Origin of the sequence: Candidatus Borkfalkia ceftriaxoniphila, from assembly GCF_004134775.1 — a bacterium.
In the GTDB taxonomy this organism is placed as follows: Bacteria; Bacillota; Clostridia; order Christensenellales; family Borkfalkiaceae; genus Borkfalkia; species Borkfalkia ceftriaxoniphila.
In genome coordinates this window covers 171,218-286,560 of record NZ_SDOZ01000003.1, presented here as the reverse complement: position 1 = coordinate 286,560, position 115,343 = coordinate 171,218, and the positions used below count along the sequence as shown (strand labels likewise).

The following is a 115,343-nucleotide window of genomic DNA, read 5'->3' as shown; positions in this document are numbered from 1 at the left end:
ACGGCTCAAAAAGCGTTACGCTCGCCCTCGGCGTCTACTACGATTACGGGCCTGCGAGCACCGAACTTGCGAACGTGGCGATGGCGTCGGGTGTGATCATGACGCTGCCCTGCGCGGTGCTGTTCTTCTGTTTCCAGCGCTATCTCATTGACGGCGTCGCCGTAACGGGCATGAAAGACTGAGGAGGGATAGTATGAAAAAATGGAACAAAGTTCTGAGCGCGTTTCTCTGCTGTACGCTCGCCGTCGCAGCGATGGCGGGGTGTCAGCCCAAGGATAATTATACCTATTACGAATACGACGCGCAGCATCAGTCCTCGGACAAAATGCTTCGGTTTTACAGTTCGGACGCGGGACTGGACGCTTTTTTGAACGATTACCGCGAGCGCCATATGCGCGACACGGAAGACCGTATCCACACGCACCCCGTCGGCGCAGGGAGCACCGCCTGGAAGGAGTGGGAATCGATGATCGGCAGTTGGTGGGATGCCTCCTCCGCCAACGGCACGATGAGCAGTTTTTACGCCACCAAAGAGTGGGTGACAGATTGGCTCTTGTCTCCGCGCCAGGATCGGCAGGGCTATATATGGGCGGACGAGGGCAACGATATATCTTCCTGGGGCATGGGCTGGGCGTTTCCCGATTATCAGAACGGCGGCATCGGCTGGCTGTTCGATACGGACGACGAGAGCGAGGGATGGTACCTCGGCAATGCGTCGAACGCGTCCCTGACGGTGGAAAATTCAAATCTGATCGTCGATACCGCGGGCGCGACGGAACAAATCGAACTCTATTCGCCGCTGTTTGAACGCAGTACGCTCGTGGCGCCCTTTCTGCGCATGAATTTCGGTTTTACGGGCACGGGCAGTTACGATATAGACGATCTGTTCGTGTATTATACGACGGATAAGAGCGCGCAGTGGTCGGAAGATAAAAAAGTTTCTTTTTCCGAACTGTGCACGACCGGCTTCGAGATCGGCGCGGGAAACGTGTCGCAGCAGGGTTTCTTTTTCCCCATGTATCTGCAAGAGCAATGGGGCGCCGAGTCGCGGACGCGCGTTACGCAACTCAAGATCGTGCTTGCGGCGGAAGAGGGGACTTCTTTCGAGGGACGACTGAATTTTGATTATATCTGCACGGATTTCGACGACAGGCAGCCGCTCAATCTATGCAACTATATCATAGCGGCAAAAAACGTATGCGAATTCGCGCAGGACGATGACCTGTTGGCGCGGCTTCTGCCAAATGCGCGGCGCGCGATGAATTTTCTTCTGTCCCAGTTGAAGGGTGCGGGCGGACTCATCGATACCGAATATTTCGTGGGGCACGGCAACGACGGATTGAAGGGCATAGGCACGGGATTGGGCAACGGCTACTGGGACGTTCTTGCTTTCCCGCAGGTGAATCTTTACTGCAATATTTCTTTTTACAACGCGCTCAACGCCATGTCGTATCTGGAAAACATGGCGCAGTATTACGAAATCGAAAGCGATCCCGTAACGACGCTTGGCGCGGATATGAAGAGCGTTGTGACCTATGCGGAAACGGGTAGCAGTCTGAACGAACTTGCGCAGAATTGCCGCGAAAAGATGCAGAAAGTTTTCTGGAACGAAAAAACGGGGCGCTACCACGCCGGCAAACGCGACTTCTACGATACCGTGCAGGACCACGGATATCTGATGTTCAACGAGCAGGTCATCGCCTCCGGCATTGCGACGAAGGAACAGACGGATTCGATCCTTTCCTGGATCAACGGCGAACGCAAGGTGGCGGGCGATGCGAGCACGGGCGAGGATATCTATTATTACGAGTTCGCGCCGCGGTTCAATACCGCGGAGATCGGAGCGGATTTTTATTGGCTGTACAGCGCTACCTTCGACGGGAACGTGCAGAACGGCGGCACTGCGCTGCATCTGGCGTACTACGATCTGGTCGCGCAGGCTGCGGGCGATAAAAACGTTTCGTTTGCACGGCTCAAAACGATACAGGCGTGGTATGAAAAGGTGAAAGCGGCGGGCGGCACGGGCTGGGATTTCTATCACAAATATTACGATAACTATACCGATATCGGTATTCAGGGCGGCCCTTCTGGCGGGACGATCGGCGTGGATTACGAATTTTTAGAGGCGGCGCTTTTGTTCGCGGCCGTACCCGACGCGTACTTCGGCATGGATACTTCGTACGACGATACGCTCGTGTTTCAGCCTTCGCTGCCCGATGCGATGGATTTCTGGAAAATGGAAAACCTTACGTTCAGCGGTTACTATTACGACGTGTCCGTCGGACAGTTTTTCGTTCAGATCAGCGGGGTGAACGAGTATCGGAAAGGACAGGGCAGCCGAAACGCCAAACTGGAGATCCGTATGCCCAAGCCCGCATTTCAATTCAAAGTCTATCTCAATAACGCGGAAACGGCAAATTACCGTTTGGAAGACGATCAGATCGTGATCGAAACGAAATTCGGCAACGTAAAAGCCGAAATCAAAAAGATCTGAAACCGGGGTAATTTTCGCGGAAGCATTATGAGGAGAGGATAAATAAAAAAAGGAGCAAGGAAAATGAAAAAGCACTTTAAACTGTTGGCCAGCCTTATGCTGGCGCTGTGTCTCTCGTTCGCCATGGTCGCCTGCGGGGAAACGACGACGCCTCCGCCCGACGGCGGCGATGAAAAACCTCCCACGGTCGTGGAAGTGGACAAAACGTATTACGACGTTACCGTCGTCAACGGTACCATCAAGGACACGACCTATAATCACGACAAAGTGGAAAAGGACGCGTCCGTTACGGTCGTGGCGGGCGAACCCGTCGGAAACGAGGAATTCACCCATTGGGAAATCGGCGGCGAAAGCGTGGGGACGAACGAAGAATATACGTTCGACGTCACCGCGAACGTGACCGTGACAGCCGTATACGGTACCAATTTCAGCGTATGGGACGGAGAATATCCCGAAGACGCGCCTGAAACGTATACCGAGGACGAAGACGCGCGGGTCGTACATATCGGTTCCGCCGAGGCTCTCGCATATTGGGCGGATATGATCACCAACCAACAGGACGGAACGGACAAAACGCAGTACAAGTATTCGACGTTCGATTGGGGCGTCTACACCCGCGAATTCAATAGTAACGGCGGCGATGTGGAAGCGGCCGTAAAAGCGGCGCGCAAACCCGATAACAAATGGACGGTTTCACTCGATTGCAATATCGATCTGGCAGGATTTGAATGGACGCCGATCTTTGATTTCAGTTATGCGCAGCATCAACTTACGTTCGACGGCAATAACCACGTCATCAAAAATTTGTATGCTCCCGCTTACAACAGCGGCGAATTCGTGAATATTTCCATGAAAGCCAGCGGTTTTTACGGGCACGTGGCGGGTTCGGATATAACGTTTAAAAATATCACCTTCGATTCCGCCGTTGCGGAAGTGCAGGGAATGGATGCAGGCCGCCAGAATCTGGCGATCGTACTCGGATATACGGTCAACAACAACCATTATCAGTATTTTAAAAACGCGCAGGAAACCGTGTTTGATAACGTAAATATCATCAACAGCAAAATTATCGGTTCCGGTGACTGCAAGAAAGCGGGATTTTTGCTCGGGCGTGTCGGCTGTGCGACGGAAACGTTGAATTACGACAACAAGCAGCACGTGACCATCAAAAACTGCACGATTTCCGATAATCTTTTGGTCGCAAGCAGCATCCTCGGCGGCATGATCGGGCATATCTATTCGAGCGATGCGGATATCATGGACCGCGATCTGCACGTGCTCGACGTCTACGACAACACGTTGAACAATATTACGGTCATTTCTTCTCTGAACGGCAGCGATTCCAACGAATCCTATAAGTTCGGTACGCTCGGCACGTGGGATCAACTCACGTGGACCGGCGGTATGGGCGTCGGCGCGTCGTTTGTGCAGCATCCCGTGGATTTCGAACACGGCGATCCCTCCGTCAACTTTATCGATCTGCACGTCGGTACGGGCAAGGCGGAAAGCGGCGTATTGCAGTATGCTCCCGTGAACACCAACACCGCCATGATGAAGACGACGCTCGAAGCGGTCGACGACGAAGGCAATCCGGTCGTAAAGGATATTTTCGTGGCTTCCGACATGGAATTCGATCCCGACAGCATGGGCTATCCCGATTGGTCGGGCAACGATGAACAGGTCATCTATATCGTAGGCGGCTGTACGCTGACGGGGTTGGACACCGAGGGCTCGGAAGTCCGCTACATCAGCGGCGCGCGCAATGCGGACGGCGATCTGATCGTAACGGATGCGGAAGGCAACGTGATCGGCGCTTGGGTCGTTACGGACTATGCGGGCGCGTTCGTGGCGGCTGAATAATCTGCTTGTAAATTAAGATCGTAGAGGCAAAGCGCGTTGCACAAGAAATTGCTCAGCGCGCTTTTGTTCAATTAAGGAGGAATATGAAGGCGATTGCAAAAAGGAAACTCGTTTTGATCGGTTTCAGCGTGGTTCTGGCGTTTTGCGCCGTGTTTTTGCTGGTATCTCACGCGCCTTACGCGGCGCGCGCCGACGTATCGGTTTCCGATTTCATTTCTACGTTTACCGTCAGCAAGGGTACGAAAGAAGTGCGCGAAGGAGAACTCCGCTATTCGATCGGGGGCGAACGGTCGTACGCGGAGGTCTTGACGGACGGTTATTCTCTCGGATCGCAATGGTATGTAAAATATCTCACCACGCGCAACGTCGTGATGGTGCACCTGAAAAACGATTCGCCCGCCGAAAGCATGAAAGTTTACTTTAAGACCAAAACCAAAGACTGGTCGGAGGAAAACTCTCTTTCCGTCCCGCTGTATACGGACGGCGAATACCATACCTATTTTATCGAACTGACGAAAAATCAGAATGCGGGCGGCGAACTGCGCGGGCTTCGCTTTGCGCCGCAGGCCGCCAAGGGCACGATTTTCGTCAACCATATCTCTTTCGAGCGCGAGGATACGAGTTATCCCTATGCGGGCGAGGTGCTTTCGTGCACGACCGACGGTTATCAAGTCACCGTCGAAGGGCGCCTGAACGACGAATACAGCGGAAAGACCGTGACTCTTTATCGCACTTTGATCGACAACATGGATGAGGAAATCGAAAATGCGGAAAAACTGGGCACGGCAGTCGCGTCCGGCAACCGCTTTACTTTTTCGTTCCCGTATCACGACGGAGAAGTCACGATGCTCAGTTCGCATTTTATCGCCGCGGTGGATTCCGTAAAAGTAGATAGAATGTTTTCTATCGAAAATTGGCGGGATATGACCGAGAATCCGTATGCGTTCGAACTGCCCGAACGCACGGTCAAGGCGAGCGAATATGGCGCGAAGGGAGACGCCTATACCGACGATACCGCGGCTATACAGAGCGCCATAGACGCCGTGAGCGGACAAGGCGGCGGAACGGTCGTTCTCGAGGGCGATCCCGACAGCGAGTACGGTACGCGCTACGTCGTGACGAGCATATGGATGAAGGATAACGTGGAGTTGCGCATCGAAGAGGGCGCGGTTTTGTGGCAGTCCTGGCGCGAAGAAGATTATACGTACAAAACCTATAAGGGACACGATATGGAGGGCATCGTTTGGGGGCATAACGGTCTGGCGATGAATTATCCGCTCGTGTACAGCAATCAGGCAAACAATATCAAGATCACGGGCGGCGGAACGCTGCGGCTTTTAGACTGGGGCAATCAATCCCGTCTGAACGGCTATAAGCCCGCTTATTCGGAATATTGCAAATCGCTCATTCACCTTGTCCCGCTGGGGCTATACAACAGCACGAACGTAGAGGTGAGCGATATAAAAATTCTGCGTACCAACTGTTATCACGTCGTAGTATACGGCTGTACCAACGTATATCTCGGAAATCTGACGCTGACCGAGGACAACTGTCTCAGCGGCGACGGGATCAGCATCGGCGTCGGATCGAAAAACGTGGTGATGGACCGCTGTTTTCTGTATACGGACGACGACGCCGTCGTTTTGCTCGCGCAGAGCATCAACGATCCCCGCGGCGTCACCTGGTGGCACGCCAAACCCGACGGCGGCGACAATCGGATCCGCAACGTCACGCTGCGCCATAGCGCGATCACGCCCGGCAACATCATCGTGCTGATCACATGGGGCGTGGACGCTTCCGATTATACGTGGCAGGCGATGAACGGGTTTTACGTTTATGACAACATACTCGGCAACTGGGGCGAGAGTTCCACCTGTATGAATCTTTGTCCCGGTCAAGGTTATCCCTACGGCGACGGCGGCAAATCCGTGCCCGTAAATAATTTCGTAGTCATGAACAATTCCTACCGCGGGCCGATTTCCAATCTCAACGCGATGGTAAAAACAAACTGGGTCGTGGACTGCGACGATGTAGAGGTCGCCACCGACTTCGTGGACACGTCGTTTTCTTACAAACTCGGATATTGGGAATACGGCGGAGAATATCAGCAGAACGTGACCGTCGGCGGCAATACCGCTACGCTCGATTTCGACAAGGCGTTAATGGAACAATACGGCGCGGCGAGCCTGTATCAGGGATTGTATCTCAAGGCGGGCACGCACACCTTTTCGGCAGATATAACTTTGCATGACGCGTCCGCGCGCCTTTTCGTGAAAGAAGCGCTGACGGGAGAAATTGTCGCCGTAAAGGAGGTTTCCTCGTCGGGGAACGCCGCCGTCGAATTTGAAGTGCCGCGCGAGGGCGTCTATCTGCTCGGCGCAGACGGCGGACGATCCGCGTCCGGCAAGGCGGATGTTTCTTCCTTTGCCATTGTATCGGAGGGGACGGACAGACCCGCTTGGTTCGAACAGGATTTTGAAGACGGCGCCGCGTACTTCGATACATTCGGGTGGCAGAATGGGGAGGAAGGCGGCAATTCTTATCTCACTTTTGCCGAAGATACCGCCGCGGCGTCCCTGCACGTAACGGGCGACTACAAGCAGTTCGATTTGAAATTCGATTTCAAAGTTCTGAAAAACGATACGGCCCGCGCAACAGACGGCAACGTGTTCGTGCGTTTCGGCGAGCGCGACGACGCGTATTATATTCTGCGCTATTGCCACAAAGCGTCACGAATTCAACTGGAAAGTTGGCATGGCGGCGTGTTTGAAATCGCGGCGAGCGCGGAATACAGGATGGAGGACGGCGTATGGGTACAATTCGGTTTATCGGTCGGCGATGCGGGCGTGACGGTCTATGCGGACGGCAAGGCCCTTTGGGATGCGCAGCCCCTTCCCGACGGATTGGGACGAAGCAAAATAACCGTGGGCTTTACCTATTTTACGCCCGCGCTCGATAACGTAACGCTGGGAGAAGCGGGCACGCTCACTTTCGCGCGTTCCGAGCATTGGACAGAAAAGCCCGTCGATCCGCCCGTCGATCCGCCCGAAGAGCCGAAAAAGTCGGGATGCGGCGGCACTCTGTCTGGCGGTGCGCTCGTACTTTCGGTGTCTGTGCTTGCGGCGGCGCTCGTCTGTACGTTGCAAAAAAAACGCGGAGGGCGCAGGGGATGAAGCGCTGGAAAAGTATTTCTATGCTTTTGATCTGCGTTCTGTTTCTCGCGCTGGGGACGGCGTGCGGCGGCACGTCCGCGGAGCCTTTGCCCCCTCCCGAGGATAAGCCGCAGCCGACGGGCGTTTCAACGTTGACATTTGCGGAAAACGAGTGTTCCGATTATATCAACTGGTACGGGCGCAACGAGCGCAACGCTACCTTTCGCGCGATGATCTGCTACAACTCGGCGGCGGGTTTCGAAGTTACCTTTTGGGGCACCCAACTTACGATGTCGTATATCAGCGAAATCAACGTAAAAAACTTTCTCGATGGCAGTTGCTATCTCTGCGTGCAGATCGACGGTTCCGAGGATTACGAGGCGGGCTTTACCGAATTGCCTTTCGCCTCGAACCAAAAAGAGATCACGCTCGTGTCGGGGCTTGCCGAGGGAAAACATACGATCGAGGTGCGCCGCGCGACCGAAGATATGTGCGCGTCGTGGGAGATATATTCCCTGAAAACTGACGGCTTTTTCCTTGCACCTTCCGAGAAACCTGTGCGCAAGATCGAAATTTACGGAGATTCCATCAGCGCGGGGCGCGGCAATATGCGCGCGGTCGGGGAAAAGGAAAACGACAACAGCAACCAGGAAAACGCGCTTATGACCTACGGTGCGGTAGCCGCCCGCAGTCTGAACGCGCAGTACAATATTTTTGCCGTGAGCGGTTCGTGCGTAGGCAGTTATACAACCAACGCGGGGGCGAACATTATCCCCAGGTTATACACGAAATACGCACCCACCGCAAACGCCCGCAATAAATGGGATTTTGCAGCCTACGTGCCCGACGTTGTAATCATAGATCTGGGCACCAACGATATCATCGGAAATTCCGATAAGCAAGAAGGTTTTGCGGAAAAGTTGAAAAGCGAATACACGGCGTTCGTACAAGATTTAAAGACAAAATATCCCGATGCGGCAATCGTGCTTTGCAGCGGAACGTTTCATTATTCGCGCATCGATATTCAGGCGTATGACGCGCTGTTCGAAGAGATCGCAAAGAGTTTCGAACAAGAGGAGCGCGTCTGTCATTTGGCGCTGGAAAAGAGCAATAACGCGCATCCGACCGCATCGGAAAACAAAAATTACGGCGCCGCCCTGACAGAATTTATCCGTTCCGTGACCGGCTGGGAGTAGACAAAGATGAAAAAAATCATCGCGCTTTGTTTATGCCTGGTGCTTTCAGCCGCGCTGTGCGGCTGTCGGGGAAAGCCGTCGGAAGATCCTCCCGAAACCGAGCCGACGCCGCAGACTCTCGCCTTTGCGGAAGGTCGGCGGGAAGATAAAATAAATTGGTTCGGGCGCTGTTTCTGGGACGGGGAAACGCGGAACGTATGCTTTTCGAATTCCTCCGCGGGATTCGAGGTGCGCTTTGTCGGCACTTCGCTGACAGCGATAATCGCCGCTACCGAATCAAAATACCCGCAGGAAGCGGCGGGGACGGCATATTTATATGTTTTTATCGACGGGACAAAAGATTACAAAAAGGCGCGGCGCATGGCGCTGGACGGTTCGGGCGAGCCCGTCGAATACGTTTTGGCGCAGAATTTGCCGCAGGGCGAACACTCCGTGCGCGTACTCAAATGCACCGAAGTCAAATACGGCAGCGCCTGGCTGTATTCGCTGCGTTCCGACGGGGAATTTCTCGCGCCGCCGCCGCGGGCGGAACGGCGCGTCGAATTGATCGGGGATTCCATTTTAAGCGGAAGCGAAAGTATGCGCGAGAGCACCACGACGGACAGTAAATTGACCGAAAGCGAAAACTCGCTCGCCTCATACGGCGCGTTCGCCGCCGATCTTTTGGATGCGGAGGTCAGCGCCGTGACGCGTTCGGGCGCGCTGGTTAGCGGATATCGCGGCTATGCGTCGATACAGGATTTTTACGATCTGTACAGTGCGGACTGCGACGCCTTGTGGGATTTTTCGCTTTCTCAGCCCGACGTCATCATTCTCGATCTGGGCACCAACGATTTTCTCGTCGGCGCGCCGACTGATCTAATCTCGGAAAAATATGCGGAGTTTTTGGCGTACGTGCGCCGAAAAAATCCCGACAGCGCGATCTTTTGCTGTGCGGGCGCAATGGTCACCGCCGTCAATCGCACGGTTTCTGCGGCTGTCGAGCAACGAAACGCCGCAGGCGATAAAAACGTATGGTATTACGCGTTGCCCGTGATCGCTTCGGGCGGGCATCCGCGGGAAGAACAGCATTTAAGCAACGGTTATCAGTTGGGCGCGTTTATTTTGCAGTCGATGGGCTGGACGGGCGAGTTGTAAGGCAGGCACGGCGGGCAAAAAAAGTTCGTCGGGGAGGTTATTATGTCGCAAAAGTTAAAAACGACGTCGCAAAGAGCGAGAAGGGAGGACGTGGCGAGTGTTGCGGGCGTATCTTCGGCGGCGGTATCGTACGTGCTCAATAAAACGAAGCGGCTGTCGCCCGAGGTGGAACAGCGCGTTTTGGATGCGGCGCGGCTGCTCAATTACCGACCCGACCGCATCGCGCAATCTCTTGCGGGCAGCCGAACGCATACGCTCGCCTATATGACGGCGGATATAGCGAACACGTATCAGTTGGAGGTCATCAAGGGGATGCAGACGGAGGCGTTGAAGAACGATTATATCGTCTACATTTTCGACGCGGCGGGGGACGTGAAAAAATACGTCAGCCACTTGATTACCCGTCGCGTTGACGGAATTTTCGTATCCGCCGCGCCCGATTTTCTGTCGGATGAACTGTTATGCGAACTTCGCGATGCGAATATCAAGGTGCTCGCAGACTTTTCGCGCAGTACCTTTTTGCCGGACGTTTCGTATATCATGTCCGATATGTACGACGGTTTTATGCAGGCGGTTGGATTTTTAAAGGAGTTGGGTCATACCGAAATCGGTTATCTCAGCGCATTCGACGAATCGTGCTATTACGATCTGCGTCTGCCTGCCTTTAAGATCGCGATGCGTAAATTGTTCGGCGCGGGCGTGCCGCCCATTGAATTCGGCGGCTGGCCTTACTCCACGTCCGAAACTTTGGGAATACGGCTGATGACAAAAATGCTTTCGGAACATCCCGAAGTGACGGCGATCGTCGCTACCAACGATCTGATGGCGCTCGGCGCGATCAAGGCCGCGATCGCTTGCGGGCGGCGTGTTCCCGAAGATATCTCCGTGATCGGTATAGACAACATTGATTCGAGTGCGGTCAGCAAGCCTTCGCTGACCACGCTCGACCAAAGCGGAAATCGTTACGGTGCAAAAATTTTCGAAATTTTGCATAACGATATCGTGGCGGGCACGTCGGGAAAGTACATCGTTCCCATGCGGCTGATCAAGCGCGAATCCACGGGCACGGCTCCGCAAAACGTCGAAAACAGGATACTGTTGCAAGAATGATACGGCGGGACCGATACGCCGAAAAGCACCCGAAACAGGGTGCTTTTTTTTCAAGTCGCTTCTGTACGTAAAATATAAAAAAGGAAAATTTTGGCAAATTATAAAAAATTTTACAAAAAGGTATTGACAATCCGAAATTCTATGATATAATAAAGATGAAATTGATATATTGATTTATATATCAATTCGCCCAATATCTATATCAATTACAACAAATTACAAAAAGGGGCCCCTTTTTGTTTGGGCTGTACAGCCCAAACAAAAAGGGGCCCCTTTTTGTTTGGGCTGTACAGCCCAAACAAAAATCTTATTACCTGTATAGCGGATTTTACGGGAAAAGACTGGCAAACGTTTTATAAATCCCTTAATTTCATTTAAGTTGATATAATAATATTATATAATAATATATTAATATTATAATTTTAGGAGGTCAAAATGAAACGAGCTGGCACAAAAACGACGGCGCTTATCATAGCGCTAAGCATGTTGCTGACATGCTGCACCTGGCTAACCGCGGTTTTCGGCGTGAAAACGGCGCGCGCGGAAGGGGCGGCGCAGTGGACGCCCGACACTACGTTGCTGAAAGCAAATCCCGATTCGACGGTACGCGGGCCTTTCGATTCTACGAGCGGTTTTATAGATATCGTAGGGCAGGTGAACGGGCAGGTACAGTATACTGTTCGTATCGACGACGGCAGCGATAACCGCGGTCCCGTTGAAACGTATCCGATCAAAACCTGGGGCGGGCGCGTCGGCTACGAAACGCAGTTCGATTTCGATTCTTTCGAAACGGAAATCGACTTTACCTATCTGAATAAAACTCCGGATGCTCCCAAAGATACCTGGGGGGAAGAAAACGTGAAAGGGGAACAGTTGAATTTGATGCTTTCTTCCGTAACGGCGGGGTTGTATTTTGGAAATGACGGTTGTATGATCACGGTGCAGCGCCAGAGAGATCAGGCCGCCACACCCGAAGACGAGTCCAGAAACTATTTCTTTACCGTGACCAGCGGGGGAAACGGAACCAGCGACGTAACCTTTAAGGGCAACGGCAAAGCACCGGATTATGCGAACACGAACGATCCCGACTTTGCGAGCGGATATTCGGGTTGGCTGATGAGTTTTGCGACCGACGTATTATCCTTCAAGATTTCTTCCGAGGGCGACAATTATCTTTTGACGATCTCGGAAGCCGCCGATGCCGAAAGCAAATTGGTGATCACCATGCCGAAGGCAACCTTGGCTAAGGGGATCGAAGAAAAAGTTTATATGGCTTACGGCGGCCTCAACGCAGGTACGGGGGTAGTGCGTTTCAATAAACTGACCTGCGACGATACGAAAGCATACGAGGCTTCCATCGCTTCCAAAGTCGCCACGATCAACGATTATTGCACCGCCGTACAGGATCTTAGCGACAGTTCTAAAATCGCGGCGGCGAACGCGCTGCGCAAGCAGGTCAGCCTTGATGGATTCCGCAATTACGACCGCGCTTACTTCCAGCCGAAAGTGGATGCGGCTAACGAGTTATTCTCGCAATATCTGGATATCGATAGTCTGGAAGATATCGTCGAAGATACCCTGACCAATTTACAAGCAAAATTGTCGAACGCAGCCGACAACGCGGCGCTTGCCGAAATTTATTCGCTTGCTGCGGACGCGGCGACTTTCGCTTCCATGGCCAAGGAATTAGACGCAGACCGCGGCGCGGCTCTTCAGACGAAAGTGGACGAGGTGAACGCGGACATTTACGAAAAAGCGAAAACGATCGTCACTTCGTACATGAATGCTTATGAAAACGCCGTAAATTCGATCAAAAATCTTGCCGATTTGCAGACAAGCAGCGTAAAACGCGCGGATGCCGTCGCTTACCTCGATAAATTGACCGATACGGATAAGACCGAATTGTACAAAAAGTTAGAGGATACCGATAAGGTATACTCCGAAAAGAATTCCGTAGCGGGCTGGGAAGGCAGTTTAAAAAGCCTTGCGATCAGTTCGGACGGCAAAACCATTTCGTACGGCGCTTTGGCGGGCGGCGGCATGAGCAGCGACGTTCATACCCGCGACGCCTCAACCCTCTCCTTTACCGAGAGCAAAATGGCGGTCAACAATTTCACGATGTCCTTTTCCATCGACAAACTGGCTGCTTCTACGGGATGGATCTCCATCGGCCTGATGGCGAAACCCAACAGTTTTTCCACTTCGCAGGACAACGATCCCGTGGACGGAGTTCCTAAAGTGCAGAACAATCCCGGCCTGATGTTTTTGATTTCGCCGTATGCGAACGGATCGGCAAAAGTGGAACTGTTCTTTATTAAATTGACTACGACCGATTTTTATGCGGCTTTGCTCAACGAACTTACTTTCGATTACGAGATCGGAAAGCCTATCGAAATCAGCGTGAAGGCGCCCGATAAAGATAAGGACAGTTATCTCGAGATCAGCATCGGCGGGCAGGATTTCCCCAAAAAACGTATCGATAATGCGGCGATCGCCTCGGTGTTCGGCAAAGATTATGAGGGATATCTCAATATCTGCCAGATGGGCGGCGATCAGAGCAATAACTGCTATGAAGTGACGCTGAATAAGATCAACGGTCACGACGCGGCGTCTGCGGACATCGCGAAAGTGACGGCTCTGCCCGATAAAAACGACCCCGAGCCTACTCCTACCCCCAACCCCGATCCTACGACTCCGGGTTGCGGCGGAAACGTTGCTTTTGCGGGCATGGCTGTTTTCGGCGCAGCGGCGCTCGTTACGGCTGTTGTGGCGATGATCCGCAAGAAAAGAGAAAATCATTAAGAATCTTTTGTAATAGGAGTTCAGATGAATAAGACGTTTAAAACAATTTGCATTATGGCAATGACCGTCTGCCTCGCGCTGCCCGCATTCGCGGGCTGCAAAGGCGGCAACGGCGGAAAAAAAGTCATTCGCATCGACGGCGGCGGCGATATAGGCACCTTCAACACGACGGCTGACATGACCGTTTCGCCCAGTAATCCTTATCCTTACAATACGTTGGAAAAATTGTGCGAGGAATGGGAAAAAGAGCACCCCGAATACGACGTGCAGATCGCCAGGACCTCGAACGGCGGCGACCAGCAGACGCTGACGGCGCTCTTGTCCGTGCCCGGCAACGCGCCCGAAATTCTCTATCAGAACGGCGGCGTGGTCAACAGCCAACTCGGCTTGGATTACTATGTGCCGCTCAACAGTTATCTCAACGAAAAGAATCCCTACGACCCCGAGCGGGAAAAATGGATCGACTTGTACGACATATCCGAATTTACGACGGCTGCCGACGGCGAACGTTACTACATCAATCTGGAAAGACAGCCGATCGGAATCCTTTATAATAAGGATCTTCTGACAAAGATCGGTCTGACGGAAGCGGATCTGACGACGTTTACGGGCTTTTTGAACGCGCAGAAAACGTTGCAGGAATATAACGCCAAAAACGGCACGGATTATAATACGTATCTTACTTCCTACCGCTGGTACGATTTGCAGTTAGAGAGCAATATCTTCGGATCCCTCGTTCCCGAGTTGGATACTCTGATCAAGGATAATCGCGTGGATACCGAAGAACTCATCCGCGGTTATAAAAAAGGCATATGGGGCGTGGGACAGTCGTATACGGACGAAAACGGCAAGACGCAGATCGCGGACGACGGACGTTTCGAATTATACCTCGCGATGCTGAAACTGCGCACCAAGTATTATCCCAAAAACTTTGCATCTCTCGACGCTTTGAGTTCTTTCGTGACGGGCAAATGTCTGTTCATCGAAGGCACGGGCGGCACGATGCGCCAGGTCAACGCAAACAATTCCGTTGATTTCGAATTGGGCGTCGTAGGCTATCCCACGCTTTCAATCGACGATCTGAACAACTTCGAGGAAACGAAAGGATACGTGACCAAACTCGGGCTGAAAGAGGAGGATATCTCCAACTGCCGCCGCGGATCCGCAGGCTATGCGACCGCATGGTTCGTTTCCAACAGCGCCGTGGAAAACGACGTTGTGGAAGGTTGTATCGATCTTTTGAAGTACCTCACGGCTCCCGCGCAGAACAACCGTCTCATCGGCGACCTCGGCGGCGGCATACCGCTCAATCCCGACGACGATACGGAGATCAAACCGTACCTGACCTCTCTGCTCGACATGTATTACGAGGATTGCAAGGACGAGTCTTTGATGAAATGGGGCGCGTTCAGCCATTGGTCGGTACTCACGCTCGATTATAACGGATACTTTTTGGTCGACACGCTCTCTTACATAAACGGCACCATTACGCTGGAAAGTCTGAAATCGCACCTGAAAGGACAGATCGCCACGAACGTCACGCAGTTTATCAACGAAAACGATTACGACCAGTCCAAATGGTAAGCCCGAACAGAGGAAGACCGATGAATAATTCAAAAATCGAACAAGAAAACATTTCGGCCGAGACCGAAATAAAGTCGGGCAACGAAGGCGGAAACGCCTTCGTTGTTCGTAAAAAGAAGAAGTATCAGTACCAGGCGTTTATCTGGATCGCGCCCGCCATCGTGCTGCTGCTCGTATTCTGCTATTATCCGCCCATCTATTCCATCATTTTGTCATTTACGGAATCGAGAAAGCCTCAGATAGGGGAATTCGTCGGCTTTGCGAATTACGTCAAGGCGCTGACGGATAAAATGTTCTGGATAGGCATGAGAAACGTGCTCGTCTGTATCGTCGTGGGATTGATCGCGGGCAATCTGCTCACTTTCATCATCGCGGAACTTTTAAACGACTGCAAGAGCACAAGGACTTCCAATATCTACCGTTTCCTGTTTATCGTCCCCATGGTCGTGCCCGGACTGGTCGGCATGCTCATCTGGAAAAATATCGTCTTCAATCCCTCCTCAACAGGACTTGTGAATGCGTTTTTGGGGCTGTTCGGCGTGGAAGCGCAGGGGTGGTACGCTTCGGAAAGCCAGGCGCTCCTGTCCATTATCCTGACGGGGTTTCCATGGGTAGGCGGACCTTCGCTCTTGATTTATCTTGCGGGATTGCAGAATATCAACGGCGAAATGGTCGAGGCTGCGAAACTGGACGGTATCACCGTGCCGCAGAGAGTCTTTTATATTGATCTGCCGTGCATATTGGGACAGTTGAAGTATTTCCTGGTGACGGGTATCATCGGCGGGTTCCAGGCGTTTACCTGGCAACTTATTTATACGGGCGGCGGTCCCGGCAACAACGGCGCGACGATGGTGCCCGGATTCATGATCTACGACACCGCGTTCAACGAGCGCAGATTCGGTTACGCATCGGCGATCGGCGTTATTCTGTTCATTATCACGCTGATTCTGACGCTCATCAATATGCGAATGACGCGAAACGTGCAGACGGAGGAGAAATAAATGCAGGAAAGTGCGGTTGAATTCAACAAGCCCGTGCATCACGGCAAAATCAAGCAGATCGTCTGTCAGACCATTCTGCATATCATTATCCTTTTTACGCTGTTCCTCATACTCTATCCCTTGGTGCTCTTGATCATCAAAAGTTTCAAGGACGTCACGCAGGATCAGAACTATCCGTTTACGCTGACTTTTCCGCTGTATTTTTCCAACTACCGGACGGCGTGGCTGAATATCGCCGATTATATCGGAAACAGTTTTATCATCACGCTTTTGCAGACGGCGGGAACGCTTTTGGTAGCGGCGCTGACGGCGTTCGCTTTCGTGCGGTTCAGTTTTCCCTGTAAAAATATCATCTTTATGGCGATTCTGTCGCTCATCATGATCCCCGGCACGCTGACGCTCGTCAGCCAATACATATTGATCAACGACCTCGGGCTCATCAACAGTTTTTTCGGCGTGATCTTGCCGGGCGTCGCGGGCAGCATCCCCATGAATCTGTTTTTGCTGCGCTCGTTCTTCGGCGGCGTGAACGCGGAACTGTTCGATGCTGCCAAGATCGACGGCGCGAGCGATCTTAGAACGTTCTGGTCGATCATGCTGCCGCTCTCTCTGCCCATCATGATGACCGTGGCGATGACCACGTTTATGGGAGCCTGGAACGAATATATCTGGACAAGGCTCGTACTTTTGGACGATACCATGCATACCATCGCGATCCGCGTGGTTTCCTTTACCGAAAGTTACTTCAAGATGACGGGCGGCTACGGCGCGCCGTTTGCCGCGTATATCATTTCCGCCGTTCCTTTGATCGTCGTGTTTGCGCTTGCTTCCAAACAGTTTATCAAAGGGCTTACGAGCGGCGCCTTCAAAATGTAAATCGAAAATAGGGGAAAACAATGAAAAAATTCACATCTGTTCTTTTGGTTCTCTGTTTCGCGTTTTTGCTCTGCGCGGTCGGGTGCGACAATACGTCCGCCGCGCGCGAGCCGCAGAACCTTCTTCCCGATCCCAATTACACGCGCGGATTCAATCTTTCCATGCCTTCTCCCGTGTACGATAATTTTCCCACGGAACTGGAAAACGCATTCCGCGAAAAACTCGTCACCGAACTCGGCATGCCCGAAGAAAACGCCAATGCGATCATGAATCCCTATCTGCATCTCGGCAACAATAAACTGGACTATAACAAGACGACGCAGGGACGGCCGAGTTGGTCGCTCTCCGAACACAGTTCCACCTATTGGCTGGGAGATACGCAGTACGGGCAGTACGATATCAGTTACAATGATAAAACGTTGAAATCGGACGGGTACAACTATAACAAAGCGAGCGTGGAAAACGGCACGTACGTCTATTCCGCGCCCGGCAAAACGGTAAAAGTCAATCCTACGACGGGCGAACTGACGCTCGCGGTCAAGGGCTCCAACGAATATTCCACCGACGACGATCACGACGGCATTCGCGACGGGGTGAATTTTGTTCCCCGCACGAGCGGCTCGCAAAGTTGGGTACACCTGCTCATTTCTTCCACACTCTATCCGCAGGTCAATATCGCGCAGATGGATAGTCTGGAACTGAATATCTCTTTCACGATGGAACAAATGGAGAAAGTCGCGCCCGAACTGTTTAATTACAATCTGCACACGGCGCAGTTCCAACTGTTCTTCGTGGTTTCTTCGAGCAATCCCGCCGACGGTGATTTCTGGTACGGCATTCCTTTTTACGAGGCACGCCAGACCGAGGCAGGCGAGGTGGTAGGCCCCAACGGCGGGTTCGACAACGGCACGAGTATGTGGATCGCTTCGGCGGGCACGCGCGCCACGGTCGGCGAACCTATTCAGAAAGGGAAGCGATACGACGTAAAATTCGATATCCTCAAGGGGATCAAAGAAGGGCTTGCGCAGGCGCAGGAAAACGGTTATATGCTCAGTACGACGGCAGAGGATCTTTCCATCGCCAATTTTAATCTCGGTTGGGAAGTACCCGGTATCTACGACGTGAGCGTGGCGATCCATAATTTTGAAATTATGGGACTCTTTCAAGAGTAAAGGAGCGGCCGATGAAAAGAAAATATAACCGCATCGTACTTACGCTGTTATCGCTGGTATTCACGCTCGCGTGCTTTTTCGGATGCACGCGCGGGGGCTCGGATAATGGGGGCGACCGTGTGGTGAAACCCGATACGCCCACGAGCATTTTACGCGACCGCGATTTTTCGCAGGGCTTCAATCTGATGGGCATGCACGCGGGCACGGACGGGAGAAACGTTTATCGGGTTTTCGATTACAACAAGACCGCGGACGCCGCGCCCGCATGGGAGATGGCGCAGTGGGAAGGCAAACATAACTTGGTGGAAGCGCAAGAAAAAATCGAGGGCGACCGTTATACCTATCAGTCGGGCGGAAAAAAATTCGTCTACGACAGCAAAAACGCCGTGCTGACGCTGGCGATCGACGCAACGCAGGAATACGACGCGCCGCGCAAAACCAGCAGCGAGGGTTGGGTGCATATTCTTATCGAACAGAATTTTCAAACGGTCTATTCTGTGGAGGACGTCGAGAAAATCAACGTAAGCCTCGATCTCTGCCTGACCAAGTTCGATAAAAAGATGACGGACGAGGAGTTTGACCCCAATCTCCACAACGCTCAACTTTTATGGTATATTACTTTGACCAACAAACCGCCGCAGGATAATCCCGCCGACGAGGATGGCTATCCCGTAAACGGAGTCGACGGAGATTATATCTGGTTCGGCGTTCCCATCGTCGATTATACGCGGTACGGCGAATTTATGGACGCGGGACTGAGTTACGATATCGGCACGAAACATTGGATCTGCAGCGTAGACAGCGCCGAATACCTCGACCGCCCCGTTACGGTCGGCGTGAGAAACTCGTTTGAGTATGATATCGTTCCCATGTTCAAAAAGACGCTGGAAGAAGTACAGGCGAAGGGCGGCATGCGCAACTGCAAATATGAAAATCTGTACGTAACGTACATGAATTTCGGTTGGGAAGTGCCCGGTATCTTCGACGTTTCCGCCGACATCTACGATATCGGCATCGAAGCGGTGACAAAATAAGATAAAAAACAGACCGTGTGAAAACACGGTCTGTCCTATCGGTTTTTTCAGCGGAGTTTGCGCACGGATTCCCGTAAAATCAGCCGCAAAGGGATCTTGATATCCTCGGGCTGCCATTCGGGATCCTGTAAGATCCGTAAGATCTGCGCGGCGGCGTTCGCGCCGATATCCTTGGAAGACTGATGCACGCAGGTCGGCTTGACTTCCAAAAGTTCGGTTTCGTCGTCCAGCAGGTTATCATAGGAAGCGACGGAAATATCGCCAGGCACCTTTTTCCCCATCTTTTTGAGAACTGTATAGGTCTTGACGGAGAGGTCGTAATTGAGCGCGATGACCGCGGTCAATTCGGGATTGTTCGTAAGGAACGCCGTGATCTTTTCTTCCCACTGCGAATCGTAGTTTTCGAGTTCCGTGAGAATTTGTTTCTTATTGATGATGAGTCCGTGATTGCTCAAAGCGTCGCAATGTCCCGCGATACGTTCCTGTATGGTGGATACGTTGCTGGATTTCAGGGAGATCAGCCCGATATCGGCGTGGCCGTTTTCGATGAGATAACTGGTCAGATCGTAGGCGGCAGGGTAATTGTCCGAATGTACGAAACTCGCCTTGATGCCCGAAAGATTTCTGTCGATGAACACGAGCGGAAAATTTTTCATGGACAGTTTCAAAATTTCGTTGTTGTACGTTTCGCCGTCCACGGGGTAGATGATGAGTCCGCTGATCTTATTGCTGATAAACGATTGGATCAGCCGCTTTTCCTCCAATTGGTCGTAGTTGGTCGTGCCGATCATCAGCGTAATGTCGTGTCGGGCAAACTCGTTCTGGATGCCTTCCATGATGTCGAGCACGTACTTGCTGCGGAAATCGGGCAAAATCAGACCTACGCATTTGGTGCTCTTGTATTCGGGCGTAGGGGCGTTCATGTATTCGATGCGGTCGATATCCGCCTGCGAAATGTTGGCGATGAACGTGCCTTTGCCCTGTACGCGGTATACGAGCCCTTCCCGCTCCAATTGCTGAATGGCGGCTTTCGCGGTGATGCGGCTCACCGAATGGCTCTTGGAAAGATCCGCTTCGCTCGGCAGGCGGAAATTCTTGAAATTATAATTGTTCTTGATGATCTCAAAGAGATAGTTATAAAGTTTTCTGTATAAAAATTTTTCTTTCGGGGGCATCGTCTTATTCCTTAATGTTATTATATTTATTATAACATTTTAAAAAAATAATGTCAACTATTATATCAATATAAATGCTCAGAGGTAAAAATGCTGAAAGTTGAAAAGAATGCGATCAATGAAACTTGCTATGAAATGTCGAACGAAGGCAAACACGCCGCGCTGATGACCACGGGAAACGGGTATCTCGGTGTACGCGGCAGTTTCGAAGAATTCGGGTCTATCCGCATTCAGGGCTGCTACGTGCGCGGAGTGTTCGACGAGATCATCGAAGTGATGGAGCCCTTCGCCGACAACGAATACATGAAAAAATATTACATAGACGAAGTGAAACTGAGAAACTTCGAATATCAGGACAGCGTCGTAAATCTTGCGGATATCCTTACCGTCCGCATCGAGATCGACGGGGAGACCTTTTATCCGTGGGAAGGCAAAATTCTGCAATGGAACCGTCTTTTGATGGAAGAGGACGAAACGCTGTGCCGCACCGTCGTCTGGCAGAATTCGAAAAGACAGTGCGTGCAACTCGTTTTCGAGCGATTCGCCTCCTTTTCGGACGTGCACCTGTATTGCCAGCGCGTGCGCGTCAAAGCGCTCAATTTCAGCGGGCGTGTGCGCGTACTTTCGGGGATCGATACCAACGTAAAGACGGGCGGGCAGAAAACCGCGATCGATAAAAGGGTGGATTACGGCGCAGACGGCACGCTCTTCTACACCGCCAAAGCGGGCAAAAAGTACGGCTGCGACTTCGTCGTTGCGGCGAAGAGCGCCCTATGCGGCGCGAAAGAAACGGCCGCGCGTTACGAGGAAGACGGCGTCTACGGTGTCCGTTACGATTTCGAATTGCAGGAAGACGAACAAGTTACCCTTGAAAAGATCGTGTTCGTCGGCGCGGCGATCGATTATCCGCAAAACGTATCTCTGTATGAGATCGCGGCCGAAACGCTTGCGAAATGCGGCTCCTACCGCGAGGAATACGATCGGCATCTCGCGGTGTATTCGGAAAAATTCAACTTGCAGGACGTCGTCATCGAGGGCGACGACGAAAGCGACGCAGCCGTGCGTTTCGCCTCCTATCATACGCTGATCTCGGGCGATTTTACTTCCTCGGTGCACGGGCTGAGCGCAAAGGCTTTGAGCGGTGAGCGCTACAACAATTTTGTGTGGTGGGATGCGGAGATCTATCAGATGCCGTATTTCATCCACCTGTTTCCCGAAGTCGCGCGCAACTCCATTCTGTACCGTTACCGCCAGTTGCCCGACGCGCGCGAAAACGCAAAAGCGGAAGGCTGCAAAGGCGCGCGCTTTCCCTTCGTCTGCAGCGTGGACGGCAAGGAAAAAGTCTGGTGCTACGCGCGCCATCCGCATTTGCAGATCCATATCACCGCGGACGTGGCGTATTCCGTGATCAACTATTTCGTCAATACGGGCGATCTCGACCTCATGCGCGAGGCGGGATTCGAGATCTTATTCGAGATCTGCCGCTACTGGGCGAGCAAAGTGACGGTTCGCAAAGGGAAATACGTTCTCCTGAACGTGACGGGTACAGACGAGCACCATCCCTTCGTGGATAACGACGCCTATACCAATTATCTCGTGAAATTCGTGCTGGAAAGGGGATATGCCTATTACGAAAAATATAAGGACGGCGAGCGGCTCGGCGTTACTGCGGCGGAAGCGGAAGAATTCGCCCGCGTCGCGGAAAATATGTACCTTCCCGAACAGCCCAACGGAATGATCCCGCAGTTCGACGGTTATTTCGATCTGAGCCCCGAACTCATCGAGGCGGACGGCAACGCGGCGAAGGGCTTTCAGATGAAGACGAGCGGGCTGTATCATCTCAGCCAGATCATCAAACAACCCGACGTTATGCTGCTATACGGATATATGAACCTCATACCCATGAACGGGAAAAATTACCGCGAAAACTGGGATTATTACGAAAGCGTGTGCGAGGCGTCGTCTTCGCTCACCTATCCCGTGAACGCGATCAATTCGGTAGATAACGATATGCCGTTCAAGTTCGTGAAATATCTGCGTCAGTCCGCGCTTGTGGACGTGGAGGATATTTTCGGCATCGCCTGGCAGGGCGTGCACGCGGGCTGTATGGCGGGCGCCTGGTACGCGATGCTGCGCGGCGTTTTCGGCGTGCGCGTTCTGGATAACGCCATTCATATAGAGCCGAAAAAAATTCCCGTGTGGAATAAAGTTTCCATGAAATTCGTTTACCAAGGCTGCGTTCTTTCCCTCGAAACGGACGGGGACGCGCTGCGCGTCGGCCGCCTGAGCGGCGATGCGCCGATCAATATTATTTATAGAGGAGAGACGGCGGTTTTGGCGCAGTCGGCGCTCTTCCTTTTGGGGGATTCGTATGAAAAAGAAGATTCTGTGTATTTTTCTGTGCCTGACGATGGTCGGGACTCTTGCCGCGTGTCGGGGGAGTAAGCCCGTGTCGTTTTCAAACGACGAAATGGATATCTCCGACAAGGGCTGCGTCAACTGGTACGGCCGCACCTATGCGGATAAAGAGGACGGCTCGATGGGATTCGATTACACGTGCAGCGGTTTCGAGGTGACGTTTTTCGGCACTTCGTTGACGGCGCGCATGAAAAGTTCGAAGACCACCGTCGTTTCGGGCACCGATTACAGTTGGGTGAACGTGTATCTGGACGGCGCGATGGTGGAAACTTCGGTTTTGGAAATTTCTTCCGAACAGTACGCCGATTTCGAACTCGCCGCCGATCTTGACGAGGGGCGGCATACCGTTAAAGTTTTAAAGCGCACGGAAGCGCAGTTTTCCACGCTTTCGCTTTCGGCGCTCTCTACGGACGGACATTTCGAAACGCCTCCCGCAAAGAGCGAAAAAAAGATAGAGGTGTACGGCGACAGCATCACCTGCGGCTACGGCTCCGTTTCGGCGATCGGCGCCTCGGGCTTCAAGACGGCCACCGAGGACGGCACGCGCACCTATGCGGCGATGGCGGCGAACTGGCTGGGCGCGCAGTGCAGCATTATCGGATACAGCGGCTGGCGGCTCGCCAATTACTGGCCGGACGCGGGGCTGACCGTGCCCGACGTGTACGACCGCGTTTATTCGCCCCTGCGGAGCGTGGACGCCGCATGGAACACGAGCGACTATATTCCCGACGTCGTGATCGTCAATCTCGGCACCAACGATTACGCGCAGTGCGCCGCGAGCGCGCAGACGAATTATGCGTTCGGCAACGAACAGGGCGAGATCTTCCAGAACGCCTACCGCGATTTTATCGCGAAACTGCAAAAATCGTATCCGAAAGCGCAGATCATTCTGTGCAACGGCGCCATGCTGACGGATACGGTACCATGGGAAAAGGAGATCGTGAAAGAACTGAACGCGGCGGGAAATACGAGCGTGCATTACGTACAGTTGTATCAGACCGCCATAGGCAAGGATAACGGAACGGACGGACACCCGCACTGGACTGCGCATTACGAGTCCGCGGGGCTGTTATACGCAAAAATCAAAAGCGTTACGGGGTGGTAGACATGGATCTGAAACAAATATTGAAACCCGTCTGGAAAGGCGGAGAAGTGATCGCGGAGTCGGCGATGTATCTTGAAGGGAACGAGGAAGTGAAACTCATGTTCCCCCCGAAAGAAATTCGCGCCGTCCGAGATTTTACGGGCGCGCTCCTTCGCGCGGGCGCGGATTACGAACAGACGGCGGAAGGCATACGCTTTCTTCCCGCGGGGAACGCGCCGCGCCTTTCGCGGGAAAAAATGTTCCCGAAAGATGCGGAGAGCGACTTTTTCGCGCTGAAAGAGGGCGGCAAGATATTTTTTACCGAAGGCGGCTTTTTTCACCGCCATCAGGTATTCGTCGATTACGCGCACGAGCCTTCTGCGGCTTACGAACCCGAAACCGTGAAAGGCGGGCTGTCTGCAACGAAAAAATTGTTGGAAGAAGGGAAGTTGAATCTTCTCTTTTACGGGGACAGCATCACCTGCGGCGCGAACGCGAGCGCGGAAATTTACGCAATTCCCTTTCAGAACGCCTATCCGAAACTGGTGCTCGAGGGGCTTGCCGCGCGCTATCCGTACGCGCAGATCTCCTACGCGAACACCGCCGAGGGCGGGCAGACTTCCGAGTGGGGACTTAAAAACGTACAGGAGCGCCTGATAGACCGCGCGCCCGATCTTTTGGTTCTCGCGTTCGGCATGAACGACGGCACGTGGTTTAAAGACGAGGGCGCGTTCGACGGCAATATCCGCGGCATTTTAAACGCCGTGCGCGAAACGCTGCCCGACACGGAGATCATTCTCGTGTCCCCGGTCTTGCCCAATCCCTTGCCGTGCATGAAGTTCGACGACAAAGCGTTGGTTCCCTTTTGCGGCATACAGGAAAAGTATCCTCCCGTTTTGCGGAAGATCGCCGAAGACTACGGCGTTTCCTTCGTCAATATGACCGCGTTCCATCAGAAACTGTTACAAAGAAAGCGCTACTACGAGATGACGGGCAACAACGTCAATCATCCCAACGATTTTCTGCATCGCTGTTATGCGCAAATAATTTTATCATTATTGGAGGAAGAAAAATGAAAAAGCGAATTTTGGCAATTTTGTCTGTATTGGCGATCAGCCTCTGCTGCGTGCTCGCCGCGTGCCAGAGCGAAAAAGATCTGACGCTCAGCGGCTACGACAAGGACGGATTGGAACTCATCGAGTACGACAAGGCGTACGCTCCTTTCTGGGAGGGCACGACCGTGTATAACGAGAGTTGCGTATTTATCAAGGGCGAAGACGGCAAGATCACGCTCAAAACCATGTTCACGCCCACAAAGGTGATCGCCGTGCGCGATTCCACGTTGGAAATCACTTATAAGGAAGGCACCGATTATACCTATCGGGACGGCGTGTTCACGCTGACGGAAAATTCTTCCATACCTTATTTTACCTACAACCAGGCGCACTACAACGTCGGCAAGGGCGTCACGACGCTTACAGACGAGGAGCGCGCGGATCTCACGGGTATCGACATTCAGACCTACGGAGTCATGCACACGGAGGGCGCAGCCATCGCCATGCGCCAGGTTTGCATCACCTATAAGCACAAGGCGGACGACTGGCAGAAAATGGAAGGGTTCAATCAGAAATGGCAGGGCGAAAAACTTTCCAAAACGCTTGCGAAGTTGGAAAATAAAGAGCCGGTCGAGATCACGCTTTACGGCGACAGCATCACTTCCATAAACGCGCAGGGCACGGGTGCAAGTTCCGCGGGTATCGGCAGGGCGCCTTACTTCCCTTGCTGGGCGCAGGGCTTCGAAGACGCGCTGGAATATAAATTCCAATCCGACGTCACCGTTCACAATCTTGGGCTGGGCGGCTGGAACTCCTACGACGGACTTCTCAACGCCGAGGGAAAACTCGACAAATATCAGCCCGACCTGTTCGTGCTCGCGTTCGGCATGAACGATGCGCCGCACGGCAAATCGGTCAAGGAATACAAGGACAATCTGCAAGGTATGATCGATATCGTCCGCACCGCCAATCCCGCCGCCGAAGTGATCATCATTTCGACGACCAACCGCAATATTGACATGGTATGGGAAAACAACGCGGTCCGCCACGCCGATTATCTGCCCGCCGTGTACGAACTTGCCGAGGAAAACGAAAACGTCGCCGTATGCGATATGACCGCCTTTACCGATTCCCTGTTCCAATATAAGGCGAGTTACGAGTGTTTCTATAACAATATCAACCATCCCATCGATTATATGGTGCGCGCGTACGTCGCCAATATGATGAAACTGTTCCTGCGCTGAAACTATGAGAAATACATATATATTTAACGCGCCGAGCGAGGATTTTTCGGGCATCAACGCCGCTCTGCCGCTCGGCAACGGCTACATGGGTATGCAGGTAGAGGACAATATCGTCTACGAACGGCTGGCGCTCAACGAGAGCACGTTATGGAGCGGCGGTCCGTACGACAACGATTTGAACGGCGCATACGCGTCTTTAAAAGAACTGCGCGAGAGCGCTTTCAAGGATCGGCAGCGCGATTTCGATTGGGAAAGCAAATTCGTGTCGCAGTGGGGCGGTCAGATCATGTTGCCCGCTGGCGATTTCATGGCGTATTTTGCAAATTCGCGCGAAACTTCAAATTACAAAAAGCAACTCGACCTGCGTTGCGGCATTCTGACGACGACCTTTGAAAAACAAGGCGAGCGGGTAGAAAAACGGTACTTTGCGAATTATCCTTCGCGCGTGATCTGCATTCGCTATCAAAGCGATCGCAAGGCGATGAATTTCGCCTGCGAGATCGCTTCGAAATCGTCTGGTTCTTTGACCGTAGAGGGCGATACGCTCCTGTTTCACGGCGCCGCGAACGGCGCGCGCGGCGTGGACGGCGCGATCCGCTATACCATTGCGGCGCGCCTTCGCACCGACGGCGAACTGTGGGACAACGGCAAACGCATTTTCATCAAAAATGCGGGTACGACGGAAATTTATCTTTCGATCGTCACCAATTTCGTGTCCGACGGCGATCTGTCCGCGCCGCACGAAACGCTCGCCCGCGCGCTTGCGGACAAGGCGTATGCGCGCGGCTACGAAGCCCTCGAAAACGAGCACGTTTCCGATTTTTCCGCCATATACGACCGCGTGAGCCTGCGGTTGGGAAAAGAGACGGGGGACGTTCCCGTCAAAGAATTGCAGCGCCGCTTTGCGGAAGAGGACGACTGCGGTTGGGTGGAACTGTATTTCAATTTTACCCGCTATCTCATTCTCTCTTCGACGAGAAACGGCGCGCAGCCGCCCTCCTTGCAGGGGAAATGGAACGACAAACTTTCTCCGCCCTGGGATTGCAAATACACCGTCAATATCAACCTGCAGATGAATTATTGGAGCCTTGCCCCGCTCGGGCTTTCCGAGTTGTATAATTCTTTGCTCGAAAAGATGAAGGCGGTCGCGAAAAAAGGCAAAAAGACGGCGCGCGAAACGTACGGTATCGAGCGCGGCGACAGTTGGGTGCTGCATCACAATACCGATCTTTGGAACGTATGCGCGCCCATCGACGGCTGCTGGGGGCTTACGCCCGTGTGCGGCGCCTGGCTCATGAACGAACTTTTCACCGCCTACGAATATACGGGAAACGAAGATTTTCTCCGCGAACTGTATCCGCTCTTTCGCGGCTGCGCGCAGTTTTTCTGCGAGTTTTTAGTGCCGTTCGGCGAATATCTCGTCACCTGTCCTTCCACTTCGCCCGAGCGCATGAACGGCGCTCTGGGCTACGTGACCTACGGCAGCGCGCATGACAATCAGATCGTGCGGGAAATGTTCGAACACTATCTCGTCTGCGAAAAACTCGTGCGCGCTGACGCGGCGCTCGAAAAAGAAACGGAAGAAAAGTTGAAGAAACTTCCGCCGCCCGCCGCGGTTTCGGAATGCGGACTCGTGCGCGAATTTTACTTTCACGATTTCGATTATTTAGAAGATACCCACCGCCATCTGGCGCATCTGTACGGCGTGTATCCCGGGAACAGCGTCTTTCGTCAGCACGACAAAGAACTCGACGCCGCCGTGAAAAATACGCTCGACTGCCGCAGCAAGGCGGGCGACTGGACGGGCTGGGGCATCGTGTGGCGCATTGCGCTGTACGCGCGCCTGGGCGACGGCGCGGCGGTTACCGCCATGCTCAAAACATTCCTCGACAGGCGCAACGGCCTGATGCTGGAAAACGGCTTCGGCGCGTTGCCCTATGAAAACGGTTCTGCCTTTCAGTACGACTGCAACGGCGCGTTCCCCGCGGCGCTTTTGGAGACGCTCGTGCGCAGCGAAAAGGGGCGCGTGACGCTCTTGCCCGCGCTGCCCGATTTTCTTAGGGACGGGGAGTTGAAGGGCGTTTGCCTGCGCGGCGCGTTTCGTCTGGAAAAGTTGACGTTCTCCGACGGCAAAGTCACGCGCTGCGATATTTACAGCGAAAAGGGCGGGGCTTTGGATATTTCCGCGAACGGTCGGCTCTATCATTTGGACGCAGAGGCGGACAGGACCTATACGGTCATCGGTTAAAATATTGAAGGAGATAAAATGGAAAACAGCGTATTGAAAGACGTAAAATTCAATGGGAAATTCGGGCTCAAAGGTTTCAGTTCGAAAGAGAGCGGTCACAAAATATTCGACACCCTTACCTGGGAAAACGTTTTTGAGGAGCAGGACTGGACGCTCGCGGAATGGGCGTCGGTACATCCGCTCCGCGCGGATCGGAAACAGGTGAAAGAGGGCGATCGCATCGATTTTTCCACCGAAAGCAAAGTCGTTTCGCTCTGGCCGGGAAAAGGCAAACTTTCTTTTTTCGCGGATACTTCCAAAGAATACGGCGCGCCCAGAAAGAGTGGTGAGGACTGGATCCACCTTTTGCTGGAACAAAAGATCGAGGCGGGCGACCGCGTATATCTCGGCGATATGAAGGCGTTGGATCTGGCGCTCGATTTCAGCGTGGACGAGTGCGAAAATCTGATGCGCCGCGAAGAGTACGATCCCAATCTGCACGCGGCGCAGATCAGTTGGTTTTTTACCGTGGAAAATAACCGCGATACGAAACTGGATTTCGAGGGACGCCCCGATTATCTGTGGTTCGGGCTGCCGCTTTTCGACAACCGCCACGCCGTCATCGACGGCCCGCAGATCTTCCTCGACAGGGGAACGGAAAAAGTCATTTACAGCGTAAAGCGCGCCGAATATATGGAAGAGCCCTTCCGCATAGGGCACAAATATTGCGTGCGCATGGATATCCTTCCCTCCATCAAAAAGGCGTTTGCCGTCGCAAAGGAGCAGGATTGGCTCAAAGGCGCGCGCTGGGAGGATATGGCGATCGGCAGTACCAACCTCGGCTGGGAGATCCCTGGTACCTTCCGCTGCCGCTGTACGTTCGAAAATCTTTCCCTTACGTTCCGTTAAAAATAGAGCCGCTTTTTTCAAAGCGGCTCATTCTCTGCCGCGTCGTCTGCGCGGTTTGCATAAATTGTTGCAAATTCGCTCAAAAACAGTCAAAACGAAAATTTTTTTGTACAGATTTTGCCAGAAGGTTGACAGTAAAAAGACTGAAAAGGTATAATATATTTAATAAGATTCGGCGCTGCGCCGAAAGGAGTTCGCTATGAAAACGATGAACAAATATCGAGGTCTGCCGTTCTGGTGCTGGAACGGAAAACTGGATAAGGACGAGGTGATCCGCCAGGTACATATTTTAAAGGAAATGGGGTTCGGCGGCTTTTTCATGCACAGCCGTACGGGGCTTGCGACCGAGTATCTCGGCGAAGATTGGTTCGATCTTATCCGCACCGCCACGGAAGAAGCGGAAAAATTGGGCATGACCGCGTGGCTGTACGACGAGGACCGTTGGCCCTCCGGCACAGCGGGCGGCGAAGTGACCAAAAAACTCGAATATCAGTTTAAATATATTTCCGAATACGACGGAACCGCCGTTCCCGAAGAGGGCGTATATATCGCGGAGGAGTTGGGCCGTTTTGCGATCAGATTCAATAAAAACAACGAACTTTGCGATTATTATCCCGTCAAAGAGGGCGAACAGCCCAAAGCAGGCTATGTCGTGAAAAAATACCTCGTCGAGCATATGCGGACGCAGGAGTTTTACAACGGTTACACCTATCTCGATACCCTCAACCGCGAGGCGGTGGAGGAGTTTTTGAGATGCACGCACGAGCGGTATAAACAGAAATGCGGCGATCTGTTCGGCAAGACCTTGCTCGGCATATTTACCGACGAGCCGCACCGCGGCGCGCTGCTGAACGGGTTCGGCACGATGAACAAGAACAACGTGAATATGCTGCCGTATTCCTATTCTTTGTTCGAAAAATACCGCGCCGTGAGCGGTATGGATCTGGCGGCGAAACTTCCCGAACTCTATTACAAGCGCGCGGACAGCAAAGTCAACCGCACCATGTATTACTATATTGAAACCATGCAGCAACTGTTTCTGGAATGCTGGGCGATTCCCTATCACGAATGGTGCAAAAAAAATAAGTTGATCGCCACGGGGCACATCCTGCACGAGGACAGCCTCGCCATTCAGACGCTCTTCCAGGGCAGCGTACAGCGCTATTACGAGCATATGGATTATCCCGGCGTGGATATCCTTACCGAGGGCAACCGCGCCTATTGGGTTGCGAAACAGGTGCAGTCGGTCGCGCGTCAGATGGGACAGGAATTCGCTTTGAGCGAACTGTACGGCTGTACCGGCTGGCAGTTCAATTTCCGCAGCCACCGCGACGTGGGCGCATGGCAGACGCTTCTCGGTATCAATCTTCGCTGTCACCATCTGAGTTGGTACACCATGGAAGGCGAGGCAAAGCGCGACTATCCCGCCAGCATCTTCTATCAGTCGGGTTGGTACCGCGACTATCCTTACGTCGAAAATTATTTCACCCGCCTCAACGAGATCGTCAGCAAGGGCGAGCCCCTCTGCGAAACGCTCGTTCTCAATCCCGTGGAGAGCATGTGGCTGTATCCGCGCAAGGGCTGGCTGAAAAACCTCTTCGAATTGACGATTGAAGAGGGCGTGCGTCTGGAAGAGGCGTACATAAAATTGTTTAAGATCCTTACGACGGGGCAGGTCGATTTCGATTACGGGGACGAGGATATTCTCGCGCGCAATTACCGTATCGTACAGGAAGACGGCAATGCGAAACTGATCGTCGGGCGGTCGAAGTACACGGTTGTCGTCGTCAGCGGCATGGATACCGTCCGCTCGTCTACCGTGCGTATGCTCGAAGAATTCGCCGCTGCGGGCGGCGACGTGCTGTTCGCGGGCGATCTTCCCGCATATATCGACGCGAAAGAGGGCGATATCCCCGCCTCGCTCCTTGCAAAGAGCGCGCGCGTCGCGCTCGAACGCGGTGAGATTTTGTCCTATCTTTCCAAACAGAGATTTTTCGAAATAAATTCCGCGGAGATCATCACGACCGTACGCAAGGAGGGGGATACCTGTTATCTCGTCTGCCTCAACGAAGACCGCGAAAACGCGAAGGATGGGCTGACGCTGCGGCTCAACGCTCCCTTGAATATCGAGGAGATCCGTTTGGAAAGGGACGAAGAGTACGGCGTGGCGCGAAATTGCGCCGAACTTCCCGTCCGCTTCGAACCGGGCGAATGCCGCGTGTTCCGCGTATTCGCAAAGGGCAGCGTTCTTCCCGCAAAACGCGTCGAGAACGCAAAAGAGCAAGTGCGGCTGAACGGGCCGTTTGCCTATACGCTCAGCGAAAGAAACGTTCTGCCCCTCGATCTCGCGACCTGGTCCTTGGACGGAAAAGAACACGAAAAACCGCAGGAGATCCTGCGCATCGACCGCGAGATCCGTTCAACGCTGGGCTTGCCCCTGCGCGGCGGCGAAATGATCCAGCCCTGGTACCGTGAAAAGTACGGCATTGCCAAGGCGGAGGCAGGCGAACACGCCGTCGTTTTGACTTACCGTTTCGGCGTAGACGTTCTGCCCGCAAAGGATATGTCCTTCGTTTTGGAGCAGAGCGAACGTTACTCGGTGGAAGTCAACGGAAAACTTCTCGATAAAAAAATAACGGGGCATTGGATCGATCCCTGTTTCGACGAACTCGTTCTGCCCGCGGCATATCTCAGGAAAGGGGAGAACGTCGTCCGCCTTACGGCGAAGTACGAAGATTCGCTCAATCTCGAATGCGCGTATATCTTGGGCGAATTCGGCGTATCGTTACGGGGGAGCGCGGCGACGATATGCAAACTTCCCGAAACGCTCGCGCTCGGCGACGTCACGGGACAGGGGCTGCCTTTTTACAGCGGTTCGATCGCCTATCATACCGGCATCCGCGATTGCCGCGTGAGCGTCGCGCTCGGCGACTGCTACGGCGCGGTCAGCAAGGCGGAGGGCAATTCGCATACCGAATATATCGCATTCGCGCCCTACGAAAGCGGTGTATTCGATTGCAGGGGAGAGTTGAAGATCGTCGTTTCTCTCACCCGCCGCAATACGTTCGGCCCTCTGCATCTTACTTCCGTGCTTTCGCCCTCCTACGGTCCCGAAACCTTCTTGACTTCGGGTGCCGACTACACCGATTCTTATTGTCTGATCCCCCAGGGTATTCTCGGCGATGCGATTGTAAAACTGTATTAAAAAGTTACCCCGTCCGAAAATTCCCGGACGGGGTTTTTGCGGGCGGGCTGATTTTTGTTCAAGTATTTTAGATGGAAAATTTTGGAAAAAATACTTGACAGAATTTTTATAACAGTATATACTATTAACAATAAATGAAGGAAGGTAGATTTTGCCTTTTTACAATTAAAAATTCTGTTGCGATAAACAGTAGTAATTTGTGAGTTTTTCATAAACGATGGATTCGCAAAAAGGGACTAGTCCCTTTTTTTATCGGCTTTTCAGCCGACAAAAAAAGGGACTAGTCCCTTTTTTTATCGGCTTTTCAGCCGACAAAAAAAGGCATTTAATAGATCTCTTTGCTCGTTTCGGCGGCGGTGATTTTTATTGTAACGGCAAAAGTCGATCTTTTTTAAAAAGATATTTGTCAAAATGAAATCAAATAAGGAGAAGTTATCATGACAAAGACAATGAAAACGGGAATTATCGCGGTATTGACCGTTGTTCTGATTGCTGTTTGCTGTCTGTTTGTTGGGACCCTCAACAAGTCGGCGTATGCAGCAAGCCAAGAACAGATTGAAGCCTTCGAAAATCACGTTAAAACCAACTTGGCGAAAGAAGACGATTCGATGTATACCGAAGATCTCTTTGCCGAGAGCGGGTACGTACTTGCCTTTAAACGGGCGAAAAGCCTTTATGTGGAAGGGGCGAGCGAAGAGGTTATGGCTGTCTATAATAAGGTTTTGGAAATTTTCAGAGAGCCTCTCGAATTGGAGTCCTTCGCCACGTCTACCCTTTATTTCAGAATACATAAAATGAACGGTAACGAACTTTTATATACGCAGAACGAGGAGTTACAAGGTTACGAGGCCATTTATAATAAGTATACGGACGGGAGTCATACCGCCGTTGCCGATTATCTGAACGGCGTTTTGGGATTGACCGATAATTTAACGGAAGCCAGAACGCAAATGAATGCGATCGGGGAGAAGATCGCCGCCGCCGTTGCCGCCATCGATCGGATTCAATACTACAATTCCGATACCCAAGAAATGCAGATATATAGTGAGGAAGCAGGCGCTGCGCTGTATATCGTTGCGGACAGCGCGGATTCGATCGGCTATAAATTCACGGAGGATGGCGGCGCTCTTGACGAAACGATAGAAAACAGTGCGACCGCGGCCTTATTCGATATCTACGGTAAAGATTTTACCGCGCTTACCGCCGAGCAGGAAACGGTTTCGAATTATGCTTTCTACGCGGCTGCCGTGGAAGCGTTGCGGGCGCAGTATGACAAGGCAATCGCAGTCATGACCGAAATCGCGGACCTTTCGGATATCATTAACGACGACGTTTGCTATACGGAAGCGGGCAAAGTCAAAGCGGCAAGATCCGCTTACGGGGCGCTGTCCGAATACAATGCAATGGATTCAGTCTCCGCAAATAATTTTAATGATTTGCAGTCGCTCGTATCGAATATTGCAGACCTTGAAGCGATCGAAGCGCGTATAGCGGAAATCGAAACTGCCATCCAAAACACGATCGACGCGATCAGCGCGATCGGAGACGTCGCTTATACCGCAGAGAGCAACGGTAAAATACAGGCTGCCGAAGCCCTTTTTGAGAATCTCGATAAAGATATCAAAGATAACGACACGGCGGAAGGACAAGACCTTATCGTCACCAATTATGCGACGTTGGTTGCGTCGCGCGCGGCGTACGATAAAATGCATGAGCAGGTAGAAACCGCGGTTTCCGCGATCGTGGGGTTGAGCGTCTTTGAAACCGATGGCGATCTCTACGGCGAATTCCTCAAGGTGCAAGGTCTTTATACGGCGCTCGATGCCGAGCAGAAAACGGCGGTCGACGAAACCGTGCCGCAGGATACAGATAAAACCTGCCGCGAATTGTACGCATACTATCAGGCAAAAGCGAACGCTATTTGGGCAAAGGTGGACCCCGTGGTGACGGCGATTAAAAATCTTGGCGACGTTACCATTTCTGTGGAGTTTACCGAAAGATTGAACGCGGCGCGCAAGGCGTACGACGCTTTGAGCGATCAGGAAAAACTGGCTGTTTCGAATTATTCCGAATTACAGGCAAAAGAAGCGGCTTTTAAAGTTCTGATGGATGTTGCGACGCAGTGGGTGGAGGCAGTCGCAGCGATCGAAGATCCTGTGACCATTGAGAATATGGGGCTGGTCGAAACCGCAAAAGAGTTTTTTGAGAGTTTCGAGCAAAATGTGCAGGATGTTTTGAAACAGAGCAACGAATATAAGGATTCTTACGAAAAGTATGCGGATGCAGTAGAACAGTATACTGCTTTATTGAATAAAATTTCCGGATTGGCGGGCAAAATGGCTGATCTTCCCACCGCGGAAATTTCTTTGGACGAAGCGTTTGAACAAAATCTGTTGAATTTCGATCAGGCGGTCACGCCCGTTGTAGATGAATATACCGCTTTGACGGAAAATGAACAGGCGTATCTCCGTGAAAATTATGCCGAGCAATATGCAAACTATCTTGCGGCCACCGAGAACTATGCGCAGTACCACGTGGAATACTTGATCGTAAAGATCGGTTCGGTGGAAAAAATCACACTTGCGCAGGCAGCGGCTATCAGCGAGGCGAGAGATGCGTATGATGCTCTCGACGAATCTTTGCAGAATAAGGTGCGTAACTATGAAGATAAAGAGGGGGCCGAAACTCTGCTCGATCCTACGCTCGTTGCCGCCGAAACGAAACTGAAAGAATTCACCGTCGCGTACGATGCGTGGATAGCCGAAGTAAATAAGTTTGTGCCCGAAGGCACTGCCGTAGCCGATCTGATCTCCGTATCTTTTGAAAAAGTGAACGGACTGAAAGAAGAGTATGAGGCTTTCTTGAAGGAAGTCGAGGAAGATCCTGACGCGACGGCGGCGGTTACCGATTATCTCAAAGAAGGTAAAGCGATGCTCGATGAGGTTGAAGCAAAAGCCAAAGATCTGATCACCGCATTGACAGAGGAATTGAACGAAATCGTAGCCGTACCCGAAGGGGAGCGTTATACCGCGGAATTTATGCTTCGTTTGGAGAATGCGGAAAAGAAATACGGCGAACTCGACGATACCCAAAAAGATATCGCTTACGACGATGAGAATTCGATCATTGCCGCGCTGAATTCCGCTTACGAATCGTTTAAAAATGTTTATGTAATGCAGGTACTCGTAACCGATTATACAGCGTCGGTCGATGCGCTTTATAAAAACGTTGTGACCGATGAAATTTATACCGTTGACGTAGAGGTCATGCTCAACACCTTAAAAGCCGTATATAACGGAATGCCTGCGTATCGCGCGGTCCTTGCCGATGCGTATGCGAAGTTGGGCGAAGTGGAAACCGCGTTCAATGCCGCAAAGGAAGAAGGGAAAGTACTCGGCCTGAAAAACGTGAGCAGTGATATCGCCGCGAAAAACGAAGAGGTCAACGACAGGATCGATCAGGTCGTTGAAGATTTGACCAAAGCGTATGGGGCTGCCGATGCGGCTCTGAAACAGCAGATCGAAGAAACTTTCAACGCGGCCATTGAAGGTTTGGAACAGGCTTACAAGAATGCTGACACTGCGCTGAAAAACTCGATTGCGGAAAATCTGGGCAAGATCGAGAAGGCAACGCAAGATATAGCCGCTCTTAAAACCGAACTCGAAGGCAAGATCGCCGCTGCAAAAGAAGCGCTGGAAGCGGCTGATGCGGAGTTGCGCGATGACTTAAACGCCGCGCTTGCTGAGATCGAACAACTGGCGAAGGATTATGCGGATGCCGATGCTGCGCTCAGAACCGAAATTCTGAACAAAATCAACGAGAAAGCGCAGGAATTGACGACGAAGTACAGCCGGGCCGACGCGGATCTGAAAGCCGAATTGCAGGCGGAAATAGCGAAAGCAGTGGCGGATGCCGTTAAAACTTTGACGGATGGTTACCAGGCTGCCGATAAGGCGTTGAAAGATCAGATCGAAGCAACGATCGACGAACTCGAAGAAGCCCTGATTGCGGATATCGCGGAGTTGGAAGAGTCCTTTACCGCGGCGAAAACCGCGATCGAAGCGGAAGAAGACGCCCGTAAACAGGCGGACGCAGATTTGCAGGCACAACTTGATGCCGCTCTCAAACGCATCGAAGAACTGGAAGCGAATAAAGCGTCGAAGTGGCTGGGAATCATCGCGCTCCTTGTCGGTATCTTCGGCACGGTCGGCGCCGTATGGTTCATCATCGATAAGTTTGCAGGCAAAAAGAATTAAATACAGAACAAAATTCAAGCCGCCGAGGTTTTCTCGGCGGCTTTGTTTTATCTCTGTAAAAGGGCTTTCGTCGGGAATAAAAAAACATCGGCTTTGAAACATTTTGCATCAAAACCGACGTCTTAAACATGGTCGAGGTGACGGGACTTGAACCCACGACCTCTTGGTCCCTAACCAAGCGCGCTACCAAACTGCGCTACACCTCGAAAGCAACATGAATATTATACTATATTTTTTGAAAAAGGGAAATCTTTTTGACCTGTTTTTCGAAAAAATTTTTTAAAATTTTTAAATTTTTTTTTCGCGGCGCAAAAATTCGAGAAAACATTTGCAGCCTTCCGAAACGTCGCGGTAGGTTCTTTCGAAATCGCCCGTGTACCAAGGGTCGGAAATGTCGCGGGGGCTTTCCGAAAAATCCAGCAGGCGGAAAAGTTTATGCGCGGGATCGCCGCCGAAAAAGGAGAGCATATCCGCAAGATTGCGCCGTTCCATGCCGACGAGATAATCGTATTCGGAATAATCGCTCCGCACGATCTTCCGCGCCCGCTTGCCTGCGCAGGAGATGTTGCGCATGGAAAGTTGCGCGGCGGTGCCGCGGTGCACGGGATTTCCCGCTTCTTCGGAAGAAGTGCCCGCGGACGCGACCAAACATATGTCGCTCAAATTTTGCTTTTGCAGCATATCTTTGAATACGAATTCCGCCATGGGCGATCGGCAGATATTCCCGAGGCATACGAACAAAACTTTGACCATGGCGTTATTATAGCATAAATTTTGAAAAGAGGAAAGCAAAATCCGCGTTTTCGTTTGACAAAGGATTGGCGTTTTGTTATAATGAAATGCGTTGATATCGAGGTGTAGCGCAGTTTGGTAGCGCGCTTGGTTCGGGACCAAGAGGTCGTGGGTTCAAGTCCCGTCACCTCGACCAGAGTTCGTAACGGCGCCGTTATCTTTTTCTTAAGAAAAAGATAACGGCGCCGTTATCTTTTTCTTAAGAAAAAGATAATTATATTTCACAGCCGTAATCGGGATTGACAAAAGCGCGGCATATCCATTATAATGACTGAAAACAAGGAGTAACTATGCAAGAAATTTTAAAGGTGGAAAACGTCCGGAAGACTTTTCGGCTTTCCAGACGGCAGCAAAAGATAGAGCGGGCCGAAAGCGAATGGAAAGTCGCGTTGGACGGGCTGTCTTTTTCGGCGTACGAAGGGGAGATCTTCGGGCTTTTAGGTCCCAACGGCGCGGGCAAGACGACCATGCTGCGCATTCTGTCCACCCTCATCAAGGCGGACGAAGGCGAGGCGTACGTAAACGGCGCAAACGTGAAGAGCGAACCAGACAAGGTGCGCGCCTCGCTCGGCTTTATGACGGGCGAACTCAAACTGGAAGAGTTTTTCACGCCCAATTACCTGTTCGGTTTTTTCGGGAAACTGTACGGCATGAGCGAGGAAAAGATCGCCGCCAGGCGGCGGGAACTGTTCGAAAAATTCGGGATCGATAAATTTGCCGAGGTCAAGGTGGGGGAACTGTCCACGGGCATGAAACAAAAAGTTTCGCTCGTTATCTCCATCATCCACGATCCCGCCATCATCGTATTCGACGAGCCGACCAACGGGCTTGACGTTCTGACCGCCAAGGTCGTCACCGATTTTCTGTTGGAACTCAAAGCGCAGGGCAAGAGCGTCATTCTCTCCACGCACATCTTTTCGCTCGTCGAGAAACTGTGCGACAGGGTTGGCGTGGTCATCGAGGGGAAAATGGCTGCCTGCGGCACGCTGGAAGATCTGTGCGGCGGCCGTCCGCTGGAAGAGGTATTCTTTGAAATTTACGAAAGGACGGTGGGGACATACGATGCGTAACGTGCTGACGATCATTCAAAAAGAATTTTCCCGCTTTTTCAGGGATAAGCGGCTGGTGCTCGGCACGCTGCTTTTGCCGGGGCTTCTCATTTTCGTTCTCTATTCCTTTATGGGCAACGCTTTCGCGACGCCGTCAAACGAGCCGTCCAAGATCCGCGTCGTCAATCCCTCGCAGGCGTTTGCCGCGTATATCGGTATGTTGGAAAGCGCGTCGGAGGATTTTCCCTTTGAGTTTACCGATTCGGAAACGAACGACGTAACGGCGGAAAAAGAAGCGCTCGCCAAGGGAGAAGTGCACGCCGTGCTCGTGTTTCCGGAAAATTTCGACGCCGTGCTCGGCGCGGAAAATACAGAGGCGCCCAATGTGGAAGTGTTTTACAATTCCGCCGCGACAAAGTCTTCCTCCGCGTTTTCGGGCTTGACGTCGCTTCTGGACGGCTGGGAGGACATGATGAGCAATCTGTTCGACGTCAACCGCGGCGGCTCCTACGATATCGCAACCAAACAGGAGGCGGAAGCGAGCCTGTACGCCATGATGCTGCCGTTCATCATCATGACGATGCTGTACAGCGGATGTATGGGCATCGCGCCCGAGTCCATCGCGGGCGAAAAGGAGCGCGGCACCATCGCGACGCTTTTGGTCACGCCGATCAAGAGGAGCGAACTCGTCGTCGGCAAAGTCCTGTCGCTGAGCGCTTTATCGTCGCTGAGCGCCATCAGTTCGTTTATCGGAACTTTTTTATCCATACCGAAACTGATAGGCGGCTCCATCGGCTCGACTCTCGGCGCCTACTCTTTCGGTCAGTACGTCAGTCTGTTTCTCATCATGCTGTCGGCGGTGCTCATCATCGTGTCGCTGATCGCGATCATCTCCTCGTTTTCCAAGAGCGTGAAAGAGGCGACCACGCTCGCCGTGCCGCTCATGCTCGTGGTCATGCTCGTATCCGTCACGTCCATGTTTTTCACCGTAGACAGTTCCTCGCACGCGCTCTTTCTCATTCCCATCTACAACTGCGTGCAAATGATGAGCGAAATATTCGCGTTCGATTTCAGCGGCGTCAACCTCGCGGTCACGCTCGCGAGCAACCTCGCGTACGTGGCGGCGCTGGTGTTCGTGCTCGCGAAAATGTTCAAGAGCGAAAAAATCATGTTCAACCATTAAAAGAAAAAAGCCCGCGGGCATTGCCTGCGGGCTGATTTTTTTCGGTTTAGTCTTTGAACAGGCGGTTGAGCCTTCTTGAAATGGAACGGATATTCTCGCGCACCGCGCTGCGGGCGCTGCCGCCCACGACTTTGCGCGCTTCTACCGATTTGTTCACTTTGACGACGGTCAGGATATCTTCTTCGAAGAGGGAAGAGAACGTCTGATACACGAACAGGTCGAGTTTGTCGAGCGACTTGCCGTTTTCGATGCAGTGGCGCACGATCTGTCCCGTCACCGCGTGCGCGTCGCGGAAAGGCATTCCTTTCATCACGAGGTAATCGGCAACGTCCGTCGCGGTCGAGAACCCGCCCGCCGCCGCGAAACGCATGCCGCGCGTGTCGAAGGAAATATTCTGCAAAAGTTCGGTAAAGATGCCGAGGCAGTTCAAAACGGTCTCTTCCGCGTCGAACAGCGGCTCCTTGTCCTCTTGCAAGTCTTTATTATAGGAAAGGGGGATTCCCTTGATGACGGTCAAAATCGCGGTCAGATCGCCGTATACGCGCCCCGTCTTGCCGCGGATGAGTTCGGGGATATCGGGGTTCTTTTTCTGGGGCATGATGGAAGAGCCCGTCGAATACTGGTCGGAAATTTCGATGAAGCCGAACTCGTCGGTCGAATAGACGATGAGATCTTCGCAGAAACGCGAAAGGTGCGCCATGACGGTCGAACAGCAGAAAATATATTCGGCCACGAAATCGCGGTCGGATACCGCGTCGATCGAATTCTGCGAAATTTCGGAGAAGGAGAGAAGGCTTGCGGTCATGCGGCGGTCGATGGGGAAATCCGTGCCCGCGAGCGCGCAACTGCCGAGGGGCATCACGTCGGCGCGCTTGTAGCAGTCGGTAAAGCGTTCCAGATCGCGCAGAAACATTTCGCTGTACGCGTTGAAATACTGGGCGACGGAAATTGGCTGGGCGCGGCGCATATGCGTATAGCCTGGCATGATGAACTGGATATTGTTGTTCGCCGTCTCCAATAAAACGTTGACGAGCGCGCGCAGGCGCGAACTGATATTGACGATGCTGTCCTTTACGTACAGTCTGAGATCGGTCGCCACCTGGTCGTTGCGCGAACGCGCGGCGTGCATCATTTTGCCCTTGCTGCCGATGCGCTTGATCAGTTCGTTTTCGATGAAAGTGTGAATATCTTCGGCACCTTCGATGGTCAGGCTGCCTTTTTCGATGTCGGCGACGATGTTGACGAGGGTATCGCTGATCAGTTCCGCGTCGTCCTTGGGAATGATCTGCGTTTCGCCCAACATTTTTACGTGCGCGATGCTCGCGAGAATATCGTGCCAGTACAACTTATAGTCGAACGACAGCGATTGGTTAAACTCGTCCGCGCTCTTCGCGCTCGGTTCGGTGAATCTTCCTTCCCACAATTTCATGATTTATATCTCCGTTTTAGATTTAAGTCGAAATCATTTGACTTATTCCGAGGAAAACTTTAAAATATGATAGTAATTCTCGGTTACTACTATTCTAATATATTTTATGAAAAAATTCAAGTTATTTTTGTGATTTTATCAAAAGAGAGTGAAATTTGATTATACTGGGCATCGACCCGGGGCTTGCGACCCTCGGTTACGGAATTTTGGATAAGGATAAGGGCGGCAACGTGCGCCCGCTCGATTACGGCGTGGTGCTCACGCCCAAGGAAGAAAATCTTCCCGTGCGTCTCGCCATGCTCGAAGAGGGCATCGCTAAAATTTTAGATAAATTCACTCCCGACGAAGTGGCTGTCGAGGAACTTTTTTTCAGCAAAAACGTGACTACGGGCATCGCGGTCGCCCATGCGCGCGGCGTAGCGCTCTTAACGTGCGTCAAGCGCTGCGGCCGTCTGTTCGAATATACGCCCATGCAGATCAAGCAGGCGCTGACGGGCTACGGCAAGGCGGACAAGCGCCAGATGCAGCAGGTGACGGCGTCGCTGTTAAAGTTGAAAAGCATTCCCCGTCCCGACGACGCCGCCGACGCGCTCGCCGTCGCTTTGTGCCATTCCTATACGTCGCGGCTGTCTTCGCTGTTCGGGATCTGAGGAGAAAAATATGATCGGTTATATCAAGGGAAAGGTGATCCACTCGGAAGCGGGGGTGATCCTTCTGGAAAATAACGGCGTGGGGTACGAACTCGTCTGTTCGGGCGCGGCGTTCGCACGGCTCGTCACCGACGGCGCGGGCGAGGCGTATACCTATCTGCAAGTGAAGGAAGACGGGCTGACGCTGTTCGGTTTCGTGAGTATGGAGGAGAAAAATATGTTCCTGAAACTCACCACCGTGTCGGGCGTGGGGCCGAAAATGGGCATAGCCATTCTTTCGCAGATGAATATCAACGAGATCGCCGTCGCCATCGCCACATCCGACGTAAAAGGTCTTTGCGCCGTCAAGGGGCTGGGCAAAAAGACGGCGGAGCGCATCATATTGGAACTGCGCGAAAAGGTGGGGGCGGCGGAACTCGCCCCGCAGAAAGGACAGCCCGTCATACCCGCGGCGGACGGGGAGGACGATGCGATCGTAGGGCTGATGTCGCTCGGCTATACCCGCGCGGAGAGCGCCAAAGCGGTCAAACGCGCCAAGGAGAGCGGCGCCGCGAGTCTGGAAGATATCATCATGACCGCGCTCAAAAGCATGTAAACGGCGGAGATTTTTATGGATTTCGAAGAATACGACGACGAACGGCTCGTCATGAGCACGCGGGGTGAACTGGATAGCGAAGAAAACGTTCTGCGCCCCAAGAGCATGGCGGACTATGTCGGGCAAAAAAAGGTAAAAGAGAATCTGGGCGTGTATATCTCCTCGGCGAAAATGCGCGGCGAGGCGCTCGACCACGTCCTCTTGTACGGCCCTCCGGGACTTGGAAAGACCACGCTCGCGCACATCATCGCCAACGAACTGGGCGTGCAGATCAAACTGACCAGCGGCCCCGCCATCGAAAGAGGCGGCGATCTGGCGGCGATCCTCACCAACCTCAACGAGGGCGACGTGCTCTTTATCGACGAGATCCACCGCCTCAACCACTCGGTGGAAGAAATACTGTATTCCGCCATGGAGGATTACGCGCTGGACATCATCGTCGGCAAAGGGCCGTCGGCGCGCAATATCCGTTTCAGTCTGAAAAAATTCACGCTCATCGGCGCGACCACCAAGGCGGGTATGCTCGCCTCGCCTCTTCGCGACCGTTTCGGCGTTTTGTGCCGTCTCGATATGTACACCCCCGACGAACTTTCCGAGATCGTCACGCGTTCGGCAAAGACGCTGGGCATCGGCATGGAGGAGCGCGCGGCGAAAGAGATCGCCCGCCGCTCGCGCGGCACGCCGCGTATCGCCAACCGCCTGTTGAAGCGGGTGCGCGATTTTTCCGCCGTGGGCGGCAACGAACTCGTGAAATACGAGGACGCGCGCTACGCACTGAAAAAAATGGAGATCGACGACTTGGGACTGGATGAGACCGACCGCAATCTTCTGCGCGCGATCATCGAAAAATTCAACGGCGGCCCCGCGGGGCTGGAAACGCTCGCCGCGACCATCAACGAGGACGCGAACACCATCGAGGACGTGTACGAACCGTACCTCATGCAACTCGGCTTTCTCGCGCGCACGCCGCGCGGCCGCGTCTGCCTCAAAGGCGCATACGAGCATATGGGCGTAAAGATGTCCGACAAGGTGCGCGCGCAAATTTCTATGTTCGATGAATAAAGCGGAAATACTGAAAATCGCGCTCGCGCAGTCTGCGATCGACTGCGCCTGTTTGCCCGAGGATTTTTTGCGCGGGAATTATGTGATCGGCGAGGCGGCAGAAAACCCGTCCGCGCGCGTATATATCCGCCGCCCGCAGGTTTGCGACATGGTTTCCTACGGCTCCAACGTCGTGGCGGCGGCGCGCACCGATCTGTTTCCCGCTCTCGAAAAATATCTTTCGAGCGTCGATGCGGCGCACGCTTTCGAAACGCCGAATCTATTGGCGTTCAACGAACTTGTTGCGCCCTTCGGGTTGAAAGTCTGTTTTATGGCGGAATACTTTTTGCCCGATCCCGATAAATTGCCCGCCGTCGACTGCGGGTTGCGTATCCGCCTGCTTTCTCCGCGGGAATTTGCGCACTTGTACCTTCCCGCATGGCAAAACGCCCTCTGCGCCGAACGAAAAGAATACGACGTGCTCTGCGCGGCTGCGTACGACGGCGACACTCTGGCAGGGCTTGCGGGTTGTTCGGCGGACTGCTCCGAGATGTGGCAGATCGGCGTGGATGTGCTTCCCGCGTACCGTAAAAGGAACGTTGCCGCGGCGTTGACTTCGCGGCTGGCGAAAGAAATATTGCAGGCGGGGAAAGTGCCGTTTTATTGTGCTGCGTGGTGTAATCTGCCCTCCGTGAAAAACGCGCTGAAATGCGGGTTTTACCCCGCGTGGACGCAGATGACCGCCATGCCCGCCGAATTTGTCGAAAATTTTTTAAACGGTCAGGATAAACAATGCTGAAAAAAAGCGATTATTATTACGATCTTCCCGAAGAGTTGATCGCCCAGACGCCCGCAGAACCGCGCGATTCTTCCCGCCTTCTGGTCTACGACAGGGCGACGAACACCACAGAACACAGGATATTCCGCGAGATCACCGAATACCTGCGGGCGGGCGACGTGCTCGTCGTCAACAATACGAAGGTTTTGCCCGCGCGCCTTTTCGCCTTTACGAAAAACGGCGGCAGGGTGGAAATCCTTTTATTGAAACGCCTCGATCTCACGCATTGGGAAGTGCTCGTAAGGCCCGGGAAAAAAGCCAAAACAGGCGTCGAACTTTTCATTTCCGAGGAACTTTCGCTCGTCGTGAAAGACCGCACCGAAACGGGCGAGCGCATCGTGGAATTTTTATTCGACGGCGTATTCGAGGATATCGTGTCCCGCGCGGGCACCGTGCCGCTTCCGCCGTATATCCATGAAAAACTCGAAGATCCGGACCGCTATCAGACGGTCTACTGCAAGACGGACGGCTCCGCCGCCGCGCCCACCGCGGGACTGCACTTCACCGAGGAACTTTTGGCGAAAATAAAGGGCATGGGCGTAGAGGTCGCGGAAGTCCTCCTGCACGTGGGACTTGGCACCTTCCGTCCCGTCAAGGAAGACGATCTGACCGACCATAAAATGCACTCGGAATTTTACAGGGTGGACGAAAAAGCCGCCGAAACCGTCAACGCTGCCAAACGGGAGGGGCGCCGCGTCATCGCGGTGGGCACGACTTCGGTGCGCACGTTGGAGAGCGTGGCGGACGAAAACGGATTTTTGCGGCCTTGCAGCGGCGATACGGAAATATTCATTTACCCGCCGTATCGGTTCAAGTGCGTGGACGCACTCGTCACGAATTTTCATCTGCCCGAAAGCACGCTCATCATGCTGATCTCCGCCCTGATGGGGCGCGAAAACGCGCTCGCCGTCTACCGCGAAGCCATCGAAAAGAAATACCGCTTTTTCAGTTTCGGCGACGCGATGTTCATAAAATAATCGTAAGGATAATACATTGGCTGAAAAATTTTCATTCGAAATCATCAAGACCGATCCCGAAACGGGCGCGCGCGCGGGCGTATTCCACACGCCGCACGGCGATATTCAGACGCCCGTATATATGTCCGTGGGCACGCAGGCGACCGTCAAGGGCGTCCTCCCCAAGGACTTGAAGGAGGCGGGCAGCCAGATCGTGCTCGCCAACACCTATCATCTCTATATGCGCCCCGGGCACGAACTGGTCAAAAAGGCGGGCGGACTGCACCGTTTTATGAACTGGGACAGACCCATTCTGACCGACAGCGGCGGCTTTCAGGTGTTTTCGCTCGCAAAACTCAATAATATCAGGGACGAAGGCGTCTGGTTCAATTCCCATATCGACGGCAGCAAGCACTTTTTTACGCCCGAAAAGGTCATGGAGATCGAAAACGCGCTGGGTGCGGATATCATCATGCAGTTCGACGAATGCAGCGAATACGGCGTGGACGAAAAGTACGCCGCACGCGCGCTCGACAGGACGGCTGCCTGGCTGGAACGCTGCGCGGCGGCGCACGCGAATCCCGAACAGGCGCTCTTTCCCATCGTGCAGGGCAATTTCTTTGCCGATCTGCGCCTGAAAAGTCTGGAATACGCCAAACCTTTCGCGAAACACGGCATCGCGATCGGCGGATTGTCCGTCGGGGAGCCGAAACCTCTGATGTACGAAATGCTTGACGTTTTGCAGCCCGCTCTGCCCGTAGACGTGCCCCGCTATCTGATGGGCGTCGGCAGTCCCGACTGTCTGATAGAGGGCGTGATGCGCGGCATCGACATGTTCGACTGCGTCCTCGCCACGCGCATCGCCCGCAACGGCACGGCGCTCACGTCCAAGGGCAAAGTGGTCGTGCGGAACGCCGTTTATAAAGAGGATTTTTCCCCGCTCGACGACGAGTGCGACTGCTACTGCTGCAAAAACTATTCCAAAGCGTACCTTCGTCACCTCGTGAACGCGGGGGAGATGCTCTCGTCCATGCTGCTTTCCCTGCACAACATCACCTTTTTGAACAAACTGATGCGGGATATGCGGCAGGCGATCCTGGACGGAACGCTTGCGGAATTTCGCCGCGCTTTTTACGCGAAATACGGCGAAAACTGAAACGGGAATGTGTTAAAACGGTAAAATTTTACAACTTTTCACGATTTTACGTTTGAAATACTTGCAAAAAAGGCATAAACGTACTAATATAGTAATTAACAAATCGTAAGGAGAATAAAATCATGTTGTTCAACATTCTGGCAGAGGAAGGAGGCAAGACCAATAACTGGACTTCGTACATCCTCATCATATTAGTCGTGGTCGTACTCGTGGGATTTTTCGTCTGGTCTGCGATTTCCAATAAGAAAAAGCAGAAACAGTTCAACGACACGATCAACGCGATCAAACCCGGCAGCAAGGTCAAGACCATCGGCGGTATCTGCGGCACGGTCGTTTCCATCGACGGCGAAGAGAACACTTTCGTTCTGAAAACGGGCGAAGAGGGCAGCGAATGCTATATCAAATTCGATAAGCAGGCCATCTATCAGACGGACGCGAAACCCGAACCCGCGCAGGAAGAAGCGCCCAAGGCGGAAGTAAAGAGCGAGGGTGCGGAAGAAGTGTTCGAAGAGAGCAAGGAAGAAGAAAATAAGCCCGAAGACGAAACGAAATAAGTTTCTTACGGTCTAAAAAACAAAACCTCGGCATAGATTGAGAGTATGAAATCTTGCGGAGGTTTTTTTATATGCAGAGATCGGGATTGAAGGGCGGCGCCGTCGAAGTGGGCAAGAGCGTGGGGATATCCGTCATCGTGACGCTCGCGGCGGTTTTGCTGTTCGCTTTTCTCATCAAAATATTTTCCATCGGCTCGTCGGTCATCACGCCCGTCAATCAGGTGATCAAGGCGCTCGCCATCTTTTTGGGCTGTCTTTTGTCGCTGCGCGATACCAAGGGCTGGCTCAAAGGCGCGATCGCGGGGATACTGGTCATTTTGTTCACCTATTTCATTTTCGCCATCATCGCGGGGGAGATCTCGTTCGGGCTTTCCAACGTGCTGGAATTTTTATTCGGGGGCGTCGCGGGCGCCATCAGCGGCGTCATCGCCGTCAATTTGCACGGCGCGCAGCAGTAAAAAACGCTTGCCTTTTTTCCGCGGATAGTGTACAATATTGGAAAAGCGAGAAAAAGGAGATGCATTATGAATAAGATCAAGACGATCGCCCGCCCCGCGGAAAGAAAGATCACGGGCTGCGGCGAATGCAGAAGCACCTGTCAGTCCGCGTGCAAGACCAGTTGCACGGTCGGCAACCAGTCCTGCGAACGGATTTCCAGAGAAAACGACCCCGAAAAAAATAACTGATGAATTTTCGTTTCAGGAGCAGAAGGTCTGCTCCTGAAATTTTGTAAAAAGGATATTTCCATGGTACATGTTTTTCACTATCAGGACAAGCATTACATATTCGATACGGGCAGTTCTTCCCTGCACGAATGCGACGAAAAGACCGCGCGCTGTCTAAGACACAAACTCGGCGAAAGCGTCGACCTTTCGGATATCTCCGAAGAGGAAATAAGCGCGGCGGAGGTGGACTTTGACGAACTGAAACAGGCGGGACTTCTGTTCGCGCCCGAGGAAAAGGCGCGCCCCGTCAAGAGCAACGAGGTCAAGGCGCTTTGTCTGCATATCTGCCACGACTGCAATCTGCGCTGCAAGTACTGTTTTGCGGACGAAGGGACTTACAAGTCGCGCCGCGAGTTCATGTCTTTGGAAACGGCGAAAAAAGCGATCGATTTTCTCATCGAAAATTCGGGTTCGCGCAAGATTTTGGAAACCGACTTTTTCGGCGGCGAACCGCTCATGAATTTCGACGTAGTCAAAGAGACCGTCGCCTACGCGAAAGAAGAGGCGGCAAAGCGCGGCAAAAAATTTCTCTTCACTCTCACGACGAACGGACTTTTGCTGAAAGACGACGTTGCGGAATTTCTCAATAACGAGATGGAAAACGTCGTTCTGAGCCTGGACGGCAGGCAGGAAGTGCACGACGCCGTCAGAAAGACCGCGAACGGCAAGGGCAGTTTCGATCTCGTCATCGAAAACATCAAAAATTTCGTGCGCATCCGCGGGGACAAGCACTATTACGTGCGCGGCACGTTCACCGCGAAAAATCTCGATTTTTATAAGGACGTTCTGTTCCTCGCGGACAGCGGCTTCGATTCGATCTCCATGGAACCCGTGGTCACGGATATACCCGACCTCGCCATCGGCAAAGAACATCTCGAAACGGTCGCCGCGGGTTACGACGCGCTGTGCGACGAATATCTCAAACGCTACGCGGCGGGAAAAGGGTTCAACTTTTTCCATTTCAACGTAGATCTGGAGGGCGGACCGTGCCTTTCCAAGCGCGTGAGCGCGTGCGGCGCGGGCAACGAATATTTTTCCGTCACGCCGTCGGGCGATCTGTATCCCTGCCATCAGTTCGTGGGAGATGCGCAGTTTTGCATGGGCAACGTGTACGAAGGGACTTTGGACGAAAAGATCCGCGAAAAGTTCAAAAATTCCTGCCTGTTCACGCGCAAAAAGTGCGATGGCTGTTTCGCAAAATACATATGCAGCGGCGGTTGCAGCGCCAACAACTATCACTTTAACGGCGATATCGACGAACCGTACGGGATCACCTGCGAAATGATGAAAAAGCGCGTGGAAAACGCCATGCATATTCTCGCGGAAAAAAAGAAACTGCAAAAATAAAATTTCCGCCGTACCGTGAAGGTACGGCGTTTGTCTCTCGGAGGAAGTATGGAACATCGCATCGAAAAGGGCGAAAACGTATTTATCCATTCCCGCGCCTACGTGGCGGGCAACGTGACCTTGGGCGATAACGCCAACGTCTGGTGCGGGGCTTGTATCCGCGGCGATCTTGCGCCCGTAAAAATCGGCGGGAACACCAACGTGCAGGACAACGCGACCGTGCACGTGGGGTACAACGTTCCCTGCGAGATCGGTTCCGGCGTGACGGTGGGGCACAACGCCGTGGTGCACGGCGCGAAGATCGGGAACAACGTGCTCGTCGGCATGGGCGCGATCGTGCTCGACGGCGCGGTCGTGGAGGACGGGTGTATCCTCGGCGCGGGAACGCTCGTCCCGCCGAACAAGGTCATTCCCGCGGGCAGCGTCGTCGTGGGCAATCCCTATAAGATCGTGCGGCGCGCGGACGGGAAGGATCTGGAAAGCATTCTTTTGAACGCAAGCGCCTATATCGAACTGGCAAAGGCGTACCGCGGCGAGTGATTTTTATGATAATCCGATAAAAAAGGAAAAAAACATAAATTTTACACTTGACTTAATCGGTGATATTTAATATAATATTTGAGTATATTTGTTATTTTGCATTTTTATGCTTAAAATCATCTCTAATTTGCAGGAGGAAGCAATGGGCAAGAAAAAATCGGTGGCGTTGATCGTTCTCATTTCCCTGATACTCGCCGTATTATTGGCAATGAGCGTCGCATCGTTTTCGGTTCCGTCCACCGTTAAGAACTACAATTCGCTACTCAGCGTCATCGACCTTGGGTGCGATCTCGGCGGCGGATATCAGACCGTTATGTACCCCGAAGGCGTGATTTCCAAAGAGGAATATCAGTCTTTGGTCGAAGCGGACGAGGCGAGCGCCGAGGACTATACGGCATACAAGGGCGTGTATCTTTCTACGGATATCTACTCGAACAATGAAATTTCCGAAACTTTTCAGTCGGAATTCGACACGGCGCTGAAAATCATTCAGAGAAGATACGAGAACAAAGGCTTTTCCGATTATAAACTCCGCGTACAGGATGACTATACCATTATCGCGGAGATCCCCGATACGGACGAAGACGCGGACAACGTGTTCGAAAAACTCGCGCTTTCGGGCATGCTCACTTTCCGCAGTTCCGCTTCCACCGCCAACTCCCGCAACGTTCTGATGGAGGGCACCTCCGAATATATCAAGAGCGTGGAAGTTTCCGGCAGCGACGAGACCTATTACGTCGTTCTGAACTTCACGAAAGCGGGCCGCAAAGAATTTACCAAGATCACGACCGACCTTGCGGCGTCGTCTTCCTCCGATTCGAGTTCCGGCTCTTCCTCCGGCGCGTCGCTGTACGTTTTCATGGGCACCGAACAGTTGATGAACGTGAGCGTCACCGAAGCGATCGACCAGAACTACGTCGCCATCAGCGGTTTCACCACCCGCTCCACGGCAACTTCCGTATCCGTGGTCCTCGATACCGCGTTGCATGAAAGCGACCGTTTCGATCTTACCTTTACGAATTCGGGCGCCGCGTCCTTTACGGCGACCATGGGCGAACACGCCGCCCTTTATATCGCCATCGCGTTCGGCGTCGCCGTCCTCGCGATGATCGTGGCGTTCCTCATCCGTTACAAGGGGATGGGACTGGCCCACGTGTACGGTTTTCTTTCCTTTGCCGTCATCTATATCCTGTGTATCGCGCTGATAGACGGAATACAGTTGACAATGGGCGGAGTGATCGCTATTCTGCTGGCGTCGGTCATCGCGCTCGCTTGCAACCTCCTCGCATTCAAAAACATTTCCGACGAGTTCTATTCGGGCAAGACGCTGAACGCGGCGGTCAAATCGGGATACAAAAAGAGCCTTGCGTTCACCATCGACATTCATGTGATCCTGCTCATCGCGGCGATCGTGCTGTGGCTCATCTCTGCGTCGGTCGTCAAATTCGCGGCGCTCATATTCCTCATCGGCATCGTGATTTCCGCGCTGACCACGCTTTTACTGACAAGATTCTATCTGTATCTCTTCTTGTCCTCGGCAAAGAATAAGATTGCCTTCTGCAATTTCAAGAGGGAGGAACTCGAAGATGACTAAAAACAATAAATGCCTGTTTATCTCTTTGGCTGTGAGCCTCGTACTCATAATAGTAGGCGTCGTCATGTTCTCGGTGCTCGGCGGCTTTAACGACGACGGCTTTACCAAGGACAAGACCGTCATCACCGTGACGGGCGATCCCATCGTCACCGTGCGCGAAGATTTCCGCAACGATCTGGACGAACTGTGCAAAACGACGCTCGAAGACGCGGGCGCGAAAGTCGGCGGCGGCCGTTATCTGGAAACGACGGACAAGGGGACTTTCGAATACACTTTGAACGGCAGTTACGACGAAGCGACGCTGGAAACGTACGTAAAGGCGCTGGAAACGGCGATCTCCACCCAGAAAGCGGGCGAAACCGATAAGACGTTCGGCGAGACCTCCTTTATCTACGTGGCGCAGCACCGCCAGAACAATCTCGATTATTATAAGTATATGTGGACGTTCGCCATCGCGGCGGCAGTCGTGGTCGTGCTCGCGTTCGCATACTTTGCCATCCGTTTCAATCTCGGCATGGGCATCGCGATGGGCATTGCTGGCGTGCACGACGTTCTGCTCGCGCTTGCGCTCGTTGCGCTCCTTCGCATCCCCGCGGGCGTCGGTATCGCGGCGATCGGGGCGTTCGCTTTGCTGTTCTCGGTATTCTTGAACGGGTTCGTATTCGGCAGAATGCGCCGCGACTTCAAGAGCGACGAATATAAGGAACTTCCCGCAAGAGAGGCCGTGGAGAGATCCGCGAAAGGGAGCCGCAAACCCGTATTCGTGACTGCGATCATCATGCTCGCCGTCATCGTAGTGCTGGGCGTGATCGGCGTCGTCACGGGCTTCGATCTGACTTCGTTCATGCTCTGCGCCTTAGTAGCGGTGCTCGTCAACACCTATTCTTCACTCGTGCTTTCTCCTTCGATCTTCGCCGTTTTCAAAGAAAAATTCGATGCGGCAAAAGCGAAAAAAGCGAAATACAATTTCGATGCGGAGAAGAAAAAGCAAAAAGAAAAGGTTCAAACCGTCGGCGAAGCCAAAAGCGAATCTTAACAACAAAAATAAAAAGGCGGGTTTTATTTCCCGCCTTTTTTTGCATTTCGGCAATCACATAAATTTCCAAAGGACACGCGATGAAACGACTCATACGGGATTACGAATACTCCCAGGAACAACTGAATACCATACGCGGGCTCGCAAACGCGTGCGGACTGAACGAGATCACCGCCAGGATCCTTTATGCGCGGGGCGTGGACACCAAGGAGAAGGCCGAACGCTTTCTCTCGCCTTCGCGCGCGCACTTTCTCTCGCCGTTTCTGATGTCGGGCATGCGCGAACTCAAAGCGCTCATCGACGAAACGATGGCGGCGGGCGGGCATATTCTCGTGTTCGGAGATTACGATGCGGACGGCGTGTGCGCTTCGTCCATACTTCTCAGCGCTCTTTTGGAATACGGCGCCGACGCCTCCGCGTACGTTCCCGAACGCGCGGAAGGGTACGGCATGAAAGAGGAGTCGCTCGCAAGGCTGATAGACGAGCGCAATCCCTCGCTGGTGATCTCCGTGGACTGCGGCATTTCCAACCGCCGCGAAGTTGAATACGTATGTTCCCGCGGCGTGAAGATCGTCGTAACAGATCATCACGAACTTCCCGACGAACTGCCGTCCTGCGTGATCGTCAATCCCAAACTGAAAGACGATTATCCTTACGACAACCTCTGCGGCGCGGGCGTGGCGTTCAAAGTCGCCTGCGCGCTGCTCGGCGAAAAGGCGTATAAACTTTTAGACCTCGCCGCCATCGCGACGGTCGCGGACAGCGTGCCCCTTTTGGGCGAAAACCGCGACATCGTCAGCGAGGGGCTCAAACTCATCAACAAAAAACCGCGGGAGGCGATCTCGCTCCTTGTCGGTTCCAAGGGCGAAACTCTCAGCGCCCAGTCGCTCGCTTTCGTCATCGCGCCGCGCATCAACGCCGCGGGACGCATGGGCGACGCCGGCTGCGCTTTGAGGCTTTTTACGGCGCGTTCCTCGGCGGAAACGTACGAACTCGCGTGCAAACTCAACGAATACAATATCGAGCGTCAGCAGGCCTGTGACGAGGTCTACAAGAGCGCCAAGGAAAAGATCGCCCGCGAGGGTGCGTTCGGCAACGTCATCATGCTGTTCGACGAGGAGTGGAACACGGGGCTGGTCGGCATCGTCGCCGCAAAAATTTGCGAAGAGTTCAACCGTCCCGCCATTCTCTTCGTGCGAAAAGGCGATTTATTGAAGGGCTCTGCCCGTACCGTCGAGGGCATCAACATTTACGAGGCTCTGCGCGCCTGTTCGCAGTATATCGAAGAATTCGGCGGACATTCGCAGGCGGCGGGCGTCAACGTGCGCGCCGAAAATTTCGAAAAACTCAAAGACGCGCTCGGCGCGTATCTGGAAGAAAATTACGGCGAGGAAACGTATATTCCCGCCGTCAGCGTTGCGGAGAAAATCGAGGCGCCCGTGAGCCTGCGGCTCGCCAAGGAATTCGAGCGTCTGGAACCGTTCGGCGTGGGCAATAAAAAACCTCTCTTCTATATCGAGGGGAACAAACTGGAAGTGCGCCGCCTGAAAGCGGGCTCGCCGCACCTCGGCATCCGCTGCGAATATCTCGACCTCGTATGGTTCGGCGGCGAGCGGGCGATGCCCGTGCTCGGCGCGGATATCGGCAAAAAGATCGTCGTGGAATGTTCGGTTTCGAAATTCCGCGGCGCGGAGTACGTGCGCGGCACCGTGCGCGAACTGATCGCAGGCGAGCGCGGCGGCTCGTGCGGGCTGTACGTGTTCCGCAGCAACCTTTTGCGGCTCAAAGAGCCGAAAGTCGGCGTCGGGATCGAAAAAAAGACGGCGGACGAACTTCGCGTTTTCATCGAAGAAAAGCGCAAGTCCTGCCGATACGGGCTGTTGGTGATTTCCTCCGACGGCGCCGCGGACGAATTTGCCGAGAGCCTTCGCGGAATGGAAACGGACATCTTCAATCTCTCCTCGCAAAACGTGGGCAACGCGTATCTCATCGCGCCCGCGGCCGACGCCTCCGTTTCGGGGTATCGCGACGTGGTGTGGCTGGATACGCCCGCGGACTGCAATATCCGCGAACTGGCGGGAAAACGCGTGCTCGTCAACGGGGAAAAATGCGGCTATGACGATATCGCCGCGCTGGAAACGTCGCGTTCGTTTCTCGCGGAATTATACTCCGCGGTCCGCTCGAAAAACCTGCGCGGCGAGAGCAGCGTGGAGGCGGCGCTCGCGTTCGGGGAAGGGTACGACGAGAAACAGACGGTATTCGCGCTGGAAGTATTCGCCGAACTCGGCTTTATTCGGTTCGAAAACAATAAAGTCTGCGTCGCGCGTGGCGTGCGCGCGGAACTTGCCGATTCGACGCTCTATCAAGCCGTTTGCCGCCTGAAAGGAGAATGATATGGACACCGTACTGCAAGTCATTTACGAAAACTACAAAGGCGAAGACAGAGAGGTGCTCGTGCGCGCCTATCACTATGCGGAAGAAGCGCACAGCGGGCAGAAGCGCGCCTCGGGCGAGGCGTATTTCATTCATCCCTGCGCGGTGGCGAAGATCCTCATCGAACTGGGGCTGGACAGCGCGACCGTCGCGGCGGCGTTTCTGCACGACGTGATCGAGGATACGCCCGTGACCGAAGCGGACATCCGCTCCAATTTCGGCGACGAGATCTTAGGGCTGGTCAGCGGCGTCACCAAACTGGATAAGATCGTCTTTAAGTCGAGGGAGGAAGAGGAAGCGGAAAACTTCCGCAAAATTTTCGTGGCGATGGCGAAGGATATCCGCGTCATCATCATCAAACTCGCCGACCGCCTGCACAATATGCGCTCGCTGAATTTCCTTTCCATCGAGCGGCAGAAGAAAATGGCGCAGGAAACGCTGGACGTGTATACGCCGCTCGCGGGCAGGCTGGGTATTTCGCAGATCAAGTGCGAGTTGGAAGATCTGTGCCTGAAATACCTCGACCCCGAGGCGTACGAATATCTGGTGGAAAATATCCACCAAAAACTGTATGAGCGCCACAATTTCGTCGATTTCGTCGTCAAAGAGATCAAAAAGATTTTGGACGAGAGCAAAATAGAGGGCGAAGTGTTCGGACGCCCCAAACATTTTTATTCCATCTATAAAAAGATGAAACAGCAGAACAAGACGCTCGACCAGATCTACGATCTGACCGCGGTGCGCGTCATCGTCAACACCATCGACGAGTGTTACGAAGTGTTCGGAAAGATACACAAGTGCTGGAAACCCATTCCGGGGCGCATCAAGGACTATATCGCGACGCCTAAGCCGAATATGTATCAGTCGCTGCACACGACCGTCGTCACGAACTTCGGACAGCCCTTTGAAATTCAGATCCGCACCTTCGAAATGCACCGTACGGCCGAGTTCGGTATCGCGGCGCATTGGAAATACAAGGAGAAAAAGGGCGAGGATACGGCCTTTACCGAGCGCCTTTCCTGGATCAGGGAAGTGCTCGATTGGGAAGGGGGACTGAAAGATTCCACCGACTTTATGAAGTCGCTGAAAACGGAATTATACAGCACCGAACTACTGGTATTTACGCCCAAGGGCAAAGTCATTTCCCTGCCGCGCGACGCGACGCCCATCGACTTCGCGTACGCCATTCACAGCGAGATCGGCAACCATTGCGTGGGCGCGCGCGTCAACGCGAAAATGGTGCCTTTGAACTCCACGCTGGAAACGGGGGACGTGGTGGAAATACTCACTTCCGCCAATTCCAAAGGCCCGTCGTGGGACTGGCTCAAAATCGTCAGATCCAGCAGCGCGCGCGCAAAAATAAAGCAGTTCTTCAAGCGGGAAATGAAGGACGAAAATATCAAACTCGGCAAGTCCATGCTCGAAGCCGAGGCGAAACACCGCGGCTACGTTTTGAGCGAAATTCTGACCGAAGAGAGTTTCGCAAAACTTTCCGAGCGTTTTTCCTTTTTCTCGCAGGACGAGATGTTCGCCTCCGTCGGCTACGGCGCGATCACCGTCAATCAGATCCTTTACAAACTCATCGACTTTTATAAAAAGGAAGTGCCCAAACCCATTGTCAGCAAGAGTTCGGAAAAACCCGATTCGAGCGGCGTGATCGTCAAGGGCATGAGCGGGCTTTTGACGCGCTTTGCGGGCTGCTGCACGCCCGTGCCGGGCGACGAGATCGTGGGCTTCGTATCGCGCGGCCGCGGCGTCGTGGTGCACCGCGCGGACTGCCCCAACCTGAAAAGCCTGGAAACGGAAGGGGGGCGCATTCTGCCCGCCGAATGGACTGCGGGAAGTTCCGGAAGGTTCGTCGCCAGTATCGTCATTACGGCAAAGGATCAGGGCGTGGCGCTCTCCGTTCTCACCGCCGTCGTCAGCGATCTGCACCTCGTCATCACCAACGTAAATTCGCGTTTCGATAAGAATAAAGAGGCGATCATTGAAGCGAGCGTGCGCCTGAACGGCAAAGAGGACATCGACGCGCTTATCCGCAAAATCGGCGCTGATGAGCGCATAATCAGCGTTTATCGCACCGCATCCAAGGGATAATCGCATTAAATCAAGTACTATGCGTGACATAATTCGCGTTTTTTGAGGTTTTGAATATGAAGATCTATACCAAACCCGCAGGCCCGATGGGCGCAAACACGTATCTTTTGACCGAAGACGACAAGACCGCGGTCGCGATCGACTGCGGCGGCGAAGAGGTGTGGGACTACGCCCTTTCCAAGGGGCTGAAAATCGAATACGTGCTGTTGACGCACGGGCATTTCGATCACATCGCGGGCTGTCCCGCGCTCGCCGCAAAGGGCGTGAAGATCGGCGCGGCGAAAAGCGAACTTCCGCTCTTGCAATCGAAAGCAAATCTCGCTTTTGAATTCGGCGCGGCTTCGCCCGAATTTCCCGTTTCCTTTACCTTTGAGGACGGCGACGCGCTCTCCCTTTGCGGCATGGAAATTTCCGTCATCGCAACGCCGGGGCATACAGCGGGCGGCGTCTGCTTTCTGTCGGGCGAAAATCTCTTTACGGGCGACACCCTGTTTTTCGAGAGCGTCGGCCGTACGGACTTTCCCACGGGCAACGCGGCGCAACTGATCCGCAGCATAAAAGAAAAACTTTTCACCCTTTCGGGCGATCGCCGCGTATTCCCCGGTCACGAGGAAGAAACCACGCTTGCGCACGAAAAACAATACAATTCTCTTATCCGATAAAGCCATGCTGAACACCAATGCGGAATTTTTGAAAAACGAACTGACGGACGTTGCGCGCCTTTTCGATGGGGGCTTGCAGGCGGATATTTTTCATAACTTTCTCTACGCCGAAAACCACTTTATCAACACCGTGATCATAGACGGCAAAGAATACGATTTTACCGAAACGTACGCGCCCGCGAACGAACTTGAATTCAAACGTTACGCAAAGCGTTTCGCAAAACTCGCGCTCTACGAGGTGCTCTCCGCTGTTTACGGGAAAAAGATGCCGTGGGGCTCTCTGACGGGGATCCGTCCCACGAAACTCGCCTACGCCGAACGGGAGGCGGGGCGCGATTTTCGCGCGCTCTTTGAAAAGTTCGGCGTTTCCGAGGAAAATATTTCGATCGTCGAGGATATCCTCTGCGAACAGGAGGGCATCTATCAAAAACGCGAGGGCGACGCGGATCTGTACGTGGGCATCCCGTTCTGCCCATCCAAGTGCACGTACTGTTCTTTCATCACCGCCGATATCCGCGCCACCGAAAAATTTCTGCCCGATTATCTGCGCGCGCTCGAAAGAGAGATCGCTGCGTGCAGAGAATTTCCGCTGCGCTATAAGAGCGCTTACGTGGGCGGGGGAACGCCTCTCGTGCTTTCTGTAAAGGAACTGGAACCGATTTTGAAAGCCGTCCGCGCGCTCGTTCCTTCGGACGTCGAATTTACCGTGGAAGCGGGGCGCCCCGACGTTTTCGGCGAAGAAAAACTTTCCCTTTTAAAAGATTACGGCGTCACGCGCATCTGCGTCAATCCGCAGAGTTTCAACGACAGGACGCTCGCCGCCATCGGCCGCAGGCACACCGCGGCGGACATTTACCGCGCCTATGAGATGAGTACGAAATTCGGGTTTCTCGTCAACTTCGATCTCATTGCGGGACTTACGGGCGAAACGCTCGCGGAATTTTCGTACAGCATCGACGAGGCCGTGCGCCTTTCCCCCGAAAATATCACCGTGCACACGCTGTGCCTGAAAAAGGGCGCCAAACTCAAAGAGAGCGAGTCGCGGCTGGAAGTGGAGGACATCGGCAACATGATCGCATATTCCCGCGAAAAGTTGTACGGGGCGGGATATCTTCCTTACTATCTGTACCGACAGAAATATATGGCGGGAAACTGCGAAAATACGGGCTGGTGCAGAAAGGGGACGGAATGCGTCTACAACGTGGATATCATGGAAGAGATCACCGATAACGTTGCGTGCGGCGCAAACGCCGTGAGTAAAAAGGTGATATTCGGCGAAGGCCGCATCGAACGGTACGGCGCGCCCAAAGATCTGAAAACGTATATCGGCAAGACGGACGCGATTCTCGAAGAAAAGCGTAAATTATACCTTTAAACAGTTTACATTCCGAGCGGAATATGGTAAAATTATCACGATGCGCATACAAAGCCGTGCGGTTCTCCTCGCCGGACTTTGTATCGCGTGAATAAAAATCCATGGAGGATAAACAAGAATGGATAAGGAAAAAAAGACAAGCATCATCAACGAGTACAAGAGACACGACGGCGACACGGGGTCTTCCGAAGTGCAGATCGCGCTTCTGACGGAGCGTATCAACCACCTCAACGGGCATTTGAAGGCGAATCCGCAGGATAACCATTCCCGCCGCGGCCTTTTGAAAATGGTCGGACAGAGACGCGGACTTTTGGACTACATCAAATCCAAGGACATCGAAAGATACAGAGAGATCGTTGCCCGTTTGGATCTGAGAAAATAAGTAATAATAAGGGCGGGGCAGGTGCTCGGCCCTTTTATCAAGTAATGGGGATGTTTCGGTGTCCTCGCAAAGAACAATCAAGGAGAGTAAAATGACACAGAATTTCAAAGTATTCGAAACCGAGATCGGCGGAAGAAAAGTACTCGTCGAAACGGGCAAATACGCGGAACAGGCTAACGGTTCGTGCGTGGTCCGCTGCGGCGATACGGTCGTGATGGTCAACGTGACGATGTCCGAAACGCCCAGAGAGGGCATGGACTTCTTCCCTTTGCAGGTCGATTTCGAAGAGAAAATGTATGCGGTAGGCAAAATTCCCGGCGGTTTCAAAAAACGCGAAGGCAGAGCGAGCGATAAAGGCATCCTGATTTCCCGCCTGATCGACCGTCCCATCCGCCCTCTGTTCCCCAAGGGGCTGTATAACGACGTGGTGGTCATCGCCACCGCGCTTTCCGTCGATACGAACGTTCCTCCCGAGCCGTTCGCTATGCTCGGAAGTTCCATCGCTCTGAGCATTTCGGATATTCCCTGGGCGGGCCCTACGGGTTCCGTGCAGGTAGGGCTCGTAGACGGCGAATTCGTCATCAATCCCGACAACGCGCAGCGCGAGAAGAGCACCCTTTCCCTCGGGCTTTCGGGCACCAAGGACGCCATCATGATGGTCGAAGCGGGCGCGAAAGAGATCTCCGACGAAGAGATGGTCGGCGCGATCCTGTTCGGTCACGAAGAGATCAAAAAACAGTGCGCGTTCATTGAAAAAATTCAGAAAGAGATCGGCAAACCCAAGCGTGAAATGAACCTGTACCACGTTCCCGAAGATCTGGACGCGGCGGTGCGCGAATACGCTTCCGCTAAATTGGACAAGGCTCTGGAGGAGTACGACCGTCAGGCGCGCGAAGAAAAACAGAACGAAGTGGAGGCCGACGTGCTGGCGCATTTTGCCGACGTGTACGGCGACAAGACCCGCGAGATCAAGGACAGCCTCTATTATCTGACCAAAGAAAAAGTGCGCGCCAAGATCCTGGAAAAGGGCATCCGTCCCGACGGGCGCTCGCTCAAAGAGATCCGCAAGATCTGGTGCGAGCACGGCGTTCTTCCCAGAGTGCACGGCACGGGCGTGTTTACCAGAGGTCAGACGCAGGTTTTGACCACCTGCACGCTCGGCACGCTGAGCGAGGTGCAGAAACTCGACGGCCTGGACGACGAAGTTTCCAAGCGCTATATGCACCAGTATAATTTCCCCGGATATTCCACGGGCGAAGCGAAAGGCCTGAGAAGCCCCGGCCGCAGAGAGATCGGCCACGGCGCTCTTGCCGAGCGCGCGCTCGAACCCGTCATTCCGAACGAAGTCGAATTCCCGTACGCCATCCGCATGGTGTCCGAGGTCATGAGTTCCAACGGCTCCACCTCGCAGGCGAGCGTCTGCGGTTCCACGCTGGCGCTGATGGATGCGGGCGTTCCCATCAAAGCGCCCGTCGCGGGCTGCGCCATGGGGCTGATCAAAGACCCCGAAAGCGGCAAAGTCGCCATCATGACCGATATCCAGGGACTGGAAGATTTCCTCGGCGACATGGATTTCAAGGTTGCGGGTACGGAAAAGGGCATCACCGCCATTCAGATGGATATCAAGATCAAAGGCATCGACGAAAATATTTTGCGCACGGCGATCAAACAGGCGAACGAGGGCAGAAAGTTCATTCTCGGCAAAATGCTCGAAGTTCTGCCCGAACCCAAAAAGGAACTTTCCAAGTACGCGCCCAAGATCATTTCCTTTAACATCGATCCCGAAAAGATACGCGAAGTCATCGGCAGCGGCGGCAAAGTCATCAACAAGATCATCGAGGAGACCAACGTCAAGATCGATATCGACGACGACGGCAAAGTCTGTATCGCGACCTACGGCGAAAATACCGACAACGCGGAGCGCGCCAAAGCGATCATTCTTTCCATCGCGCGAGATCCCGAAGTGGGCGATATGTTCATCGGTTCGGTCGTCCGCGTGCTTTCCAAAGTGGGCGCGTTCGTCGAACTCGCTCCCGGAAAGGACGGTATGGTCCACATTTCCAAGATGAGCGACAAGCGCATCAACCAGGTGGAAGACGTTCTGAATATCGGCGATATGGTGAAAGTCGAGATCATCAAGATCGGCGAAAAGGGCATCGATCTGAAACTTCTGGAAAAAATCGAAGCGTAAATAAAAAAAGGCTTCCTGCATTGCAGGAAGCCTTTTTAAATCCGAACGCCTTCCAATTGCAGAAGGCGTATTTTTTTATCGGTCCCGCCTGCGTATCCCGTCAGGCTTCCGTCGCTGCCGAGCACGCGGTGGCAGGGTACGATGACGGATATCGGATTGTGCCCCACGGCGCCGCCTACCGCTTGTGCGGACATATGCGAAAGTCCCGTTTCCGCGGCGATCTGCGCGGCGATCGCGCCGTAGGTCGTCGTTTTCCCGTAGGGGATCGCAAGCAAAATTTCCCAAACCCTTTGACGGAAGGGGGAACCCGAAAGAGAGAGGGGCGGCGTAAAATCGGGTTTTTTTCCCGAAAAATACATATCAAGCCATGCGTCCGTACATTCGAATACGGACAAAAATTTTTCTTCGTGTTCTTTTTCCAGCGTGCGGCCGAAATACTTTTGTCCGTCGAACCAGAGCCCCGTGAGATTTTGCCCGTCGCTTGCCGTCGTGATCGCGCCCAGGGGCGACGAATACTTATGTGTGTACTGCATTTTCCTCCTTGATTTTACAGTTCTTCGTGATGACTGCGATATCCCAAACCGTAAACGTCCTGCGCGGCGCTCACGATCATAAAGGCTTCGGGATCTTCGTCGCGCACGATGTCGCGCAGGTTAGGGTAGAGATGCTTTTTGACGACGCACATGATGATCTGTTTGTTCTTGCTCGTATAGGCGCCCACTCCTTCGACGTAGGTCACGCCTATCTCCAATTCGGATAAAATGCGCGCAGTGATCTTTTCGGGATTGTCGCTGACGATATAGATAAACTTTGCGCCGTTGCCGCCGTAGACGATGCGATCCATCAATACGCTGTACACGATGACGCTGACGCAGGCGTACAGGCCGAATTCAAGGTTCTTGAATACGATGGCGGTAATGCCCGCGATGAGAAAATCCGCGATGAGGAAGATCGAACCGACGCCCAGATAGCGATATTTTTTATGAATGAGCATGACGACGATATCCAGTCCGCCCGTCGTGCCCTTGAAACGGAACACGGTTCCGATGCCGAGCGCGGACAGAATGCCGCCGAAGATCGCTGCCAAAAACAGATCGTTTGTGAGGGGCACGATGCCGAACTTCGTGCCGAGAAAGGTGATCAGATCGGTCGCGAGTGATAAGACGACGGTCGCGTAGACCGTAGAAAACAGAAAATCTTTTCCGAACACGATGAGACCGATGATCAAAAGCGGAATATTCAGGATCAAAATCAGAAGACCCGTGCTCACGGGAATAAATTTATTGAGGATGATGGCGATACCCGAAATGCCGCCCGTGGAAATGTTGTTCGGGTTGAGAAAGAGTGCGATGCCCGCCGCCAGGCATAGGCATCCGATCGTGATGGCGACGTAACGCACGACGCCTTTGATAATTTTCTGTCTGTCGATCATATTATCTCCTTTCAGCGAAATCCATTATAACACGGATTTTTGCAAATGTAAAGGGACTATAAACTATAAAAAAACACGGCGCATTGATTGTAAAATTCCGCCGGATGTGGTATAATAGAAAAAGTTGCTTATAAGGAAGAAAAACATTGAATTTTAACGAACTGAAACTCGACGGCAGGATCTTGAAAGCCGTCAAAGCGGCGGGGTACGAAACGCCTTCGCCCATACAGGAAAAGGCGATACCGCCCGCGCTCGACGGCCGCGACGTATTGGGCTGCGCCCAGACGGGGACGGGAAAGACGGCGGCGTTCGCTTTGCCCATTCTCAATAACTTAAACGGGAAACCGCAAAACCGTATCCGCGCGCTCGTTCTCACGCCCACGCGCGAACTGGCATTGCAGATCGAGGAGTCTTTTCAGACTTACGGAAAATATCTGCCGTACCGCTGCGGCGTGGTGATGGGCGGCGTTTCCCAGCAAAAACAGATAGAACTTTTGAAAAGGGGCGTAGACGTGCTCGTCGCCACCCCCGGGCGGCTTCTGGATCTGCATGCGCAGGGGCTCGCCGACTTAAGCGGACTGGAATTTTTCGTGCTCGACGAGGCGGACAGAATGCTGGATATGGGCTTTATTCACGACGTGAAAAAAGTGATCGCGCTTCTCCCGCGCCGTCGTCAGACCATGTTTTTTACCGCCACGCTGCCGCCCGAAATCGTAAAACTTGCAAAATCGTTGCTCGTCAATCCCGTCGATGTGGCAGTCACGCCCGTTTCTTCCACGGTGGAACTGACGGAACAACTGGTCTATTTTACAGATAAGGCGAGCAAGATAGATCTTCTCGTTTCTCTTCTGCAAAACGGCGCGATCGCGGGCTCCACGCTCGTCTTTACGCGCACGAAATACGGTGCGGACAAACTATGCCGCAAACTCAAAGCCGCAAAGATCGAGGCGCTCGCCATTCACGGCGACAAATCGCAGGGCGCGCGGCAGAACGCGCTCGACAGTTTCAAAAGGGGAAAGATCCGCGTGCTCGTCGCCACCGATATCGCGGCGCGAGGCATCGACATCGAGGATCTGCCCTCCGTCGTCAATTTCGAACTTCCGAACATTCCCGAGACCTACGTGCACAGGATCGGCCGTACGGGGCGCGCGGGTAAGCGCGGCACCGCGGTGTCGCTTTGCGATTTCGACGAGAAGGAATACCTTGCCGATATCGAAAAACTCATCGGCAAAAAATTGAAAGTCGTCGAAGAAAACGAATTTCCCATGACCGTATTCGTCAACTCGCCGCCGAAAGTACCGCAGCCGCGGCCTTCCCGCCGCGGACAGGCGCAGCAAAGGTAAAAGGCTCCCGAACGGTGTATTTCATAGGGAATTAAAAAAGGATTTGATATTTAATCAAATCCTTTTTCTTGTATAACGAAACCCGAAGAATAAAAAAACGAAAAACTTTTCTATATCCCCGCGCGCTTGCTTTACAAATGCGGGCAAATCGTATATAATAAAAGTAAGCCTACGCTAACGATGGGGGTAAAAATGATTAAATATCGAGAATCGGAAGAAATGTATCTCGAAACGATACTGATATTAAAACAAAAAAGCGCGAACGTCCACGCGATAAATGTCGCCGACGAACTTGGATATTCCCGTCCGTCCGTTTCGCGCGGCGTAAATCTGCTTGTCAAGAAAGGGTATATTGTTGTAGGACAAGGCGGCGAACTGCAATTTACCGCAGCGGGAAAAGCGAAAGCGGAGAATATCTACGACCGTCATTGCGTGATTACGAAATTGCTCGAAAAGATCGGCGTCGAAAAGGAACTCGCGGAAGAAAACGCGTGCCGTATAGAACACGTCATATCTCCCGAATTGTTTGAAGCGATCAAAAAATTCGTTAAAAATGGTTAGCGGCTGCTAACTTTTGCTTGACAAAAAATTACGTTTGGTATAATATATATTGCGGAGTAAGAAATTGCTCCGCAATTTTTTGTCAGTCGGTTAGCAACGACTTACGAGCATTCGCCTTGAAAGGCATTATTTTTTGAGTTGAAGTTAGCATATTCTAACTAAAATGCGAGGAGTAAGAAAAAAGATGACGGCATCCGAATTAAGATATTTAGCGGCGATAAACGATTTGGACGATCAAGGAAAAGGAGCGAGGATGGCGGCTATGTCACAAAAACTCAACGTATCCAAAGTAAGCGTATATAGGGCGATAGAAAGACTGATCGCAAGCGGATATGTCGGGCAGAACGGCAAACGGGTTTTACTTACCGATAAGGGAAGAAAGGAAGTTACCGATTATTTGTCGGTGGTTGAATTTATAGGCGAGAAGTTAATAAAGTACTGCAATACGCCGAAAGAATTAGCGTTCGACGAAGCAATAGGCGCGGCTTGTTCGCTCGGCGGCGAGAGCAGAAGCGGAGTATTGGCGTATGTAAAATCGAAAACGGCGGAGTGATATGGATAAAGAACTGAAAGCGATGGAAAAAGAAAAAAAACTTATTCCCGTGATGATAAAGAAATATTGTAAAGGCAAGCATAAGCAAGAGCGTAAGGCGCAAGGCGTAAAACGCGATGAAGTTTGCGCCGAATGCAGAGAACTGAACGACTATGCGTTATTCCGATTGGAAAAGTGTCCGTTTAAGGCAAACAAAAAATTTTGCTCGTTTTGCAAGATACATTGTTATAAACCCGATATGCGCGAAAAAATAAAAGCGGTAATGAAATATTCGGGACCGCGTATGCTGTTTTCTCACCCCGTATTTGCTTTCTCTCACGCCGCGCAGATGATAAAGTACAAAAAGCAACTGAAAAAGGAGAGTAAAAGTAATGTTTGAACGGGCCTATCGAGGTAGAAGGGATGAAGTGCGGAAGATAACGTAAAACGCGAAGAAATCGTACAGGCAATTTCCGCGAAGGATTATATCGTCGGATGAATGGACTGCAACCCTCATGAAAAATGCGGGTTTTGGGGAGAAAGAAATGATAGACAAGGAATTATTCAAACTCATAGGTAAGAATAAAAAATACATATTCATTGCCGTTTTGCTGCAGGTTATAGGTTTGATCGCCAACGTAGGAATTACGGCAAGCATCTGTTGGGCGATATATCTTGCATTTACGAGATCCGAGTCCGTTATGTATTCGTATCCGGCAATTTGTGCATTGATAGGAATTATCGTCCGTTATATAATGACAAGGTTGACGGGAGATATGAAAGACGTTCTCGGGCGTAAAGTCAAAAAGGATTTGCGCGAACGTACTTACAATAAGATAGTAAAACTCGGCGTTCGTTCTACGGACAGAATGAGTATGGCAGGACTGACGCAAGTGAGTATGGAGGGCGTGGAGCAACTCGATTTGTACTATTCGAGTTACTTGCCGCAATTCTTTTTCGCTATGCTTGCGCCCGTTATTTTGTTTCTGATTTGTGTGTGGATAGATTGGCGAACCGCTCTTGTTCTCTTGGTTTGCGTTCCGCTCATTCCCGTTTCGATCGTAGCCGTAAGCAAATACGCCAAAAAAATATTTGCAAAGTATTGGGGCAAGTACACGTCGATGGGCGACAAGTTTCTTGACAGCGTGCAGGGCTTAAAGGAATTAAAGATATTCAAAGCGGACGCGAAGCAGCACGAGAAGATGAACGAGAGCGCGGAGGAGTTTCGCAAAATCACGATGAAAGTTCTCGTAATGCAACTTGCCAGTACAACCATAATGGACTTGGTCGCATACGGCGGTGCGGGTGCGGGAATCGCGCTTGCGATCTGCGGTACGGCGTTTTGGGGACTCGCCCCCGTTTACGCACTGTTCTTATGCCTTGTCGCGGTAGAGTTTTTTTTACCGCTTCGCGCGTTCGGTTCGGCGTTCCACGTTGCGATGAACGGAGTAAGTGCGGGCAAAAAAATCATATCGTTACTTAACACGCCCGATCCCGTATGGGGAACGCAAGAAGTGAACAGTACATCGATCGAACTCAATGGCGTTACGTTTTCATACGACGGCACGCGCGACGTGCTTAAAAACGTGTCTATGACATTCCCCGAAAAGGGAATGACCGCTATCGTCGGCGAGAGCGGTTGCGGAAAAAGTACGGTGGTCAATATGCTTGTCGGAGCGTTCAGACCGAAAAGCGGGAATATAACCATAGGCGGCGTTCCGCTCGAGAACCTGTCGCGCGAAAGTTACTATTCGCGCCTTGCATCGGTAAGTTATAACACCTATATATTTAATCAGACCGTGCGCGAAAATTTTTTACTTGCGAAAAAATCGGCAACCGACGATGAGATTTACGCCGCGCTCCGCTCGGTCAATCTTGCGGAGTTTATACGCGAGAACGGCGGACTCGATAAAGTTATTACGGAGGACGCAAACAATATATCGGGCGGACAAAAACAACGGCTTGCGCTTGCGGTCAATCTTGTCGCAGACAAAGATATCTATATTTTCGACGAAGCGACGAGCAATATCGACGTGGAAAGCGAAGCAATCATTATGCGGAACATAAAAGCGTTGTCGGATGATAAGAACGTTATCGTTATATCCCACCGTCTTGCAAACGTCATGCCTGCCGATAATATTTACTTTATGGAAAACGGCGAAATTAAAGAGAGCGGGGAACATACCGCGCTTATCAGAGATAAGCATGGTTATGAGAAACTGTTTAACGCACAGAAACAGTTGGAGGAGGGCTACGCATTATGAAAGGGCGGAAGCAAAAGTTACGCAGAAGCGGCGCGAAAATAATGGCAAGCCTGATACTCTTGCTCGGAAGCCTTGCGTATATAATGATTTTGGCAGTCATAAACGGCAGTATCGGATTTATCTGCGCTATGGGCGTTACGGTGTTCGGCGCGGTAGGCGTGGCGAAAGCGCTCGGAGAAACGATTGCGCTGTCATACGGTTGGATAATAGGACTTGCCGTAGGTTGCGGACTGTTGCGCGGACTGTTGCGGTACTTTGAGCAGTACAGCAATCATTTTATCGCGTTCAAACTGCTGGCGGTTTTGCGTGATAAAATATTCGGCGCATTGCGCACGCTGTGTCCCGCGAAACTCGAAAGCAAACAGAAGGGCAGTATCATAGCGATGATAACGTCTGACATCGAAACTATCGAAGTGTTTTACGCGCATACGATATCGCCCATTTGTATAGCGATACTTGTTTCAACGGCGGTTTTCCTGTTCGTCGGTTTCGTTTTATCGTGGTATCTCGCGTTCCTGGCGGTTGCAGGTTACTTAATGATAGGGATTGCCGTTCCGATAATTTCTTCGGGCAGACTGAAAGAGAGCGGCGTAAAATACCGTGCGGAGTTCGCTTCGTTCAATGCTTACTTCCTTGACAGTGTCAAAGGTATTAAAGACATCGTGCTGAATAACGCAGGCAAGGAGCGCGAACAAGAGGTAAACCGCCGTAGCGAACTATTGCTGAAAGAAACAAAAAAGATGAAGCATAACAGCACGCGTGCATCGGCGGCAACCGAACTTACGGTATCGCTGTTTATTATTGCAACGCTTATCGCGGGTATCGTTCTCGTTCGGTTCGATATGCTGACGATAGGGAAAATGATTATCGCCGTGGTTGCGGTGTTCGGCAGTTTCGGCCCCGTCATCGCAATATCGGCGTTGCCCGGAAATCTTACCCAAACTTTTGCAAGCGGCGACAGAATATTGAATTTGCTTGCCGAAGAACCTGCCGTAACGGAAGTCAAAAACGGTGAAAATATCGAATACGAAAAATTGAACGTAACCGGCTTGTCGTTCTCTTACGACGGGCAAACGCAAGTATTGAAAGATATTAAAATGCACGCCGAAAAGGGCGAGATTATCGGGATCGTAGGCGAGAGCGGATGCGGAAAATCTACGTTCTTAAAATTGCTTTTGAGATTTTGGCAAAAGGAAAAAGGCGAGATCGCGTATAACGGGATCGACATTGACCGTATCGACTCGGATAACCTTTTAGACAACGTAACAATGGTAAGTCAGACGACCTATTTATTCGACGAAACGATAGAAGAAAACTTACGGATTGCAAAGCCTGACGCAAGCCGGGAAGAACTCGAATCGGCTTGCCGTCTGGCATCAATACACGACTTTATTATGACGTTGCCAAACGGCTACAAAACGCAAGTAGGTGCGCTCGGCGATAATCTTTCGGCGGGCGAAAAACAGCGCATAGGGCTTGCGAGAGCGTTTCTGAAAGGAAGCGATCTGATACTTTTGGACGAACCGACGAGCAACGTGGACAGCATCAACGAGGGTATTATTTTAAAAGCGCTCAAAGAGCAAAAGAGTAAAAAAAGCATTATACTCGTTTCTCACCGTGAAAGCACTATGGCGATTGCCGACAGGATTTACCGTGCCGATAACGGACAAATGCAAGAGGTAAAAGTATGACACCGAGAGAAAAAGCAATCATCGAACTCGTGCGGCTGTCGGAAGAAGAACAGCGCGGCGCTGACTTTATCGCACAGGAAGAAGCGGCAACGGGAAAACCGAAAAACAAAATTTTTCAAAAATATATGATAAAGGACGTCGTATTCCTTGCGATCATAACGTGTTGCACGCTCGTTACGGGCGCGATTATGCCGCTTTTGGTCAATGTGCCGCTGTTCGGTATAATACAGTTGGGACTCGGATTACAGTTTTCGCTGTTTCCCGTTATAGGAATGATGAAAGTTAAAAAGCCGTTCGCTCTTTTATTGCAATCGGCGTTCATCTCGATATTTCTTGTATTTATGTTCCCGCCCATGGTACTATTGATTGCCTGTGCGTTCGTGGCGGAACTATTCACGCTTTTAGTTTTTCGCGGCTATAAAAACGATTGGGCGTGTGTGTTTGCGGGAACGTTGTATATGCCGTTGACATTGCCGTTAATGTATATGTACTACAATGTATTCTATACTGTAAGCGGCGATGAAAAAGCCGCCGTATCTATATTTATAGGCGGCGGCAACGTCGGTCTTATCGTGGGTATATCTTTTGCCGTGCTTGCGGTTTGTTTTGTAGGTTCGGTGATCGGAATGGTGATCGCGCGTGAGTTGAAGAAAGCGGGGAAGTTGAAGTAATGGCGTTTTTTAAATACAAAAGCAATTTATATCCGTTATTCGCGATAGCGTCCGCGCTTCTCATTATGATATTCGGACTCATTATGGCGAAAACAGTTGCGTGTTCGTATTTTCTGATCGGCGCATTCGTATGGCTGCTATTATTCGGATGCTGCAGGCAGGCGATAAAAACATTGCCGTTGTTTGTGATCATCGGCGGCGCGTTCGCGTTGATCGCGTATTATTCGTCGGGGCAAAATCCCGGTTCCGCGCTTGCGATGGCTAACCGTTTCGGCGCGGTGTTTCTTGCTCTCGTTCCGGGAATGAGTATTCAGGCGGTGGCAATGACGAGGAATTTGTCGCAGTTACATATGCCGCGCGGCATAACGCTCGGTATGCTCATAACGATGTCGTTCATTCCAGTGCTTCGCGGCGAGATAAAGCGCGTGCGCGAAGCAATGAAAACGAGGGGCGCGGGCAGTATCTTAAATCCGAAAATCTTTTACCGCGCGTTCCTCATTCCGCTTGTAACGAGGCTCGTCGATATATCCGATACGCTTGCGCTTTCGATAGAAACGCGCGGCTTTACGCTCGGCAAGTGCAAATATACCGTTTATAAGAAAGAAGTTGTCAACGTGTTCGATGTTCTGTATCTGCTCGGACTGATCGCGGGGGTGGTGCTTGTATGTATGCTATAAAAGCAATCGAATTTAAGAAAGTCAATTTTTCGTATGAAGGTTTTGACGATAAAGTTTTATCGGACGTGGACTTTTACGCCTGTTACGGCGAAGTCGCGTTACTTTCCGGTTTGTCTGGCGAAGGGAAAAGCACGCTCATATCGATTGCAACGAGTATTATTCCCAATATCGTCAAGGGCAAAATCACAGGCGAAGTTCTGATCGACGGCTATCCGATAGAAGGACAGAAATTAGCGGCTGTCTGCCGTAAAGTAGGTGTGGTATTGCAGAACGCCGATAATCAGATCATCCATAAAATCGTAGAGGACGAAATCGCGTTCGGGTGTGAAAACTTCGCTCTTGCGCAGGAAAAAATAGGCGCGCAGATAGACAGGGTTTGCACGATCATGGAAATAGATAAAACCTTGCCCACGCGCACGTTGTCGGGCGGACAGAAACAGCGGCTGATCACGGCTTCCGCATTTGCGTCCGGCCAGAAAATCCTTTTACTCGACGAGCCGCTTGCAAATCTCGACGTTGAGAGCGCAAAACTTTTAATGGATACATTGCGCAGGCTTGCGGGCGCGGGGTATGCCGTTGTGGTGGCGGAACACAGGCTCGATATGGTGTTGCCGTTTGTCGATTCCGTATGGAATATCTGCGCGGGCAATGTTACGAAAATAGAGAATAAACAGGAATATCTGCTTTCGCAGACGGTAAAAATCGAAGATAACGCGGCTGAACACGAAAGAGGGCGCGAGATTTTCAAACTCGATCACGTCGCGTTTTCGGTAAAGAAAAAAGAAATACTCAAAGACATAGACTTGAATATTTACGAGGACGAAAGATTGTTGCTTCTCGGCGAGAACGGTTGCGGAAAAACTACGCTTTTGCGGCTTATCGCAAGGCTGTATAAACCGACCAAAGGATACATAGAACAATCGCTCGATCCCAAATTCGGCAAAAGCAGGGCAAGCAAGAAATGGTTTAACAGTATAGGCGTGGTCTATCAAAACCCAAACTATCAACTGTTTATGCCGACAGTAGAAAAAGAAATCTCGTTTAACGCCGTAAATAAAGAGTATGCGGACGAAATGATTGCTCTGTTTAACCTGGAGCACTTAAGAAAACGGCATCCGCAATCGCTTTCCGAAGGGCAGAAACGCAGAGTTTCGATAGCGGCGGTTGCGGCGGGCGATCCGAAAGTTCTTTTGTTGGACGAACCGACAGTAGGACAGGACTATAAAGGCTTATGCGAACTCGTAAAGATCTTGGACGAATTGCACGACAGGAGCGGCAATACAATGATCACGATTACCCACGATATGCGGTGCGCGGAAGCTTTGTGCGACAGGGCGGTACTCATTGCGGACGGCGTTATTAAAAAACAGGGCGGCAAAGAACTCGCATACGAATACTTTTTTGATAGAAACATATATAATATCGAATAATGCTGTCAGCATGATTTCGGTATAAAGGCAAGGTGGCATAGCTTTTCGCTATGCCACCTTGCTAAGTGATTTCATGATCCCTTAGACAAACGTCCTTTCGGGAGCCTTTTTTTCATTACATTTTTCGAAACGCCGATTTGGGCTGCGAGCAGATGGGGCAGCGCCAGTCGTCGGGCAGATCCTCGAAGGGAATGTTGCCTTCGTACACGTGGCCGCATACGGAGCAGACGTATTTTCCCTCGTCGGGCGATTCTTTGATATAGGTAGGAGCGTTTTTGCCCGTTTTGCCTTTGAGTACTTTATGGTAATAAGCATACGTCATGGGGGTGTTCTCCGAAGTCACGTCCGCGCCGATCACCTCGCCCAGAAAGACCGTATGCGTGGGAGAATCCATCGTATCGACGACTTTGCAGCAGATATACGCGCAACTGTCGGAAACGACGGGCAGCGAATTTTTCACCGCATATGCGGTTTCCGCGAATTTATCGCGATCGCGCGAAGATTGAAAGCCGAAACGTCCGATGATTTCGGGACTGCTGTTTTCGGAGAGGATAGAGAGGGCGAAATGGCCGCAGTCGGCTATACATTTGTTCGTATAATTGTCCTTATTGACGCTGACCATTACGGTCGCGGGCGACGCCGTGATCTGCGCCGCGCAGTTGGCGGTGCAGCCGACGGGTCTGCCGTTATCCCAAGAGGTAACGATGTACACGCCGTAAGACATGGCGTGGAATGCTTTTTCGTTCATATGATCTCCCGATGACGAATGTTCTTTTTAATAGTTTTCCGCTCTCAACTGAAAATATGCCTGCGGATGCGCGCATACGGGGCACACGTCGGGCGCTTTTTTGCCGATGACGATATGCCCGCAGTTGGAGCACTGCCAGACGGCGTCGCCGTCCTTGCTGAATACCAGGTCGTTTTTCACGTTGGATAAAAGTTTCAGATATCTTTCCTCGTGCTCTTTTTCGATCTTGGCGACCTGTTCGAAGAGGAACGCGATATCGTCAAAGCCTTCTTCCTTCGCTTCTTTTGCGAAAGTCGCGTACATATCCGTCCATTCGTAATTTTCGCCCGCGGCTGCGTCCGCAAGGTTGGCGGCGGTGTCGGGCATGCCGCCGTGCAGTAGTTTGAACCAGATCTTCGCATGTTCTTTCTCGTTGTTCGCCGTCTCTTCGAAAAGATTCGCTATCTGCACGTAGCCTTCCTTTTTCGCCTTGCTTGCGTAGTAGGTATACTTGTTTCTCGCCTGTGATTCGCCTGCGAACGCCGCCTGCAAGTTTGCTTCCGTCTTTGTGCCTTTCAGATTTTTAGCCATAGTGAAATTACCTCCGATTTTTATTTTTTATTTTTGCAATCGGGACAAATCCCGATAAACTCGATGATGTGATCCTGCGCCTCGAATCCGTGCGTGTCGCCGAGCGTTTCTTCGAGGTGATCCAAAGTTGCCATGGGCGCGTCGAAAATGCGGCCGCAGGCTCTGCAGCGCATATGATAGTGCTTGGGCGTGTTGAAATCGTAACGGTCGGGCCCTTCGCTCAGTTTCACGCGCCGTATCATGCCCTGATCCGCCATAAGATTTAAATTTCTGTACACCGTCGCCTTGCTGATATTCGGATGTTCGGCGGAAATTTTCGCGAAAATTTCGTCGGCGTTCGGATGGTCGCGCATCGAGCGCACGGTATCCAGAATGATTTGTTTTTGAATCGTGTTTCTCATAACCTTTTTCTTATTAGGAATTATTCTTATTTAATATTATATACCTTTTTAAATATTTGTCAAGAACTTTTTCGAAATATTTTTGAAAATATTGACAAAAACGCCGTTTGTGCCTTATAATGATATCGCAGATATCTATGGCGGAACAGGGCATACTATTTGCCGGAGGAAGGAATGAATTACGATAATACAGATCTGCATTTTTTACACAGGCACTGTATCAAGAGGTTTGGCGAAGAGGAAGGGGAGAAGATCTATTTCCGTGCATCCAAACTCTATGCGGAGTTGGTAGTCACGACCGATTATCAGAACAGCGCGGAAGCGGAAAGACAATTGAAAATGCTGATTTTTCCCGTCATCGCCTATTACAAAACTCTGCGCGCGTTCGGCTATACGGAAGATTCGGCTTTGGGCTACGTCCGCCTCGAAACGGAAAAAGCGGCGAGAAACTGTGCGGACGTTCTGGCCGATCAGAAACGCAAACTCTTTCCCTTTCACGCGTTCAAGCGGAACATCAAAAAATTCATGGCTTCCAAGTTTCCCGCGCCCGCCTGCAAATATGCCGATCTTTGCGTGCGCGGCAAAAAGATCTCCTTTCAGATCAAACAGTGCATTTATTACGGTATTTCCATAAAATTCGGATGTCCCGAACTTTGCACGGTCTTCTGCGAATACGGACGCATCGCCTTTGCGGGTTTGGGCCCGCACATTGTCAGCGAGCGGGGGAAAACCCTGACAGAGGGGCACGATCAGTGCGAATTCGCCTTTGTCAAGGGGCGCAAATAAAGTATAATAAAAAACGCGGCGGCGGATCGAAACGATCCGCCGCCGTTTTATCAGCCGCAAGTTTTCCTTATGCTTTGCCGTTGGAGCCGAGCACGTCGCAGATTTTATGTTTGACGATCTCTTTGACCGCCGCTCTCGCATCGCCCAGGTACTGTCTGGGATCGAAGTGGGAGGGGTTCTCCGCAAAATGTTTACGGATCGCGGCGGTAAACGCCACGCGGAGGTCGGAGTCGATGTTGATCTTGCATACCGCCATCGACGCGGCTTTTCTCAGCATCTCTTCGGGAATGCCGATCGCGTCGGGCATGGCGCCGCCGAATTGGTTGATGACGGCGACTCTGTCCTGCGGCACGCTGGACGCGCCGTGCAGAACGATGGGGAATCCGGGAAGGCGCTTGCCCACTTCTTCCAGGATATCGAAACGCAACTGCGGCTTTTGGCCGGGTTTGAATTTATAGGCGCCGTGGCTCGTTCCGATGGCGATCGCCAACGAATCGATGCCCGTCTTTTCGGTAAATTCGCACACTTCGTCGGGCTGGGTAAAACTGGCGTCCTCCGCCTTGACGTTGACCGCGTCCTCGATGCCCGCGAGTTGTCCGAGTTCCGCCTCGACGACAACGCCGCGCGCGTGGGCGTATTCCACGACCTTTTTGGTGATCTCGATATTCTCGGCGAAAGAATGGTGCGAAGCGTCGATCATGACGGAAGTGAATCCGCCGTCGATGGCGTCCTTACACATTTCGTACGACGCGCCGTGGTCGAGGTGCATGACGATGGGCAGGCCCGTATCTTCGACGGCAGCCTCCACGAGATGTTTCAGGTAAACGGGGTTGGCGTACTTTCTCGCACCCGCGGAAACCTGTAAAATCAGGGGAGAATTACATTCCTTGCCCGCCTCTACGATTCCCTGAATGGTCTCCATGTTGTTCACGTTGAAAGCGCCGATCGCATAGCCGCCCGCATACGCTTTCGCGAACATTTCTTTTGAAGTCACTAATGCCATAAGAGTTCCTCCGAAATTTTATTTCCGCAGTCTATTGTACAACAAAAGGGGAAAAAAAGCAATTTAATTCGGGAAAATACTTGAATTCGCTTTATAATTTTTTTCAACGGTAGTATAATAGATAGGTAAGAAAAAAGCGGAGGCAAACGCATGAGAGATCAAAGAATAGACAAACTGGCGGACGTTCTCGTCAATTATTCGGTACGATGCCAAAAGGGCGAAAAGGTGCTGATCGAAGGGCGCGGCATCGACGCGGAACTCATAAAAGCGCTCGTGGAAAAGGTTTACGAGGCGGGCGGCTTTCCCTTTGTGGAAGTGGTGGATCTGGCGGTGGAACGCGCTCTTTTGCTCGGAACGAGCAAAAAACACTGCGAACTGCGCGCCAAATACGATAAATACCGCATGGAGGACATGGATTGCTATATCGGCGTGCGCGGCGGCTCCAACACGTTCGAACTTTCCGACGTACCCGCCGAAAACATGCAGGTGTACGATCGGACGTACAGTTATCCCGTGCATCACGAGATCCGCGTATTAAAGACAAAATGGGTTGTGCTGCGCTATCCCAATCCTTCCATGGCGCAGAACGCGGGCGTTTCCACGGAAAAATTCGAAGACTATTATTTCGACGTGTGCACCCTCGATTATTCCAGGATGGACAAGGCGATGGACGCTTTGAAAGCGCTCATGGAAAAAACGGACAAGGTGCGCCTCGTATCTCCCGGCACCGATCTGACGTTCTCCATCAAGGGCATTCCCGCCATCAAATGCGCGGGCAACATGAACATTCCCGACGGCGAGATCTACACCGCGCCCGTTAAAAACAGCGTCAACGGCGTGATCACGTATAACGCGCCATCCCTGCACGGCGGCATCAAGCACGAAAACATCTGCCTGCGCTTTATCGAGGGCAAGATCGTGGAGGCGACTTCCTCCAATACGGAGGCTCTCAACAAGGTGCTCGACACCGACTCGGGCGCGCGCTATGTGGGCGAATTCGCCATCGGCGTCAATCCCTTCGTCACCAAACCCATGCTGGATATCCTGTTCGACGAAAAGATCTCGGGCTCTATCCATTTCACGCCCGGCTGCTGCTATGACGACGCGTACAACGGCAACAAGAGCAGCGTGCACTGGGATCTCGTTTCCATCATGACGCCCGAATGGGGCGGCGGCGAAATTTATTTCGACGACGTTCTCATCCGCAAAGACGGGCTGTTCGTCCTCGACGAACTTAAGTGTCTGAACCCCGAAAATTTAAAGTAGTGGGGATATTTCATTGACGGGCGGCGTTATTTTTGCTATAATAATACTGCTCGAAACAAACGGCACAGATTAAGTATTGTATAAAATTATTTGGAGGAATTTCTCAAATGGCAAATGTAAAAGTTGCAATCAACGGATTCGGCCGCATCGGCCGTCTGGCTTTCAGACAGATGTTCGGCGCCAAGGGTTACGACGTTGTCGCGATCAACGACCTGACCAATCCCAGAATGCTCGCACACCTTCTCAAATACGATTCCGCGCAGGGCAGATACGCTTTGGCGGACAAGGTCACCGCGACGGACAACTCCATCATCGTCGACGGAAAAGAGATCAAGATCTATGCGGAAAAGAACGCCGCCGACCTGCCTTGGGGCGAGATCGGCGTAGACGTCGTTCTCGAATGCACGGGATTCTATTGCTCCAAAGCGAAGAGTCAGGCGCACATCGACGCTGGCGCGAAGAAAGTCGTTATCTCCGCTCCCGCGGGCAACGACCTGCCCACCATCGTTTACAGCGTCAACGAAAAGACTTTGACCGCTGCCGACACCATCATTTCCGCGGCTTCGTGCACGACCAACTGCCTCGCGCCCATGGCGAACACGCTCAATAAATTCGCGAAGATCAAAAAAGGCTACATGACCACCATCCACGCCTACACGGGCGACCAGATGACGCTCGACGGCCCGCACCGCAAGGACGATTTGCGCCGCGCGAGAGCCGCTGCGGTCAATATCGTACCCAACAGCACGGGCGCGGCGAAAGCCATCGGCCTCGTGATCCCCGAACTCAACGGCGTTCTGGACGGATGCGCGCAGCGCGTTCCCGTACCTACGGGTTCTTTGACGCAACTCATCGCGATCGTCGACGGCGACGTGGACGCGAAGGGCGTCAACGCGGCGATGAAAGCGGCGGCGAGCGACTCTTTCGGTTATACCGAAGACGAGATCGTTTCTTCCGACGTGATCGGCATCACCTACGGCTCGCTGTTCGACGGCACGCAGACCAAATGTATGCCCATGGGCGACGGCACGACGCTCGTGAAAGTCGTTTCCTGGTACGACAACGAAAATTCCTATACCAGCCAGATGGTCAGAACCATCAAATATTTTGCCGAATTGAAGTAATTGCTTCGAAAAAGCAGAAAAATCCCGCCGCAACTCGTTTGCGGCGGGTTATTTTTTTCGTTTGGACAAGTTTTCATAAATGATCACGGCGGTCTGCAACAAAATCGCGGCGAACAGACAGGATAGCACGCCCACGCCGACGGCGGTGACGCAGTCCTTTCCGATGGCGACGAGCGGCATCAGTGCGAATATCATGGTGAGAATATTGCCCGCGAGCGTCGCATACATGACGTTCAACGAACGGAGCCCTGCGCCGAGACACAGCGCGGCGGAAGCGGTGATGAGTACGGTCATCACGCCGCAGGCGAGCGGGTAACTGTTTCCGTATTGCTGCAAGAGAGGGGAGAAGTAGGAAGCGTACACGGGGATACGCTCTCCTTCTTGGGAAAATCTGATCGCCGCGGCTGCCTCCGGATAGGTTTCCAGAAGGAACGCCGAAAAGAGCAGAAAGAATGCCAGCGCGTAAAAGATGCGGTCCGCCTTGAACAGTTTTTTCCCCAGACGGTAAAGTTCAGGAAAAGTCATCCTGCACCTCCAGGCAAAGTTTTACCGCGAAAGCCTGCAATTTCGTGAGCGCGAATCCGCTTTTGCGCAGTTTTTCCACATACGAAAGGAGCGACCGCTCGCCCGCGGAGAGATAGAGCGGCATATTTTTATCCCGCAGTTTTTCGTCGAAGGCGGAGATTTCGTCCTGCCCTCCGCCCGCACGCACGTAAGCGTCGTACGCGTTCAATATTTTCTTTCTCGTATAGCGGAACAGAAAGGCATACTTTTCATCGCTCAATAAGGGGCGCATTTCTCCGAAAAAGTCCGCAAGTCCCAGCGCCTTTTGGATCGATTTCCGCAAAAGTTCGACCGAGTCCCGCTCGGCGCGCGCTTCGCCGATCTGAAGCACGGTGGTGCGCGCGTAATAGGCGGTTTCCGCGAACATGAGCGGCGCGATCGCAAAAGTTTCTTCGAACCCGAGCGCGCGGCTGCGCGGAAGGCTCTGCAAAAAAAATTCCTTGCGTATTGCCGCGCCCGATACGGGAAAAACGGCGCGCGCGTTCTGGGACAAAAAGGTTTCGATGCGCCCCTCCGCGGTAAAGTTTTTCGCCCGCGCGGCGGGCGTCCGTCTGCCGTTTTCGAGGGTATCGAAAAACACGGCGTCCGAGGAGAGCGTCCCGAGATAATCGATGAGTTCGGAAAGTCCGTCGGCGGAAAAAACGTCGCCGCCGTCGGCCACGAGCACGTATTTTCCCGAAGCCTTTTCGATTTCCTTTGCGACGGACTGTTCGGGGGATTCTTCGCCGCAGAGGGTGAAGGAAAAAAGCGCGCTCGAACGCTGGTAGACGGATAGGATCTGCGGCGCGGCAAATTTGCCCGCGCGGACGGCCGCGCGAACCTCGACGGGCCGCTCGTTCTTGCACGCGAACAGCGCGCCGAGCGAGCGGTTGAGATTTTCCTGTGAATTTTCGATATTCAGAATGACGGAAAGAAGAGGTTCGCTTTGCAAATGAGTTTCTCCGATATTATATTTCCTTATATATTCTATCACACTTTCCGAAAATAGACAAGGATTTGTTTGCCTGCCGCCCGCTTGCCAAAACCGCGCGGATATGATAGAATATCCTTATCTTATTTTTTTGTGAGTACATACGATGAAAGGTGCAATTTTCGATCTTGACGGAACGCTCATCGACAGCATGGGGCTTTGGCTGGATATCGACAGGGAGTTTTTCGCCAAACGCAATATGTCGGTCCCCGCCGATTACCAGAGATCCATCGCCCATCTCGGTTTTAAGGAGTGCGCGGCGTTCACCGTCGGGCAATACCTGCCGAACGAGAAAGAGGAGGACGTGATCGCGGAATGGCGCGAAATGTCGCTGGAAAGATACGCGGCGAAGGACAGCGCCCGCTACATGAAACCCTACGCGGCGGAATATCTGAGATCGCTGAAAGCGTGCGGCGTGCGTCTGTGCGTAGCCACAGCCTCCCATCCCGAATTGTACGAACCTATCCTGCGCAACAACGGCCTGTTTTCGCTGTTCGACGGTTTTACCACCGTGGACGAAGTGCGTAAAAACAAATCCTTTCCCGATATCTTTTTGAAAAGCGCCGAAAAACTCGGCCTTGCGCCCGCGGACTGCGTGGTGTACGAGGACAGTTTCGTCGCCCTCTGCTCGGCAAAAAGCGCGAATATGCGCACGGTAGCCGTGTACGACGAGAGCGCCGCGGGAATGGTGGAAGAATTAAAGCGGATTTCCGACGAATTTATATACAGTTTTGCCGATCTGTTATAAAATGGTTTGCGAAAAATCGCGTATTTTGGTATAATATTCCGCAACAGGAGAAATTTATGTCTGTATATCATTCCAAACTCAATCTTATGGAAACGGAAAAGGCGCTCAAAGACATCAAGACGATTTTCGAGCGCGAACTTTCCTCCGCGCTTAACTTAACGCGCATTTCCGCGCCGCTGTTCGTGACGAGAGAGAGCGGTCTCAACGATAATCTCAACGGCGTGGAGCGCCCCGTGTCCTTCGATATCAAAGCGACGGGCGAAACCGCGGAAGTGGTGCACAGCCTCGCAAAATGGAAGCGTTTTGCGCTCGCAAAATATAAATTCGGTCCCTTTTTCGGGCTTTACACGGATATGAACGCCATACGCCGCGACGAGGATCTGGATAATCTTCATTCTCTGTACGTAGACCAGTGGGACTGGGAAACGGTCATCACCCGCGAGGTGCGCGACGTCGAATACCTTAAAAAAACCGTTCGCAAAATTTACGCCGCCATGCAGAATACCGCAGAGGAGATCTGCCGCGAATTTCCCGCCCTCGATAATTTTCTGACCCAAGAGATCACGTTCGTCACCACGCAGGAACTGGAAGATCTGTACCCCGATCTCACGCCGAAGGAGCGCGAAAATACATTCGTGCGGGAACACGGCTCCACGTTTCTGATGCAGATCGGCGCGCCGCTCAGATCGGGCGCAAAGCACGACGGCAGGGCGCCCGACTACGACGACTGGGCGTTGAACGGCGATATCCTTCTCTATTATCCCGTGCTCGACTGCGCGTTCGAGATCTCTTCCATGGGGATCCGCGTGGACGCGGAATCGCTGCACAGACAGTTGGCGGCGGAAAACTGCCTCGACCGTCTGCAATATCCTTTCCACAAAGCGCTCGTTTCGGGCGAGTTGCCGCTCACCATGGGCGGGGGCATCGGACAGTCGCGCCTGTGTTTGTTCCTTTTGAACAAAATGCACATCGGCGAAGTGCAGGTTTCGTTGTGGGACGAAAAGACCGTGCGCTACTGCGCGGAAAACAATATTCCGCTCATGTAAAAAACAGGAAACCGTTATTCGGTTTCCTGTTTGGTTTTTTTGAAATCTTCCGCGACCATGAACGCGAAGAGGGGGAGGAGGGGCGCCGCGCACACGAGCACGCTGTAATTGCCCAGATTTTCGGACGCGAACACGCCCACCGCCGCGCCGAGTACGAAAAAGGCGATGAGATATGCGTAAATGCCCGCTTTTTTGGCGCTTTCTTTGCTTTTGAGTTTGATCCCGTCATAGAGATGCAGCGTCATCTGCCTTAAATTGTTGGTGCAAAACGTGGTGCTGATCGCCGCGCCGTGGCAATGCGTGAAGGTGTTGTACTGTACGGCGCACAGAAACGCCACGATGGTGCGGGCATAATAATTCGATGCGGAAGAGGGGATGAACGCGAGCCCGACGAGCACTAAGATCTCCAAAAAGGTCATAAACGTCGAGCGGCTGATCGCTTTGATCTTTCGGGGGATGACGACCGAGAGCAGGATACCCGCGGCGTAGGCGAGAATGGAAAATAAGTATTTCAGCGAAACGGCGGCTTTTCCGTCGATCAGATTGATCACGAGCAGCACGAGGTTGCCCGTCTGCGCGTTGCAGAAAACGTTGCCGTGCAATACGAAAGTATAGGATTCAAGAAACCCGCCGATGAGCCCGAAGACCGCAAAGGTCACGAGCGATTGCTCCCACAAAAAGATCTTGTTTTTCATGAATCCACTATACAATAAACGATCGAAAAAAGTCAAATACATTTTCATGTTTTTTCACTTTCTATCGCTTGACAAACATTTTAAATCCCGATATAATGTTAGTTAACCTAACAATATTGAGGTTGCAATGGACAATAAGCATATCGGTTACGCGGTCAAATCGCTGCACCGCAGGATCAATCAGGTCATCGGCCGTATCCCCGCGATCAAAGAGAATAAAAATCTGACGAGTGTCCAGATATGGATACTCAATTTTTTATTTCGAAACGAGGGGCGCGACGTGTTTCAGAAGGACATCGAAGCGGAATTCAACACCCGCCGCTCGACAGCCACCGAACTTTTGAAACAGATGGAAAAGAACGGTCTGATCCGGCGCGTTTGCGTGGATTACGACGCGCGTCTGAAAAAGATCGTCGTTACGGATCATGCCGAGGAGATCCGCAAACAGATCCAGACGCAGATCGACAAGACCGAAAAAACGATGACCGAGGGCTTTACGCCCGCGGAGATCGAGGCGTTTTTCGATTATGTGGAACGGTTCAAGCAAAATCTCGCAAAATGCGAATAGGGCATTTTGAAAGGGTCGGCGCGTGAAAGGCGCGCGAATGCAATGTAGGTAAAAATTTTTATAAGGAGAATTCAGATGGTAAAAACTTTGGCCAAAAGTATCCGGGAATATAAAACTCCGTCTATACTTTCTCCGATTTTCGTATCTTTGGAAGTGATTGTCGAATGTATCATGCCGCTGTTCATCATGCGGTTCATCGAAGAAATTTCAAACGGCAAGGACAGCAATTCGCTTCCTATGGAAATCATCTTGTATTACGGCGGAATTTTGGTCGGGATGGCTCTGCTGTCTTTGACTTTCGGGATGCTGTCAGGCAGATTTGCGGCGCGTGCGAGCGCGGGATTTGCCAAGAACCTGAGAAAGGATATGTATTATGCGATACAGGATTATTCTTTCTCCAATATCGATAAGTTTTCGACTTCGAGCCTGGTGACGCGCCTTACGACAGACGTCACGAACGTGCAGATGGCGTATATGATGATCATTCGCGTCGCCATCCGCTGCCCGCTCATGCTGGCCTTTTCCCTCGCGATGGCGTTCACGGTCAACGTGACCATTTCATGGGTGTTCGTGGCACTCATTCCCATTCTGGCGGGCGTGCTCACGGCCGTGATCTTGAAATGTTTCCCCATTTTCGAGCGCGTGTTCAAAAAATACGACAACATGAACCGCTCGATCCGCGAGGATATCAAGGGGATCCGCGTCGTCAAATCCTTCGTCCGCGAAGATTTCGAAAAACAGAAATTCGAAAAGACTTCCGCGGACGTGGCGAAGGACTTTACGCTCGGCGAACGCCTGATGGCGATCAATACGCCCGTCATGCAGTTCTGCATATGGTTTTCCTTTCTCATGATCTTCCTTTTGGCGGCGCTTCTGACGGTGGGCGGCAAGCCCGTGGGCGAGGGCGATCTGACCGTTCTAATCATGTACGCTTCGCAGATACTTTCCAGTATAATGCAACTTTCCATGGTTCTCGTCATGATCATCATCGCGCGCACGTCGGTCAAGCGTATCGTGGACGTATTGCAGGAAAAGAGCAACATCGTTTCTCCCGAGCAAGCGGTCAAAGAAGTCGAGAGCGGCGACATCGTGTTTGAAAACGTCAACTTCAAGTACGCGGCGCAGGCGGAAAAATTCGCGCTTTCGGGCGTGGATCTGAAGATCAAGGCAGGGCAGACCGTGGGGATCTTAGGCGGCACGGGTGCTTCCAAATCCACGCTCGTCAATCTGATCCCGCGCCTTTACGACACGACGGAGGGCGCTGTCTACGTGGGCGGCGTCAACGTCAAAGATTACGATATCGAGGCGCTGCGCAACAAAGTCGCCATGGTCTTGCAGAAGAACGTCCTGTTTTCGGGGACCATCAAAGAAAATCTGCGCTGGGGCAAGGCGGACGCGACGGACGAAGAGATCGAGCACGCGTGCAAACTCGCCTGCGCGGACGACTTTATCCAGGCTTTCCCCGACAAATACGATACATATATCGAACAGGGGGGCAGCAACGTGTCGGGCGGACAGAAACAGCGGCTCTGCATCGCGCGCGCCCTTCTCAAGGATCCCAAGGTGCTCATTCTGGACGATTCGACCAGCGCCGTGGATACCAAGACCGACGCGATGATCCGCAAATCTTTCCGCGACGAGATACCCGACGTGACGAAGATCATCATCGCGCAGCGCGTTTCCTCCGTGCAGGACGCCGACCAGATCGTCATTTTAAACAACGGCCGCATCGACGCGGTGGGTACCCACGAGGAACTGTTGAAAAACAACGAGATCTATCAGGAAGTATATTATTCCCAAAACAAAATAGGAGGTGCGGCAAATGAGCAAGCGTAAAGAAAACGCCCGTCCTCAGCCTCCCAAGATGCACTCCTTCAAACTGTTGGGAAGGCTCCTTTCGTATCTGTTTCACTATTACAAGATCAGTATGATCCTGGTATTTATCAGTATCCTGCTCACCGCGGTCGCGGGCATCAGTTCTTCCATCTTTTTAAGCCTCGTCATCGATCAGGTCATCGAACCCGTAACAAACGGCGCAACGTGGGAAGCCGTGCGCGAACCGCTGTTCTTTATCATCGGCGGCATGGGCGCAATGTATCTCGTCGCGCTCGCGGCGTCCATTTTCTATAACCAGCGCATGGCGATCGTCACGCAAGGCTTTTTGATGTATATCCGAAACGATATGTTCAACCGCATGCAGACACTGCCGATCCGCTATTTCGATACGCACACGCACGGCGATATCATGAGTACCTATACCAACGATACCGACGCTTTGCGGCAACTCGTTTCGCAAAGCATTCCGCAGACCTTCTATTCCATCGTCGCTGCGGTCACGCTGTTCGTCATCATGCTCGTTTACAGCATCTGGCTGATGATCGTGGTGCTCGCGGGCGTGGCGCTCATGGTCGTAGTCGCAAAATACGTGGGAGGCAACAGCGCCAAACACTTTATCCGCCAACAGGTCGTCATCGGCAAAACGGAAGGTTTTATCGAAGAAATGATGGGCGGACAGAAAGTCATCAAGGTGTTCTGCCACGAAGAGCAGGCAAAGCGCGATTTCGATAAAATCAACGACGAACTGTGCGACGCTTCCGACCAGGCGAACAAATACGGTAACATTCTCATGCCCGCCATCATGAATATAGGGCATTTCGTGTTCGTCGTCGTCGCCATCGTGGCGGGCATTCTCGTCATGGTCGGCGCGCGCAACCTGTCCATCGTCGGCTTTACCGAGGGCGTGGTGAGCGTCAGCGTCATCGTGGCGTTCCTCAATATGTCCCGCCAGTTCACACTGAACATCGGGCAGGTTTCCATGCAGATCAACGCGGTCGTCATGGGGCTTGCGGGCGCGGAGCGCATATTCGAACTTCTGGACGAACAGCCCGAAACGGACGACGGCTACGTTCAACTTGTCAACGCGCATATCGACGAGAACGGCAATATCACCGAATGCGCCGAACGCACGGGCAAATGGGCGTGGCGTCACCCGCACAAGGCGGACGGCACCGTCACTTATACCGAACTTACGGGCGATATTCAACTCTTTGACGTGGATTTCGGGTACGTTCCCGAAAAAATCGTGCTGCACGACGTGAGCATTTACGCCAAACCCGGGCAGAAGATTGCTTTTGTCGGCGCGACGGGTGCGGGCAAGACGACGATCACCAACCTCTTGAACCGTTTTTACGATATCGCCGACGGCAAGATCCGTTACGACGGCATCAATATCAACAAGATCAAAAAGTCGGATCTGCGCCGTTCTCTCGGCATCGTATTGCAGGATACCAACCTCTTTACGGGCACGATCATGGAAAATATCCGCTACGGCAAACTGGATGCGACGGACGAAGAGTGCATCGCGGCGGCGAAACTCGCCAACGCGCACGACTTTATCACCCGTCTGCCCGAAGGCTATAACACGGTCTTGCGGCACGAGGCGGCGAACCTCTCGCAGGGACAGCGCCAACTCATCTCTATCGCGCGCGCCGCTGTCGCCGATCCGCCCGTCATGATCCTCGACGAAGCGACTTCTTCCATTGATACGAGAACGGAAGCGCTCGTACAGCGCGGCATGGACCGCCTGATGGAGGGCAGGACGGTGTTCGTCATCGCCCACAGGCTTTCCACCATACAGAATTCCGACGCTATCATGGTATTGGACCACGGCAGGATCATCGAGCGCGGCTCGCACGATCAGCTGATCGCGCAGAAAGGTACTTACTATCAGTTGTACACGGGCGCCTTCGAGTTGGAATAAAATCAGAAAAAAGCACGGCAAGTCTGCCGTGCTTTTTTATTTTGTACTTGAACGATATCCCGTTATCGGTCGCAAAGTTTGGCTTTTTTCAACATAATAAAACTGAAAATTGCGACCGCGAGCGCCAATCCGTCGAGAACGAGCACAGGGATAACCAAAGTTTCGAAAAGGGAAAAGCCCAAAAACAAGAGGAGCATGGGCGGGATCATGCCTGCAAATACGCTGATCGTGACCGAGGCGCTGTTTTTGACGACCATCGTTTCGTTTGTCCAGTCGTATTTGGGAAATTTCGTATTGATATACGTTCCGAACAGCGCGGAAAACGAGGCGTAAACGATGACCGAAACGAAGAGCAGAACAGCCTGAACCGCGCTCAGTTGCAGAGAAAAAGTCAGAATGAAGGAGCAGACGATCCCCGCGCCGCCCGACAGGGTCAGACTCATCATCGCCTTCGCCATGAGGATCTGAAAGGAAGAAACGGGCATGGAAAAGGGGATCCAGCGTCGGTTGCCTTCCAACGAAAGCGACGCCGCCGAAGAGGTCGTGATTCCGACCGTGAACATAACAATGGGAACGATGAGAAATTTCATTTGTTCCGCCGTCGCCGTATCGAATTCGGGAATGCCCGACAGATACTCGAACGGATTGAAAAAGATGGAAACGACGCTTAAAATGACCAGAAGCAGCAAGCCGCTCGTGGAGTTGAGCATGTAAGAGGGCGAGGACAAGAGCCTTGCGAACTCGTTTTTATACATGGCTTTAAAAGCGCTGCCCGCGCGCAGTTGTTTCGCCTCGAACCTGCCCGAAGATTTTCTCGAAAGCAACGCGCTGTTGATCTTGAGATAATATCTGGCAAGCACCGCGATAAACGCAGCCGAGAAAACGGCGCTCGCAGCGATCAGAACGAGTAAGTACCAAAAGCCTTTCCCCGCAATGCTTTGCTGCAACAGCCAGGCGGGCGGATAAATTTTGAGCAGCATATCGAGCGTCGCATCGCTGATCTCCACGCTGCCCGCGCCGCTCGTATAGGACACGAGAAAGGAAAGCGCCATCACGCCCACGAGCGCGACCATCGCCAGCGCCGTCTGGAAAATCGCCTTATGCCGCAGATTCATCGTCGCCGCGGTGATCAATGTGCCGATGATATTGGAAACGACCAAGGGAATGACGGGACTCAAAAGAAAAGCGATGAGGATATAGACGAGCGCCGCAACGTTAAATCCGCCGTAAATGAAATATACGATCGCGCAAGGGATCATGACGACCGCGCAAAACACGAGGTTTACGAGGTACGAAGTGATCAGCCTCGAAGCGACGATATCGGATTTTTTCACGGGCATAGACATAAGCATATCGTAGTCCTTCATGGCGAACAGCATATGCGGCCCGCGGATGAGGGAAAAGATGAGCGTGATCGCCGAAGCAAGCGCAAAGGAAAGGGCGGGGATCACGTCGTTCATACCGTTTTCCGCGAACATGACCGCGTAAAAGCAGACAAACGCGATCATCAGGATCATGACGAAAGCGTACAGTCCGATGAACAGACCCGCCTTGCGTTTTTCCTTTCCGTCCTCGGAATAGCGCACGCGGTTGATGCCCGTCATGCCCAACAAGTGCACTTTGGTCAGGGTAAGAAAATTACTTGTCATTGCTTTCCAGAACCTCCATGAACACCGTTTCCAGACTCTCGTCGCCGCGTACCTGTTCGGTCGGTCCGCAGGCGACCAGTTTTCCCTGTTTGATGATGGCGATCTTGTTGCACAGTTTTTCGGCAACGTCCAGAACGTGCGTCGAAAAGAAGATCGCGGAGCCGTTTTCGCACATTTCCTTGAACACGTTTTTGAGTTTGAACGCCGCTTCGGGGTCGAGGCCTACAAAGGGTTCGTCCAGGATCAAAAGCCTGGGCGCGTGCACGAGCGCGCCGATGATGGCGAGTTTTTGCTTCATGCCGTGAGAATAGGAGGAAATCAGTTTTCCGAGTTCGTCGCGGATGCGGAACATATCGGCGTATTTGACGATGCGTTCGGTGCGCTGTTCCTGTCCAACGCGGAATACGTCGGAAATGTAATTGAGATACTGCACGCCCGTTAAAAAATCGTACAGATCGGGATTATCGGGAATATACGCGGAGATGGATTTGCAGAGAACGGGGTCCTTTAAAACGGAATGCCCGTCTATCAGGATATCTCCCTCCTCGAATTGCAGTATGCCCATCGCGGCGCGCAGCGTCGTGGTCTTGCCCGCGCCGTTCTGTCCGATAAAGCCGTAAATATCGCCCGCGCAGACGTCGAGGGAAAGATGATCCACCGCCCGCTTGTTGCCCGCATACGTTTTCGAAAAGTTTTTGATCTCTAAAATTTTCTTTTCCATATTGCCTCCTGTAAGATATCGATATGATATCATAATTATATCATGAAATTAAAATATTTGTCAACGCTTTGAACAATAAATACAGTTGCGGACTTGTATTTTGTAAAAATCCATGTTATAATGAAAGAAAAAGCGGAGGCGCTTATGAAACAGATAAAATTGGGAGGCGTGCTCGACGTGCCCGCACTGGCGGTGGGCTGTATGCGCATTACTTCGTTGGATGAAAAGGGGGCGCAGGCTTTCGTATACGCGGCGATGGAAGAGGAATTGAATTTCTTCGACCATGCCGATATTTACGGCGGAGGCGAATGTGAAACGGTTTTTGCGAAGGCGGTTTCCGCGCTGAAAATTCCTCGGGACAAACTGTTTCTTCAATCGAAATGCGGCATTGTTCCCGGCAAAATGTACGATTTTTCCAAAGAGCATATTCTTTCTTCTGTAGACGGGATATTGAAACGGCTGGATACCGATTATTTGGACGTACTGCTTCTGCACCGTCCCGATGCGTTGATGGAGCCGGAGGAAGTGGCGGAAGCGTTCGATCTGCTCGAATCGCAGGGCAAGGTCCGGTATTTCGGCGTATCCAATATGCGTCCCGATCAGATACGCCTGCTGAAAAAGTGCGTGCGTCAGAAAATCGTCGCAAATCAGTTGCAATTTTCGCCCATGCACGCGGAAATGGTGAGCGTCGGGCTGGAAGTCAATATGGGTACCGACGGCGCCGTAGACCGCGACGGCGGCATTTTGAATTATTGCAGGCTGCACGATATCACGGTTCAGCCCTGGTCGCCCTTCCAATACGGATTTTTTGAGGGCGTCTACCTGAAAAACGAAAAGTTTCCCGAATTTAATAAAACCGTTGCGCAGTTGTGCGAAAAATACGGGGTAGAGGACACCGCGATCATCGTCGCATGGCTGTGCCGCCATCCCGCGGACATGCAGACGGTCACGGGCACGATGAACGTCGGCCGCCTCCGCGCGCTCAGCCGCGGCGCATCGGTTCGCCTTACGCGCGAAGAATGGTACCGCCTGTATCTTGCGGCGGGGCATATACTTCCGTAATAAAAAAGGGCGGTCGTTCCCGCCCTTTTTTTATTGACAAACGCCCGCTGTTTTGCTAAAATGATATCCATGCAGAGATGGCGGAGCGGTCGATCGCGGCGGTCTTGAAAACCGTTGAGGTGAAAGCCTCCGGGGGTTCGAATCCCTCTCTCTGCGCCATACGAGAATAATACGAACCCCGAAGGAAATTCGGAGTTCGTATTATTTTTTGCACGAGATTTCTTCGGTATCATAATTCGATTGAAGTAGCACCTCGAATTTTGCTTTTTTCGGTCGGCTATGGTAGCATAGGTCCTCGCGTAAGTCAACGTCCGCAAAATCGTCGCTTAAAACTTTTATAAAAATGAATTGAGAGCCGAGCAAGGAAAAATTCCTTGCTCGGCTCTTTTGCTGTATTTATATAGTTGTGCTTTTCATCCACGCAACGATTTTTCTTTTCCCGTTGACTTCCGCAGACCGATACGCAAGATGCTTTCCCTTGACCGTCCTATGCACCTTCGCCTTTTGCCCGAAAAAGGCAAAATCAAATTTCGGAGGTGTAAAAATGGAACAAACGGAAAAGAAAAGGGATTTTAAGGTGTTGGCTGAGAAAATATCTCCCGATAACGTATTGATCATGTCGGAATTGTTGGCGATTAAGGAAACGAAAACCCTCATAAGGTTTATGAGCCGTCATGCGGTAATCGCGCATGCGAAACTTTGCAAAGACGTGTTCTGCAAAGATACGCAGGGATACGTACTGTCAGACTGCTACGATATAGTACAGAGCGTGGCGGTTTTTCTCTGCGAACATTACGGAGAATATTTAGACGATTTCCTGTATATCTCGAAACGAGGGAAAAGGATCACGATAAAAATAGAATGCTGCCTGATCGTAACCAGAATGTTATGCAGGAAATACTGCTACATGCAGAAATATATAAGCCTTGAAAAAGCAAATATGAAGATTGAAGCCATGGCGGAAGAAACGGAGGAAGAAGACTATTCGATCGTTGACGCAGTTATAGCATCGTTGAACCTAACGGAAAACATGAATCTTGCATTGGATTACAGAATGTCGGGAATGAGTTATCCCGATATAGCAAAAATGCTGTCGAGGGCGACGAGTACCGTATATGAGTATTTCATCAAAATGCGGCAAAGATATTTGTCTACCTATAGCGGGTATATATATCCGCGATGCCATTAACTTCATATCCATTTAAAGGCACTCTAATAAATCAATAATTATTTTTTCAAAATGTATTGACAATGTGAAAATTTTGTGTTATATTTAAATCGCAAAATCTGCTACACGGATAGCAAATAAAATCAGGAAAGGCATAGTTTTTTTAAAACGGGAGAATGGGGAGGTAATTTATGAAATTATATCGGAAAGACATAGCAAAAATCGCAGGAGTATCTGCTCAAACCGTTTCTTATGTGTTAAACGGTTCGCGCAATTTTTCGCAAGAAACAGTAGAAAAAGTGATGGATGCGGTGCAGAAAACTGGTTATAAACCTGACGCTATCGCTAAGGGATTGGCAAAAAAACATCTTAATATCGTTGCGATTCTTATCGACAATTTTTCCAATCCCGTGTACAGCGAAATCATGGACGGATTTCAGCAGGAGGCTTATAAAAGCGGCTACGTTGTTGTCGTGGCGGATTTAAAAAATCGGGGAGAAAATATTATTGCCGACCTTGTATCTATGCGTGTAGCGGGAATTTACATTACTCTCGGAATGATGGAAACCTGTGTTAAACTTCTTGCCGAATTGGAAAATAACGATATCAAAGTTGTTTTTGGCAATAAAATCGAGAATAATGGTCGGCAATATGTGTTCGTAGAAACAGATAAACGACGTATCATGCACGATGCGGTCCAATACCTCGCGGACTGTGGGCATGAAAACATTGTATATTTCTCGGGTTTAGATATCCGTTCTACGAGCGATGAACGTTGCATGGGATTTCAGAAAGCATATCGCGAAAGATTTCATAAAGAGGGTATTATTTTAGAAAATGCTCCGCCGTATACGACTGATATGGAGAGCGGGCAGAATATTGCTAAACATTTTTTACAAACGTGTATTCGCGCAAGCGCGGTGATTACTACGAATGATTTGATGGCTATCGGCGCGATTCACACCTTTCTTAAGGCAGGGATGAGAGTACCTGAAGACATATCTGTGATGGGAATCGACAATATAGATATCGCGAGGTACAGTACCCCCGCTCTCACTACAGTGGGGTTTGATAAAAAAGCGTACGGGCGCAAGGTGTTTTGTCTTTTAAAAAATATGATAGAGGGTGCAGATGAGTTGTCACAGTCGGAAACTTTCGATGCCGAAATTGTGGAACGGGAATCCGTTTGGAAATTCAAATAATATTCAGGGAGGAAAATAAATGAAAAAAGCAATTTTATGGTGTTTCTCATTGGCTATGCTCTTTATGTTGTTTGCGGTTGTTTCGGTTGCGGCAGCCGCAACAACTCCTGCTGCGCAGGAGTTTGTGAACCTGATTGATTTTTCTGCAACCGATTGGGGCGATCATACCTACGATTCGGAAACAGGTACGCTCACATTGACGGGCAATGATACGAAAGACTATTTTACGACGGTTTTGGACGGTATCAGCGACGGAAAGATTAAATTGAAAAACGGAACCGAAAAAAATTTTTCCGAACTGACTTTCGTTCTGGAAGCTACGATTTCCGCCAAAAGCCAAGTGTGGCAGGTTCCTTTTATCGTTTTCGCGAAAAATGACGATACGACGATGGAATATCATTTCCGCAATACGCTGAACAATATGTACGTGTTTAAAAACACTGAAACCGTCATTTCCGAAACGGGAATCGGCTACGTGGCGGACGGTACTCCTTATAAAGCTATTATCCAAGTAAAGGGAAATGATTATTCCGTGCGGACGGATTCGGGAGAATTCTCAAACACCGCCGAAAAAGAAAATGCGTGGACAGAGGATCTCACGCCTTGTTTCGGCATCGGTGCGCGCGCGGTGGCAGGTTCAGTGTTTTCAGACATGAAAATGTACATAAAGGATGTCGAAATCGCCAATTATATCGTGGACATGAAAGTAAACGCCCCCGCCTACGTAGAAAAGGGTGCGGCGTTGACGGGCGTAACGGCAGACGTGAAATATGCGGACGGAAGTACGGCTACGCTTTCACAGGATGAACTTACGATATCGGGTTTTTCATCGGCGGTATCGGGAAAAAAAGAGATCGTTGTGTCCGCCGAAACGCTCAATCAGACGGCATCCGCCCGTGCCGAGGTTACGGTGGAAACCCGCACCGATCTCGCTGATTTCGCGGCGGCCGATTATGGTAAAAACGAATACGACCCCGCTACGGGTGAAGTGATTTTGTATGGCGACGATTCGACTGTTTATATTCCTACCGTTCTTGACGGTATTACAGACGGGAAACTAAAATTAAAGGACGGAACGGAAAAAAATATTTCCGAATTGACTTTCGTTACGAGAATGACGGTTACACCTGCGGCGACAGGGGGCTGGACAGTACCTTTTATGGTTTTTTCTCAAGGCAAAGATGCACAGCTCGACTCGCATGTACGTGTAAATATGAACGGGGGCGGTACGCCTGCCTACGTAATGTGCCGTTATAACGACGAAACAGGTTGGCATGAGGATGTCAAAACTGAAATCGGCGCGCCAAATCAATCCGAAGGAATCAGTTATACGGTGACGTCCGAAATGACTGGTTCGCATTTGAAATACATTCTCGAAATCGGCGGACAGACATACGTCAGCGAATTTGATGTGAAATTTAAGGACGAGGCGTGGACGGGCATTCCCTGCATCGCATTCGGTGACAGAACCAACGCGGATTCCGTTATCAGCGACATGCAGTTTTACGTCAAGGGCGTGGAACTCGATAATTACGCAAAGAGTCTTACGGTACAGACCGCGCCTGCGGACGTGATGCAGGGAGAAGAATTGGCGGGGGGCAGTTTCTTGCTGACCATGCTTGACGGCACTACACAGACTCTCACGCTTGATGACTTTACGATTTCCGGCTTCGATAAGAATGCCGTCGGCAAGCAGACGGTGACTGTTTCGAAACAAAACTTAAACGGTGTAATAAGCGCGACTTTTGAGATCGGAGTCGAGGAATATGTTGACGAGGTCGTTTCCTATCGGGTGAGTACGAGCAAAGCAGAATATGAACAGGGCGAGGAATTCGACGTTTCCTCCTTGGTAGCGGAAGAAGTTTATGAAAGCGGGGCGGTGAAATCCGTGCAAACAAGTGCGTCCGATTTTACCGTAAGCGGATACGATAAGGATAAAGCCGGCAAACAGACGGTCAAAGTTATGTTTCGGGGAACCGAATACTCATTACAGATTACCGTTCATGCTTCCGGAAAAGCACGGGGATGCGGCAGTGCAGTTACGGGTGTATCTGTCTTAGCCTCTACGTTCCTCGTTGCGGGAATCTTATGCCTGATGGTAATGGAAAAGGGGAAAAAGAAACCGTTATGAAAAATAAGATTTTCAGCATATTGCTGTGTTTTTGTTTACTGTTTACACTTGTCGCTTGCGGCGAAGCGGAAAAAGAAACGGAAAGGCCGAAACCTGATCCGCCCGTTGTAGATCCTTTAGACCCGGACGAAGAATTTAAACCTTGGGAAGATATACCCGAGGCAACGGAACCCGTTGATTTGAACGAGCAGATTTTAATCGGTTCTTGGGTGACATATTATCGTTATAATATCGCCTCGCACGATACACAAATGCGCCGGCTCGCACAGGCGGGAATCAACTTCAATCTCTTTCCGTTTCAATGGGATACGGAAAATTGGGACAGCATAGAGGATTGGAAACAGATAGACGAACTGTGCTGCAAATACCGCATTGTCTATGGTATTTGCGCGAATGAGGACTTAAACGGGGCTAACCGCTTTTCTTTAAACCAAATAAAAGAGTACTATGCTGAGCTTGACAGTCCTTATTGCCGCTTTGTCAATTTAAAGGATGAACCGACGACGGCTGTCATTCAGGGAACGATCAAACGCTATTTCGACCAATACAGAGAAGCTCTGCCCAATCTCGTTCCCTTTACCAATCTGTTGCCGAGCTACGGAACAGGGGCGTTTTCGCCTACATACCGCGAGTATATTCAGGCGTATGTGGATGCCTGTCCGGACAGCGAGTATATCAGCACCGATTTTTACCCGTTTTTAGCGGGCGGAAAATCGTACGACAGCAAAATATTTTCGGATATGGAAGTTATTCGCGACGTTGCCTATACGAGCGGCAAGATTAAAACGCATAGTTTTTTACAGTCCACTGGCTTTACGGAAAAGAGAATGACCGACCTCAATGAAATTCGCTGGAACATTTATTCCTATCTGGCTTACGGCTTTAAGGCATTTTCATACTTTAATTACGTATGTCCGGGCGAATCGGATACCGAGGGCGAAGGTTTTTATGATAGCTTGATTTACCGAGACGGAACGATACGCGATCAAGATTTGTTCAATGGCGTTTCAGCTTTGAATTGGCAGGTCCGCGCGCTTTCTCCTATTGTTATGAACTCTGACGTTTCGGCGGCGTATCACACCGCCGAAGGGTACGAAGGGGTGAAAATGCTGCCTTCCGATTATTTCCTGCGCCCGAAAACGGACGGCGACTTTATCGTTTCGTATATGGAAAATAAAGACGCTTCGCAAAATTCACACGTCATGCTGTTCAATAACGATTATACGAATAGCGTAAGGGCCGATTTCATACTTGACTCCGAAAAGGGTGTCAGCGGATTGGAGTATTTCAACCCCGAGAGAAAAGAATATGAAAAGGTATCCTTAAATGACGGTAGTTTCACGCTCTCGTTTGATGCGGGAGAAGGCAAAATATTCCGTTTGCTTAAATAAACGAATGGATGAAAGGGTGAGAGGATGTGATGGACATATACGGGAATAAAGTTTTTTGGGCATGGAACAATGTCCTCAACGAAAGGGAGATTCGCCGCCAGATACAGGGCTTTGCGCAGCAGAAAATAGCGGGTTTTTTTATTCACTCGCGCTGTGGGTTGAAAACCCCGTATCTTTCGGAACAATGGTTTTCTGCTGTGGAGATCGCCGCCGACGAAGCGGGGAAACAGGGCTTGGAGGTATGGCTGTACGATGAGGACGGTTGGCCGAGCGGGTTTGCCGGCGGCTTGGTGGTGGCGAGCGATGCCTCGCTGTGTATTCAACGTCTCCGCCTTGAGCGGTCTTTGGCGGCGTGCAGGGGTATGCGGATAGCGGCATGTTTTCGCCGGACGAATAACGGATGGGAAAGTTGTACCCCCGAGCGAGCAGACTGCTTTTTTGCAGCGCAGAGCGATCTTCATTATGTCGATCTTTTGAATCCGGAAGCCTGCCGCGCGTTTATCCGTTGTACGCACGAAAAATACAGGGACAAACTCGGACATTTGTTCGGTACGGTCATCAAAGGCATTTTCACGGATGAACCGCAAATGGACGGGTATATCTCCTATAGTCCCGTGCTCTCGGAAAAATACGAAAACGCTTACGGCAGAAAATTTGAAGACGATTTGGTTTGCGTGCTTTGCGGAGGAAAAAAATATAAGAAGTTCCGCCTTCGCTATATCAAAATTTTATTTCCCTTATTTATCGAATCATACATAAAACAACTCGACGAATGGTGCCGCCGCAATCATTTGATTTTGACGGGACACCTTCCCGCCGAGGACGGACTTCTGTACCAGGGCGAGATTGCGGGATCCTGCGATCTCGCATATCGCTCGATGCGTTATCCCGGTATCGATTTTCTCGGAAGGAGATTGTGCTCCGATGTATTGGTAAAGACGTTGGGAAGCGTTAAAAGCCAAGAGGGATTGGAGAGAGTCATCAGCGAAACGTTCGGATGCAGCGGCTGGAATACAAATTTCGCGCAATTTGCCTGGATTTGGGGTTATCAGGCTGCGGCGGGGATCAACAGCGCATGTCTGCACTTTTCTGCTTATTCGGTCGTCGGTAACCGCAAAAGAGATTATCCGGCATTCTTTTCCGGGCAGGAGCCATGGTTTGCGCAATGGCATTATCTGAACGATTGGATGCATGCAGTGAATGAATTTAATTCGGGCAAAGAATTTCGCGATAAGATACTGGTGATCAGCGCTCTGGAAAATGCCGCTTGCGAACCGGAGGAGAACGCGCGCGTCGTCAGCAATGCTTATCGGCTCTTGATAGAAGCGCTCAGCGATTTGCAAACAGACTTTGAAACGGCGGACGAATTTGCGCTTTCGGGACGCGTTCGGATCAAGGGCACGAGACTGTGTTTCGGAAATTCCGAATTCGGGTTGATCATCGTGCCGCACGTGGAAAGCATACTTGGTTCTACGGCTAAATTGTTGTTGGAATACAAAAAAAATGGCGGAAGAATATTGTTTACCACCGCGCCGCCTCGGTTTGCCGAATATGAAAAAAGTAAAACGCTCGAGGAGCTTATCAGCCGACAAAACGAACTTCCTTTCGGCGGCGTCGTTCAAAACCGTGCTGAACTTTGGGGTAAGGCTCTGCAATTTATCGGATATCGCAGAAACTTCTACTGCGTGTCCGATGACGGACGATTGTTGAAAGACGTACGTATGCGTGTGTGCGAAAAGGACGGCGAGACGCATGTATTTTTGGCGAACAAGAGTGCTTCCGACACAAAAGAATTTACATTGGTTTCCGACCGTGCGGGCACTTTTCGGGAGCGCAGATTTTTACAGGGGGATTGCGCCGTTGCCTGTTCGGGCGAGGATTTTTGCGAAACGCGCGTGCTTTTACAGCCCATGCAGAGCAGAGGTTTTGTATTCGGAAACTGCGCACGGGAAAATGTACCGATAAGGTTCCAGAGCGAAGTCCTGCATACTTTTTCAGCTGAATGGGACGAGGAAAACCGACTTGCTTTGGACAAATGCGCGTACAGCATTGACGGAAATGCGTTTACCTTACCGAAATACGTGCTTTTCGTACAAAACGAAATTTATGAAATCAGTAAAACGCTTCAAGCAAACAAATCGTTGCGGGTACGCTACTCTGTCTGTTCAAAGATCGATCAAAAAATCCGCGTGTTTTTGGAACAGGGAAAGGTTCAAACAATCGAATGGAACGGCAAAAAGTACCGTTTGGACGATATTTCTTTTCTCGACAGAGATATCCGTGGGTTTGATTGCGAACTCAGAAAGGGTATGAATGAACTTACATTGGAATATATACTCGAACCCAACCGTACGAAAATCGATCCGGATAAAGTGTTCGAGAGCGAGCGCAACCGCTTTTCCTATGAGCTGGAAATCGAGGCTGTTTATTTGTGCGGTCGTTTCGGTGTATATCCCGATTCTGTGACGTCATCGCGGGGCGGCGTTTTGCAATGCGAGGGCAAGTTTACCGTGGACGCTTTGCCTCAAGTGGATTTTTCCCGTGAACTTACACAGCAAGGTTTGTTTTTTTACAGTGGAAATTTTCAAAAATCGTTTTATTTCTCGGGCGATGCCTCGATTGCGGGACTCAGTGTCGATTGCATGAACGCGGTATGTGCCGAGGTTGCAATCAACGACAGAGTTGTCGGATGTTTGTTTTCCGTACATGATGAACTGGATATTCGGAAATTCGTTATAGAAGGACAAAACAAAGTTTCCGTCATGTTTTATAGTGGACTGCGCAATCTTTTAGGTCCGCATCATCATGTTTCGGGAGAAGTGAATTTTACGGGACAGAGTACGTTTATGGGTAAACGCGGGTTTGAGGACGAGGTCATAGATTTCACTCTTCGGGAAAATACTTATACCGAAAAGTATTTCTTTACCCCTTTTGGCGGCGGAAATGTAGTCATACATTTTTATAAATAAAATGAAAAGGAGAAGAAAAGATGAAACAAACTAAAATCTGGCTGAAACTTGTTGCTTGCGCAATTGCGGTTTCTATGTGCTTCGCCTGTTTTGCATTCGTCGGGTGCAAGGGCGGCTCCACGCCTAACGATGACTGGGGAGAAGACGATCCGCCTACTCCGACGGAACCCGTGACTATTCGCGTCATGCACTATTGGCCCGAATGTGCGGAGGCATTCGACGAGATCGCAGAAAACTTTACGAAAGAAAATCCAAGCATCAAGGTGGAATATTCTACGAGCGATTATAACAATATGATGAGCGCGCTCAATACTGCGTGGCTCGGCGGTACTATGCCGGATGTATTTTCCTATTGGTCACATCAGATGCGTGAAATACTCATTGAAGGAGAGGATTTTATGGCGGCGGATCTGACGGAGCAGTTCATGAACGACGAAGCATTTATGTCCCGTTTTAAAAACGAGCGGGCGTGGGAACTTGGAAAGATCGGGGAAGGGCATTACAATGTACCGTTCCGTGCAACGGGATTCGTTATTTATTACAATAAAACGGTTTTCAATGAATATGGCTGGGCACAACCCGAGTCGCTCGAAGAGTTTGAACAGCTTTTATCGGATATCCTTGCGGCAGATCTCGGCGTCACGCCGTTAAAAACGTACGGCACCAACGGCACGTTCATGTTCATGTGGAAGGCGCTGTTTGCCTACTACGATGTTTTATCCGGCATGAGTTCCGACGAGAATTATCTGACGGGGCGCATTTCCCAAGATGAAACAGATTGGAATGCCTATGCAGCGGCCATGGATAAATTGCGCCTGTGGAATTCGAAGGGCGTGTTCGGCGATGCGGTGCTGGCAGGCGGAGAAGACGCGAGCGAAAAGTTGTTTATCGACGGGGAGTGTCTGATGGCGATGCTCAATAACAATCTTCTCAACGAAATTACCGAGCAGGCGGAATTCGAAGTCGGCGTCATGACGTTGCCCGCTCCTGAAATTTTCAATTCTTTGGATGGCTACGACAGCACCTACGGCTATTCGTACGGCGGTTACGACGGATTCTGCATTTCCAGTTCCTCCACAAAAAAATCTGCGGCCAAGAAGTTCGTTGAGTATCTTTTGAGCGATGAAGCGCAGCAAATATTCAGCGATTCCACCCTGTCTATTATGGCGAACAAAAACGTGACGTATGCAAACGAGGTACAGCAAGAAATGGTGGAAACGATGACCTTTACCGCCCTGTACGACTATGTGCCCGATTACAATACGACCTCCTCTTACAATTCGATCGGAGATAAGATTTCCTATTATTCCAGCGGCAGCAACTCACACGGTACGGGCGCGGAAATCATGGAGGAGCGCTATGAACAGTTGAAAAAAGCTCTGAAAAACCTCATGTACAATAATCCTGCGAAAGAAATCATTCCCAGTACATATGCCCGCAGCAGCGCAAATATCGAAAGCTATTCGGATTGGTGTAAAGCTGCGATGCCCGAAGCAAGGTGACGCTTTTATGCTGAACACAAAGGCTTTTCGCAGACAGCGCAATGTTTGCGGATATTTGATGTCCATTCCTGCATTGATCGGTGTAGGAGTACTCATCGTTTATCCTATCGTATTTTCCTTTATTTTAAGTTTTACAGGTATCCGTGCAAGCGTCGTAAACGTACGGTGGAACGATTTTGGAAACTATATCTGGCTTTTTTCGGAAAGTTCCGGCGATTTCTGGAACGGGCTATGGGTAGCTTTTGAATTTTCCGTTTTGTCCACCATATTACAGACGGTACTGGGATTTTTTCTCGCCTATCTTCTCTACTCGATGGGGCGCGGGATGCAGTCGGTGTACAGAGTGCTTTTGTATATTCCCTGCGTCCTGCCCAGTGCAGTCGTAGCGGTCATGTGGAATTTTATTTACTCCTACGATGTGGGGCTTCTTTTTAAACTTTGGGAACTCTTCGGGTGGGAACAGGTACTTTGGCTCAACGATCCCGACGTGGTGCTTTTTTCGATCATCATAGCCAATACATGGCGCTTTGTAGGCATTACAATGGTTTTGTATTTCGTCAATATGAATGCGGTTTCTAAGGATGTTTTGGAAGGGGCCACGCTGGACGGTGCGAACCGTTGGATGATTTTATGGCGATTTATCTTTCCTCTTACCATCTCATCGACGAAAATGAATCTCGTACTTTCGTTCGTTGGCGGTATGAAATCTTTTGATATGTTTTTTATGTTGGAAGGAGGTTCTATGCCGCAGACGCGACCGGTAGGGCTGATCATATTTACATACGCATTTAAACAGAGCCGTATGGGGTGGGCGATCGTGATGTCTTTCATGCTTTCGGTGATTTTAGGGGCATTCACAGTGATTACAAATAAACTGATGGCAAAGGTAGAAAAAAGTTATGAGTGAAAAAGAGACGAGTTTAAAACGCCAAAAGCGCATCAACTTTATCGTCAACATAATTTTAGGAATCACGATTACGCTGATTACGATCGCGATTCTGTACCCCATGCTCTTTGTTGTGAGCACTTCGTTCAAAACGAGAGGGGAATTCATAAAATCTCCCTTTTCCATCTCTTTTGCACATCCGGAAAACTATTCGGAGGCTTGGACGAAAGGCGGGTTTTCCGTCAATGCCGTGAACAGTCTGATTGTCGCGGTCGTTGCGGTCGTATTTCAGATCGCAACGGCGTCCCTCACTATTTTTGCGATCGGAGTACTTAAATATAAGGGCTCGAATATACTTTTTTACCTTACTCTGTTTTCCATGTTTATCAGCGGTGAGGTAACGACTATTCCCTTGTTTTTACTTATTCGTGAATTCGGATTGATCGACTCTCTGTGGGCGTTGCTGCTTCCCGTGATGATTGCGGTCGGCGGAACGGGTATCTTTTTAGGGGTGACATATATCAAGAATATTCCAAACGATCTCCACGAGGCGGCGAGCCTGGACGGGGCGAGCATACTGCAAACGTTTTTTTATATCGATTTGAATTTGATCAGACCCGTTTTAGCGTATATCGCGATTACTACGTTTACGGCGACCTGGAATGACTTTTTTTGGCCGTTCATCGTTTTGCCTACGAATGCGGCCGCGCAAACTCTGCCCATTGCGCTCATCAATTTCCAGGCGCAGAATAATTCTATGTACGGCGTACTGTGTGCAGGGCTGGTCATCATGAGTATTCCTATCCTGCTGATTTACTCGTTCTTTTCAAAATATTTTTTGAACGGCGTAGCGGCGGGAGCGGTAAAAGGTTAAAGGAGGAAACATTATTGAATCATTCGATTTCGGGAAAAAGCTTTTGGCTTTGTCTTCTCTCTTGCGTACTTTTCGTTTGCGCGGTGTTTCTCGTTGTCGGTTGCGATAAGGGCAATAAGGATGACGGCCGTTCGGACGCATTGATCAACGAGGATATCGTGAAAGAGGACATTTTTCACGACCAAGGGGATATCTATTTGTCCGATTTCGAACCGACGGACAGCGAGAGCGTGACTGTGCGTCTGCGGCTTCGCCGCGGCAACGCTGTCAGTGTGGCGGTGGAATGGACGACCGATTTGTCTGCGTCAGGCGAAACTGCCGAGTGGCAGCGCGTGGAAATGGATTTCGAAAAAGCGGACGTCAACGACTATTACGATTATTTTATCGGCACGATCCCTGCACAGAAATCGGCCTACCGCTATCATTTTGTCGTTCGGAATAATAAGCAGACTGTTTATTACGCGGGCCGCGAGGCGGAAGTTGCGCAGAAAAATGCAAACGGCGAATATCAAAATCCTTTTAATGGATTCAGCAAGGATTTTTTATTGCAGGTGAATTTTTCCACGCCGGACTGGTCAAAAGGTGCGCTTTGGTATTCTGCGATGCCCGACAGTTTCTATAACGGCGATCCGACCAACGATAAGTATGGCGGCGCGATTTCAGGCACCCCTTGGGGCGCTGTACATTCGGGCGGGCTCGGTTATTTCGGCGGCGATTTTCAAGGTCTGTATGAAAAAATAGACTATTTTAAAGAACTCAACTGTACGGCTCTCTTTATCAATCCCGTTTGGCTCGCCAACCATAATGCGGGATACGGATTTTTTGACGGTACATTGATTGATTCCACGTTCGGAAATGAGCAGATGCTGAAAAAACTGTCTTCTTCTCTGCACGAAAATAATCTCAGACTGATGTTTGACGGTGTATTTAATTACTTTGTCGGAAATTCCAAATACGTCAATTCTTCTTCCCTTTGGCCCACAGAAGGCAAGGCGGCGAGCGATAAGAATTCGGATTATTATAACGTATTCATGCGTGACGGCAGCGGAAACCTCATTACCAACCAATTCGGTTATGTTGTTGATTTTGCCAGCGAAGATGCGCAAAAACTCATTTATTCCTCGCCCGATTCTATAATGCAGTACTATGTAACGGCCTGCGGTGTGGACGGTTGGAGGTTGGATTCGGCGATACTGTTTGTCGCTTCCGACGGGCGTTCCGGAACGCAGATCATCCAGGATATGCGAAAATATATGAAGGAAGTCGCGCCCGATTCACTGTTGTGCTTGGAAAATGCCAACGAAGCGGGTATGTACACGGATTACGCGGCAGATACATATTGGAATCAGCGTTTTTTGAAAGCGATAGAGGCATTCATGGACGGAAAGGTGAACAAATCCACAATCAATTTGCTTTCGTCCAATCTATATGAAGCGGTGCTCGGGCTGCCTCGTGCCGTTGCGCATTCCAGTTATAATATGCTTACCAATCACGATATGGATCGCATTCTGTACTTGATGGACGGCGATGTTGCCAAGGCGCAGTCGCTTTATCTTATGGTCATGACGTATATGGGGTCGCCCACGATTTTCTACGGCGAGGAAACGGGTACGCTCGACGCCGATCGTTTTTTCGTAGGGATGAACTGGGATCGCAGTACATGGAACTACGATATTTTTAATCAAATTAAGGCGCTCGGACAATTCCGGGCGGAAAACGAAGGCTTATTTAAGTATGGTACCTTGCGCAGTTTCGGCGTGGATGAAAACAATCTTCTGATGAAATATCAAAGAAGCTATCAAGGTATGAATATTCTTGTCCTCTTAAATCCCGCAGGTAAAGTGCGCAGCGGCGTAGAGGTCGACGTCCATTCGCTGGAAGTGAAAAACGGAGAAAAATTGTATGACGTTCTGTCGGGAAACAGTTACGTCGTACAGGATGGCAAAGTAAAAATTGAAATCATGCCGTACGGCGCACTGCTGAGCAACAAGAAATCGCAAAATTGGGCAGGAAAGTGGCAGTTGAGCGGCGGTGAGGGAGAAGTAAAACAAATCGGCGAAAACAGTTTTCAGGTGAGCGGAAACCGCAGCGCGGCGCTGCCGATTTACGGTAACGCAATACTGAGTTTGCAAAGCGAAGGAAAAATAACCGCATTCATGCGGGCGGACAACGAGAGCGGCGGGGCTTATTACGGAGCCGAGATCGAGGGAACAAAGGTAACCGTCAAAGCGCGGGAGACGAAAGGCGGAGCGGAGAAGACGGTCGCAACGCTGACGGTGGCGAAAGGAGAAACGCTATCCGTAGTCCGAAGCGACGTCAATACCTTCTACGTGGAAACGAGTAACGGGAAACAAGCGTCGAGCGAATGCTACGTAGAAATGTCCTATGAGGGACAATGCGGATTTTACGGAGAGGGCACGGTACGGAACGTAACGGCAAAAACGGCGGAAAGCCAGAAGAGCACGCAGTTTGAAAAAGGGAGCGACTCGATGATGTTCACGGCGGGCGAAACGGCCAAAGCCGTTATCGCGGATGGAAAGTTGACGTTAAAGAGTGCGGAAAGCGGAGTATACCGTTTGACGCATGCACCGATGTGCGATATTACAGTCAAGACGCAGATGAGCGGCTCTCCGAAAAAAGACGGCGATTATATGGGGGTGACCGTTGGGCAGAGCGAAAACAATTTTATTTTTGCCGGGCGTGCATATGTTTCGGGTAGTGTGAAGTTGGTTTTAGGGCAATCTATCAACGGACAGGCGACGATTTTCGCATCGATAGACGACGTCGAGGGAGAACTCGTTATACAGCTTGAACGTTTGGGTACGTATTGGACCGCACGCTATAAAACGCCGGAAGAAACAGATTTCAATTTGTTGGCCGAAGGCTTATATTGTAATTTCTCTGATATGAACGCAGGAATTGTCAATTACGGTTCTTCCGAGGCCGTCTTTGAATATTTCTGTTTCGGTAATGCCGTTGAAGACGGTCAAAGCGTTTCCGCGCACGCCTCGTACGGAGATTGTAATCAAACATCCTCACAGTCCGCATCGTACTCGCTCGTTCAGTATAAGATAGAAGGCGGCTCGTGGCAAATGGTCAACGGCGGATTTTTACAGAACGATGAGACTGCGGAAGTCACGGCGTTAAAAAATAATCAAGGCAATTTCAAGGGATTCCGCGCAGATTATTCCGTAAGGATTCATAAGGGAGACGGAAATGTCGCATTGCGTTTCGGTGCAGATCACGCTCTTAGGCTTTTCCCGAGCGGTAAGGTCGAATTGTTGAAAGGTTCTGCTGTATTAAGAACGTTACAGGCAGGAACCCTGCCCGATGAACCCGTCCGTATTATGGCGATAATGACCGATCGTGGTATTTTGTCTGTTTATTTCGGTACGGAAATGAAATTACTGCTTTCTGAAAGAGTGGAAGGATATACGAGCGGACCAATCTTTATCGAAGGAATTCGGGTTGCATACGAGATCGCTTCCATGCAGTTTCAGGCATATACGGTCGCTCATGATACGGCAGCGGTGACGGAATTCGTAGCGACATTGGATATCAAGAGTATTCAGCAAACGAATATTCTCAATAAAGCGGAGATCGGTTTCGTGTTCGGCGGTTCGGTCGGCTGCGGCAAAAACGGTGCGTTCTTTGTCGGCATCAATTCCAAACAGGAAGCATTTGTCGAATACGGCGGGGAAAAATTGGCGTCTGTCGATTTGGGCAGTTCTTTCAAAAGTAATGTCTTTTTGACACTTGTGGTGTCCGGAGGAAAGATCCTTCTGTTTGCAGACCATTATACGGGCGGTGACTCCGATACATTCGCAAGTCAACCTGTGCTCGAATATGAGAGCGATTTCGCGCACGGCGGACTTGTATCTCTGTTTTCCGCAAACGGAAAGTTTGAATATCGGAATTTCAAGGTATACGGACTCCGTCTCGGAGAAAATTATAAGGATACTGCGGTCTTCACCGATCGTACGTTCTCTTGATACCAGATGGGGGAATAATCATGCAAGCGAAAACTAAAAATATTTTTCTTATGATCCTCTCTGTTCTTTTAATCCTTTGCAGTTGCCTGTTACTGGGTAGTTGTCAGAAGGGAGGAGATTCGGGGAAAGATGCTTCACGTGTCGATGAACCTATCGCCACGGCGGAGTTATATCATGATATCGGCGCGCCGTACGTATCGCATATCGAGCCGACCGACACGGACACGGTAACTATGCGACTGCGGTTGTTGCGAGGAAATGCCGCCGAAGTGATTTTGCGGTATACTTGCGATCTCGATAAACCCGCGGCCGATTGCCGCTGGACGAACGTTTCCATGCAATACGAACGGGCGGACGTGAACGGGTATTACGACTATTATATAGGCGAGATTCCGCCGCAAAAGAGTGCTTACCGCTATCATTTTATCGTAAAAAACAATGTGGAAAGCATTGTCTATAATGCGGAGAACACCTACAAAGGGGATTCCGTTCCCGATTCGCTATCGTCGGATTTTCTGGCGCAAATCAATTTTTCAACGCCCGATTGGTCCAAAGGCATGCTGTGGTATTCCGCCATGCCCGACAGTTTTTACAACGGTGAAACTTTTTCCGATAAGTACGGCGGATCGATCAATCAGAATATTTGGGGTTTGACACACAGCGGAGGATTGGACTATTTCGGCGGCGATCTCAACGGCCTTTTGCAAAAAACCGATTATTTTAAGGAACTCAATGTAAACGGACTATACATAAACCCCATATGGCTCGCCAATCATAACGCGGGTTACGGCGCGATGGATCTTGCAAATCTCGACTCGACTTTCGGCAGTGAACCGATGCTGACTTTATTGACGGAAAAACTGCATGAAAATAATATGAGGTTTATGCTCGACGGCGTGTTTGCTTTCCTGACGCAGGCATCGGTGTATGTAAACGGCGAAAACTTGTGGAATACGAAGCCGGCGACCGAACAGTCATCACCTTATTATTCGGTATTCATGCGGGACGAGAACGGAAATATTAAATCCAACCAATTCGGTCCCATCGTTGATTTCGGCAAAGTTGCGGCGCAAAAGCTCATTTATTCTTCTCCCGATTCGGTCATGCAATATTATTTGCGGCTCGGTATAGACGGTTGGAGGCTCGATTCTTCGGTGCTGTTCGGCGGCATGAATACCAACGGCACGAAGATCATTCAAGATATGCGGAAGTATATGAAAGAGGTCGCGCCCGATTCGCTACTGTGTATTGAAAACGCTTCCGCATCAACGATGTATACCGACTATGCGGCGGATACGTATTGGAGCCAGGAGTTTTTGGCGGGCGTGAGAAGTTTTTCGGCAAAGGAAATTACGGCTGAATCGCTCGCGGCACTGAGCGCGAAATGTTACGAAACGGTCGTTCGTCTGCCCCGTGCGACGGGCCTTTCACTCTATACGATATCGGCCGATCACGATACCATGCGCCTTTTAGATGAAACGTCGGGCAATGTCGAAAAGGCTATGGCTGTTCATCTCCTGTTAATGACCTATATGGGTGCGCCTTCCCTTTACTACGGCGAAGAAATCGGCATGGTCAGCCAATTCGATCATTCGTTTTTCGATGCGATGAACTGGGATCGCAGTACATGGAACTACGATATTTTTCATCTGTATAAAGCGCTCGGACAATTCCGGGCAGAAAACGAAGGCTTGTTCAAGTATGGCGTTTTACGAGATTTAGGCGTAGATTCTGACAACCTTTTATGGAAATTTCAGAGGAACTATCAGGATACGTTTATAATGACCGTCTTAAATCCCGCAGGCAAAGTGCGCAGCGGCGTAGAGGTCGACGTCCATTCGCTGGAAGTGAAAAACGGAGAAAAATTGCATGACGTTCTGTCGGGAAACAGTTACGTCGTACAGGATGGCAAAGTAAAAATTGAAATCATGCCGTACGGCGCACTGCTGAGCAACAAGAAATCGCAAAATTGGGCAGGAAAGTGGCAGTTGAGCGGCGGTGAGGGAGAAGTAAAACAAATCGGCGAAAACAGTTTTCAGGTGAGCGGAAACCGCAGCGCGGCGCTGCCGATTTACGGTAACGCAATACTGAGTTTGCAAAGCGAAGGAAAAATAACCGCATTCATGCGGGCGGACAACGAGAGCGGCGGGGCTTATTACGGAGCCGAGATCAAGGGAACAAAGGTAACCGTCAAAGCGCGAGAGTCGAAGGGCGGGACAGAGAAGACGGTCGCAACGCTGACGGTGGCGAAAGGAGAAACGCTATCCGTAGTCCGAAGCGACGATAATACCTTCTACGTGGAAACGAGCAACGGGAAACAAGCGTCGAGCGAATGCTATGTAGAAATGTCCTATGAGGGGCAATGCGGATTTTACGGAGAGGGTACGGTACGGAACGTAACGGCAAAAACGGCGGAAAGCCAGAAGAGCACGCAGTTTGAAAAAGGGAGCGACTCGATGATGTTCACGGCGGGCGAAACGGCCAAAGCCGTTGTCGCGGACGGAAAGTTGACGTTAAAGAGTGCGGAAAGCGGAGTATACCGTTTGACGCATGCACCGATGCGCGATATTACAGTCAAGACGCAGATGAGCGGCTCACCGAAAAAAGACGGTGATCATATGGGCGTTGTTGTCTGGCAAAACGCAACGGATTATCTGTTTGCCGGCAGAGCCAATCTCGGAGGAACTGTAAAGATCGTATTCGGGCATGTCCACGAGGGAACCATTCAAGTACAGGGCAGTAAAGATGACGTTGCCGGCGAACTTATTTTTCAGCTTGAACGCACGGGTGTGAATTGGGCGGCTCGCTACAAGGCGATCGGCGGGGAAGAATTTATCCCTATCGGCACGCATTTGATTGCGAATTATTCGGATATGTACGCGGGTGTAGTCAATGACGGAACGTCGGAAGCATCCTTTGAATATTTTTGTTTCGGTGATGCTGTCAACGATGGACAGAGTTTGTCCGCTCATGCAGGATACGGCGAACTTGCTTTCGATGCTGTAAATTTCGGTAATTACGGGCTGGTTTCCTATAAGGCGGTAAGCGGCACTTGGGAGATCGGAAACGGCGGAGTCACGCAGAAGAACGCAGATATCGAAAAGGCAGAATATTCTACCAATCAGTCGTTGCAATATTTCCGTGCCGATTTTACGGTAAAATTCCAATTAGTCAATTCAGACGCGGCATACGTAGAGTTCCTGTTCGGCGCCGCTTCGGAAAACTGTTCCGTCAGGCTGTATCCGAACGGAAAACTCGCTCTCCAGCAAGGCGGGATAGCCGTCAGAGAAGTGATGCTGCAAAATTTCGATAAGACAGCGGCAACCAGGTTGTTCATTGTCTATTCCGACGCGAACGTGCTCACCGTGATGAGCGGTGTTCAAGCGAAAGTTGAATTTTCCGTGACAGATTTTGCGGCGTCGGGCGGAAATTTGAAATGGATAGGCAGTAAAGCGGCGTTCCAGATCGGCAGTTATCAATGTCAGGCATATTCAGATAATTATCCTATCTTCGGAAACATAAGCGCCGGCAATGGTGAAATATACAATCCTAACGCAGCCATGAGCCTGGTTTCCGAAGGGATTACCGACTTTATACTTTCTTTCAAATTAACGCAATTCCAGCGCAGTAAACCTGCGGATGATGTCTATTTTGCATTTATACTGGGAGGTACGGTCGGAAAAGGAGAAGACAGCGACAATGCTTTAGTGCTCGGAATGACACTCGCAAAAGAACTGTTCGTTTCGATCGGAGGTGAAAAAGTCGTTACACGGAAACTGACGGATTCTCTTGAAATCGGAAGCATGGTGCTTACGATTGTCGTGCAGGATAAAGATATACGAGTATTTGCGGGAAATGAAGCGACAGTTTCCGGTACGGCTGCACTCGAATATACCGATAGCGTCGTGCGAGGCGGGGCGTTTACCTTTGAGTCGGTCAACGCGCGTACGAAATTGAGCGAAGTGTTTCTATACGGACTAAAGTCCGAAGAAAATGCGGAGAACGTTTTAAAAATGCGGTAGTGCGATATGAAAAAAAACATTCTTGTCACGGGCGCTTTGATTTTGGCTGCAGTCATATTCGTGACGAGCGGGATATGCGTGTTTGCGGCGGAAAAGAACTCTTTTCCGCCTGCGGGCGTGTATTTTGCGCGGCATGAACATTATACTGCGTGGACGGACAGTGCTTATAATCCATATTTTACTTTGCAGGTCTACGAAGTCAAGGGGGGAGAAAGATTCCTTGAATACGAGGATATTCTTTTGAGGGACGAAAACGGTAAAGATTATTCATTAAAGGATGCAAGTATTCAAGTTATTTTTTCGGATGTGTACTTTACGAGTTATCGTCTCGTGTGCGTGCTGGACAGAAATAATTTGCCGAAAGACGAGACTGTGTTTACTTACGCCGTTATGCGGGGAACAGAGAAGAACAATATTTTCCCGATAGGAAGAGTTACCGTATCCATTGGAGATTGTAATAGTGCTTTGACGTTTGCGGGTGCTACGGCGAGCGCCGAGGAACTGCAAAGTTACAATGTAAAAGTAACGAATGCGGGAGACGGCAGTGTGACTGTTACCGGGCTTGATTTTTCGTTGGAAGGCATTCGTGCGGAATTCGGTTATTATGACAATGAAAATCGCTATTTCCAAATTGGAGACGGCGTGCGGCTTGCCAAAGGGGATTCCGTAATTTTACACTGTACGTTTGAGGGAAACGATGCCTTTCGGTCAATACCGTTCAGCGAATTTAAACCGCTCGTGGTTTTTCGCACGGGGAGAGAAGAGATGCGCGTTTCCGTAAATAATAAAGCGACCTATTTTGCCGCTTTGGGACGTGCGGAAATTAAAAATTATTTGAGGGGCTTATCGAGTGGAACGACTGTTTGACATAAACTTGCGCGTGCGCAGACCTGCGTTCAATATAGCGGTCTTTTACATGATTCTTGTCGGATTTTTTGATTCATTGCTTATTTCACGGTTTGCATCCTCAATGGTATCTATCGTTTTGCTCTATTTGTTTCAGCCGTTTTTGGTGTTCGGCGTACCTGTGTTGTTTCTGAAACTACATGAAAAGAAATATTCGCAAGCATTCGCCCGTTCTGCCTATACGCCTCCAAAGGCACGAAAACGTGATATTGTGTTGGTGGCGCTGACAGCGCTTACTGCCTGGCTGTTTTATACGTATTCAATTTATGCGGCAGAAGGTTTCCGAGCGGCGGCGACGGGCGGACTTTCGCTGTATATACCCCCGCGTCCCTCACTGTGGCAGTTGTTTTTGTCGCTCGTTGTAAACGCTGTGTTTGCCGCCGGCCTTCGCGAATACGCATTTCGCTATTTGGGAAGAAAGGCATACGGTCGCACGATATGGGGAATTGCATTTGCATCGCTCTTGTCTGCGTTCGTCAGTTACGATTTGCTTATTGCAATTCGCCTGTTTATACTCGGCGTCGGTAGTGCTGCGATTTTTTGCGGCACGAAAAGAATGCGATTTTGCTTTATCTTCGCCTTTGTTTTCGAAGGCTTACAGACGATCGTTCCATCCTATTGGATACTGCCGCTTTCGACGTATGCGGCTGTATCCATAGAAACATCTGTACTGTACGGACTTTTCAGCGCAGCCGCGGCGCTCATTTTCGCGGCGGTACTTTATTGGCTGTTCCGATCGGTGCGCTTTCAGCCCGCGAAAGGCACTTTTCGTTTCAAACGCTCTGCGGTTTTGACTTTTGTGCTCTGTCTCGCGGCATTCGCAGCGCTTACGATCTGGAATAAATTCATCTAAATTTATAGGAGGAAGAAAAGATGAAAAAAATACTGATTCTTATGTTGACCTTGGCTTTGTCCGCCGCCTGCTTTGCGGCGTTTCCCGCTGTAGCGGAAGAAAGCGAAGCCGCACCGCAAAATCTGCTCGATTTTGCAGGAACCGATTTCGGTAAAAATTTTTACGATGCTGATACCGGAGAAGTGATGCTTTACGGCGATGATTCCCGAGTGTATGCATCTACCTTTATGGATTATATTACCGACGGAAAGATCAAGTTGGCGGACGGTACGGAAAAGAACATGAACGAACTGACGTTTGTCATGGAAGCGACCATAGCGCCGGCAGTGTTAGGAGTTTGGACGGTTCCTTATTTGGTATTTGCCAAAAACGGAATCGATACATACGAATATCATGTACGCGCAAACTTTGTAGGCGGCAGTACGACTACGTATTTTTTTCAACGTGCGGATGAAGTCGGGAATTACGCGGAAACAGTGCTGGGGGAGTTTCCTTTCAATGGCGAGATCAAGACGATTGAATCGGGTGGTTCCTATACGGTAAAAATCGAATATACCGGTAAAAAAGTGAGTATGCAAGTACTCGTGAACGGGGAAATTGCTGCGGAATGTACAGATCAAGAGTTGTTGCCTGAGAGTTACACCCCTGTCTTTTCTTTCGGGGATCGTTCAAATGGCGAAACGGTTATCAGCGGAATGAAATATTATATTAAAGGGGCTCAGCTAGCCAAATACGCGACGGGCATAACAATGGAAACTGCGCCGACAGACGTGGAATACGGCAATGAATTGGCGGGCGGCAGTTTCAAACTCAATTATATGGACGGCACGAGCGAGACTTTGACGCTTGCGGATCTGACCGTATCCGGCTTTGATAAGAACACGGTCGGAAAGCAGACGGTAACTGTTTCCAAAGCAGTTTTGAACCAGCAGATACAAACGAGTTTTGAAGTTGAAGTACTCGATAAAGAAACTTTGGATTTGAGCGTCGAAAAGACAGAATATGCCTATGGCGAAGAATTTGATCTTTCGAGTATCAAAGTCGTCAAAAAGTTTGCGAGCGGCAAAGCCGACGAGGCTGTAACTGCGGCGACCACCGAGTTTACGATCAGCGGATACGACGCCAAGACAGCGGGCGAACAAAGCGTCAAAATCACCTACAAAGGTACGGATTTTACTGTAAAAGTAACGGTCGCGGAAAAAACGGGTTGCGGCTCTGTTTTAACCGTATCTTTTGTAGGCGGAGCGCTCTTATCATGCGTAATAGCTGCGGTACTCACCGTATGCATGAAAAAAAGAGCAAAATAAAAAAAGAACGCCCCTTAATTCTCCGGTACGATAATTGAAGGGATAGAAGTATATACACGGAAACGTTCCATGAGAATGATTTAATACATAATACTAATTGCTGACAAAGTAATAATTGAATATCGATTTTTGAAGCCACCCTGAAAGGGGTGGCTTTGATTTACAAATTAAAACTGAAAAAAGTGGAAAAATCAAATGGCAGTAATACGTGCGCTTGGCTATAAACAAGTCGGCGGCTACGCTGACGAGGCGGCTGACGCCGCCTCGTCACCCGCTCGCTGCGCTCGCGGGCGCCGAAGCCAAGCGCACGCCCGAAACGAAACAACGCGGGCAAACGGAAATCAAAGCGGCGGCGAACGCGCGGCATCGCCGCTGAACCGCTTGGCGATGGCCGCGCGCATTTTTCGCCGCGCCATACTTTGATTTTTTTCCGCTTTGGCTCTCCGCTACGTCACTTTCGGCAACCGCGCTATCACCTCTCTGCTGCTCGGCTGTCCTATGTATTCTCCGCCCATCCAGCATCCGAAATCGTCGAAAAGGATAAACTTTTTTCCTTCTTCCCCGTAAGGACAGATGATATCCTCGTCCATTATATCCGTCACGAAATACCGGTACAGTCCTCTCGAATAAATGAGTTTGCCGCCCGACTTCTCGATATACTTCATAAGATACCTCACCATCTGCGGCAGATCCGAGGAATGGCTTATAGGACGGAACTCGTTCCGCCCGAATCTCTCAGCAAAAAACGTATTCTGCCGAATCGTCTGCTTTTTTCTCTTTCGGGTATCGAAATCCCGTACTTCTTCCATCTCTCCCGACATTGCTCCTTCGGGGATATAGAATATCCCGTGAAAATGCAAACGGTTTGTATCTTTTCCGCGTTCCCACGCGCCTATGTACAGCCAGTCCTTTCTCGAACTGAAATGCTGTAAACACTGCATAAGTTTCTTTTGAAAACTTTCTTCCGTATGTTTCTTATCGTCGAACGTAAAAGTTACAAAATAGTTAAATGTCTGCTGGTTAATCTTTCTCCACAGCCGCATTTTGCGGCAGACCATATTCCTGTGCTTTCTGTTAAAGTTATGTTCCACGAACGCACGGCAGGAGATGCTGTCCTTGAAATAGGGCAGCATTTCTTTTTGCACGTACGATTTTCTTTCCCGCTTTTTCATATCCGCGCTCTTTTGATACAGTTCCTCGAATAACTCTTTGCGTGTCATACGCTTTTGTTTGGAAACCGTTGCGATTTCCTCTCGTTCCGTTTGGGCAGGTTCGTTCCCGACGGTATTCACATCGGGCATTGCCGAAACATCTTCGGCGGGTTCCGTGACGGTGATCACCTCTTCGGGAACTTTACGACGTTTCCCCGCGTGAGGGTTCGGCTCGTAAGGTATCCCGATACGGTGGCTCCCATCCGAATAGACTTTTACTTTGCTATACGGCATAGCGTTTATCCTCCTTTGAATGAAATAAAAATTTTGCTCTTTATCTCTTCTTCGGCGGATGAGGTTGTTTTGTTTTTTCTTTCCTGCATACGGAATCCTTACGGCTGCCGCTTGACGTCGCGATTCTTCGCCGTCCGTATGCTTCTTATTTGCTTTCTTTTAACTTTTCAAAATATTCGCTCACCCGCAATTCCAGAGAAGAAACAAAGAGGTCGAACTCTTCCTCGGGCATATGCTCTATGTCCGGTCTCCCCACGGCATAGACTTTTATGCCCAAAGGGTTGTCCTTGACCTCGATTTCTTCCAATGTTATCACCTCCTTTATATAGATTTTTTTGTAACATCAATCCATAACGACCGTAACGGTCTTGCTCATGCCGCGTTCCTCCTCGTTATATTCTCTCGGAGATACTCCAAAAGTTTTTTGTTTTTCATGCGGATATACTCGGTACAGTAGTTGAGTTCTTCCGCCGCAGCCTCCTGCGTCAGACCTTTGACGTATAAGGCGAAATACACCCTGTACAAATCGAGCGGGGCGTCATAGATTGCCTCCGCATATGCCTGTACCAGAGTTGTCGTTTTATGCGGAACGATTTGAAATTCGCTTTCCAAAACCGGTCTTTCCGCATAATACCCGCGTATAGTTTTTAAGTCTTTCTTGATTTCTTCCGTCGTCATATCTTCCTCCTGTTTCAGTTTAAAGTCAAATTACCTCTCACTTAATAGCCACGTGAGCGGTAAAAATTCAGCCCCCAAATTGAAGATTTCATAAAACTTTCATATTTCAATTTTTTACA

Annotated in this window: 91 protein-coding genes and 3 tRNA genes (1 of these 94 cut by a window edge); 76 read left to right on the top strand and 18 right to left on the bottom strand. The window is 51.2% G+C overall.

All coding sequences use genetic code 11. The features are described from left to right. From ESZ91_RS09885 to ESZ91_RS09825, 13 genes are all read left to right on the top strand, one after another. Positions 1-182, top strand: partial view of a carbohydrate ABC transporter permease gene (locus ESZ91_RS09885; RefSeq protein WP_129226785.1) — the final stretch only. It extends 727 nt beyond the left edge of the window; 182 of the gene's 909 nt are visible here — the last part of the coding sequence; its start codon lies beyond the left edge, outside the window; its stop codon occupies positions 180-182. Positions 183-193: 11 nt separating this feature from the next. Next, positions 194-2,494 carry a glucosidase family protein gene (locus tag ESZ91_RS09880; RefSeq protein ID WP_129226783.1) on the top strand — a complete coding sequence of 767 codons (2,301 nt, stop codon included), beginning with the start codon at positions 194-196 and terminating at the stop codon, positions 2,492-2,494. Positions 2,495-2,557: 63 nt separating this feature from the next. After that, the gene (locus ESZ91_RS09875) at positions 2,558-4,354 is read left to right on the top strand and encodes a hypothetical protein (protein WP_129226781.1); all 1,797 of its coding nucleotides are present in this window, start codon (positions 2,558-2,560) and stop codon (positions 4,352-4,354) included. A gap of 83 nt (positions 4,355-4,437) precedes the next feature. Next, positions 4,438-7,527, top strand: coding sequence for a glycosyl hydrolase family 28 protein (locus ESZ91_RS09870; protein WP_129226779.1), 3,090 nt, complete (start codon positions 4,438-4,440; stop codon positions 7,525-7,527). After that, a complete protein-coding gene (locus tag ESZ91_RS09865; protein ID WP_161971137.1) occupies positions 7,524-8,702 on the top strand; it encodes a GDSL-type esterase/lipase family protein in 1,179 nt (392 codons plus the stop codon). The genes ESZ91_RS09870 and ESZ91_RS09865 overlap by 4 nt, the downstream gene beginning before the upstream one ends. 6 nt (positions 8,703-8,708) lie before the next feature. Next, positions 8,709-9,839 carry a GDSL-type esterase/lipase family protein gene (locus ESZ91_RS09860; protein WP_129226775.1) on the top strand — a complete coding sequence of 377 codons (1,131 nt, stop codon included), beginning with the start codon at positions 8,709-8,711 and terminating at the stop codon, positions 9,837-9,839. Positions 9,840-9,881: 42 nt separating this feature from the next. Next, complete coding sequence (locus tag ESZ91_RS09855) at positions 9,882-10,949, top strand: LacI family DNA-binding transcriptional regulator (RefSeq protein WP_129226773.1); 1,068 nt, start codon at positions 9,882-9,884, stop codon at positions 10,947-10,949. Between the two features lie 435 nt (positions 10,950-11,384). Next, complete coding sequence (locus tag ESZ91_RS09850; protein ID WP_129226771.1) at positions 11,385-13,751, top strand: hypothetical protein; 2,367 nt, start codon at positions 11,385-11,387, stop codon at positions 13,749-13,751. Between the two features lie 24 nt (positions 13,752-13,775). After that, complete coding sequence (locus ESZ91_RS09845) at positions 13,776-15,335, top strand: ABC transporter substrate-binding protein (protein ID WP_129226769.1); 1,560 nt, start codon at positions 13,776-13,778, stop codon at positions 15,333-15,335. A 20-nt stretch (positions 15,336-15,355) separates the two neighbouring features. Beyond that, on the top strand, positions 15,356-16,336 hold the full coding sequence (locus tag ESZ91_RS09840) for a carbohydrate ABC transporter permease (RefSeq protein WP_161971136.1): 981 nt from the start codon (positions 15,356-15,358) through the stop codon (positions 16,334-16,336). Then, the gene (locus ESZ91_RS09835) at positions 16,337-17,212 is read left to right on the top strand and encodes a carbohydrate ABC transporter permease (RefSeq protein ID WP_129226765.1); all 876 of its coding nucleotides are present in this window, start codon (positions 16,337-16,339) and stop codon (positions 17,210-17,212) included. A gap of 20 nt (positions 17,213-17,232) precedes the next feature. Next, positions 17,233-18,384 (top strand): hypothetical protein, encoded by a 1,152-nt coding sequence (locus ESZ91_RS09830; RefSeq protein WP_129226763.1) that lies wholly within the window; start codon positions 17,233-17,235, stop codon positions 18,382-18,384. A gap of 11 nt (positions 18,385-18,395) precedes the next feature. Beyond that, positions 18,396-19,418, top strand: coding sequence for a hypothetical protein (locus ESZ91_RS09825; protein ID WP_129226761.1), 1,023 nt, complete (start codon positions 18,396-18,398; stop codon positions 19,416-19,418). A 47-nt stretch (positions 19,419-19,465) separates the two neighbouring features. Here ESZ91_RS09825 and ESZ91_RS09820 read toward each other — a convergent pair whose 3' ends face one another. Beyond that, a complete protein-coding gene (locus tag ESZ91_RS09820) occupies positions 19,466-20,593 on the bottom strand; it encodes a substrate-binding domain-containing protein (protein WP_129226758.1) in 1,128 nt (375 codons plus the stop codon). Between the two features lie 90 nt (positions 20,594-20,683). Here ESZ91_RS09820 and ESZ91_RS09815 point away from each other — a divergent pair, with 90 nt between their 5' ends. The 8 genes from ESZ91_RS09815 (at position 20,684) to ESZ91_RS09780 (ending at position 36,991) form a co-directional block, all read left to right on the top strand. Next, a complete protein-coding gene (locus ESZ91_RS09815; RefSeq protein WP_129226756.1) occupies positions 20,684-23,038 on the top strand; it encodes a glycosyl hydrolase family 65 protein in 2,355 nt (784 codons plus the stop codon). Beyond that, on the top strand, positions 22,965-24,116 hold the full coding sequence (locus ESZ91_RS09810) for an SGNH/GDSL hydrolase family protein (RefSeq protein ID WP_161971135.1): 1,152 nt from the start codon (positions 22,965-22,967) through the stop codon (positions 24,114-24,116). Before ESZ91_RS09815 ends, ESZ91_RS09810 begins: the two co-directional genes overlap by 74 nt. A 2-nt stretch (positions 24,117-24,118) precedes the next feature. Beyond that, positions 24,119-25,171 (top strand): SGNH/GDSL hydrolase family protein, encoded by a 1,053-nt coding sequence (locus tag ESZ91_RS09805; protein WP_129226752.1) that lies wholly within the window; start codon positions 24,119-24,121, stop codon positions 25,169-25,171. Continuing rightward, positions 25,168-26,394 (top strand): SGNH/GDSL hydrolase family protein, encoded by a 1,227-nt coding sequence (locus tag ESZ91_RS09800; RefSeq protein ID WP_129226741.1) that lies wholly within the window; start codon positions 25,168-25,170, stop codon positions 26,392-26,394. The genes ESZ91_RS09805 and ESZ91_RS09800 overlap by 4 nt, the downstream gene beginning before the upstream one ends. Before the next feature lie 4 nt (positions 26,395-26,398). After that, positions 26,399-28,642 carry a glycosyl hydrolase family 95 catalytic domain-containing protein gene (locus ESZ91_RS09795; RefSeq protein ID WP_129226739.1) on the top strand — a complete coding sequence of 748 codons (2,244 nt, stop codon included), beginning with the start codon at positions 26,399-26,401 and terminating at the stop codon, positions 28,640-28,642. Positions 28,643-28,660: 18 nt separating this feature from the next. Then, entirely contained in the window at positions 28,661-29,530 is an 870-nt protein-coding gene (locus ESZ91_RS09790) for a hypothetical protein (RefSeq protein ID WP_129226737.1), read from the top strand. Between the two features lie 199 nt (positions 29,531-29,729). Beyond that, positions 29,730-32,735, top strand: coding sequence for a type 1 glutamine amidotransferase family protein (locus ESZ91_RS09785; RefSeq protein ID WP_129226735.1), 3,006 nt, complete (start codon positions 29,730-29,732; stop codon positions 32,733-32,735). A 437-nt stretch (positions 32,736-33,172) separates the two neighbouring features. Then, the gene (locus tag ESZ91_RS09780; RefSeq protein WP_129226732.1) at positions 33,173-36,991 is read left to right on the top strand and encodes a hypothetical protein; all 3,819 of its coding nucleotides are present in this window, start codon (positions 33,173-33,175) and stop codon (positions 36,989-36,991) included. 129 nt (positions 36,992-37,120) lie between these two features. Here the strand turns inward: ESZ91_RS09780 and ESZ91_RS09775 are convergent. After that, a tRNA-Pro gene (locus tag ESZ91_RS09775) sits at positions 37,121-37,197 on the bottom strand. 82 nt (positions 37,198-37,279) lie between these two features. After that, positions 37,280-37,744: a low molecular weight protein-tyrosine-phosphatase gene (locus ESZ91_RS09770; protein ID WP_129226730.1), complete on the bottom strand. Its 465-nt coding sequence runs from the start codon at positions 37,742-37,744 to the stop codon at positions 37,280-37,282. 98 nt (positions 37,745-37,842) lie between these two features. Here ESZ91_RS09770 and ESZ91_RS09765 point away from each other — a divergent pair. From ESZ91_RS09765 to ESZ91_RS09755, 3 genes are all read left to right on the top strand, one after another. Next, positions 37,843-37,919, top strand: a tRNA-Pro gene (locus ESZ91_RS09765). 154 nt (positions 37,920-38,073) lie between these two features. Further along, the gene (locus ESZ91_RS09760; protein ID WP_129226728.1) at positions 38,074-38,853 is read left to right on the top strand and encodes an ABC transporter ATP-binding protein; all 780 of its coding nucleotides are present in this window, start codon (positions 38,074-38,076) and stop codon (positions 38,851-38,853) included. After that, positions 38,813-40,015 carry an ABC transporter permease gene (locus ESZ91_RS09755; protein ID WP_161971134.1) on the top strand — a complete coding sequence of 401 codons (1,203 nt, stop codon included), beginning with the start codon at positions 38,813-38,815 and terminating at the stop codon, positions 40,013-40,015. Before ESZ91_RS09760 ends, ESZ91_RS09755 begins: the two co-directional genes overlap by 41 nt. Positions 40,016-40,061: 46 nt before the next feature. Here the strand turns inward: ESZ91_RS09755 and argH are convergent, their stop codons facing one another. Continuing rightward, positions 40,062-41,444 carry an argininosuccinate lyase gene (argH, locus tag ESZ91_RS09750; protein ID WP_129226724.1) on the bottom strand — a complete coding sequence of 461 codons (1,383 nt, stop codon included), beginning with the start codon at positions 41,442-41,444 and terminating at the stop codon, positions 40,062-40,064. A 155-nt stretch (positions 41,445-41,599) separates the two neighbouring features. On the opposite strand from argH, the gene ruvC reads away from it, so the two are divergent. The 19 genes from ruvC to ESZ91_RS09655 all read left to right on the top strand — a co-directional run bounded on the left by ruvC (position 41,600) and on the right by ESZ91_RS09655 (position 61,616). Then, complete coding sequence (gene ruvC, locus ESZ91_RS09745; RefSeq protein WP_129226722.1) at positions 41,600-42,094, top strand: crossover junction endodeoxyribonuclease RuvC; 495 nt, start codon at positions 41,600-41,602, stop codon at positions 42,092-42,094. A 10-nt stretch (positions 42,095-42,104) separates the two neighbouring features. After that, positions 42,105-42,689, top strand: coding sequence for a Holliday junction branch migration protein RuvA (ruvA, locus tag ESZ91_RS09740; RefSeq protein ID WP_129226720.1), 585 nt, complete (start codon positions 42,105-42,107; stop codon positions 42,687-42,689). Positions 42,690-42,704: 15 nt separating this feature from the next. Next, positions 42,705-43,751, top strand: a complete 1,047-nt coding sequence (gene ruvB, locus ESZ91_RS09735; RefSeq protein ID WP_129226718.1) for a Holliday junction branch migration DNA helicase RuvB — start codon at positions 42,705-42,707, stop codon at positions 43,749-43,751. After that, entirely contained in the window at positions 43,744-44,529 is a 786-nt protein-coding gene (locus ESZ91_RS09730; RefSeq protein ID WP_129226716.1) for a GNAT family N-acetyltransferase, read from the top strand. The genes ruvB and ESZ91_RS09730 overlap by 8 nt, the downstream gene beginning before the upstream one ends. Continuing rightward, positions 44,526-45,545, top strand: coding sequence for a tRNA preQ1(34) S-adenosylmethionine ribosyltransferase-isomerase QueA (queA, locus tag ESZ91_RS09725; RefSeq protein WP_129226815.1), 1,020 nt, complete (start codon positions 44,526-44,528; stop codon positions 45,543-45,545). Before ESZ91_RS09730 ends, queA begins: the two co-directional genes overlap by 4 nt. 16 nt (positions 45,546-45,561) lie before the next feature. Then, positions 45,562-46,680 (top strand): tRNA guanosine(34) transglycosylase Tgt, encoded by a 1,119-nt coding sequence (tgt, locus tag ESZ91_RS09720; RefSeq protein WP_129226714.1) that lies wholly within the window; start codon positions 45,562-45,564, stop codon positions 46,678-46,680. A 122-nt stretch (positions 46,681-46,802) separates the two neighbouring features. Next, positions 46,803-47,234 carry a preprotein translocase subunit YajC gene (yajC, locus tag ESZ91_RS09715; RefSeq protein WP_129226712.1) on the top strand — a complete coding sequence of 144 codons (432 nt, stop codon included), beginning with the start codon at positions 46,803-46,805 and terminating at the stop codon, positions 47,232-47,234. 71 nt (positions 47,235-47,305) lie between these two features. Next, positions 47,306-47,692 (top strand): TIGR04086 family membrane protein, encoded by a 387-nt coding sequence (locus tag ESZ91_RS09710; protein WP_129226710.1) that lies wholly within the window; start codon positions 47,306-47,308, stop codon positions 47,690-47,692. A 66-nt stretch (positions 47,693-47,758) separates the two neighbouring features. Beyond that, positions 47,759-47,920: a six-cysteine ranthipeptide SCIFF gene (gene scfA, locus ESZ91_RS09705; RefSeq protein ID WP_129226708.1), complete on the top strand. Its 162-nt coding sequence runs from the start codon at positions 47,759-47,761 to the stop codon at positions 47,918-47,920. 60 nt (positions 47,921-47,980) lie between these two features. After that, positions 47,981-49,306 (top strand): thioether cross-link-forming SCIFF peptide maturase, encoded by a 1,326-nt coding sequence (gene scfB / locus ESZ91_RS09700; RefSeq protein ID WP_129226706.1) that lies wholly within the window; start codon positions 47,981-47,983, stop codon positions 49,304-49,306. Between the two features lie 48 nt (positions 49,307-49,354). After that, complete coding sequence (locus ESZ91_RS09695; protein WP_129226704.1) at positions 49,355-49,846, top strand: gamma carbonic anhydrase family protein; 492 nt, start codon at positions 49,355-49,357, stop codon at positions 49,844-49,846. A gap of 142 nt (positions 49,847-49,988) precedes the next feature. Further along, positions 49,989-51,440: a preprotein translocase subunit SecD family protein gene (locus tag ESZ91_RS09690; protein ID WP_161971133.1), complete on the top strand. Its 1,452-nt coding sequence runs from the start codon at positions 49,989-49,991 to the stop codon at positions 51,438-51,440. Then, on the top strand, positions 51,433-52,476 hold the full coding sequence (locus ESZ91_RS09685; RefSeq protein ID WP_129226700.1) for a hypothetical protein: 1,044 nt from the start codon (positions 51,433-51,435) through the stop codon (positions 52,474-52,476). Before ESZ91_RS09690 ends, ESZ91_RS09685 begins: the two co-directional genes overlap by 8 nt. Before the next feature lie 80 nt (positions 52,477-52,556). Then, complete coding sequence (recJ, locus tag ESZ91_RS09680) at positions 52,557-54,869, top strand: single-stranded-DNA-specific exonuclease RecJ (protein ID WP_129226698.1); 2,313 nt, start codon at positions 52,557-52,559, stop codon at positions 54,867-54,869. A 1-nt stretch (position 54,870) separates the two neighbouring features. Then, positions 54,871-57,006, top strand: a complete 2,136-nt coding sequence (locus tag ESZ91_RS09675; protein ID WP_129226696.1) for a RelA/SpoT family protein — start codon at positions 54,871-54,873, stop codon at positions 57,004-57,006. A gap of 56 nt (positions 57,007-57,062) precedes the next feature. After that, positions 57,063-57,668, top strand: coding sequence for an MBL fold metallo-hydrolase (locus ESZ91_RS09670; RefSeq protein WP_129226694.1), 606 nt, complete (start codon positions 57,063-57,065; stop codon positions 57,666-57,668). Further along, a complete protein-coding gene (gene hemZ / locus ESZ91_RS09665) occupies positions 57,631-59,043 on the top strand; it encodes a coproporphyrinogen dehydrogenase HemZ (protein ID WP_161971132.1) in 1,413 nt (470 codons plus the stop codon). The genes ESZ91_RS09670 and hemZ overlap by 38 nt, the downstream gene beginning before the upstream one ends. 118 nt (positions 59,044-59,161) lie before the next feature. After that, positions 59,162-59,425, top strand: coding sequence for a 30S ribosomal protein S15 (gene rpsO, locus ESZ91_RS09660; protein WP_129226690.1), 264 nt, complete (start codon positions 59,162-59,164; stop codon positions 59,423-59,425). A gap of 91 nt (positions 59,426-59,516) precedes the next feature. Beyond that, complete coding sequence (locus tag ESZ91_RS09655; protein ID WP_129226688.1) at positions 59,517-61,616, top strand: polyribonucleotide nucleotidyltransferase; 2,100 nt, start codon at positions 59,517-59,519, stop codon at positions 61,614-61,616. A 35-nt stretch (positions 61,617-61,651) separates the two neighbouring features. Here the strand turns inward: ESZ91_RS09655 and ESZ91_RS09650 are convergent, their stop codons facing one another. Both ESZ91_RS09650 and ESZ91_RS09645 read right to left on the bottom strand, forming a co-directional pair. Then, entirely contained in the window at positions 61,652-62,149 is a 498-nt protein-coding gene (locus tag ESZ91_RS09650) for a methylated-DNA--[protein]-cysteine S-methyltransferase (RefSeq protein WP_129226686.1), read from the bottom strand. A 14-nt stretch (positions 62,150-62,163) separates the two neighbouring features. Further along, positions 62,164-63,048 (bottom strand): YitT family protein, encoded by an 885-nt coding sequence (locus ESZ91_RS09645; protein WP_129226684.1) that lies wholly within the window; start codon positions 63,046-63,048, stop codon positions 62,164-62,166. Between the two features lie 146 nt (positions 63,049-63,194). On the opposite strand from ESZ91_RS09645, the gene ESZ91_RS09640 reads away from it, so the two are divergent. The 9 genes from ESZ91_RS09640 (at position 63,195) to ESZ91_RS09600 (ending at position 72,217) form a co-directional block, all read left to right on the top strand. Then, a complete protein-coding gene (locus tag ESZ91_RS09640; RefSeq protein ID WP_129226682.1) occupies positions 63,195-64,391 on the top strand; it encodes a DEAD/DEAH box helicase in 1,197 nt (398 codons plus the stop codon). 192 nt (positions 64,392-64,583) lie between these two features. Next, positions 64,584-64,952: a metal-dependent transcriptional regulator gene (locus ESZ91_RS09635; protein ID WP_201270896.1), complete on the top strand. Its 369-nt coding sequence runs from the start codon at positions 64,584-64,586 to the stop codon at positions 64,950-64,952. 163 nt (positions 64,953-65,115) lie between these two features. After that, a complete protein-coding gene (locus ESZ91_RS09630) occupies positions 65,116-65,505 on the top strand; it encodes a helix-turn-helix domain-containing protein (RefSeq protein WP_129226680.1) in 390 nt (129 codons plus the stop codon). Between the two features lies 1 nt (position 65,506). Beyond that, positions 65,507-65,884, top strand: coding sequence for a nitrous oxide-stimulated promoter family protein (locus ESZ91_RS09625; protein WP_129226678.1), 378 nt, complete (start codon positions 65,507-65,509; stop codon positions 65,882-65,884). A gap of 115 nt (positions 65,885-65,999) precedes the next feature. Beyond that, on the top strand, positions 66,000-67,748 hold the full coding sequence (locus tag ESZ91_RS09620; protein WP_129226676.1) for an ABC transporter ATP-binding protein/permease: 1,749 nt from the start codon (positions 66,000-66,002) through the stop codon (positions 67,746-67,748). Next, positions 67,745-69,439, top strand: coding sequence for an amino acid ABC transporter ATP-binding/permease protein (locus tag ESZ91_RS09615; RefSeq protein WP_129226672.1), 1,695 nt, complete (start codon positions 67,745-67,747; stop codon positions 69,437-69,439). The genes ESZ91_RS09620 and ESZ91_RS09615 overlap by 4 nt, the downstream gene beginning before the upstream one ends. Then, on the top strand, positions 69,436-70,110 hold the full coding sequence (locus tag ESZ91_RS09610; RefSeq protein ID WP_129226670.1) for a hypothetical protein: 675 nt from the start codon (positions 69,436-69,438) through the stop codon (positions 70,108-70,110). The genes ESZ91_RS09615 and ESZ91_RS09610 overlap by 4 nt, the downstream gene beginning before the upstream one ends. Beyond that, on the top strand, positions 70,110-70,787 hold the full coding sequence (locus ESZ91_RS09605) for an energy-coupling factor transporter transmembrane component T (protein ID WP_129226668.1): 678 nt from the start codon (positions 70,110-70,112) through the stop codon (positions 70,785-70,787). Before ESZ91_RS09610 ends, ESZ91_RS09605 begins: the two co-directional genes overlap by 1 nt. Next, positions 70,775-72,217, top strand: a complete 1,443-nt coding sequence (locus ESZ91_RS09600) for an ABC transporter ATP-binding protein (RefSeq protein ID WP_129226666.1) — start codon at positions 70,775-70,777, stop codon at positions 72,215-72,217. Before ESZ91_RS09605 ends, ESZ91_RS09600 begins: the two co-directional genes overlap by 13 nt. Positions 72,218-72,332: 115 nt before the next feature. Here ESZ91_RS09600 and ESZ91_RS09595 read toward each other — a convergent pair whose 3' ends face one another. The 3 genes from ESZ91_RS09595 to ESZ91_RS09585 are packed head-to-tail and all read right to left on the bottom strand — an operon-like array spanning position 72,333 to position 73,936. Then, a complete protein-coding gene (locus ESZ91_RS09595; protein WP_129226664.1) occupies positions 72,333-72,965 on the bottom strand; it encodes a flavin reductase in 633 nt (210 codons plus the stop codon). A gap of 27 nt (positions 72,966-72,992) precedes the next feature. After that, a complete protein-coding gene (rbr, locus tag ESZ91_RS09590) occupies positions 72,993-73,535 on the bottom strand; it encodes a rubrerythrin (RefSeq protein WP_129226662.1) in 543 nt (180 codons plus the stop codon). A gap of 20 nt (positions 73,536-73,555) precedes the next feature. Beyond that, the gene (locus ESZ91_RS09585; RefSeq protein WP_129226660.1) at positions 73,556-73,936 is read right to left on the bottom strand and encodes a Fur family transcriptional regulator; all 381 of its coding nucleotides are present in this window, start codon (positions 73,934-73,936) and stop codon (positions 73,556-73,558) included. Between the two features lie 174 nt (positions 73,937-74,110). On the opposite strand from ESZ91_RS09585, the gene ESZ91_RS09580 reads away from it, so the two are divergent. Then, complete coding sequence (locus tag ESZ91_RS09580; protein ID WP_129226658.1) at positions 74,111-74,722, top strand: L-2-amino-thiazoline-4-carboxylic acid hydrolase; 612 nt, start codon at positions 74,111-74,113, stop codon at positions 74,720-74,722. 67 nt (positions 74,723-74,789) lie between these two features. Here the strand turns inward: ESZ91_RS09580 and fba are convergent, their stop codons facing one another. Then, positions 74,790-75,725 (bottom strand): class II fructose-1,6-bisphosphate aldolase, encoded by a 936-nt coding sequence (gene fba / locus ESZ91_RS09575; protein WP_129226656.1) that lies wholly within the window; start codon positions 75,723-75,725, stop codon positions 74,790-74,792. Between the two features lie 150 nt (positions 75,726-75,875). Here fba and ESZ91_RS09570 point away from each other — a divergent pair, with 150 nt between their 5' ends. Further along, positions 75,876-76,991 carry an aminopeptidase gene (locus ESZ91_RS09570; protein WP_129226654.1) on the top strand — a complete coding sequence of 372 codons (1,116 nt, stop codon included), beginning with the start codon at positions 75,876-75,878 and terminating at the stop codon, positions 76,989-76,991. Positions 76,992-77,098: 107 nt separating this feature from the next. Then, positions 77,099-78,115, top strand: a complete 1,017-nt coding sequence (gene gap / locus ESZ91_RS09565) for a type I glyceraldehyde-3-phosphate dehydrogenase (RefSeq protein ID WP_129226652.1) — start codon at positions 77,099-77,101, stop codon at positions 78,113-78,115. Positions 78,116-78,163: 48 nt separating this feature from the next. Here gap and ESZ91_RS09560 read toward each other — a convergent pair whose 3' ends face one another. Continuing rightward, positions 78,164-78,640 (bottom strand): hypothetical protein, encoded by a 477-nt coding sequence (locus ESZ91_RS09560; RefSeq protein WP_129226650.1) that lies wholly within the window; start codon positions 78,638-78,640, stop codon positions 78,164-78,166. Continuing rightward, positions 78,627-79,610 (bottom strand): hypothetical protein, encoded by a 984-nt coding sequence (locus ESZ91_RS09555; RefSeq protein WP_129226648.1) that lies wholly within the window; start codon positions 79,608-79,610, stop codon positions 78,627-78,629. The genes ESZ91_RS09560 and ESZ91_RS09555 overlap by 14 nt, the downstream gene beginning before the upstream one ends. Before the next feature lie 145 nt (positions 79,611-79,755). On the opposite strand from ESZ91_RS09555, the gene ESZ91_RS09550 reads away from it, so the two are divergent. Together ESZ91_RS09550 and asnA are read left to right on the top strand one after the other, a co-directional pair. Next, entirely contained in the window at positions 79,756-80,397 is a 642-nt protein-coding gene (locus tag ESZ91_RS09550) for an HAD family hydrolase (RefSeq protein ID WP_129226646.1), read from the top strand. A gap of 56 nt (positions 80,398-80,453) precedes the next feature. Beyond that, on the top strand, positions 80,454-81,443 hold the full coding sequence (asnA, locus tag ESZ91_RS09545) for an aspartate--ammonia ligase (RefSeq protein WP_129226644.1): 990 nt from the start codon (positions 80,454-80,456) through the stop codon (positions 81,441-81,443). A 14-nt stretch (positions 81,444-81,457) separates the two neighbouring features. Here the strand turns inward: asnA and ESZ91_RS09540 are convergent, their stop codons facing one another. Beyond that, complete coding sequence (locus ESZ91_RS09540; RefSeq protein WP_161971129.1) at positions 81,458-82,138, bottom strand: YoaK family protein; 681 nt, start codon at positions 82,136-82,138, stop codon at positions 81,458-81,460. Between the two features lie 127 nt (positions 82,139-82,265). On the opposite strand from ESZ91_RS09540, the gene ESZ91_RS09535 reads away from it, so the two are divergent. The 3 genes from ESZ91_RS09535 (at position 82,266) to ESZ91_RS09525 (ending at position 86,466) form a co-directional block, all read left to right on the top strand. After that, positions 82,266-82,706 (top strand): MarR family winged helix-turn-helix transcriptional regulator, encoded by a 441-nt coding sequence (locus ESZ91_RS09535; protein WP_129226640.1) that lies wholly within the window; start codon positions 82,266-82,268, stop codon positions 82,704-82,706. Positions 82,707-82,781: 75 nt separating this feature from the next. Then, the gene (locus tag ESZ91_RS09530) at positions 82,782-84,542 is read left to right on the top strand and encodes an ABC transporter ATP-binding protein (protein WP_129226638.1); all 1,761 of its coding nucleotides are present in this window, start codon (positions 82,782-82,784) and stop codon (positions 84,540-84,542) included. Further along, positions 84,529-86,466, top strand: a complete 1,938-nt coding sequence (locus ESZ91_RS09525) for an ABC transporter ATP-binding protein (RefSeq protein WP_129226636.1) — start codon at positions 84,529-84,531, stop codon at positions 86,464-86,466. The genes ESZ91_RS09530 and ESZ91_RS09525 overlap by 14 nt, the downstream gene beginning before the upstream one ends. Positions 86,467-86,528: 62 nt before the next feature. On the opposite strand, the gene ESZ91_RS09520 is transcribed toward ESZ91_RS09525, so the two are convergent. Next, complete coding sequence (locus tag ESZ91_RS09520) at positions 86,529-88,115, bottom strand: hypothetical protein (RefSeq protein ID WP_129226634.1); 1,587 nt, start codon at positions 88,113-88,115, stop codon at positions 86,529-86,531. Further along, entirely contained in the window at positions 88,105-88,824 is a 720-nt protein-coding gene (locus ESZ91_RS09515) for an ABC transporter ATP-binding protein (RefSeq protein ID WP_129226811.1), read from the bottom strand. The genes ESZ91_RS09520 and ESZ91_RS09515 overlap by 11 nt, the downstream gene beginning before the upstream one ends. 156 nt (positions 88,825-88,980) lie before the next feature. Here ESZ91_RS09515 and ESZ91_RS09510 point away from each other — a divergent pair, with 156 nt between their 5' ends. From ESZ91_RS09510 to ESZ91_RS11610, 16 genes are all read left to right on the top strand, one after another. Then, complete coding sequence (locus ESZ91_RS09510; RefSeq protein WP_129226632.1) at positions 88,981-89,898, top strand: aldo/keto reductase; 918 nt, start codon at positions 88,981-88,983, stop codon at positions 89,896-89,898. Between the two features lie 71 nt (positions 89,899-89,969). After that, positions 89,970-90,057 (top strand) — tRNA-Ser (locus tag ESZ91_RS09505). 385 nt (positions 90,058-90,442) lie between these two features. Next, positions 90,443-91,087, top strand: a complete 645-nt coding sequence (locus ESZ91_RS09500; RefSeq protein WP_129226630.1) for a hypothetical protein — start codon at positions 90,443-90,445, stop codon at positions 91,085-91,087. Positions 91,088-91,257: 170 nt separating this feature from the next. Continuing rightward, entirely contained in the window at positions 91,258-92,268 is a 1,011-nt protein-coding gene (locus ESZ91_RS09495) for a LacI family DNA-binding transcriptional regulator (RefSeq protein ID WP_129226628.1), read from the top strand. Between the two features lie 19 nt (positions 92,269-92,287). Continuing rightward, complete coding sequence (locus ESZ91_RS09490) at positions 92,288-94,399, top strand: bacterial Ig-like domain-containing protein (protein ID WP_129226626.1); 2,112 nt, start codon at positions 92,288-92,290, stop codon at positions 94,397-94,399. After that, positions 94,396-95,790 (top strand): hypothetical protein, encoded by a 1,395-nt coding sequence (locus tag ESZ91_RS09485; RefSeq protein ID WP_129226624.1) that lies wholly within the window; start codon positions 94,396-94,398, stop codon positions 95,788-95,790. The genes ESZ91_RS09490 and ESZ91_RS09485 overlap by 4 nt, the downstream gene beginning before the upstream one ends. A gap of 29 nt (positions 95,791-95,819) precedes the next feature. Then, the gene (locus ESZ91_RS09480; protein WP_129226622.1) at positions 95,820-98,759 is read left to right on the top strand and encodes a hypothetical protein; all 2,940 of its coding nucleotides are present in this window, start codon (positions 95,820-95,822) and stop codon (positions 98,757-98,759) included. A 20-nt stretch (positions 98,760-98,779) separates the two neighbouring features. After that, a complete protein-coding gene (locus ESZ91_RS09475) occupies positions 98,780-100,261 on the top strand; it encodes an ABC transporter substrate-binding protein (RefSeq protein ID WP_129226620.1) in 1,482 nt (493 codons plus the stop codon). Positions 100,262-100,268: 7 nt separating this feature from the next. Then, entirely contained in the window at positions 100,269-101,168 is a 900-nt protein-coding gene (locus ESZ91_RS09470) for a carbohydrate ABC transporter permease (RefSeq protein ID WP_161971128.1), read from the top strand. Beyond that, positions 101,161-102,021: a carbohydrate ABC transporter permease gene (locus ESZ91_RS09465; protein WP_129226616.1), complete on the top strand. Its 861-nt coding sequence runs from the start codon at positions 101,161-101,163 to the stop codon at positions 102,019-102,021. The genes ESZ91_RS09470 and ESZ91_RS09465 overlap by 8 nt, the downstream gene beginning before the upstream one ends. Positions 102,022-102,035: 14 nt before the next feature. Further along, entirely contained in the window at positions 102,036-106,013 is a 3,978-nt protein-coding gene (locus ESZ91_RS09460) for an alpha amylase N-terminal ig-like domain-containing protein (protein ID WP_161971127.1), read from the top strand. Between the two features lie 20 nt (positions 106,014-106,033). Continuing rightward, positions 106,034-110,035: an alpha amylase N-terminal ig-like domain-containing protein gene (locus ESZ91_RS09455; protein WP_129226612.1), complete on the top strand. Its 4,002-nt coding sequence runs from the start codon at positions 106,034-106,036 to the stop codon at positions 110,033-110,035. Positions 110,036-110,041: 6 nt separating this feature from the next. After that, positions 110,042-110,902, top strand: coding sequence for a nucleoside phosphorylase-I family protein (locus tag ESZ91_RS09450; protein WP_129226610.1), 861 nt, complete (start codon positions 110,042-110,044; stop codon positions 110,900-110,902). Between the two features lie 253 nt (positions 110,903-111,155). Continuing rightward, complete coding sequence (locus ESZ91_RS09445) at positions 111,156-111,794, top strand: hypothetical protein (RefSeq protein ID WP_161971126.1); 639 nt, start codon at positions 111,156-111,158, stop codon at positions 111,792-111,794. Between the two features lie 20 nt (positions 111,795-111,814). Then, positions 111,815-113,101, top strand: a complete 1,287-nt coding sequence (locus ESZ91_RS09440) for a bacterial Ig-like domain-containing protein (RefSeq protein ID WP_129226606.1) — start codon at positions 111,815-111,817, stop codon at positions 113,099-113,101. 214 nt (positions 113,102-113,315) lie between these two features. Further along, positions 113,316-113,477 carry a hypothetical protein gene (locus ESZ91_RS11610; RefSeq protein ID WP_154071816.1) on the top strand — a complete coding sequence of 54 codons (162 nt, stop codon included), beginning with the start codon at positions 113,316-113,318 and terminating at the stop codon, positions 113,475-113,477. A 70-nt stretch (positions 113,478-113,547) separates the two neighbouring features. On the opposite strand, the gene ESZ91_RS09435 is transcribed toward ESZ91_RS11610, so the two are convergent. The 3 genes from ESZ91_RS09435 to ESZ91_RS09430 all read right to left on the bottom strand — a co-directional run bounded on the left by ESZ91_RS09435 (position 113,548) and on the right by ESZ91_RS09430 (position 115,224). After that, entirely contained in the window at positions 113,548-114,546 is a 999-nt protein-coding gene (locus ESZ91_RS09435) for a rolling circle replication-associated protein (protein ID WP_129222903.1), read from the bottom strand. 145 nt (positions 114,547-114,691) lie between these two features. Continuing rightward, positions 114,692-114,853 (bottom strand): hypothetical protein, encoded by a 162-nt coding sequence (locus ESZ91_RS11605; protein WP_154071817.1) that lies wholly within the window; start codon positions 114,851-114,853, stop codon positions 114,692-114,694. 65 nt (positions 114,854-114,918) lie between these two features. Next, a complete protein-coding gene (locus ESZ91_RS09430; protein ID WP_129222905.1) occupies positions 114,919-115,224 on the bottom strand; it encodes a hypothetical protein in 306 nt (101 codons plus the stop codon). Between the last annotated feature and the right edge of the window lie 119 nt (positions 115,225-115,343).

Bases quoted from the DNA above. Each gene is read 5' to 3' on its own strand.
- ESZ91_RS09880 (WP_129226783.1), top strand. From the start codon at position 194: ATGAAAAAATGGAACAAAGTTCTGAGCGCGTTTCTCTGCTGTACGCTC.
- ESZ91_RS09875 (WP_129226781.1), top strand. From the start codon at position 2,558: ATGAAAAAGCACTTTAAACTGTTGGCCAGCCTTATGCTGGCGCTGTGT.
- ESZ91_RS09870 (WP_129226779.1), top strand. From the start codon at position 4,438: ATGAAGGCGATTGCAAAAAGGAAACTCGTTTTGATCGGTTTCAGCGTG.
- ESZ91_RS09865 (WP_161971137.1), top strand. From the start codon at position 7,524: ATGAAGCGCTGGAAAAGTATTTCTATGCTTTTGATCTGCGTTCTGTTT.
- ESZ91_RS09860 (WP_129226775.1), top strand. From the start codon at position 8,709: ATGAAAAAAATCATCGCGCTTTGTTTATGCCTGGTGCTTTCAGCCGCG.
- ESZ91_RS09855 (WP_129226773.1), top strand. From the start codon at position 9,882: ATGTCGCAAAAGTTAAAAACGACGTCGCAAAGAGCGAGAAGGGAGGAC.
- ESZ91_RS09850 (WP_129226771.1), top strand. From the start codon at position 11,385: ATGAAACGAGCTGGCACAAAAACGACGGCGCTTATCATAGCGCTAAGC.
- ESZ91_RS09845 (WP_129226769.1), top strand. From the start codon at position 13,776: ATGAATAAGACGTTTAAAACAATTTGCATTATGGCAATGACCGTCTGC.
- ESZ91_RS09840 (WP_161971136.1), top strand. From the start codon at position 15,356: ATGAATAATTCAAAAATCGAACAAGAAAACATTTCGGCCGAGACCGAA.
- ESZ91_RS09835 (WP_129226765.1), top strand. From the start codon at position 16,337: ATGCAGGAAAGTGCGGTTGAATTCAACAAGCCCGTGCATCACGGCAAA.
- ESZ91_RS09830 (WP_129226763.1), top strand. From the start codon at position 17,233: ATGAAAAAATTCACATCTGTTCTTTTGGTTCTCTGTTTCGCGTTTTTG.
- ESZ91_RS09825 (WP_129226761.1), top strand. From the start codon at position 18,396: ATGAAAAGAAAATATAACCGCATCGTACTTACGCTGTTATCGCTGGTA.
- ESZ91_RS09820 (WP_129226758.1), bottom strand. From the start codon at position 20,593: ATGCCCCCGAAAGAAAAATTTTTATACAGAAAACTTTATAACTATCTC.
- ESZ91_RS09815 (WP_129226756.1), top strand. From the start codon at position 20,684: ATGCTGAAAGTTGAAAAGAATGCGATCAATGAAACTTGCTATGAAATG.
- ESZ91_RS09810 (WP_161971135.1), top strand. From the start codon at position 22,965: ATGAAAAAGAAGATTCTGTGTATTTTTCTGTGCCTGACGATGGTCGGG.
- ESZ91_RS09805 (WP_129226752.1), top strand. From the start codon at position 24,119: ATGGATCTGAAACAAATATTGAAACCCGTCTGGAAAGGCGGAGAAGTG.
- ESZ91_RS09800 (WP_129226741.1), top strand. From the start codon at position 25,168: ATGAAAAAGCGAATTTTGGCAATTTTGTCTGTATTGGCGATCAGCCTC.
- ESZ91_RS09795 (WP_129226739.1), top strand. From the start codon at position 26,399: ATGAGAAATACATATATATTTAACGCGCCGAGCGAGGATTTTTCGGGC.
- ESZ91_RS09790 (WP_129226737.1), top strand. From the start codon at position 28,661: ATGGAAAACAGCGTATTGAAAGACGTAAAATTCAATGGGAAATTCGGG.
- ESZ91_RS09785 (WP_129226735.1), top strand. From the start codon at position 29,730: ATGAAAACGATGAACAAATATCGAGGTCTGCCGTTCTGGTGCTGGAAC.
- ESZ91_RS09780 (WP_129226732.1), top strand. From the start codon at position 33,173: ATGACAAAGACAATGAAAACGGGAATTATCGCGGTATTGACCGTTGTT.
- ESZ91_RS09770 (WP_129226730.1), bottom strand. From the start codon at position 37,744: ATGGTCAAAGTTTTGTTCGTATGCCTCGGGAATATCTGCCGATCGCCC.
- ESZ91_RS09760 (WP_129226728.1), top strand. From the start codon at position 38,074: ATGCAAGAAATTTTAAAGGTGGAAAACGTCCGGAAGACTTTTCGGCTT.
- argH (WP_129226724.1), bottom strand. From the start codon at position 41,444: ATGAAATTGTGGGAAGGAAGATTCACCGAACCGAGCGCGAAGAGCGCG.
- ruvA (WP_129226720.1), top strand. From the start codon at position 42,105: ATGATCGGTTATATCAAGGGAAAGGTGATCCACTCGGAAGCGGGGGTG.
- ruvB (WP_129226718.1), top strand. From the start codon at position 42,705: ATGGATTTCGAAGAATACGACGACGAACGGCTCGTCATGAGCACGCGG.
- ESZ91_RS09730 (WP_129226716.1), top strand. From the start codon at position 43,744: ATGAATAAAGCGGAAATACTGAAAATCGCGCTCGCGCAGTCTGCGATC.
- yajC (WP_129226712.1), top strand. From the start codon at position 46,803: ATGTTGTTCAACATTCTGGCAGAGGAAGGAGGCAAGACCAATAACTGG.
- ESZ91_RS09710 (WP_129226710.1), top strand. From the start codon at position 47,306: ATGCAGAGATCGGGATTGAAGGGCGGCGCCGTCGAAGTGGGCAAGAGC.
- scfA (WP_129226708.1), top strand. From the start codon at position 47,759: ATGAATAAGATCAAGACGATCGCCCGCCCCGCGGAAAGAAAGATCACG.
- scfB (WP_129226706.1), top strand. From the start codon at position 47,981: ATGGTACATGTTTTTCACTATCAGGACAAGCATTACATATTCGATACG.
- ESZ91_RS09695 (WP_129226704.1), top strand. From the start codon at position 49,355: ATGGAACATCGCATCGAAAAGGGCGAAAACGTATTTATCCATTCCCGC.
- ESZ91_RS09690 (WP_161971133.1), top strand. From the start codon at position 49,989: ATGGGCAAGAAAAAATCGGTGGCGTTGATCGTTCTCATTTCCCTGATA.
- ESZ91_RS09685 (WP_129226700.1), top strand. From the start codon at position 51,433: ATGACTAAAAACAATAAATGCCTGTTTATCTCTTTGGCTGTGAGCCTC.
- recJ (WP_129226698.1), top strand. From the start codon at position 52,557: ATGAAACGACTCATACGGGATTACGAATACTCCCAGGAACAACTGAAT.
- ESZ91_RS09675 (WP_129226696.1), top strand. From the start codon at position 54,871: ATGGACACCGTACTGCAAGTCATTTACGAAAACTACAAAGGCGAAGAC.
- ESZ91_RS09670 (WP_129226694.1), top strand. From the start codon at position 57,063: ATGAAGATCTATACCAAACCCGCAGGCCCGATGGGCGCAAACACGTAT.
- rpsO (WP_129226690.1), top strand. From the start codon at position 59,162: ATGGATAAGGAAAAAAAGACAAGCATCATCAACGAGTACAAGAGACAC.
- ESZ91_RS09655 (WP_129226688.1), top strand. From the start codon at position 59,517: ATGACACAGAATTTCAAAGTATTCGAAACCGAGATCGGCGGAAGAAAA.
- ESZ91_RS09650 (WP_129226686.1), bottom strand. From the start codon at position 62,149: ATGCAGTACACACATAAGTATTCGTCGCCCCTGGGCGCGATCACGACG.
- ESZ91_RS09645 (WP_129226684.1), bottom strand. From the start codon at position 63,048: ATGATCGACAGACAGAAAATTATCAAAGGCGTCGTGCGTTACGTCGCC.
- ESZ91_RS09635 (WP_201270896.1), top strand. From the start codon at position 64,584: ATGATTAAATATCGAGAATCGGAAGAAATGTATCTCGAAACGATACTG.
- ESZ91_RS09630 (WP_129226680.1), top strand. From the start codon at position 65,116: ATGCGAGGAGTAAGAAAAAAGATGACGGCATCCGAATTAAGATATTTA.
- ESZ91_RS09625 (WP_129226678.1), top strand. From the start codon at position 65,507: ATGGATAAAGAACTGAAAGCGATGGAAAAAGAAAAAAAACTTATTCCC.
- ESZ91_RS09620 (WP_129226676.1), top strand. From the start codon at position 66,000: ATGAAAAATGCGGGTTTTGGGGAGAAAGAAATGATAGACAAGGAATTA.
- ESZ91_RS09615 (WP_129226672.1), top strand. From the start codon at position 67,745: ATGAAAGGGCGGAAGCAAAAGTTACGCAGAAGCGGCGCGAAAATAATG.
- ESZ91_RS09610 (WP_129226670.1), top strand. From the start codon at position 69,436: ATGACACCGAGAGAAAAAGCAATCATCGAACTCGTGCGGCTGTCGGAA.
- ESZ91_RS09605 (WP_129226668.1), top strand. From the start codon at position 70,110: ATGGCGTTTTTTAAATACAAAAGCAATTTATATCCGTTATTCGCGATA.
- ESZ91_RS09600 (WP_129226666.1), top strand. From the start codon at position 70,775: ATGTATGCTATAAAAGCAATCGAATTTAAGAAAGTCAATTTTTCGTAT.
- ESZ91_RS09595 (WP_129226664.1), bottom strand. From the start codon at position 72,965: ATGAACGAAAAAGCATTCCACGCCATGTCTTACGGCGTGTACATCGTT.
- rbr (WP_129226662.1), bottom strand. From the start codon at position 73,535: ATGGCTAAAAATCTGAAAGGCACAAAGACGGAAGCAAACTTGCAGGCG.
- ESZ91_RS09585 (WP_129226660.1), bottom strand. From the start codon at position 73,936: ATGAGAAACACGATTCAAAAACAAATCATTCTGGATACCGTGCGCTCG.
- ESZ91_RS09580 (WP_129226658.1), top strand. From the start codon at position 74,111: ATGAATTACGATAATACAGATCTGCATTTTTTACACAGGCACTGTATC.
- fba (WP_129226656.1), bottom strand. From the start codon at position 75,725: ATGGCATTAGTGACTTCAAAAGAAATGTTCGCGAAAGCGTATGCGGGC.
- ESZ91_RS09570 (WP_129226654.1), top strand. From the start codon at position 75,876: ATGAGAGATCAAAGAATAGACAAACTGGCGGACGTTCTCGTCAATTAT.
- gap (WP_129226652.1), top strand. From the start codon at position 77,099: ATGGCAAATGTAAAAGTTGCAATCAACGGATTCGGCCGCATCGGCCGT.
- ESZ91_RS09560 (WP_129226650.1), bottom strand. From the start codon at position 78,640: ATGACTTTTCCTGAACTTTACCGTCTGGGGAAAAAACTGTTCAAGGCG.
- ESZ91_RS09550 (WP_129226646.1), top strand. From the start codon at position 79,756: ATGAAAGGTGCAATTTTCGATCTTGACGGAACGCTCATCGACAGCATG.
- asnA (WP_129226644.1), top strand. From the start codon at position 80,454: ATGTCTGTATATCATTCCAAACTCAATCTTATGGAAACGGAAAAGGCG.
- ESZ91_RS09540 (WP_161971129.1), bottom strand. From the start codon at position 82,138: ATGAAAAACAAGATCTTTTTGTGGGAGCAATCGCTCGTGACCTTTGCG.
- ESZ91_RS09535 (WP_129226640.1), top strand. From the start codon at position 82,266: ATGGACAATAAGCATATCGGTTACGCGGTCAAATCGCTGCACCGCAGG.
- ESZ91_RS09530 (WP_129226638.1), top strand. From the start codon at position 82,782: ATGGTAAAAACTTTGGCCAAAAGTATCCGGGAATATAAAACTCCGTCT.
- ESZ91_RS09525 (WP_129226636.1), top strand. From the start codon at position 84,529: ATGAGCAAGCGTAAAGAAAACGCCCGTCCTCAGCCTCCCAAGATGCAC.
- ESZ91_RS09520 (WP_129226634.1), bottom strand. From the start codon at position 88,115: ATGACAAGTAATTTTCTTACCCTGACCAAAGTGCACTTGTTGGGCATG.
- ESZ91_RS09510 (WP_129226632.1), top strand. From the start codon at position 88,981: ATGAAACAGATAAAATTGGGAGGCGTGCTCGACGTGCCCGCACTGGCG.
- ESZ91_RS09500 (WP_129226630.1), top strand. From the start codon at position 90,443: ATGGAACAAACGGAAAAGAAAAGGGATTTTAAGGTGTTGGCTGAGAAA.
- ESZ91_RS09495 (WP_129226628.1), top strand. From the start codon at position 91,258: ATGAAATTATATCGGAAAGACATAGCAAAAATCGCAGGAGTATCTGCT.
- ESZ91_RS09490 (WP_129226626.1), top strand. From the start codon at position 92,288: ATGAAAAAAGCAATTTTATGGTGTTTCTCATTGGCTATGCTCTTTATG.
- ESZ91_RS09485 (WP_129226624.1), top strand. From the start codon at position 94,396: ATGAAAAATAAGATTTTCAGCATATTGCTGTGTTTTTGTTTACTGTTT.
- ESZ91_RS09480 (WP_129226622.1), top strand. From the start codon at position 95,820: ATGGACATATACGGGAATAAAGTTTTTTGGGCATGGAACAATGTCCTC.
- ESZ91_RS09475 (WP_129226620.1), top strand. From the start codon at position 98,780: ATGAAACAAACTAAAATCTGGCTGAAACTTGTTGCTTGCGCAATTGCG.
- ESZ91_RS09470 (WP_161971128.1), top strand. From the start codon at position 100,269: ATGCTGAACACAAAGGCTTTTCGCAGACAGCGCAATGTTTGCGGATAT.
- ESZ91_RS09465 (WP_129226616.1), top strand. From the start codon at position 101,161: ATGAGTGAAAAAGAGACGAGTTTAAAACGCCAAAAGCGCATCAACTTT.
- ESZ91_RS09455 (WP_129226612.1), top strand. From the start codon at position 106,034: ATGCAAGCGAAAACTAAAAATATTTTTCTTATGATCCTCTCTGTTCTT.
- ESZ91_RS09450 (WP_129226610.1), top strand. From the start codon at position 110,042: ATGAAAAAAAACATTCTTGTCACGGGCGCTTTGATTTTGGCTGCAGTC.
- ESZ91_RS09440 (WP_129226606.1), top strand. From the start codon at position 111,815: ATGAAAAAAATACTGATTCTTATGTTGACCTTGGCTTTGTCCGCCGCC.
- ESZ91_RS09435 (WP_129222903.1), bottom strand. From the start codon at position 114,546: ATGCCGTATAGCAAAGTAAAAGTCTATTCGGATGGGAGCCACCGTATC.
- ESZ91_RS09430 (WP_129222905.1), bottom strand. From the start codon at position 115,224: ATGACGACGGAAGAAATCAAGAAAGACTTAAAAACTATACGCGGGTAT.